Origin of the sequence: Serratia grimesii NBRC 13537, from assembly GCF_001590905.1 — a bacterium.
In the GTDB taxonomy this organism is placed as follows: Bacteria; Pseudomonadota; Gammaproteobacteria; order Enterobacterales; family Enterobacteriaceae; genus Serratia; species Serratia grimesii.
This window is the reverse complement of record NZ_BCTT01000005.1, coordinates 1-115,343: the sequence shown is the minus strand read 5'-3', so window position 1 is coordinate 115,343 and position 115,343 is coordinate 1. Positions and strand designations below refer to the sequence as shown.

The window sequence follows — 115,343 nt, the reverse complement described above, 5'->3', positions numbered from 1 at the left end:
TGGATTGGGCATTTGGTACACCGACGTGGACGTCAGATCGAACAGATGCATCAGACGTTACGTGCCAGAGAAACGGCCTTGGCTCAAGCGCAAAGACTCAGCACTCTGGGCGAGATGGCCTCAGGCTTTGCTCATGAGCTGAACCAACCTCTGGCCGCAATCCGTCATTATGCGGAGGGATGCCGTATTCGTCTTGAGCGCAGCGATAGCCAGCACGAACTGTTGCCGATACTCGAACAGATTGGCCAGCAGGCGCAACGTGGCGCGGAAAGCATTGTCAATTTGCGTCGCTGGGCAAGTAAAACCCCACAACATGAAAGCGCGCAGCCACTCCTGCTACGCCCACTGGTGGAACACCTTATAAAATTGATGCAGATCGAACAACAATACCCACAGTGTCGCTTAACTCTTGCAATCCCGCCCCAAAGCCAGTTGTACAGCCAGGCAACGTTATTGGAGCAAGTGCTCACCAATATATTGAGTAATAGCCTGCAAGCCGGTGCCCAACACATTACCTTGCGGCAGGAAACCGACGAACATCAACAACGGTTACTCATAGAGGATGATGGCGGTGGCCTGAGCGCTGAACAACTGGCATTACCCTTCGTGCCCTTTCGCAGTACCAAACAGGAGGGACTCGGGTTAGGGCTGGTGATCTGCCAGAAACTGCTAAAGAGCCAGGGTGGCGATCTGACACTGGAAAATTATGCTGCCCCTGCTCAACGGCAAGGGCTACGCGTTACCCTGCACTTCCCTGTTATTCAAAAGGAAACTCGCCATGGCGCTGATACACCTGGTCGATGACGATTTTGCCGTTACCGATGCCTGCCGCTTTTTACTCGAAGGGCTGAATTATCGGGTACAAATCTGGCATGACAGCCAACGCTTTGTCGACAAGGTCGATCTTTATCAATGTGGCGTAGTCATGCTGGATATCCGTATGCCTGGATTGGACGGACAGCAAGTTCATCAGCAACTGCGTCGGCAGGAAAGTACGCTGGCGGTAGTGATTGTCACCGGTCACGGGGATATTTCTATGGCGGTAGCGGAAATGAAATTGGGAGCACTGGATTTTTTGCAAAAACCGATTGCCGCCGCTCCGCTGATTGAAGCACTCGAACGCGGATTAGCGCATTCTCAACGCCAAGTTGAACGCCACCAACTGCAACAGCGTTTCAGCGCACTGACGCCGCGCGAGCGCGAGATCGCCCGTGCGGTAGCTGCAGGGATGACAAATAAACTGATCGCCGATCGGCACTTTATCGCGGTTCGTACTGTAGAAGTTCATCGGGCTAAAGTGATGGAAAAAATGCAGGCGACCAGTCTTGCAGAACTGGTGAACTCACTCAACCAACTGACGTCGATTGAACGCTCGTAGACCAAAAAGTCACGATCTATAAGCAAAAAAATGCCGGTCGGAATAAACCGACCGGCATTGTATTTTCAACTCACGGGCAAATCACGGCATAATCGAAGGCTGATCTGCGCCTTCTTTTTCCACTTTCTGCTGTAGCATGTGTTCGCGTTTCATACCCAGTTTCAACGCCAGCGCAGACGCAACGTAGATAGAGGATACGGTACCGATAGACACACCAATCAGCATCGCCAGAGAGAAGCCATGCAGCATCGCACCACCGAAGATGTACAACATCAGAACAACCATCAAGGTCGTACCGGATGTCATCAACGTACGGCTTAGCGTCTGGGTCAGCGACACGTTCATAATTTCGTAAGGCGTTCCGCGGCGGATCTTGCGGAAGTTCTCACGAATACGGTCAGAAACCACGATGCTATCGTTCAACGAGTAACCGATAACCGACATCAATGAAGCGACAATGGTTAGGTCAATCTCGATACGGAACAACGACAACACACCCATGGTAATGATCACGTCGTGCGCCAACGCGATAACCGCCCCCAGCGCCAAGCGCCATTCAAAGCGGAAACCCACGTAAATCAAAATACAGATCAATGCGACCAGCAGTGCCATACCGCCGTTTTGCGCCAATTCGGTGCCCACACTTGGGCCAACGAACTCAATTCGCTTCACGGTGGCATTTTTATCGACTGAGTCGTTAATCACGCCGATCACTTTGTTACCCAGTTCTTGGCCTGCAGTGCCGGTCGCTGGTGGCATACGCACCATCACGTCACGGCTGCTGCCAAAGTTCTGAATAACCGGGTCCTGGAACCCGGCTTTTTCCAGCGTATCGCGCATCAGATCGAGGTTGGCAGGTTTTTCCAGGCTGATTTCAATGACGGTACCGCCAGTGAAGTCCAGACCCCAGTTAAAACCACGCACCGACATAATGGCGATTGACGCGATCAGCAGCACCAGCGAGATGCCGAAGGCCACGTAATCCCAGCGCATAAAGTCATAGACTTTACGGCCGTAGTTGAGTTGTTCAACAGTATAATCCTGTGCCACAACGCACTCCTCAGATAGACAGCTTGTTAATGCGTTTGCCGCCGTAAAGCAGGTTGACGATGGCACGGGTACCGACAATTGCGGTGAACATGGACGTCGCCACACCGATTGCGGTGGTAATCGCAAAGCCCTTGATTGAACCGGTGCCCACTGCGTACAGAATGATCGCGGTAATCAGGGTAGTGATGTTGGCGTCAACGATACTGGAGAACGCGCCTTTATAGCCTTCATGGATCGCCTGTTGAACGGAACGTCCGTTCTTCAGCTCTTCCTTGATACGTTCGTTAATCAGTACGTTGGCATCGACCGCTACCGCTAGCGTTAGCACGATACCGGCAATACCCGGCATGGTCAGCGTCGCCCCTGGTAACAGGGACATCACACCGACAATCAGCACTAAGTTGGCGACCAGCGCCGTGGTTGCGATCATGCCGAACTTACGGTACCAAACCACCATAAATACGATGGATGCCACCAGGCCCCACAAGCAGGCTTCCAAACCTTGGGTGATGTTCTGCTGTCCCAGGGTTGGACCGATAGTACGCTCTTCCACGATCTGGATAGGCGCAATCAGCGCACCGGCGCGCAGCAGCAGCGAAAGCTGGCGTGCTTCGTTCGGGTTGCCAATGCCGGTAATACGGAAGCTGTTGCCCAGACGCGACTGAATGTTAGCCACGTTGATCACTTCTTCCTGTTTCACCAGAATTGCGCGGCCGTTGGCGTCTTTTTTGCCGCTGTCCTTGTACTCCACAAACAGGGTCGCCATCGGTTTACCGATATTGTCCTTGGTGAAGTTAGACATGGCCGTACCGCCGGCGCTATCCAGAGAGATATTAACCTGCGGCTGGTTGTATTCGTCAGTGCTGGAAGTCGAGTCAGTGATGTGGTCACCGGTCAGGATCACACGCTTGTACAGCACAACTGGCTGGCCTTCACGCGTGTCTTTTACTTCTGAGTCACCCGGCACACGGCCGTTGGCTGCCGCTGTGGCATCCGCATTGGTGTTAACCAGACGGAACTCCAGCGTCGCGGTAGCGCCCAGAATCTCTTTGGCGCGCGCAGTATCCTGAATACCCGGCAGCTCGACCACAATACGGTCAGAGCCCTGACGTTGTACCAGCGGTTCGGCAACGCCGAGCTGGTTAACGCGGTTACGCAAGATAGTGATGTTTTGTTGCACCGCATATTCGCGAGCTTCGCTCAGACGGGCATCCGTCAAGCTGGCTTTCAGGGTGTTGGTGCCGTTGGCAGAGAACACCATATCGCGCTGACGCGGGCTAAGGTAGCTGATAGCCTGATCGCGGGTAGCATCGTCACGGAAACGCACTTCCACGCCATTGTTGTCCAGCTTGCGGATAGACGCATAAGGAATGCCCTTTTCACGCAGCTCGCTGCGCAGGGTATCCATTGTCTGTTCCTGCAACTTGCTCAGCGCAGTGTCCATGTCCACTTCCATCAGGAAGTGCACACCACCGCGCAGGTCCAGACCGAGTTTCATCGGCTCTGCACCCAGCATGGCCAACCAGGCTGGCGTAGCCGGAGCCAGGTTCAGCGCAACAACAAACTTGTCACCCAACTCCGCCATCAAGGCTTCACGGGCGCGCAGCTGAATATCAGGATTGCTAAAGCGAGCCAGGATTGCGCCATTTTCCAGCGCAATCGACTTGCTCGCGATCTTGTCTTTTTCTAATACGGTACGGACTTGGTCCAGCGTAGTTTCACTGGCGGCGACACCGCGCGCGCCAGTGATTTGTACAGCCGGATCCTCACCATAGAGGTTGGGAAGCGCATAAAGCAGACCGACGATGATCACCACGATCAACATCAGATACTTCCACAAAGGATAACGGTTTAGCACGGCAATTCCCTTAGGGAAAACAAAATTACAGGGCCTTCATGGTACCTTTCGGCAGAACGGCCGCCACGAAGTCACGCTTGATCATCACTTCCGTGGTGTCGTTCAGCGCAATGGCGATGATGCCGGTGTCAGCCACTTTGGTTACGCGGCCAATCAGGCCACCCGTGGTCAGCACTTCATCACCTTTACCGATCGAATCCATCAGTTTTTTGTGCTCTTTAGCGCGTTTCTGCTGTGGACGCAGGATCATGAAATAGAAAATCAGACCAAAAACCACCAGCATAATGATCAGAGAGTACGGGCTTCCCTGAGACGGAGCTCCTGCGGATGCGACGGCGTCAGAAATGAAAAAGCTCATTGAAATTCCCTCATTAAGTTATCAATTATTAATTCAAGCGTTTAAAGGTGGAATCGGTTTACCGATCCGACCGTAGAAGTCCGCAACAAACAGCTCTAATTTACCCTGTTCAATGGCCTCGCGTAAACCCGCCATCAGGCGTTGGTAGTGACGCAGGTTATGAATGGTGTTCAATCGGGCACCCAGTATTTCGTTGCAACGATCGAGATGATGCAAGTAGGCACGGCTGTAATTGCGACATGTGTAGCAATCACAGTCTTTATCCAGCGGAGAAGTATCATCCTTGTGCTTGGCATTACGGATTTTTACCACACCGTCAGTCACGAACAGATGGCCGTTACGGGCATTACGCGTTGGCATCACGCAGTCGAACATATCGATACCGCGACGCACACCTTCAACCAGATCTTCCGGCTTGCCAACGCCCATCAGGTAACGTGGCTTATCTTCCGGAATTTGCGGGCAAACATGTTCAAGAATGCGGTGCATATCCTCTTTTGGCTCGCCTACTGCCAAGCCGCCCACAGCGTAACCATCAAAACCGATATCCACCAGCCCTTTTACTGATACATCACGTAAATCTTCGTAAACACCGCCCTGGATAATGCCGAATAAAGCGTTCTTGTTATTCAGTTCATCAAAACGTTGACGGCTGCGCTTTGCCCAGCGCAGAGACATTTCCATCGAGCTCTTGGCGTAGTCCCAGTCTGCCGGGTACGGCGTACATTCGTCGAAGATCATCACGATGTCGGAACCCAGGTCATACTGGATTTCCATCGATTTTTCAGGGCTGAGGAAGACTTTATCGCCGTTAATCGGGTTACGGAAATGTACGCCTTCCTCTTTGATTTTGCGCATCGCGCCCAGGCTGAACACCTGGAAGCCGCCAGAATCGGTGAGGATCGGGCCATGCCACTGCATGAAATCATGCAGATCGCCATGCAGCTTCATGATCTCCTGCCCAGGGCGCAGCCACAGGTGGAAGGTGTTGCCCAACAAGATCTGTGCACCGGTCTCTTTTACTTCTTCCGGCGTCATGCCTTTTACCGTGCCGTAAGTACCGACAGGCATAAAGGCTGGGGTTTCCACCACGCCACGGTCAAAGATCAGGCGGCCACGGCGAGCGCGGCCATCGGTTGTGTCTAATTCGTACTTCACAAAGCCTCCAGCGCCAGAGAAACAGTCTGGCGTGATACAAAAAGAGGCGCATTCTACCAACCATCAAACCCGCACCACAAGCCAACCAGTACCCATATACGTATACCGGCCAGTCTTTGTGGATTTATGTTAATTTTCTGGCCTAGTTCTAGTCCAACCTATCACCAACTAATTATGCTACTTCGTGATAATTTGAAGAAATTCTTCACACATTTACATTCTCTCTAGATGCAAAGAGAAATATCTACGTACACATTTACCTACTAATTAAACTGATACTATTGCCATCCAATCTTGAGCCAAACTGCCACGGTTTACATATATAATTCCTACTCCACTTGCAGCCCCCCCCACACGCTCAGTTATCGTACCGACAGGCCAAATATAGTGAGTTGGTGCCGACCAAGCTATCACCGTATCAGCTTGCACACCTCGAGTTATAAATGCTCGGTTACCTGAGTAGCCGAAAGTATTAACCTTAACATTATAAAATTCAAAAGCAGACTGAGATGCCAATGCAACAGTTGCAATACGACCACCATTGAAAATAGCCCTTGAGCCGAAATAACCAATCACTTTATTTAGGTTGCAATTATTAAATATAGTTGGAGAGTACAGTGCACCGATAGAGGTTCCAGAACCAGAGCCTGCCGGAGCTCGTAAATCCAAGATATCTTCTGAAATTGTCACATTATTAAATGTTATCATCCCTCTAATGTTTTGTGTGTAATCTAGCGTAACTATCGAACCACCACTTACAATAATATTATACGCATTATTTCTTGGTGTTAACTTGTTTATAACCCCATTCTCTACAATAACTTCCGAACCCAAATAAACAGTTCCAGTAATTCTCGGTGAACGTAACGTTATTTTTTCAGCCGGCTCTGCTATATAAATATCCTTGACAGTAAAACCATTATATTCTGATTGGCGTCCAAAGCCACAAGAAACAACAGACTCGGCCGCTGAAATATTATTCATTGTAGAGAAATCCATTGCCAAGACTATGGATGTACTTGCAGTCAAACAAGGGGTTCCATCTGGTGCCTTCAGTCCTGCATATGCATCAATGATCCCTTGGTTTATTATTGAATTACCAAGACCAAAATAGCATGTTATGTATGTAAGCCCTGACGTAGTTTTTGAACCATCATCTAGCGTTGTAATATATGTCCTTTCACAATGGACATTATTTATAACATCTCTAGCACCGGTCATTTTAATTGCTTTATTATATGACTGTTCTACTTGCAATGATTTTATATGTGTCGTGTTATGAGTATCGCCTCCACCCTCTTGAGAATATGCAAATGAAGTTGAGTTGCCACATAGTTCAATAGACATTCTATCAATTGTTGAATCCCATACAGCCTCCTGTTTTATACCAATACCATTAAAATTATTAACACGAATATGCCCTATATTAAACCACTGCCCCTTTAAATACACTCCATTTAATGGAACATCGCGACTTGTAGAATCGACGATTAAACTACCAATAATTACAACACGATTAGCACGGCCTTGATTATATTTTAATGTTGGATCTCCAATTGTTATTACCCACTCACCGTTAAACTCCTTAGGATTTACTTTGAATATGCAGGAATTATCAGCAATAACCCCAGAAACCTTCATCAAATCAAGCGTCCCTGATATCGTCCAATAACTTCCTCGGAAATCTACAGTTCGGTTTTCTGACGCAGATATATAGCGGCGCAAAGCCTCGGTTGCATCAACACTATTTCCTGGCACAGCACCGAAATGAACTGGTAATAGTTGCTCAGTACGTCTCTTCCAACGAGCACCTCCGGTAGCCACAATCACGCTACCACCATCATCTATACTATTGGTGTCTGTAATATCATAAACGAAATAACCACCCCCAACTTTCCCTCCAATAGTGTATTCAGCAACATCAATAAGCTGTAAGTTCTCCGTTGGATTTATTGTTCTAAGTGTTGCAATATCCTTGCATCGACTGATTAAATTTAAACCCTCGCTATTGCTCATAAATTAATACCCTTATTTATATCTAAAAAATAGATTAATGAAGTAAAAACCCGTTTATCTCAGCATTAAATAACGATGAAGCGCTATCTAACAGTAACTGTACAATGACACCTCTACAGCAGATGACATAGTCATTATTTTTTTGATAAACGGATTAGACACTGTGACATACGAACCGTTATCACTCTATTCCCATCAAAAAAGTCATCTTTAAACTAAATAAAAACATCACCCATGCTAATGCAATCCATTATCGATATTCAAAAACATCCCTTTAAGTGGTGTTGGTACAACAACACTTTATAACATCTGCATTTAACAATGTTTCATAATCATAGTGACCAATAAGATTATAATACCAGTGAATATATATAGTAATTGATTTATCTTGTGGCATTCACCACACAACAAAAATCATGTAATTGAAAATCACAAAATAACCACTGACATCAAAATTAATACAAATTATTTGCATTGATAATTTTAAAAAATATAAACAAACAATAAAAAATAGTGAAATTAATTTAAACCAAACGCCACGATGTTATTAAAACGCACACACACAACCCGTTGGAATATAAAAAACATCCAAGTATATAATATCAGAGAGCATTATAGTACCAGAGGAATATAGAGTAAAAATGCAGAAAGCAGTGATTTCCACCTACGGAAATCACTCAATATAATTATAATAGTCATACTTCAAGCTGCGGATATATTGACTTCGTGTTCTCACCCTAGACGTTTACTTAAGTAAGCGCCTAGGGCCTCGTTCGTTTACCTCCCCCTACGTCTTGAACTCTACTGGGGATCTGCGCCGACGGACTCTTGTTCCGCCTGCGGATTACGGCTGATGAACATCGCATCGCCATAGCTGAAGAAACGGTACTGCTCGGCCACTGCCTGCTGATAGGCATGCATGGTGTTTTTATAACCGGCAAAAGCGGAAACCAACATAATCAGCGTCGATTCCGGCAGATGGAAATTGGTCACCAGCGCGTCAACCACCTGATAGTGGTAACCCGGGAAGATAAAGATGCTGGTGTCGTCGAAGAACGGGGCAATTAACGCCTCTTTGCTGGCGTTAGCGGCGCTTTCCAGCGAACGCACCGAGGTAGTGCCGACTGCCACCACACGCTTACCGCGCGCTTTGCAGGCTAATACGGCGTCAACCACCTCCTGCGGCACTTCTGCATATTCGGCATGCATGACGTGTTCTTCAATGGTTTCCACCCGCACTGGCTGGAAGGTGCCCGCACCCACGTGCAGGGTGACAAACGCCATCTCAATGCCTTTCTCGCGCAGCGCAGCCAATAGCGGCTCGTCAAAGTGAAGTCCGGCTGTCGGGGCCGCTACTGCGCCCGGTTTTTCGCTGTAAACCGTCTGGTAAAGCTCACGGTCGGCATCTTCGTCCGGGCGATCGATATACGGCGGCAGTGGCATATGACCGGCAGCATTAAGGATAGTGAATACATCCCGCTCGTCATTGAAGCGCAGTTCGAACAAGGTATCGTGGCGCGCAACCATCGTGGCCGCGATACTTTCGTCGTCCCCCAGCAGCAGGTCGGTGCCCGGCTTAGGGGCTTTAGAAGCACGCACATGCGCCAACACCCGATGATCGTCCAATACCCGTTCCACCAGGACTTCAATCTTGCCGCCGCTGACCTTACGGCCAAACATACGCGCAGGGATCACTCGGGTATTGTTGAACACCAACAGATCGCCGGCTTCCAGGTTATCCAGCAGATCGGTGAAGACGCCATGCTTAAGCTCCCCACTCGGCCCGTCCAACTGCAGCAAACGGCAACCGCTGCGCTCTGGTTGGGGATAGTGGGCAATCAGGGACTCGGGAAGTTCAAACGAAAAATCGGCGACGCGCATGGCTATTCACTTCTTCAATATAGGACTGGTTGGTAAAAAACAGGCGGCCTAGTCTAAAGCTGCGGGCGGTCAGCGGCAAGAAATAAGGAGGATTTGCATGACTTCAGGTATAGTTGCCGGATGAATTATCTCGCTCATCTTCATTTAGCCTCACTGGCTGAAAGCTCATTACTGGGCAATTTGTTGGCCGACTTCGTGCGCGGCAACCCTGTAGGCGAGTACGAGCCCGACGTGGTGGCCGGTATTATGATGCACCGCCGTGTCGACGTACTAACCGATAGCCTGCCTCAGGTAAAAGCCTGTCGCGACTATTTCACTGATGAGCATCGGCGCGTAGCCCCCATCACACTCGACGTTGTGTGGGATCACTTCCTGGCGCGTCACTGGCAGCAACTGGAGCCTTCTCTCAGCCTACAGGGTTTTACTCAGCAAGCCCGCAACCAGATCGCCCCGCATTTGCCAATGACACCACCGCGCTTCCAGAATTTAAATGGTTATTTATGGCCGGAACGCTGGTTGGAGCGTTACGCGGAACTGCCGTTTATCGGCAACGTGCTGGCGGGTATGGCTAGCCGTCGTCCACGTTTGGCGGCACTGGCTGGATCCTTCGCCGACGTAGAGCGCAACTACCATCAGCTTGAAATACAATTTTGGCAGTTTTATCCGCAGATGATGCAACAAGCCAAAGATAAAAAGCTGTGAGGCCCAAGCAAAACCGTTGAAAATGCGACGCTTTACAATAAATTGCTTTTTAAGCCTTGCCCTTTTATGGGAAAAGGTTATTTTTAAAGCTCGCTAAATTTAATCACCGACTTTGATAGGTAAAAGCTATCTCATTGATTGGTCTTTTACCCTTTATTCACCAAGTCGTGGCCCCTATACTGGCCCTTGCTTTTACATCAACCCCTTAACACCTATTACAGGAGTAATTATGGTCCTGGTAACTCGTCAAGCCCCTGACTTCACCGCAGCTGCCGTACTTGGCAACGGCGAAATCGTTGAAAACTTCAACTTCAAGAAGCACCTGAACGGCAAACCAGCTGTCCTGTTCTTCTGGCCGATGGACTTCACCTTCGTATGTCCTTCTGAGCTGATCGCTTTCGATCACCGCTATGAAGAATTCCAGAAGCGTGGCGTTGAAGTGGTTGGCGTTTCATTCGACTCCGAATTTGTACACAACGCATGGCGTAAAACCCCAGTCGAGAATGGCGGCATCGGGGAAGTGAAATACGCAATGGTTGCTGACATCAAGCGTGAAATTCAGAAAGCTTACGGCATCGAGCACCCAGAAGCAGGCGTTGCCCTGCGTGGTTCTTTCCTGATCGACAAAGACGGTGTGGTTCGCGCTCAGGTTGTTAACGACCTGCCAATCGGCCGTAACATCGACGAAATGATCCGTACCGTTGACGCACTGCAATTCCACGAGCAACACGGCGAAGTGTGCCCGGCTCAGTGGGAAAAAGGCAAAGCAGGTATGGGCGCATCTCCAGACGGCGTAGCTAAATACCTGTCCGAGAACGCTTCCAAGCTGTAATTTCAGCCTGTGAGTGTATCAACCGGCCCTTGTGGCCGGTTTTTTTTGCGCCAAATTAGGGCGGCCTGCCCCCTTTCCGTGCTTCATTTCCTTGTTTCCGCTCACATTTCCCCGGCTGTTTTCCGCGCAATCCCTTAACTGTAGCTAGTATCAATACGCTGGCCCGCAGTTTGCACTGCAAAAATGGCAAGCCAAACACAATAAGAAAACTGACAGGGTAGGAATAACTATGTTTTTACAAAAATGGAGCAAACCGCTGACCATGGCAGCGCTGCTCGTCAGCAGTAGCCTGTATGCCGCATCCAATCCGGCTGTCGAAGCCAAAAATGGCATGGTGGTGACATCTCAACATCTGGCCTCACAGGTCGGTGTCGATATCCTTAAACTGGGTGGCAACGCGATTGATGCGGCCGTAGCCGTGGGCTATGCGCAAGCGGTAGTCAACCCGTGTTGCGGCAACATCGGCGGCGGCGGCTTTATGACAGTGCACCTGGCCGACGGCACCGATACCTTTATTAACTTCCGCGAAACCGCACCGGCAGCGGCCAGCGCCAACATGTACCTGGATGCTGACGGTAACGTGAAGAAAGGGGCCAGTCTGTACGGTTATTTGGCGGCGGGTGTCCCAGGCACCGTGCTTGGCATGGAAACCGCACGCAAGAAATACGGCAAACTGAGCCGTGAACAGGTGATGGAACCGGCAATCAAACTGGCGCGAGAGGGTTTTGTACTGACCCGTGCCGATACCGACATCCTCGATACCACTGTCGCACGCTTTAAGCAGGATCCAGAATCCGCCAAGATTTTCCTGCGCCCAGACGGCACGGCGCTGCAGCCGGGCGATCGTCTGGTGCAAAGCGACCTGGCCAATACCCTGGAAGCCATCGCCAAAGACGGCCCGGATGCCTTTTATAAAGGTAAAATCCCGCAAGCGGTAGAAGCGGCAGCCAAACAGGGCGGCGGTATTCTGACGGCGGTCGACTTCACCAACTACAACGTCACCGAAACCCCGCCGATTACCTGTAGTTATCGCGGCTATAAATTTGTTTCGGCACCGCCACCCAGCTCAGGCGGTGTGACACTGTGCGAAATCCTTAACGTGGTCGAAGGCTACGACCTGAAAAGCATGGGCTTTAACTCGGCGGCGGCCATCCACACCATGACCGAAGCCATGCGCCACGCCTATATGGACCGTAATACCTATCTCGGTGACCCGGAGTTCATCAAAAACCCGATCGACAGATTGGTCAGCAAGAGCTACGCCGAGGAGATCCGCAAGAAAATCGTCGCTGACAAAGCCACACCGTCAGAGAATGTCCAACCCGGTATGGAGCCCCACGAAAAGCCGGAAACAACCCACTACTCGATTGTCGATCATGATGGCAACGCCGTTTCTACTACCTATACCGTCAACGGTCGCTTTGGTGCGGTGGTGATTGCCCCTGGCACCGGCTTCTTCCTCAACGATGAAATGGACGACTTTACCGTCAAGGTCGGGGAGAAAAACCTCTATGGGCTGGTGCAAGGCACTGCCAACAGCATTGCCCCCGGTAAGCGCCCACTATCGTCAATGAGCCCGACATTGGTGACCAAAGACAATAAAATCTTTATGGTGCTAGGTTCGCCAGGCGGATCGCGCATCATCACGATTACCTTGCAGACCGCACTGAACGTGATCGACCACGGTATGGCGCCGCAAGAGGCCGTAGATGCGCCGCGGATCCACCATCAGTGGCTGCCGGATGAGGTTTACTACGAACAGCGTGGGGTTTCTGCCGATACGCTGAAACTGCTCAGTGGTATGGGCTACAAGATGGTAGAACAAACGCCATGGGGCGCCGCCGAACTGATCCTGGTTGGCTTACCTGGCGCGGTCGGCGTTACGCCTGCTAACTCCGGAAACGACTCCGCAGTTTCTGGCAAGGTACGCGAAGGTTACCTGTATGGCGCGAATGACGTCCGCCGCCCAGCCGGTTCCGCAGTAGGTTATTGATCTAACTGGGCGTGTGAACGCCCACTAACCCACTAAGGGGCCGGTATATCGGCCCCTTCACACCCTTAGCCCACTCGCCGCCACAGGGTTACCGACTCCTCGTTCAGTTGCAGGGACACAGCACTCTGCTCGTCATTCAACTCGCCATTCCCTTCCAACCGTTGCCATTTACCTGCGGCCAGCAGCGGACTGTGCGGCAACGTCACTGCGCCTCTGCCTCCGCGTTGTAACACCACCAGCACCTGTTCCTGTTGATAGATGCGCACAAACGCCAGCGTTTCACCGGTGGCATGCAACACCTGACAGCCGCCACGACGCAGCGCCAGACTCTGTTTACGCAACGCCGCCATGCGCTGGAATAAGACCAACAGGCTCTGATCCCACTGGCTTTCATCCCACGGGAACGGCTTACGGCAGAACGGGTCGTTAGCACCATCAAGGCCAATCTCGTCGCCATAATATAAACAAGGCACACCGATCCAACTCATCAGCCACACCGCTGCCATACGCATCCGCGCTTGGTTGCCTTGCAACAGCGTCAGAAAACGCGCGGTGTCGTGGCTATCAAGCTGGTTGAACTGAATCAGTTGGCGGCCATGTGGCAGCCCGGCCCGGTAGTCATCCATCCACTGGACGCAGTCCGCGGCATCCATCTGAACCGGATGATGCGCTACGTCCAGCCCAGCAAGGAACCCCCGTACCGGAAGAGCGAACCCCATATAGTTCATTGCCGCATCTTCCACACCGGCATGCAGCCAACGACGTGCATCACCAAAATGCTCACCCAGTATGTAAGCTTGCGGGTTTTCCTGTTTTACCGCCTGATAAATCCCCGCCAAATGCTGCAAATTGCCGGTTGCGCCACCGTTCTCCCCCAACATATGCACGACATCCAGTCGCCAACCATCAATGCTGTACGGCGGGCGTAACCAGTGGCGCACCACACTGCCGTCACCGCGATAAATCGCCTCTGCGACCTGCGGTTCGGCAAAGTTGAGTTTTGGCAGGCTGGCATTGCCTTTCCAATCAAGCGCGCGGCCATCAGGGTAGAAATTAAACCAGCCACGGTACGGCGACTCTGGGTGGTGGCAAGCGCCGTTCTCACCTTGCTGGTGGCGATCAAACCACGCATGCGAATCGCCGGTATGGTTAAACACCCCGTCCAGCACCAGTTTCATCCCTACCTTGTGAGTGCTCACTCGCAAACGTTGCAAAGCAGCATTACCACCAAAATAGGGATCGACCTGGTAATAGTCTTCGGTATCGTATTTGTGCACGCTGGGCGCGGTGAAAATCGGGTTCAGGTACAGCGCCGTTACGCCCAACTCTTGCAAATAAGGCAGCTTTTGGCTGATACCATCCAAATCACCACCATAGAAGGTGGATGCGGCATGACGGTCTTCCAACGGATGTTGCCAGTCATGGCGTACAACTTCACAACCCGCAGCATGATGGCGATAGCTGCCGCTTTGAATACCATGCCCGCCACCGCTACTGGCAAAACGGTCGGGAAAAATTTGATAAAAAATCTGGTCAGCCACCCAGACCGGGCTGCTATCAGGTACATCGACCGCAAACTGTGCCAATTGTCCCGGCGGCGTCACCGACCACCCTTGTGGCCCGAACCATTGCTGCCGATCGCACCAAACCAGTTTGAAGCAGTAACGGCGAGTCGGCTCTCCTTCATTCAGCGTCAGGCTGGCCTGATAGCGAGACATACCTTCAACGCACTGCGTTTTCATGATCAACAGCCATTCTTCATTATCCGGCTCGGCGCGTAAGAACACGCGCTCGGGCAGATCATCCCCTTGTAACCAGAGCGTGATATCCAGGCGTTGTCCCTTTTTCACCACGAAGGGCGGGACCGGTTGATGCCAGGCATTAAGCATACTGTTCTCCTGCTGTACAAAACGAAATCGACGACGTTATTCAATGCCACGAACAATGCCACGTTGAGTGCAAGTCCCCCTCCTCTCTGGCCTGCAAACTCGGGGAGGAGCCGGGGGGTGGAGAGCGTCAGTCAGCGGCAACCCTATGTAAAAAAGGGTAAACAGGCGCACATTATGGCCCGCAGCCATTAGGCTAACGTCTTTTGAGTGTATTGGATATTTTTTGCGCATTTTTTAAGGAGCAGTAATGCAACAACAGATAACCCTGTGGCTGGAGAAGTTTGGGCTGGAATTCAGTGGAGTGATGTCTCTGCTGATGGTGCTGGGATTGATTGTTCTCATCTCGGTAGTGATCCACCTGGTGTTGCATCGCGTCGTATTGGCGGCGATCCAACGTCGCGGTCAGCAATCGCAACGGGTATGGCAGCAAGCACTTACCCAATACAAGCTATTCCAGCGTGTGGCTCTGCTACTGCAAGGGGTGATCATTAATTTGCAGGCGGTACTGTGGCTCCACGCAGGCAGCCAGACACAGGCGATTATTGTCACCGCTGCTCAGGTGTGGATCATGGGCTTCGCCCTGCTGTCGCTGTTTTCTTTGCTCGATACGCTGTTGGCAATGCTGCGTCAAAGCCCGATTTCAAACCAGTTGCCATTGCGCGGTATTTTTCAGGGGCTGAAGCTGGTCGCCGCCATTCTGATTGGCATCATGATTGTGTCACTGCTGATGGGCAAATCGCCCTTGCTGCTGCTCAGCGGCTTGGGGGCGATGACCGCAGTACTGATGCTGGTGTTTAAAGACCCGATCCTCGGGCTGGTAGCCGGTATCCAGCTTTCCGCCAACGACATGCTGACCATCGGCGACTGGTTGGAGATGCCAAAATACGGTGCGGACGGCGCAGTCACCGACATCGGTCTGACCACGGTAAAAGTACGTAACTGGGACAATACCGTGACGACCATCCCGACCTACGCACTGATCTCCGACTCCTTTAAGAACTGGCGTTCAATGTCGGAATCCGGTGGACGCCGCATTAAGCGCAGCATCAATATCGATACTACCAGCGTGCATTTTTTGTCGGATGAAGAGCAACAGCGGCTGAACCGCAATCCGCTGCTGCATCGTTATCTGAACGATAAAACGCAGGAGTTAAGCCAGCATAACCAGCAGATTGCCGTAGATCTCAGTTCTCCACTCAACGGCCGCCGCCTGACCAATTTGGGTACATTGCGTGCTTATCTGGTGGCGTATCTGCGCGCCCACCCGCATATTCACCAAAATATGACGCTGATGGTGCGCCAGTTAGCTCCGCTGCCAGAGGGATTGCCGTTGGAAATTTATGCCTTCACCAATACCACGGTCTGGGCGGAATACGAAAGTATTCAATCTGATATCTTTGACCATATTCTGGCGGTCATTAACGAATTCGATCTGCGGGTGCATCAAACGCCAACTGGCAACGACATGCGTAGCATGCTCAGCCAAATGCGGCAGACCGCAGAGATTTCCTGACGCAGACTGACGTAACTGTTTCTGCCGGTAATGACTCTCAACCCAGGGGCAACAGATGTCTCAGTACACTTTTCTTTCGGCATGAAAACAGCGTTAATACATTGATTAACGCGCACTGAAGGAAAAGAGGATTGCTGAAATCATTACGCCATCGGCTGTTTACTCTGTTGGCCGCCCTGATGTTTGTTAGCTGCCTGCACAGCGCCTCACTGGACGAAAGTCGTATGAGCCGCACCTTACAACCGGCACTGAGTACCCTGAGCCGGAATATGCAGGATATCCGTGAGATACTGTCGCGCGCAGCAGGCGAAGAGCAAGAAGAACGATTGAACGACAGTAGTCTGCGTATTGAAGCCCGCGCCTCTGGTGACGACGAACCGGAAGATAAGCGATAAAAAAACACCGGCGCAAGGCCGGTGTTTTTATTTTCAATCCTGCTGTTGTGCCAGCTCCGTCAATTTTTTCTGACGATTAACCTTGAAGTAATACCCTGCCAACAGCACCACGACCCATACCAGACCCGCATACAGGGATACGCGTGTGGTTGGGAAGTAACCTATCAAACCGATGATAAACACCAGGAAGATGATCGCCACCACTGACGTGAACACGCCGCCTCGTAGTGGGAAGGCCAGGTTCTTCACCTGCTCTTTGCTCAGGCTCCGGCGGAAAGCAATCTGCGAGAACAAAATCATGATCCACACCCACACAGTCGCGAAAGTCGCCAGTGAGGCAATCACCAGGAACACATTTTCCGGCATGATGTAGTTCAGGTATACCGCCAGCAGCAACGCGAACATCATCACCACAACCGTGACCCACGGGATACCGCGTTTGGAGACCTTGCTGAACATCTTCGGCGCGTGGCCTTGTTCGGCCATACCGTGCAGCATGCGGCCAACACCAAACACATCGCTGTTAATTGCAGACAACGATGCGGTGATCACCACAAAGTTAAGAATACCCGCCGCCACAGTAATGCCCATATGCTGGAAGGTCAGCACGAACGGGCTGCCGTTAGTCCCCACCTGGTTCCACGGGTAGATCGACATGATGACGAACAGCGTACCGACATAAAACACCAGAATACGCCATGGCACCGAGTTGATGGCCTTGGGAATCGAGGTTTTCGGGTCTTTAGCTTCACCGGCGGTGATACCAATAATTTCGATGCCGCCGTAGGCAAACATCACCAGTTGCAGCGACAGGATCATGCCAATAAAGCCGTTGCTGAAGAAACCGCCGTTGGACCACAGGTTATGAATCCCGGTCGGTTGCCCGCCGTTGCCAATCCCCCAGATGATGATGCCGATACCCGCAGCAATCATGATAATGATGGTGGCCACTTTAAAGAACGAGAACCAGAACTCCAGCTCACCGAAGACCTTCACGCTCATCAAGTTGATGGCGCCTATCACCAGCACCACGCTCAGCACCCAAATCCAATGCGGTACTTCAGGGAACCAAATGCCCATATAGATACCGAAAGCGGTCACATCGGCAATGGCAACGATCAGGATTTCGAAACAGTAGGTCCAGCCGGTGATATACCCAGCCATCGGGCCAAGATAATCCTGCGCATAGCGTGAAAACGAACTGGCCTGCGGGTTGTTGACCGACATCTCGCCCAGCGCGCGCATGATGATAAAGGCGACAATACCGCCAATCAGGTAGGCCAGCAAAACGCTCGGGCCGGCCATTTTAATGGCGTCCGCCGAACCGTAGAACAAACCGGTGCCGATAGCCGAGCCCAGTGCCATAAAGCGAATGTGACGCGTACTGAGGCCGCGTTTCAGCTTATTGGCCGCAGGGGCGGCGGGTGACTGTTGTTGCATGAAGATAACCCGTGTTTTTTAAACGTAAAAAAGCCACGGACAAGTCCGTGGCCCAAAATTTAGCCGGGGAATTAGGAGTGCGCGGTCACTTCAGAGCGCGTACAAACCCGGTCATAAATTGCGACCAGCACCAGCATCAACAGCGACGGCGGCAACCATGCCAGTCCCTGATCAGCCAATGGCAGGTGATTGGTCCAATCCGGCAAGAAATGCTGGAAGGTGGACGCTTTCACCGCGTCAAGGATACCAAACAACAGGCTGACTAACATCACCGGCGCGATGATTCGCGGTGCGCTGTTCCACCAACGCAGGGTGAAACTCAGCACCACCAGCACGATACACGGCGGATAAATCGCGGTCAGCACCGGGATAGAGATCTGAATCAGATGGCTCAGGCCCAGGTTTGAAACCAGCATTGAGAACAGCCCCAGGATAAACACCAGCGTCTTATAGGAGAACGGCAGGTACTGGGCGAAGAACTCGGCGCAAGCACAGGTCAGGCCCACCGCTGTTACCATACAGGCGATGAAAATCAACGCTGCCAGGAAGAAGCTGCCCAATCCACCGAAGGTGTTTTGTACATAGGCATGCAGAATCACTGCGCCATTGGTGGCATCAGGAACCAGTACACCGCTACCAGAACCCAGCTTGAACAGGCTCAGGTAAACCAGCGTCAGGCCCACACCGGCGATCAAACCAGCAAGAATGGTATAACGCGTCAGCAGACCGGCATCTTTCACACCACGGGAACGCGCGGCATTAACGATAACGATACCAAACACCAGCGCGCCCAGCGTATCCATAGTCAGATAGCCGTTAACGAAGCCGGTAGAGAACGGAACGTTCTGATAAACCTCAGTCGCCGGAATTGGCGTACCCGCAGGCCAGGCCAGCGCGGCAATGCCGAGCGCACCCAGCGCAACAATTTTCAGTGGTGCCAACACGTGTCCCACGGTATCGAGCAGACGGCCCGGATACAGGGAAATGCCGATCACCAGTGCGAAATACACCAGGCTATAAATAAACAACGGCATGGCACCATCGCCGGTCAGTGGTGCAATACCCACTTCGAAGGAGACGGTCGCGGTGCGCGGCGTGGCAAACAGTGGGCCCACAGCCAGATAGCAGACAGTCGCCAACAGCAGACCCGCGCGACGGCCAATTGGCGTGCTCAGAGCATCAATGCCGCCACCGACACGCGCCAGCGCGATCACCGTCATCACAGGTAGGCCGACGGCAGTAATCAGGAAGCCAATAGCTGCAGTCCAGACGTGCTCACCGGACTGTAAACCGACCATCGGCGGGAAAATGATATTCCCGGCGCCGACGAATAAGGCAAAGGTCATAAAACCTAATGCGATAATATCTTTTGACGTTAAACGATGACTCATACGATGTCGTGTTGCCTGTTCAAATGAAAAAAAGTGCCCGATACGTGGTGGCGTTATGCCCCACCCGGTTGCCGGCTTGCCATTTCATCGCGAGACCAATAAGAGCAGAAAACGCATAACGTCCGGCGCTTTGTCCTTATTCGAAAGTGACCACTCATGATGATGGGCAGAGTTTTAAGAGTTATAAATGGAGGTTTAGTCCGACAACGAGGCCTAAGTTAAACGTTTATAGCGCTGAAAGGCAAGGCGCATGACAAAAAGCAGAGCTATCGACCAGATAATCTTTCAGCACCAGTCGATCATAGTGGCTATCAATAAATATACAATACATGATTTGTATCATTTTTGAGCAAGCATCTCACAAAACGTGAAGTATAAAGCTATTGGTCGCGCGAAAACGCCAATAAACACTCAGTTTCCGCGCGGTATGAACAGGTTTTTGCCCTTAGCAAACCCGCCAAATGGCGCGCATTACGTTTTGTAGCTTATTCCACTGCGTCTGTCGTCAAAAGACCCAGAACGCGGCAGGTTCATCGCCGCACGCGTAGCGCCAAATCATGATAGTTGTTCCTGGGCGCTTATTTTAAGCCCAATGCTAATCGTGTTTTACGCAAGGTATCGGGGGGCAGTGGCAGATAGCCGTCGTGATTAACCAGGTTTTGCCCGGTATCAGACAGCACACGATCGAGGAAGGCAGCGGTCAGCGGCTCCAACGGCTGGTTGGGCGCTTTGTTGATGTAGATATACAGGTAGCGCGACAATGGGTAACTGCCATTGCGTACATTGGTGTCATTGGGGGTGATGTAGTTTTCCCCAGACTCCGCCAACGGCAATAGCCGCACACCACTGGCCCGAAAACCGATGCTGGCGTATCCAATGCTATTTAGTGAACCGGCAACGGCCTGCACTACCGATGCAGAACCGGGCAATTCATTGACGCGCGGCATAAAATCACCGCCGCACAGCGCACGCAATTTGAAATAGCCGTAAGTTCCAGAGGCCGAATTACGCCCAAAACGTTGCAAGGTTCGCTGCTGCCAATCGCCGGTCAATCCCAATTCCCCCCAGCGCGTCAACGGCTGGTTTTCACCACAGCGCAGCGTGGCGGAAAAAATTCGGTCAAGCTGCTGCAGGTTAAGCCCACGCAATGGGTTGTCCTGATGGACCAGCACCACCAGCGCATCGACGGCGACCGGCACGGCCAGCGGCGCATAGCCATAGCGATGCTCGAACGCCGAAACCTCCGCCGCCTTCATCGGTCGGCTCATCGGCCCAAGCTGCGCCGCACCTGCCGCCAGTGCAGTTGGTGCAGTTGAGGACCCCGCGGCCTGGATCTGCAAATTAACGTTGGGATAATGCTGACTGAAATCCTGCGCCCACAGCGCCATGAGATTTGCCAACGTATCTGAACCGACACTCGACAAGTTGCCGGACAGCATGCCGTCCGGCTGCGCCAATGCGCCACGGCTTGCCAGCAGCGCCAGGCAAAGCAGTAGCCCTCGGGTAATTCGGATCATGCCAGCCTCTCGCGCGTTAATTTTTCACCGCATTCTCTGATAAAGCTGCGGGAACAATCAACCGGTTAGGCAAGGTAAAAATGAATCGGGTGCCAATGCCCTGCTCGCTGAGGATCTCCAGACGTGCATCGTGGTGGCTTAATGCATGCTTAACGATCGCCAACCCCAGTCCGCTGCCGCCAGTCTGGCGTGAACGGGCCTTATCAACGCGGTAAAAGCGTTCCGTCAGGCGAGGAATATGCTCAGCAGCGATACCGGGACCGTTATCACTGACCTGGAACTGCGCGCCGTTTGGCGTTTGTTGCCAGCTCACCTCAATATTGGTGCCCTTTGGCGTGTGATTTACCGCGTTATACACCAGGTTGGATACCGCACTGCGCAACTGGTCATCGTTGCCAAAGACCTTAAGCTGTTCGTTCACCCGGAAAGTAATCTCATGATTACCGCCGCTCAGTGACTGCGCTTCACGTTGCAACACACGTAGCATCAACGGAATATCGACCCGTTCGTTCATTTCGACATTTGGGGCGGCTTCAATACGCGACAATGTCAGCAACTGCTTGACCAGCCCATCCATGCGCCGTGTCTGTTCCTGCATGGTGCCCAATGCCTTGCCACGTAACGAACCGTCCAGCTCTTCGTCGCTCATCATTTCCAGGTAACCCTGCAATACCGTCAGCGGAGTACGCAACTCGTGACTGACGTTAGCGAAGAAATTACGGCGTGCCCCTTCCAGCTGGCGCATTTGCGTAACGTCACGCGCAACCATCAACAACTGCCCTTCTGAATAGGGCATCACGCGGAATTCAACATAATGCTCATTGTTCAACTGCAGCGTTAACGGTCGAGAGAACTCTTGCTGTTGCAGATAGTGGCTGAATTCCGGATAACGCAGCAGGTTTAGGATGTGTTGGCCGTTATCCTCTGGCCAACGGAAACCCAGCAGATGCTGCGCCAAACCGTTACACCAGAAGATGTTACCTTCAACGGTGGTCATCACTACCGCATCGGGCAGTGACTCCGCACCGCTGCGGAAGCGTTTGATCAACAACGCCAGTTCACGACGTCGACGACGGTTACGCTGTTGCATCTGGTATAAGCCGTAAAACAGCGGCTCCCAGCTCCAGCGCCCAGGTGGCGGTGTCATGCTGCGGTCGACCCACAGCCAGTGAGAAAGTTTAAGTTGGTTGTAGAAGTTCCATACCAGCGCAGCCAGCACGGAGGCCAGCAGCAACCAAGGCAGATAACCGAAAATCAGCCCCAGCAATAAGGCAGGCAAGCAGAAAAGGGCCAGCTCCAGGGCCAGCCTCTTCCAGGATAGACGTTCTAACACGGCATATTCTCCAGCGCGGCGCGATCAGTAGCGCGTTGAGAATCGGTAGCCTGTGCCCCGAACGGTTTGAACCATTTTGTCATGACCACTGGTCTCTAACGCCTTACGGAGTCGGCGGATATGCACATCAACGGTGCGGTCTTCCACATAAACGTTAGTGCCCCAAACGTGATTAAGCAACTGTTCGCGGCTATAAACTCGCTCTGGGTGGGTCATAAAGAAGTGCAACAGTTTGAACTCGGTCGGCCCCATATCCAGCGCCTGCTCGTTGGCCATCACCCGGTGTGAAGAAGGATCCAGACTCAGCCCTTGCATTTCAATCACTTCTTCCACCGCCATCGGTGAAATACGGCGCATTACCGCCTTGATACGCGCTACCAGCTCCTTCGGTGAGAAGGGTTTGGTAATATAATCGTCAGCCCCAACTTCCAGGCCGCGTACCCGATCTTCTTCTTCACCACGAGCGGTCAACATCATCACCGGAATATCGCGGGTCAGTGCTTCACGCTTCATATGTTTAATAAACTGAATGCCGGAACCTCCGGGTAACATCCAGTCGAGCAACACTAAATCAGGGAACGGCTCAGACAGGCGCGTCACTGCGCTGTCATAATCCTCAGCTTCCAACGGTTGGTAACCATTCTGTTCCAACACAAAGCACACCATCTCACGGATCGGCGCTTCGTCTTCCACCACCAGTATGCGTCTTGCCATCGTCAATCCTGCCAATGTGTTAGCGATCTATTAGGCTGTGTCCCGCCATTGCTCGTGAGCACCGCTGGCGGTCATTTAAGCGTGAAGCAAGGCGCAAACCGCGAGGTTTGGTGGCGCCAAATAAGCGGTGAGCAACACAGCAACACGCTTAAATGGCTCCAGCCCGAAGGGGCGCGCCTCAAAAACTCGCTGCCTGCGTTGTCGGGTTCGAACATAATCCCGCTATGTCCCCTCCTCTGCCTTGACAGCATGCTTTTGGGTCTGCGCCGGCGCCACGACCAATGGCGGGGCACAGCCTCATTGCGGCGCCATTATGCGTCAGTTTTGTGACACTTTTATGAAAAAAACGGGCTGTTATAGGCAGTAAGCATAGCGATTATTTCCAACGTCAAAGAAAAATCATTCAGTTGTCATAATGATTCCGTCACGACAGCGGCCACAGTGCCCTTTATAATCACCGCCATTACCTTATCGCCCCGGGAGTGTCATGCGCCTGATCCACACCTCTGACTGGCATCTTGGCCAGTACTTTTTTACCAAAAGCCGTGCCGCCGAGCACCAGGCTTTTCTGCGCTGGCTGATCGCCCAAATCGAGCAACATCAGGTGGATGCACTGATCGTCGCCGGGGACCTGTTCGATACCGGCTCCCCACCCAGCTATGCCCGCGAACTGTACAACCGCTTCGTGGTGGAGCTACAGCACACCGGCTGTCAATTGGTGGTACTGGGGGGTAACCATGACTCAGTGGCAACCTTAAATGAATCGCGTGAATTGCTGTCTTGCCTGAATACGACCGTGATCGCCAACGCGCAGACTGAAACCGAACAGCAAATCGTGGTCCTGAATCAACGCGACGGCCAACCGGGTGCCGTACTGTGCGCCATCCCGTTCCTACGCCCGCGAGATCTGCTCACCAGCCGTGCCGGTGAATCAGGCGTACAAAAACAGCAGGCGCTGCAAGAAGCCATCGCAGAACATTACCAGACGCTCTATCACGCAGCCTGTGCACGCCGCGATGCACTCGGTCTGGCACTGCCTATCGTTGCCACGGGCCACCTGACGACCGTTGGTGTCACCACCTCCGATTCCGTACGCGATATCTATATTGGTACGTTGGACGCCTTCCCGGCCCAAGCTTTTCCGCCAGCCGACTACATCGCATTGGGGCATATTCACCGTGCGCAGAACGTCGCGAAATCCGAGCATATTCGCTATAGCGGCTCGCCGATCCCGCTCAGCTTCGACGAATTGGGCAAAGCAAAAAGCGTCTTTATGGTGGACTTCGCCGCAGGCGCCCTGCAACAGGTCAACGCGTTGGACATTCCCAGCTTTCAGCCGATGCAGCTTATTAAGGGCGATTTGGCGCAGATAGAGCAACAATTGCAGCAGTTTGCCGATTATAAAGGCGAGTTGCCAGTGTGGTTAGATATCGAAGTCGCGACACAGGATTATCTCAGCGACATTCAGCGCCGTATCCAGTTACTGGCCGATCAACTGCCGGTGGAGGTGGTGTTACTGCGCCGCAGTAAAGAGCAGCGGCGTCAGGCCATTGAACAGCAGGACAAAGAAACGCTCAACGAACTGAGCGTCAATGAGGTCTTCGAGCGACGGCTGGCACAAGAGCCTGAAATGGACGAAGAACGTCGGCAACGCATGAACCAGATGTTCCAGCAGGTGGTCGAGTCGGTGCAGCAGAACGACCAGGAGCCGAGCCAATGAAAATCCTCAGCCTGAGATTAAAAAACCTCAACTCACTACAGGGTGAATGGAAGATAGACTTCACCGCCGAGCCCTTTGCCAGCAATGGGCTGTTCGCCATCACCGGACCCACCGGTGCAGGTAAAACTACCCTGTTGGACGCCATTTGTCTGGCGCTGTACCACCAAACACCGCGCCTCAACGTCACACCGAGCCAAAACGAACTGATGACGCGTCACACAGCCGAGTCGCTGGCAGAGGTCGAGTTTGAGGTTAAGGGCGTCGGCTACCGCGCCTTCTGGAGCCAGCGACGCGCCAAAAATGCGCCAGACGGTAATCTGCAGGCACCTAAAGTAGAGCTGGCACTGCGTGAGGATGGCAAGATCCTGGCGGACAAAGTACGCGACAAGCTGGATCTTACCGCCGCTATTACCGGGCTGGATTTCGGGCGCTTTACCAAATCGATGATGCTGTCTCAGGGCCAGTTCGCCGCTTTCCTCAATGCTGACGCCAATGACCGTGCCGAGCTACTGGAAGAGTTAACCGGCACCGAGATCTACGGTCAGCTTTCTGAGCGGGTTTTCGAACAACACAAACAGGCCAAGATCGAACTGGACGCGCTGCATCAACGTGCCAGTGGTATTGAACTGCTGAATGATGAACAACGACAACAACTGGAAAACCAGTTAGTTGAATTAGGGGCACAAGAAAGCACCCTCAGCGGGCAAGCCCGCCAGCAGCAGCAAGCGTTGAACTGGTTGCAGTTTTGGCTACAAACGCAGCAAAAACAGCAGGAATATCAACGCCAGCTGAATGCTGTGGAGCTGGAGCAAACCGCGGCAGAACCGCAACTACAGCAACTGGCACGCAGCGAACCGGCAGAAAAACTGCGGCCACGGCTTAACGAACGTAACCGCTGCCGCAGCGATCAACAGGCATTGCAACAACAAATCACCCTGTTAACACAGCAGCAGACGCAACAACTGGCTCAAATGGAACCGTTGCATCAGGCGATGGAAAAAGCGCGTACCCAGTTGCAAGCGCATGTCGAACAGCAACAAACACAGCAGCGGCTGATTGACGAGCAAATCGTTCCACTTGATAACCAGATCGCCCAGTTGCAAAAAACACAGGCGGAACGGCAACACGCGTTCGATACCGCGGTACAGCAATGTACGAAACAAAAAGCGGACCTGGAACAACTCGACATTCAGCGTACCCAGTTGACCGCACAGGCCGGGCAACACCAGGAAAAGCTTAACGTTCTCACTGCCGCACTGACGACGCAGCAACAACAGCAACATACGCTGGAAATGCAGGCACCTCTGGCAGCACTGCGCCAGCGTCAGACTGAGTTGGCCGATCTGCGCCCCGTGCGGCAACAGCTTTTCAGCCTGTCATCACTGTCACAACAAATCGTCAAACGGCTGACACAGCAACGGCAAGAACTACGTGCAGGCCAGAGCGAACTGACCCAGTTGGAACCACAGCTGGAACTCGCCCGTCAACAATATAAACAACAGAAAGCCCATCAAACCGACGTTGAAAAAACAGTAGAGCTGGAAAAACGGATCGTGGGGTTGGAAGCCGAGCGAGCGCGTCTGCAACCCGGTGAGCCTTGCCCATTGTGCGGCTCAAATGCACATCCGGCAGTTGAGCAATACCAAGCGGTAAAGCTGTCAGAAACCGAAAAACGTCTGGAAGAAATGAAAATCCAGACCGAAGCATTACAAAAGAAAGGCGTCGAATTGCGGGCGCGTTACGATAGCCTGCAACAACAGTTACAGCGCCAACAGCAGACCATTGCACACGATGAACAGCAATTAGCTGAACATCTGCAAAATTGGCAACGTTTGACGGCGCCGCTGGCATTTGATTTTGGCTTGCAGGATACCGAACGTCTGCATGACTGGTTGAACGACTGCGAACAACAAGAGCGCGAAGGCCAGCAGCGTCTGACGCAGCACGAACAGGCGGCACTGGCGGTGCAGCAAGCCAAGGATGCGCTGGCCGTACTACAGGTGCAGCAGCAGCAAGCGCAACAGGAAAAAGCGCGCCTGGATGAGCGTTTCACCTTACTGGAGAAAAGCTACGCCGACGCTCAATTGCAGCAACAACACTTGTACCAACAGTGGCAACAAGGCGAAAACACGCTTGGTGAACAACGTGCGCAACGACTGGCATTGTTTGGCGAACAACAGGTCGTACAAGTTCGCGAGCAGCTACGCGCTCAACAAACGGCCTTTGAGCAGGCCAGCCATCAGGCAGCAGAACAGTGGCAAAAGGCACAGGAACAACGCGATCGTCTGAGCGGCCAACTTGCCGGATTGCAGCAACAGCTATTGCAACAAACCGAGCGACTGCAACAGGCAGAACAAGACTGGTTGCAGGCACTCACCGCCAGTGAATTCAGTGACGAAGCCGCGTTCAGTGCCGCATTGCTGGATGATGCCCAACGCCAACAGTTGCAACACTGCAAAGAACAATTACAACGGCGACACGTTGAAGCCCGTGCACTATTGGCACAGGCCGTTGACAGCCTGCAACAACACCAACAACAGCGCCCAGAAGGGCTGGATGAAACTCAGGCCGATCCTCACATCCTGAGCCAGAGTCTGGAAACACTGGCACAACAGTTAAAAACCTTGCAGCTACAACAGGGTGAAGTGCGTAATCAGTTAGAAAGTGACGCCATGCGTCGCATCAATCAACAGTCGCTGTTTGCGCAAATCAGCCAAAGCCAGCAGCAGTACGACGACTGGAGCTATCTCAATCAGTTAATTGGCTCCAAAGAGGGTGATAAATTCCGTAAGTTTGCTCAGGGATTAACCCTTGATCACCTGGTATATCTGGCCAATAACCAACTTGGCCGGCTGCATGGACGCTATTTGCTGCAACGTAAAACCAGCGACGCGCTGGAACTGCTGGTGGTGGATACCTGGCAAGCAGATGCATTACGCGACACTCGTACACTATCCGGCGGCGAAAGTTTCCTGGTGAGTCTGGCACTGGCACTGGCGCTGTCTGATCTCGTCAGCCACAAGACCAGTATCGATTCGCTGTTCCTCGACGAGGGTTTCGGCACGCTGGATGCAGAAACCCTCGATACTGCGCTGGATGCCTTAGACAGCCTGAATGCCTCTGGGAAAACCATTGGCGTGATCAGTCACGTTGAAGCGATGAAAGAACGTATTCCGGTGCAGATTAAAGTGAAAAAGGTTAACGGGCTTGGCATCAGCCGGCTGGAATCGCAGTTCCGATTAGAATAATCCGAGGTTACTGGCAGGCAACAGAGGATAAATGTGACCACGGCGGCAGTCCGCGCTGAAAAGCATTGAGCCGCCGAGGACAAGCGTTATCATGCTATTAATAACAGGATTGTTACTGTATGCCCGCCGCTTTTTAAGCCACCGCTTAAAATACCGAGGGTAGAGATATCTCAATACAGGCAAAACCTGACGCACAGGATCGCTCCCGTGCGTCAGGTTTTTTCGTTTTCAGCGCGCTGAAACATCCGGGAATAGCCATGAAGATCGCAAAAATACTCAATAATAACGTGGTGATTACGCTGGACGACCGTCAGGAAGAGACTGTCGTGATGGGAAAAGGCATTGGTTTTAAAAAGAAAGCTGGAGATCTGCTGGACGAAAGTTTGATCGAGAAGATCTTCACGCTGAACGGCAGCGAAATGGCTGAGCGTTTTAAAACGCTATTGTCAGAGATCCCATTGGCTTGTGTAACCACCGCCGACAAAATCATCACCCTCGCCCGCCAACGTCTTCCAGGCAAGCTGCACAACATCGTCTACATCACACTGACCGATCACATCCACTTTGCGTTACAACGCCATGCACAGGGGCTGGACATTAAAAACGTGCTGCTGTGGGAAATCAAAAAACTCTACCCGGGCGAATTTGCCGTCGGGCTAGAGGCGTTGGCGCTAATCGCCCAACGGCTGGGCACCACCCTGCCGGAAGACGAAGCAGGATTTATCGCCCTGCATCTGGTCAACGCGCAGTTGAATGATGAGATGCACAACACCCTGCATATCACCCGCGTGATGCAGGAGATCCTCAACATCGTCAAATACCACTTTCGTTTTGACTATAACGAAGAAGCCCTGAGTTATCATCGCTTTGTCACCCATCTCAAGTTTTTCGCACAGCGCCTGCTAGGGAAAAACTACGTCGACAGCGATGATGATTCGCTCTATCTGGTGGTGAAAGAGAAATACCGTGAGTCCTTCGCCTGCGCGGGGAAAATCAACCAACACATAGAAAAAAACTACCAGCATCAGTTAACCAGTGAAGAGATGATGTTTCTGACTATACATATCGAACGGGTGCGTAGCGAAAGCGAAGTGAAATAGCGTTAGAAAAATTTCGGCGTCTATTTTTGTGCAGAGCATTGACGAAAGCGCGGGCAAGCCCGCGCTTTTTTGCAACAGTTACTGCTGCGGCCACAACCAGGCTGCACCGCGAACACCGCTGGAGTCCCCATGCACGGCTTTGCGGATCGGGGTTTCACATTCGCCACCGAATACCCAAGACTTCACCAACTGTGGCACATGCTGATACAAACGGTCCACGTTGCTCATACCACCGCCCAGCACCACCACGTCAGGATCAAAAATATTGATCACATGCGCCAGCGATTTCGACAGCCGCAGTTCATAACGGCTGATAGCTTGCTCCGCCAAAGCATCGCCTTGCGCCACCAGCGTCATAATCTCATGCCCTTTTAGCGGGTTGCCACTCAGGCGTGCGTAGTCAGTGGCAAAACCCGTACCAGAAATAAAGGTCTCGATACAGCCTTGTTTGCCACAGTAGCAGGGGACCTCTGCACGAAAACGCAGTTCGTCATCGTCCAGCCACGGCAGCGGGTTATGTCCCCATTCGCCAGAGATACCGTTACCGCCTGAGTGCGCCTGACCGTTGATTGCCACCCCTGCACCACAGCCGGTGCCAATAATCACCGCAAACACCGTTTGTTTGCCGGCGGCTGCGCCATCGGTAGCTTCAGAAACCGCCAGGCAGTTAGCGTCGTTTGCGATACGCACTTCGCGTGCCAGCATTCTTGATAAATCTTTATCCAGAGGCTGGCCATTAAGCCACACCGAATTGGCATTTTTTACCAGACCGGTATAGGGCGACAATGTGCCGGGAATACCGACACCAACGGACCCCTGTTGGCCGGTATTCTCTTCCGCCAGCATCACCAGACCGGTAATGGCATCCAGCGTTTGCTGATAGTCATGACGCGGCGTGGCAATACGATGACGGAACAGCTCCTGCCCATCGTTGGCCAACGCGATTACTTCAATTTTGGTGCCACCCAGGTCGATACCAATGCGCACGATTTTTCTCCTCAATGCACCACAACGTTGCCACAGCCTAATATATTCAGTTGCCAGGATCACTCAATGACCGTCGAGTGTGACGGTGATGGCAATTTCCACATCCGAACACGTCCGTCTGCCGCTTATTAATTAGCCATCGGGTACACTGCACTTAAGCAGTTAACCTATTGATAACATTTTCCGCATAATATAATCCGGAGAGCAGCGATGAAACCTGCCATATTGATCGTCGATGACGATCCCGCTATCTGTGACGTGCTTTGCGACGTACTCAATGAACACGTGTTTACCGTCCATGTCTGCCACCGTGGCAGTGAGGCGTTAACCTTAATCAACCAGCAGCCGGATATTGCATTGGTACTGCTCGATATGATCCTGCCGGACACCAATGGCTTGCTGGTACTACAACAGATCCATCGCCTGCGACCGGATCTACCGGTAGTGATGCTGACGGGGCTCGGTTCCGAGTCCGATGTGGTGGTCGGTCTGGAAATGGGCGCCGACGACTACATCGCCAAACCCTTCAACCCACGCGTGGTCGTTGCCCGCGCCAAAGCCGTATTACGTCGTACCGGCGCACTGGCGCTGGAACCGGCTCCCCTTTCCCCCAGTAAACCCGAAGGCTGGCAGTTTAATGGTTGGTGCCTGGACACGAGCCGTTGCACATTGCATAACCCACAGCGACAACCGGTTGATCTCACCCAGGGCGAATACGGCTTGTTGCTGGCGTTGGTGCAACATGCGCGTAAAGTGCTGACCCGCGATCGTCTGCTGGAACTCACCCACAGCGAAACGCTGGAGGTGTTCGATCGTACCATCGACGTATTGATCATGCGGCTACGGCGTAAGATCGAAAACAATCCACATCAGCCCGAACTGATCCGCACCATTCGCGGACTGGGTTATGTCTTTGCTGCTGACGTCAGCCAGCCAGTGGCTGTCGCCTGATGTAATCCAGCAATTCCGGCAACGGTTGTGCGCCATCAATCGCGTTGGCGCATAAGAGGTTGAAACGCGCGCAGGCATGCGCTAGCTGCAACGTCTCCACCAAAGACCAGTCTTCATGGCTGGCGTATAACACTCCGGCACAGAAGGCATCCCCAGCACCAACGCTTCCGACGATCTCGGCTTCACTCACAGACCACGACGGCTGCCAACGTGCTTCACCCGACGTTTCCAGCCCGTAGGCACCTTCAGGGCAGTGGATCACCACTCTTCGCCGCACGCCGGACTGCAATAATTGTTCTGCGGCCTGCGCCATCAACGGCTGTTGCAACCTATTATCGGCCCCACGCAGCGCCAGTCCGGTAAACTCACCGGCCTCCAGTTCGTTGATCACCAGATAATCCAGCCAGCGCAAAGCCGGTAATACCAAGGGCCGATAACGTGGATCACCCTGGCGCGACACTAAATCTAATGAAGTTTGGTATCCACGCTGCTGCATTTGTGCCAAAAGACGTGCGCTGCGCGTGCCGAACTCCTCATCTGGGCGATCAAGGCTGTCGAGCAGCAGCAGATAACCCAGATGGAAAATTTTATGCTCGGTGTCCAAAGCGTCAAAATGGGCCAGATCCAGCAGCCGATTGGCACCGAGCGCATGAAAAAACGTCCGCTGCCCACCCGGTTCAGTCATCACTTGTGACATTGACGTTATTGCCACCTCGCTGCGCTGTACGAAACGGCTGTCGACCCGATGCTGCGTCAGCATCTGCAAAATGTAGTCACCATCGGCGTCGCAACCGATCAGCCCAAGCGCCGCCAGCGGTAAACCGGTTTCCATACGCGCCAGCGTCAACAACACATTAAGTGGCGCGCCGCCGGTGGCACGCTGACTGTGTTCAATTTCCACCAGCCAGCCCGGCTGTGGCCAGTGGGCAATTTGATGTACATGATCCACCAGCATGTTGCCCGCCGAAACAATGCCGCGGCGAGTCATCACAGACGCCCGGCACTGCCGAAAATATGCATTTGCTGTTGCACCACTTCACTGATCGACTGTTCCACCGCTAATAACACTTCGGCAAACTCATCGTAAATCGCGTGACGTTGCGTTATCCGCTGCTCAACCGCCCCCAGCGCGGCTTGTGACATACCCGTGTAGAAATTAATTTTGTGAATACCCAGGCCAATCGCCCGTTTAAAATCAGCATCGCTGATGCCAGAACCGCCGTGCAGCACCAACGGAATCCCTGCCTGCTGTTGGATAGCTGCCAATCGCTCAAAATCGAGCTTCGGCTCGCCTTTGTATTTGCCGTGAGCATTGCCAATCGCCACCGCCAACGCATCAATACCGGTAAATTCGACAAATTCGCGCGCCCGCTGCGGATCGGTAAATTTATTGCTGTCGGCTTCGCCGTACAGCGCGCCGCCTTCGTCACCGCCGACCGCACCCAGCTCAGCCTCTACCGAAACGCCGACCGCATGGCACATGCGAACCACTTCCTGCGTCTGACGCACGTTCTCTTCGTAGCTCAAACCGGATCCGTCAAACATCACTGAGCTGAACCCCAGCCGCAACGCCTGCACCACCGCGTCGAAATGCAGGCCATGATCAAGATTCAACACCACAGGGATATCATGCTGTGCCACTTCACTTTTAATTGCCGCCACCAAAGACTCCAGTGAGACATATTTAAAGTGCACTTCTGCAATATTGATAATAAAAGGTGACCGAGCCGCCTGCGCTGCCGCAAACAGCGCCCGCAGGAAGTGACTGTCGAGAACATTGAACGCGCCTAACGCATAGCCCTGTTGACGCGCATGTGCCAGCCCCTGTGCCAATGAAATCAATGCCATGGTGGTTCTCCTTAATCGATAAAGCGCAAGTATTCGTTACACAACAACCACTGCGGTGGCTGATCTTCCTCGATCTGGCTAAAACGCCTGAGCGGTGTCAGGAAACGGTTGTCATTGTCGTCATCGTTTACCGTCGATACTTCCCCTACCAGCACGTCGCCGAAGCCCTCTTCCCCCCAAAAACTGTGGTAGATACCCGGCGTCAGGCAAATGCTTTCTCCCGGTGCCAGCCGCAGCCGTGAACCGGCTGCGTGGGTCTGTTTGCAGCCGTCCAACGTTACGGTCACAGCGCTCTCAGCCAACGCTTCCTGCGAGTCCGCATTGTGTAACTCAACGATTAGGTTGCCGCCGCCACGGTTGATGATGTCTTCCCGCTTACGCCAGTGAAAATGCATCGGCGTTACCTGTGCTTCACGGCAATGCATGATCTTCTCCGCATAGCATTTGGCGTAGGGTTGCCCACCGGGTGAGCCATTGCGCAAGGTAAACAACGTGAGTCCCTGGCGGGCAAAATCATCGCCGCCGAACGCTGTGACATCCCAACCCAACTTCAGGTCAAACACCTCTTGCCACGGTTGGTGATCAAGCTGCCGCCAAACGGCGGGGCTGAAATGGGCAAAAGGTGGCAACTGAACGTCAAAACGGGCAAAAAAGTGCTGGGTTTGCTGCAGAATTTGGTTCACGGCGGAACGGTTCATGGTACCTCCGGAAGCGATGAAAGGATGTGGGGCCTGACATTACAGGCCCCGCCGATAAGAGATTATTTAACCGTCCAGCCTTTGTAGCTGCCGATATTGTTTTTATCGATCATAGTCACCGGGATCAGCACTGGGCCGGTCGGTGCAGGTTTACCTTGCAGAATGTCGTAGCCGATTTCGACCGCCTTGGCCGCCATAACCTGGGGATCCTGCGCAGGCGTCGCCACAAACAAGGAGTTACCACGTTTAAGTGCTTCTTCCCCGTCCGGCGATCCATCTACGCCAACGATAAAGAATTCGCTACGTTGTGCTTGCTTCGCTGCCAGATCGGCACCGATCGCTGTCGGATCGTTAATCGCGAAGACACCGTCGATCTTCGGATTGGCCGCCAACAGCGCAGTCATGATCTCCAGCCCGCCTTCACGGCTGCCTTTAGCGTTCTGGTTATAAGACAGCAGCTTGATCTCCGGATGTTTCTTCAGCTCGGTCATGCAACCTTCAACCCGGTTCTGTACGGCAGATACCGGCGGCCCATTGATGATCACCACATTGCCTTTCTCTTTCAGGCGATCGCTGATGTATTTACAGGCCATGGCGCCGGCCTGAGTGTTATCCGAGGTGATCGTGGCATCCGCGCCTTCGGCCGCCACGTCAACCGCCACCACCACGATACCGGCATCTTTGGCCCGTTTTACCGCCGGGCCGATGCCCTTGGAATCCGCAGCATTGAGAATGATCATATCGACCTTGGCAGCGATAAAGTTATCGATCTGCGCCACCTGCTGGCCAAGATCATAACCACTCGACACCAGCGTGACGTTAACCTTATCGCCCGCCAATTCACGCGCTTTCAGCTCAGCGCCCTTGGTGATCTGTACAAAGAATGGGTTGGCCAAATCCCCTACCGTAACCCCAATCGATTTCAACTCTTTCGCCTGCACCAACGAGGCACTGCCGAGCGCAGCGGTAACCAGTAAAGCGGTAATCAATGGCTTGAAACGCATAGTGTTTTCCTCATTATTTTCTGATCTACGAAAAACTTGCCCCGGTGGGCGCCAACCAACTGATCTCTATCACTCAACCTTACCTATGCATTTCAAGTTGCAGCCAGGCTGCCCAGCTAGTTCATCCCCAGGCCCTTGCTAAAGTTAAGTAACTGGGGTGGGCTAGTGCAGGTAACAACGCTGCAGCTTGAAAGACGACGGGTAAGAAATTAGTGTTGGTAGTTGCGGGTGCGGTACTTATCTATCAGCACAGCTATGATGATCACCGCCCCTTTGATCACCAACTGCCAGAAATAAGAGACGCCCATCAGCGTCATGCCGTTGTTCAGGGTGGCGATAATCAGCGCCCCCACCAGCGTGCCCGTAATAGTGCCAATGCCGCCGACAAAGCTGGTACCACCGAGGATCACCGCAGCGATCGCATCCAGCTCATAGCCCATGCCGAGGTTGCCGTTGGCGCTGTACAACCGTGAGGCACTCATTATTCCCCCCAGCCCTGACAGCAAACCGCTCATGCCATAGACGAACAGCAGCACCGCGCCGACTTTGATTCCGGTCAGGCGTGCCGCCTGGATGTTGCCGCCCACGGCATAGATATGTACACCCAGCGTAGTACGGCGCAGGATGAACCAGCACAGCGCGATCACGGCAAAGGCGATAATCACCAGCCAAGGGATCGGCCCCAGATAGGAGTTACCGATCCATTCGAAACTGATATTGGAATTAATAATGGTGGTGCCGTCGGCCAGCAGATAAGCGGCACCACGCAGGGCGGTATATGTCCCAAGCGTCACGATAAACGGCGGCAGGCCAGCGTAGGCCACCAAAAAGCCGTTAAACAGCCCCATGCCCAAACCGGCCAATAGCGCCAGCGGAATCGACATCCCGGCGAAGCCCGGCATCAATGAGACAGCCATTGCCACCACGGCGGTGGTCCCCAACATCGAACCTACCGAAAGATCGATACCGCCAGTCAGAATGATGAAGGTCATGCCCGCTGCCAGCACGATATTAATCGATGCCTGCCGGGCAATATTCAGTAGGTTGGCATCGGTAAAAAAGTTTGGCGCAACAAAACCGAACACAGCGACGATCAAGATCAATATCGGCAAGATACCGACGGTTTGCATCATATCGCCCAACAATGCCCGTTTTAGCGTTGGATTCTTTGCACCTGGCGGCAGCGAGTTCGATGTCATGGCAGGCTCCTTGAGCGTAGGGGTAGAATTATTCATGGCTGGCGCTCTCCAAAACGGGTTCGACGCCAGTGGCCAGCGTCATAATGTTTTCCTGGCTGATGTCACTGCCGTTCAGCTCCCCGGCGATGCTACCTTCATGCATCACGTAAACCCGATCACTCATGCCTACGACCTCAGGCAGTTCACTAGAGATCATCAGGATCGCTACCCCCTGCTGCGCCATCTGGCTCATGATGCGGTAAATTTCGCTCTTGGCACCGACGTCAACACCGCGTGTCGGTTCATCGAGGATCAGAATGCGCGGGCCGATCGCCACCCAACGTGAAATCAGCAGTTTTTGTTGGTTACCGCCAGACAGGCCACCCGCCCGAACCTGGGCGTGTGGCACGCGGATATTCAGCAGGCCGATGGCGTCACTGGAAATTCGCTGTGCTTTTCGTCGGTTAAGCAGGCCATAGCGTCCGTCGCGCTCCAGCGTCGCCATAACGATATTTTCATGCGCAGCCAGATCGAGGAACAAGCCCTGCTCTTTGCGGTTTTCGGTGAGAAAACCGATGCCCAGCGCAATGGCGTCGCGCGGTGAATGGATATTGGCCGGTTTGCCATCAATTTCTACCGTACCGCCGCTGGACTTGCGCACACCGAAAATCAACTGCGCCAGTTCGGAACGGCCCGCGCCCACCAGCCCGGCAAGACCGACGATCTCTCCGGCACGCACCTGTAGACTGATCGGTTTCACTTTCTTGCCATCGGTCAGGCCGTGTAGCGTCAGGCGCGGCTCGCCCACAGCAATACCTTGTTCCTTGTTGAACAAATCGCTCAGTGGACGGCCCACCATCATGCGCACCAATTCGCTGGCAGACAGTTTGTCGCGCATCAGGCTGCCGACATACTGCCCGTCGCGCAGCACGCTAACACGATCCGACAACTCGTAGACTTCCGCCATACGGTGGCTGATGTAAATGATCGCCATCCCCTCATCGCGCAGACGCTTGATTAACTCAAACAACCGCTGCGTCTCTCGCGAAGAAAGCGCCGCCGTCGGCTCATCCATGACCAGGATGCGGCTGTTGCGGTGCAACGCACGGGCAATTTCCACCTGTTGCTGCTCGGCAATGGTTAATCTCATCACCCGATCGCCGGCACTGAACTGCGCGCCCAAACGATCGATCACCTTCTGGGCTTCCAGCAACATCTGCTGGCGCTTCACCAGGCCGCCGCGCTGGATCTCGCTGCCCAGAAAAATGTTCTCCGCTACCGTTAGATTCGGTGCCAGATTCATTTCCTGGTAAATCAGCGTGATACCCGCCGCCAGGGCATCTTTTGGCCCTTTAATGGCAAACGGCTGCCCATCGATAAAAATTTCCCCGCTGCTGGCGATATACGCGCCGGCCAATATTTTCATTAAGGTACTTTTACCCGCGCCGTTTTCACCCATCAGCGCGTGGATCTCCCCGCGATAAACCGTCAGGTTGACGCCCTTCAGCGCATAAAACTGACCAAAACTCTTGGCGATGTTGTGCATTTCCAGAATCGGGGTTGCGCTCATCGTCATACCTCAGGTTGCGGTTCGGATTAAGCGCAGTTAACCACGCATAAATAAATGCAAAATGTCAGCGGCTGTTCATCTTTGTCATATTGTTAATGGAACGAGGATCTATACTGCGAACAGTCAGTTACGGGAGATACGATGCGCAGATTGCCATTCCTTGCCGGCGCACGTGGGCGCTTGCTGATGTTCAACCTGCTGGTGGTGGCGGTGACGCTGATGGTCAGCGGGGTAGCGATCGTCGGCTTTAACCATGCGGGCAAACTGCAAGAACAGGTGCAGGCACAGACACTGAAAGAGATGAACGGCAGTATGGCGTTGAGCCGGGACACCTCAAACGTGGCGACCGCTGCCATTCGGCTTTCGCAAGTGGTGGGTGCATTGGAGTATCAAAGTGAATCCGCCCGGCTTAAACAGACTCAGTTGGCACTACAGGCTTCACTCAGCCGGTTGGCAGAAGCGCCGCTGGCACACAGTGAACCCGCACTGGTCAAACGCATCATCAGCCGCAGTAACGCATTAGAAACCAGTGTGACCCGTATGCTGGATCTCGGCCACGCACGACACCTGCAACGCAATATTCTGCTCAGCGGCTTGTATCAGTCACAAAGTACGCTGCGACATATCGCCAGCCTTAACCAACGCCTTAACCTGAATCAACCTTCGCAACCGCTACTGAGTCAGATTGACCGGCTGTTGGCCATCGCCATTCAAACCCCAACGCCTAAGGCCGCGGCCCAACAGCTTGATAGCGTCATGGCTTACTGGCCGCAAAACAGCCCAAATGGGTTAGTGGATGAGAAAATGCGGCAGTTTCGGGAAAACGAACAACGGCTACTGCCAGAAACACTGGAATTAGAACAAAGCGATCTCGCCCTAGCCTATTATACCTACCATATCAAAGCGTTAGTGGCGATGCTCAATGACGACATTAATCTCTACGTACAGAAGGTGGCGGACGAATCGGAGCTGCGAACCCATCAAACCCACCATGAGCTCAGTTCCATCAGCGTATTTATTGGCCTGTTCGCACTGCTGGCGTTGGTGATTACCGGCTTCGCTGGGTTGTATATCTACCGCAACCTTGGCTCGAACCTGACAGCAATCGCTAACGCCATGACGCGGCTGGCGCGTGGTGAGCGCGATGTCAGCGTACCCGCGCTGCAACGCCGCGATGAATTGGGCGACCTGGCGCGCGCATTCAACGTTTTTGCACGTAATACCGCCTCGCTGGAACAGACCTCCCGCCTGTTGAAGGAGAAAAGTACCCAGTTGGAAACCACGTTTCTGGCCATGCGTGACGGCTTCGCGCTCTTTGATAACGACGGCCAATTGGTCGTGTGGAACCCGCAATATCCTCTTTTGTTGGGATTAAACGAACACCAGTTACACCGGGGCCAACACTACCGCGAACTGCTGCAACACGTGACACCTCCGGCGGGTCAACGCTGGGATGCGGTGTTGGCTAATCTCTCCAGTGAACTGCCTCAGCCGCAGGAGCTCCGGCTAAGTGATGGCCGTACGGTCGAGCTGCGTTTTAGCCCGGTACCCAATCGAGGTGTGGTCAACGTGGTGCTGGAACGTACTGAGCGTAAAGCGTTAGAAGAAGCACTGCTGCACAGTCAGAAAATGAAGGCTGTCGGTCAGCTCACCGGCGGATTGGCGCATGATTTTAATAACCTGCTGGCAGTGATTATTGGCAGTCTGGAACTGACGACCCAACAGACCCAAGATGCACAAACCGAACAGCGCATTGCCCGCGCACTGAAAGCGGCTGAACGCGGGGCGCAACTCACCCAGCGACTGCTGGCGTTCTCTCGTAAACAGGCACTGCATCCACAGGCCATCACTCTTCACGTTCTGGTGGATAATCTGCAAGAGCTGTTACGTCATTCACTGCCCACAACGCTCTCACTGGTCATTGAGTCTCAGCATCCCGGCTGGCCAGCGTGGGTTGATGCTAATCAGTTAGAAAATGCGCTAATCAACCTGGTGGTCAACGCCCGGGACGCCATGGAGGGCCGCAGCGGAATAGTGAAAATCCGGACCTACAACCAAAGAGTGGTGCGCAGCGGCGGCAAGAAGCAGGACATGGTGACGCTGGAGGTGATCGACACCGGATGTGGCATGTCGGAAGAGGTCAAGGCGCAGGTGTTCGAACCCTTCTTCACCACCAAGGCCGTGGGTAGCGGCAGTGGACTTGGGTTGTCGATGGTTTACGGCTTTGTTCGCCAGTCAGGTGGCCGGGTACAGATTGAAACCACACCGGGCCAAGGTACGTTGGTGCGCTTGCAGTTGCCACGAGCGCCTACGCCAGCACAGATTGAAGCACCGCCCCTGACACCTGAGGAAAATGACGGCAGCAACAATCTGGTGCTGGTGTTGGAAGATGAAAACGACGTGCGCCATACGCTGTGTGAACATCTACACCAGCTCGGCTACCTGACGCTGGACTGCGCGGACAGCCATGAGGCGCTGGCATTGTTGCGACAAACCCCAGATATTGGGGTGCTGATAAGCGATTTGATGTTGCCGGGTGAACTGGACGGTGCACAGGTGATTGGGCTGGCGCGAGAGATTAATCCGCGCATCACAGCCCTGCTGATCAGTGGTCAAGATATACGTCGTAATCACGAAGATACGCTGCCTAATGTTGAATTGCTGCGCAAGCCTTTCAGCCAGCGTCAGCTGGCGTTAGCGCTGCAACGGGCACGTCGCTCAAACGCGGTCGACGACGCAATTCAGAGGGAATGAGGCGATTTTTCGCCTCTGATTCGTTATTATGCCGCCCTGCTTTTGATGAATAAGCGTGCCAGATGCACGCCCAGCCAGGGATAACATTATGCTGTGGTTTAAGAATTTGATGGTTTACCGTTTGAGCCGCGAAGTTGCGCTAAACGCGGATGAAATGGAAAAACAACTCAGCGCTTTTGCTTTCACCCCGTGCGGCAGCCAGGACATGGCGAAAACCGGCTGGGTCTCCCCGATGGGTTCCCACAGCGAATCACTGACACACGCGGTTAACGGCCAAATCGTTATCTGCGCGCGCAAGGAAGAAAAAATCCTGCCGTCGCCGGTCATCAAACAAGAGCTGCAGGCCAAGATTGAACGCCTGGAAGGTGAACAGCACCGCAAACTGAAGAAAACCGAGAAAGACGCGCTGAAAGACGAAGTGCTGCACAGCCTGCTGCCACGTGCCTTCAGCCGCTTTAACCAGACGTTCATGTGGATCGATACCGTCAACGATCTGATCATGGTTGATGCTGCCAGTGCTAAACGCGCGGAAGATACACTCGCGCTATTGCGCAAGAGTCTGGGTTCATTGCCAGTGGTCCCCTTGACCATGGAAAGCCCGATTGAATTGACGCTGACTGAATGGGTGCGTTCCGGCGAACTGCCAGCAGGTTTCATCATTCAGGATGAAGCGGAACTGAAGGCAATTCTGGAAGACGGCGGCGTTATTCGCTGCAAAAAACAGAACCTGATTAGCGATGAGATTGCAGTGCACATTGAAGCCGGCAAGTTGGTGACCAAATTGGCGGTGGACTGGCAAGAGCGTATTCAACTGGTACTGGCGGACGACGGCTCGCTGAAGCGTCTGAAGTTTGCTGATGCGCTGCGTGAGCAGAATGACGACATCGATCGTGACGACTTTGCTCAACGTTTTGACGCCGACTTTATCCTGATGACCAGCGAACTGGCAGCGTTAATCAAGAACACCATCGAAGCTCTGGGTGGCGAAGCTCAGCGTTAATCGCCAAAGGCGCAAATTGTTGCGCCTTTGCAAAACACACCGCATACCCAAATTAATTGGAGTTGCAGCCAGGCGGCAAGTGCGAGAATCCCCAGGAGCTTACTCAAGTAAGTGACTGGGGTGAGTGCACGCAGCCAACAACGCTGCAGCTTCAAGTAAGAAGGGTATGGATTACTTACTTAAATAACGGCACAGATAGGCGGTCGCGTCGGCCACTTGCAGGTTGAACTCACTGTGGGCCGGTACGAAGAATTTCTCTCCTGGCGTAAACACCTGCCAGTCCGGTGAGCCCGGCAGCAACACTTTCAATGCCCCGGTAATCACAGTCATTTCTTCCGGCTGGGCAGTGCTGAAGGTGTATTCACCCTCTTCCATAACACCGACGCTGGTAAGACCGATGCTGCTACTATCGAAACCGATAGACTTCACTTTTCCGGCAAAATACTCGTTCACTTTCAGCATAACTGTCACCCGCGTAATCAACTTTATGGGAAATCCATATTGGGGGATTGCGGTTGATCTGTCACTGGTTTTTCTCGCGAAATGCGATCGTGGCGCAGAGTAAAGTTCTGCTGGGTGATTGAGTACCAGCTAGCCATTCTGGATTCGTGCCCAAAACCGCGCCGTGCAGCGGCTTCAGACAACAGCCTGCGATTTTATTCTATTTTTAAATCAGTCAATTAGCTCAGCAGCTAGCTTGGCAACCAATACGTTGGACAACAACACCGGGATTTCAAGCCGCGCCTGCAAGAAGTCACGATGCCGACGGTGATAGCCAATGCAGTCGAGCACCACCACTTGCGCCCCCTGTTGCTGTAGCTCGCACGCGGCCAATGCCAACGCAGCGTCATCTGCCAGATAGGGGCTGGCCACGGCGAAACAGGGCGGCGTCGCCAGCAATTGCCATTTACTCGCTTGCTGGGTGATTTGCTCTGCAACCGGCACCACAATACCCACCCGATGTTGGCTGACAATGGCAGAAATCAGTGGAGGAATAATGCGGTCCGGTTCCAGCAATAGCGCCTGTTGTGCGTGCAGTTGGCCGAATTCACCGGTGCACAACAGCAAAATCACCTCACAGCCATCTGCTTCAAGCTCACTGATTTTTTGCTGCAACCCTTGCTCGACCCGTGAAGCCGCCAGCATGACCTGCGTACCGTCCAGCAGGCGAGACACCAAAACTTTCTCGCCCTCTAGTGGCCTGTAGCGTTCGTCAATCTGGGCAGCATTCAGCCCATCGAGCAATCCGACATGCCTCACCTGTTCAGCAGGCAGATAAGCAGACAACAATGGCATGATGTCGTTGCGTGGTGCCTGACCGATCGTCAGCGTAGCCAATGAGGCATTCATCAGGTTATTTCCTTTTTTGCAAGTGGCTCAGGCTGCCGTACAACGCCAGCAGCTGCGCATATTCATCGGTCTGGTAAAACTGACAGGTGCCGCGCCCAAACTCTTTCGCCACTTCCACCGCGAACTTGACGGTCAACGCAATATCCACTTCATGGCTGGCACCGGTACCGCAACCCGGTACCACCGACTCGGTGCAAATCGCCACGCCAACCACCGGTGCCGACGTTGCAGTCGAAGGTTGCAGAATACTGTTCAGATGATGCACTCCGTTACCGTACGGTGTTATGTCCTGCGTCGTGATCGGGAAGGTCACCGCCGGTCGTCCACTGGTCATCTCCATAATCCGCAGCAGATCTTCGGCCACCCGCAGGATGTAGCCTTCTTTCACCGTTGGCGACAACGCGTAGCCTTTGTGATTAATGATGCGATTCCCCTTGGTGGTGTCGATGGACAAAATCGCATCGGCCTCCGGTACCACTTCATTATCGTTCATCGTCACGTCGTCGATCGGCGAATCCATAAAATCGACGGGATCATGCGGACGAGTCGGGGCATCCGGACAAATATGGGTGGTGATGATCACATCGCCCGCCAGCACATCGCCCTTGCGCTGCATTTCCGCCAGCTTCAGCGCACTGGCTACCGCGGCTATCGCCCCGTCGCCGTCAGACACCAGGCCAATACGCGTTGGCCGTGCACCAATACCACCCAACCGGCCGATAATGCCCAACGTCGGCGCATTTCCCCCCTGGCTTTTACCGGCGCTGCCAGGGATCTCGATACGCACGAAGTCGGTCGCGCCCTTCGGCCCACTGGCACGCAACGTGCTGGCGCGGATGCCGGGGTAGGCCGTGAATAGATCGACCACCTGCTGACCGTTCACATAGGCACTATCAATTAATTCAAAAACCTGCAGCGTTTGTTGCAAACTCATAATTGGCTGACCTCACAATTTAACCGGATGGTTATTTCCCTTTGCTGGAAAATATGGAATTGAAGAAGCTGTACAGCGCGTCACCAGCGATAAAACCGGCGGCCATGATCTCCATTGGCGTGCGGCCCTTATCACCCCAACGCCGAATAATCAGGATCCGCAGAATAATGCCGACAATCACCGCCCAGCCCGCCAGCGCGTTGTTGATCAACAGGCCTGTGGCTAGCAACACGCCGAGTTGGCGTTTTGGCCCACCGATCAGTTGCACGATGGCGCCAGGGATCGCCCAGATCAGCAGACTGTAAGCAATACCCGGTTGAGCCCCCGCCTCGATCGTTTTGGCGTACACACGTGCGACCGGTGGGATCAAGTCCTGCAGGAAGTAACTGGTATACGTGAAGTACACCACAGGAATAGCAATGACAAAGGCGATCAGTGCAGCGAACAGCTGGATCCGGCGCCCCAACAGCTCATGCTGCAAATCTTTACCGTAGCCACGCAAGATAAAACCGGCTTTTAGATCAAAGCCCATATCGGCAAACGCCGGACCGGTAGCAGCAGTAAATCCGGTTAGCACGCACAGTGCCAACGGTGGGAAACCAATCAGAATGCCGATAATCAGCGTGATCAGTGCCACGGCAAAAGCGGGGAACCAACCGGAATGCATGGCGGCAATACCGACAATCAACTCATGCACAAAGGCAGCAAACGCGGCGTAAATCACAAACAGCACCAACATCGTTAGCGACATCTCGCTGTACAATCCCCCCGCCAACGCCAACAGTGCGGCAATAACGATATAACCCACAGCGCCCAACCCAAGAGCCTTACGCACCTCGGTATCGGCCTGGTTATAACCGGCTGTATCGGCTCGTTTGCTGCGGATCACCTGCACGACCTGGATCAACGCCACCAACCCGGCACCGACCATTACGCCATGGGGAATAAAATGAGCGTTGATGTCGAACCCTGCCATTGGCTCTGCGTAAGCACGTAACAGCAGACCCACACCAAACATACTCAATGCCCAAATATTGCCTATAAACGCGGTACCGAATGCGGCCATTGGGATCTTAAGCATCGAACCGGCGATACCCACCACCACGCCGACCACCAGTAACCATGCCTGCTTGCCACCCCGATCGCCGGCCTTAATCGCCTCCGCTGCTGCAACGCCCGGCGGCCAGGCATTGGCTGCGGGAAAGATTTTGGTGTCAAACATGCGATACAGCAGATAGGCATCGAGCAGCATCGCCACTGCAACCCCGCAAAACATCGGCAAGATCAACTGCGGTTGTTCCATCACATAGGGTACGGCAATCGGCATCAACAATGCGTTGGCAGCCCCAAACGTGGCGGAAGAAATCACCGTTTGCGCCAAGTTTTGTGTATGTACCGAACGGTAACGTTGAAACATCTGTAGCGGAATACGCGCCAACAACATGGCGAGCAATGCACCAATAATCGACGTATTGGGCGTCACACCCAACGTGGTAATCAGTTGTACGCCAATAATAGCCCCAACGATGGACAGCAACACCATCACCAGCAACGTACCGATATCTTTCAATGGATTAATGGGTATATTTTCTTTCATCTTTTTCATTCCCCTGAATATTGACTGGCGCACGGCAATAATATTTTTATGGCGAAAGACACCCATCACAGTTCCATTATTTGGAACTGTGAGCTGACTGCGTTATTTATTACCCACAACGCTAATTCATATAATTAACGAATACCCTGGTGTTGATTTCGTTAATTAGAGGGGCTAGCGGCTTGTTTTCGGTGCGTTATTTGATCTGTTGCCAATAATCATCACCAAATTTTTCTGCTAATTTCCGTGATACCGCCATCAATGCTTCGAGCACACTGGGAGAAAACGGTTTGTCCTCCTCCTGTGTAGCGAAGGATAAACATAGCCCTACGGTCTCATTGCGATGTTTATTGGTCACCGCAGTCGCCAGCGAACTGATGCCATGCAGCGTTTCGTTGCGTGCCAAGGACCAACCTTGCAGACGGATTTGCGCCAACTTGCTCAACAGCGCATCCAACGTTTGTGGAGCATTAGGTGAGACCGCGCGATAACCAGTGGCAAAACGTGTAATCACCTGCTCATCGCACTCACGCGCCAGTATTGCCCGCCCCACAGACGTTTCCGCCACCGGTGAACGACTGCCCGCTGGCGTCACCACCTGCAGGAATTGGCGACCAGGGAACATGCGCATCACCATGATCTCCTGTGCCTCCAGTACTGAAACATACCCCGTACAGTAGGTCTGTTGGCTAAGCTGCACCATGCTGGAGGCTACACTGTCTACCAAGGGTGTCGACAAATAATGGCTGGATACTGATAACAACAAACGCCCGATTTTATACAACTTGCTGTCAGGATCGCGCTCCAACATGCCCTGGGTTTCCATGGTCTGCAGCAGGCGCGATACGGTACTTTTTGGCAGCGCCAATTGATTTACCACATCGCTAAATGAAATACCGGGTTGACCGTGCATCATCTGTTGTTGTGAAAATAATTTTAATACCGCTGCAGCATTTTCCAGGGTTGTCATAATTTGCCTTGTTCCACTATATGGAACCAAGTTCCTGTTTGATAATTAGAAACTAAAACTCGTACAACTTATCGTCAAGCAGTTTATTTTTCATTCTGCCGATTAATACCAGCGCATGATCCTTTGTTAAATTAAATGCAGAAAATAACGCCGATAAAACCCGTTAATTACCACGCAATTATTCGATGATGGCGGTATAAACCAGCATGTCATGCTAATTCTGCATCACGTAATGAGAAAATGAGTGAGTGTGGACAATGGAGTGAATAAAGAAACCGGCCTGACGCCGGTTTCTGGGGATATCAATTAATCTTCCAGCGCAGGATCTTCGTAGCGATGCTTGGCATCAAGCGCTTCCTGCTCGGTGGGATGCTCACTGAGCAGCGTGTTCGGCTCAATGTCATCGGTTCGCACCTCAAAACGGTGCATATGCAAACTCGGATCGCCCCGGTCAACGGCGACCACTCGGGCGGTTCTCGGATAACCAGGTCGGTCATTTTCGCGCATGCTGATCTCCCGTGTGATTCCACAAGCTTAAGTATAGCAGCGGTATTTATACCGACACGCGTGACCCCAGGTCGCGATCGTCGTGACCACCTTCCAGCAATTGTGTCAATTCATCGCAGGCGCTGATTTTGCCGTCATGCACAGTGAAATGCGCCAGCACCTTGACCAGACTGTAGCTACCATCCCGCTTGAGTACTCGCACCTGATGGTGCGTCAACACAGCATTGCCCTGTTCAGCAACCGCGACAAACGTCAGAGTCATGCTGCGGGTGAGTTGCTTCAGCAATGCCATATGCTGAACAAACTGCGAATAATCGAGCGTTTTGCCATCCACCTTCTGCTGGTAATCCGCACAGAAGAATTCAGCGATCAGCGCTGGCTGGTGTTTTGGGGAAGCAACGATCTGTTGCAACGCGTCGAGCACTATGGCGGTTGGGGTATTCGAGGTCATCAGCCTTCTCCAACAATTGCATGATGCGGAGATCATAGCGTTGCCTGAGCATGGCATAATAACCGTACTCAGACTTTTTATACTGAAAATCGGCCAATCATTATGATTCTGCAAAGCGAGCGACTTTGGCATGAAAAAAAGCACCTGACACCGTGGCACCAACATACCGACGGGCAAATCTATTTGTTAACCCATGGCATGATCGCGTTGGAAACCCACGAGCGGCAATGGGCAATGACCGCAGGTAATATCGGTTGGTTGCCACCCCATTGCGCACATCAGGCGCTGGCGTGCGGCAATGTTGCAGGCTGGAGTTTGTATCTGCCGGAAACTTACTGTCGTGGACTACCGGAACAGCCGCGTCTAAGCACCGCCTCTGGATTAATTCAAGCGTTAGTGGAACGCATTACCCTCTTCGCTGGGCAAAGGTTGAACGCGCCGCAACGGCGGCTATTACAGGTATTGTTGGATGAGGTACGCACGCAGGAAAGCACTCCGCTGCAATTGCCGCTACCGCAGGACGCACGGTTGTTGAAAATTGCGCGTGCGTTGCTGAACGAGCCAGCTGACAACCGGAGTCAAATTGAATGGGCTAGCTGGGCCGGACTGAGCGTCCGCACTCTGAGCCGCCGCTTTATTGGCGAAACGGGCGTCACTTTCGCCCGCTGGCGTCAGCAAGCCCGTGTGATCCGCTCACTGGAGCCATTGTCGCGCGGTGAATCCGTCAATCGGATTGCCGGTGAGTACGGTTACGAAAATGTCAGCGCTTATATTGCCGCTTTCCGTCAACGCTTTGGCATCACTCCGGGGCTGTATTTTACGTCGCACCAAGCTGTTCAGGGACGTGATTAGTCTTTCCACCCCAAACCGCAGGCACCTGAAGCTAACGATGCAGTTAGGCACAATAAAGCGACAGTGAGGGGGAACAGAGGGGAAATGCAGGCGAATCGGGCACAACCTACTGTGCCCGCCAATGTCATCTACGGATTACTTTACCGTTTCACGCTGTAAAGCAGCCAGGATCTGTGCCACCACCTGTTGCGGGTTGCCGGTACCGTCCATCACGTAATGCGCAGCTTCCTGATACAAGGTTTCACGTGCTGCCAACACTTCCAACATCTCTTCGGCAATCGGACGGCCGGTCAATGTTGGGCGCTGCGCGTCTTGTGGGTATTCTTCCAGTCGCTGTGCCAGCACGTCAGCCGGTGAGCGTAGGTAGATCACCGTACCGTGCTGACGCATAAAGCGACGGTTCTCTTCTGCCAGGATTGCGCCACCACCGGTGGCAACTACAGTTGACGGTTGCGTCACGGTTTGCAACGCAATGCTTTCACGGCGGCGAAACCCCAGCCAGCCTTCTTTTTCTACCATTTCCGCCACGCTCATCTGCGTGGTCTGCTGCATAAACAGATCGGTATCGATAAATTGATAGCCCAGTGCCAACGCCAGTGCATTGCCCACCGTGGTTTTACCGGCTCCGCGAGCGCCGACCATGAAAATGGTTTGTGTCATTACGGGTTGTCCCTTATACGGTGACGTGATTGCGTTTGCACACCAGAATCCGGCGTGCAGATCGTGCGATGGCGTAGTTGCTGCATCATACCGCCATCCACCTGTATTTCAATATTTACGATAGTGTAAATTCCATGGCACAGCGGCTATCTGCAGCAAAGCCATGCGCGCTGTCTTCAGCCAACTGATGCCTCAATGTTGCACTGAGTTGCTCGACGGCGATCGGTTTGAATCCAAGGCGCTGGTAATAGGGTGCGTTCCAGGGCACATCAATAAACGTCGTCAACGTTAAACGCTGCGCACCTTGCAATGCCGCCTGCGCGGCAACTTCCGCGATCAAACGACGACCGATACCCTGACGTTGCCAGTTTGCGGCGACCGACAGCTCGGCGATATGCCAATCTTGCGGTTGCGGTATGACAGCAATAAATCCGACCACCTCCCCCGCTGCACTTTCCATCAACCACGTATGTTGCCGCTGAATAAAATCAGCATGCTGCTGAGGACTCATCCCGGGTTCTTCGGCAATAAAACACCAGGCGGGATGCTGCAGAAAGAGCTGCGCTGCCGAGCGCTCAACGGCGATCATCTGAGTAATATCCGGCTGTTGTGCCAAACGTATTTGCAGGCCCATCGTGATCTCCTTAACGAGAGGGGCGGCTATTTAACCAAAATATCCCGACGGCAGATACCCGCCGCCGGGAACGGGTTCCTTCTCACACCATTAGAAGTCGACGCTGGCACGCAGCACCACTTCACGTGGTTCTCCCACAGCAACGCGCAAATTGCCGCCGCTGGAAGGGTAATAGGTTTTGTCGAACAGATTCTTCACGTTTAACTGCCATTTCACCCGATAGCCATTCACCGGCAGAGTGTAAGCAGCAAAAGCGTCGGCAACAGTGTAGTTGTCGAGATTAAAACTGTTGGCGGCATCGCCTGGACGGCGCCCCACATAACGTGCCCCTGCGCCCACTCGTACGTTATCTCCGCTATATAACCCCGTAGAGCCCAGATCCTGCGTCATAAACAGCGAGGCAGTATGACGCGCCACGTTGGTCATTTCTTTGCCTTTGTTGTCAGGATCATCCACTACGCGTGCATCGGTATAGGCATAAGAACCAATCAGGCTCAATGAGTCGGTAATGTTGCCTGCAACATCCAGCTCCACACCTTGGGAACGTACGCGCCCTGCGGTACGGGTGACAGTTTCACCATTCACCAATTCGTTGACCATCACGTTGCGTTTAGTGATATCAAACAGCGCCAAAGTCCCGGTAATACCGTTGGGTAACTCAACCTTGCTACCCACTTCCCAGGCCTTACCCTGTTCCGGTGGCAGCGAATCAATCTGGCTGGCAATGGAAGAATTCGGTTTGAAAGATTCTGTGTAACTGCTGTACAGCGAGACATAAGGCGTCAGCTTGTAGACGACCCCGGCGCGCGGTATCAATTTGCTATCAGAACTGTCGGTATTGGTGACAAATGGCCGCCCTTTCCCGGCAAAAACGTCAAAGGCGTCATAACGTAACCCGCCCATCACCAGCCACTTTTCGGTCAGTTGGACAGAATCCTGCATAAACCAGCCATAACTGGTGAGGTTTTCACGCTGATCACTGTCTTTAGCACTGACAGCATTCGAAGTGGGCATCAGACCATACACCGGATTATAGATGTTGAAATCGCTGTTCTTTTTGCCGCGGATCATATCACCGCGATAGGTGCGGTTATCTTCAAAATCAAACCCGAACAGCATCTGGTGGTTGGTTTTTCCCCAGTCGACGTCGCCATTGACCGTCAGCTGTACCGCGTTGGCATGGCTGACAGCATGGGCCGTGGAATCGGCCTGGCGTGACAACACACCCGTATCAGGATTCAGTGCCAACGCGCGCGCCTGGTTGTCGCTGTAGCTATTGCGGCTGTAGGCGTAGGTCAGCGAGCTTTTCCAGCTCTCGTTCAGTACTTGATCAACTTGCAGCGTAACGCTGTCCTGATCGCCACGCGTGGCGTTATAGCTTTCGTCAAAACGTCGGTCGCGCGGCGTATTCACCGGCTTACCGGTGCGTGAATCAATGATGGTCCCGCGATCAAAGGGCACCAAATATTCCATATGTTCGTAAGCCACGCGTACCGTAGTGCTTTCGCCGTACCACATCAGCGATGGCGCGATCACCGTTTGGCGATTACGTCCAAAGTTGCGCCAGTAGTCAGTCTCGTCGTGATCGACAATCATCCGATAGGCAAAACCTGAAGTCCCCAGTGGCCCGGTAACGTCCAACTGGCCGCCACCGCCCTTAAAGCTACTACCCCAACCTTCCACATGAGTGTGCTGCTGCAACTGCGGCTTTTTAGTGATCATATTGATCATTCCGCCTGGTTCACCCATGCCGTATAGCATCGAGGCCGGACCTTTCAATACCTCAACCCGCTCGGTGGTCGGAGTAAAGTTGCGTGCCTGCACCGAACGCACCCCGTCGCGCAGAATTGAGCCGTCGCGGTTATCGCCAAAGCCACGTTTCATTACCGCGTCCTGAGTCCCTCCCAACGTGTTTGCCTGGGTGATGCCGCTAACGTTATACAGTGCCTCGTCCAGGCTACTAACAGCCTGATCGGTAATCACTTGTTGCGGAACGACATCGATAGCCTGTGGCACGTTCAGCAGACTGGTTTCGGTACGGGTGCCGGTCACGCTTGTCAGCGGCTGATAGCTTTTCACACCGTCCGATTCTGGTTGACCAACCACCACCAGAGTTTCGCTCTTTTCTGCTGTTTTGTCGGCGCTGAACGCCGGTGCCGATGCACAGGCCGCCAGAGGCAATGCGCACCACCAGCCACGCTGGGTGTTATTCATTATTTAACTGACTCCAATAGGTCCCTGAAAAAGGTAACGGCAAAAATTGTTGATATAACTGCTTAAAGGTCTGCTGCGGGTTGATGTCTGCAAACAGATCCGGGTAGAAAGCTTTAGCGAACATCTCAACCGCCACAACGTGGTAAGGGCTGAGATAGAAGTTGTGCCAGATGCTCCAGGCTTGGTGGTTTTTTACCGCTTTCAGGTTGGCGAGCATTGGTTGCTTTTGCATGATCTGCCGAAAGCTTTCGTCAGCGTCCTTCTGAGTGACCAATGGCCCAAGGCGCAGATCGGAAAAACGCTTGCCCTCTGGCCCAGCCATACCGGTGGCAATGTAGATGTCAGGATTGGCAGTCAGAATGGTTTCCGGGTTCAGCTCACCATAAACGCCTTTGATGCTGGCATTGGCGATATTGTCACCGCCGGCAAAAGCCAGCAGATCACCAAGGTTGCCATGTGCCGCCGTAGTACAACAGGTTTCGCGCCGCCCAAGGTGCAGATGCAGCATCACCTTGGGCTTTGGCCCCTGGTAGCCCGCCAATCGCTGTTGGATTACCGCCATATGCTGCTGGTAGAAGCTGATAAACTGCTCCGCCCGCTGCTGACGATTGAGAACCTCGCCCAGCAATCGAACACTCGGCACGGTGTTATTAAGCAAGTCGACCCGCAAATCGACGTAGATCACAGCAATTCCGGCTTTATTTAGCGTTTTTAGTAACAAATCACTGTCACCTTCCTCACGCGCATAACGCGCAAGAATCACCAAATCCGGCTTCAACTTGATCAGGTTTTCACTATTAACCTGGCGGAAATTCCCCTTGCTGATGGAAGGGATCGCTTTGATCTGTGGAAATTTTTGTGTGTAGAGCTGCCAGCTTTGCGCGTCGAAACGCGCCATGTCTTCCGGCCAGCCGACGATACGCTGAGCGGGGTTCCCCGGCTCCAATAATGCCAGCGTATACAACATACGGCTTTCGCCCAACACGATGCGCTGCGGGTTATCCGGCACTTCGACCTGACGGCCAGTGATATCAGTCACCATTTTCGCCTGAACGTTAAAAACGCCGAGCAACAGAGAAAGCAGCAGTAAAACGAGGGGATTGCGCATGAATGGGCCGGATAAACGTAAGAATATGCGCGCATGATAATCACTCTCATTAGCACTTTCAATCACAACGCACGCCGGACGAGCCAAATCCGCTCAATTACGCTGTTTCGACGCTGATACATGCAAAACCGCTGTAAATCCGGTTTTATAAAGTTAAAAAATCGGTCGATAATCCAATAAAAGGTGGGCTAGAGTGGCAGGTAATCCAGGAGATGAAGAAATGACCCAACGTATTATTCCATTGGTGGAATGTCCCCACTTTAGCGACGTCTGTGCCGCATGGGCATTTGGTCAATGGGGCTCACAGCGCGGTGGTTCACTGGAACGCACACGCCAACGTTTTGCCCAATGCACGCAACCCAGTGAAGACTACACCACGCTGTTGGTGCTAGAGGGAGAATGCCCGTTAGGTATGGCTAGCCTATGGCCAAGTGACGATCATCACCGGATGGATCTTTCCCCTTGGCTGGCAGGCGTATTTGTTCACCCAGACCACAGACGCCAAGGTATTGCTCAGCGTCTGGAGGCAGCCATCGTGCAACTGGCGCGCCAGCGCAACCACCCTGTCCTGCACCTGATTACCGATAAATCCGAGGCGTTGTATTCAGGTTGGGGCTGGCAAACCATAGAGCGTCGCCAGCAATATGGCGGCGACGTGGTGGTGATGGAAAAAAAGCTTTAGTTAACGCGGCGTGCAGATATAGACCAGCGCAGGGGGAAAGTTACGTACCACACGTAGCCGTTTCCAATGGAAATAGCGAGACAGCAGTTTTTCCGACAAATGGCTGTATTGAAACAACACCAGCGTGCCATTACGTGCACGCAAGCACTGCTGTGTCTGTTGCAAAATGCGAATACTGATTTTAAGCGGGATAGACAACAACGGTAGGCAAGAGAACACCACGTCGTAGTCACGGGCCATCTCTTCGGCAGAACGATCCATCACCTGCAGACGGCGGTCGTCAATTTTCCTCAGCTGATGCACAAAATGAGATTGAATTTCAAACGCCTCAAGCGATGCATCGGCGCGCATACGCCCCAATATACGTTTGGTCAACACACCGTCAGCCGCGCCTAACTCTGCAATCGACAGTGCGCCTGTCCATTCAATCTGATTGAGCATCGCTTGGCATAACCAAGGGGACGAAGGCGCCAGCGTACCAACAGTACGTGGTGAAGCCATAAACTGCTGGAGATAGGTAAAGTGGTTCTTCAGTTGCAGCCGTGTCGCATTTAACATTGGGGCCTCCTTACGTTGAGTAGCCACCAATCTGAACCCAATTCCTTAAGTATTCATTAACATGTTTCCTAAAACCACCGACACAGTTGTAATGAAATGCAACCAACAGACGAAAAATAAAAAAAGCTGCGGAAATAATCTTTAGGTAATCAATCAACAACATTACCGGTCAGATTATATTCCACAGCTGTTTATTTTATCGGCCACCATTTACAGCGACCGAAATTTATTTAATGCCAAGAGATTAACGATATATTTCTGCATTACCGCGCCAATCGCTGGAATCCCCCGGAGTGTCCAGCCCGATAATACGGATACTGCTGGCGCCATCCGCCTGAGCTTTTTCTTTCAGCGCGTGAACGGCATCACCCGGAGAGCCACTAATGCCGGAAACCGACACTACACCAAGGCTTTGCATGCTGCTAGCCTGTTCAGTATTGACCTGTTTTACTGATGACAACGGCGCTGCAAAGGAAGAAAATGAAGCGGCTGCCAAAAGAACTGCTGCGATGCCAGGTAATAGTTTCATAATAAGCTCCAGATGTTTTTGTTTATTTTCTCGTATCAGTGGAGTTAATTATCTATCAGGCAATGAAAGCAGACGTAATCCAATGTAAAGAACATCAATCATTGTGATGAAAATAAGGAGGAATTGCGTGCAGGTATGTCTTTGGCTGGGTAATTCGGGGTTATGCTGCCACTCTACCCCCGACAGATGACAATTAAAAGTCCGTTTGGCGATGGGAGATAAAAACCTTCACTTTTAAGATTCTTCTCTCAGCACCCTGCGACTGAACTACGCTATTTCTGAAGGTTATCATTATGGAAGGACTCCCTATGTCGCAAACCTTACTGCGTGTGCGTGATGGCCATGGTGCCTCAGTGTCATTTTCAGAACTGTTGTTCGATCTGATTTACGTTTTTGCCGTTACCCAACTTTCTCACTATCTGCTGCACCACCTGACGCTGACAGGCGCGCTCGAAACGCTGTTGTTATGGTTCGCCGTCTGGCTTGCGTGGCAATACACAGCGTGGGTCACCAACTGGTTTAACCCGGATACCCGGCCAATCCGCATCCTGCTGTTCGCCATCATGCTGCTGGGTCTATTTGCCTCTTCTGCGTTACCACAAGCATTTGGCGAGCGCGGACTGATGTTTGCACTGTTTTACGTGGCGATCCAGGTGGGTCGCTCATTGGTGGTCTTAAATCTCCTGCCAGCTGACCATCCGCTGAAACAGAACTTCCGCCGCATTCTCGGTTGGATGTGCATTTCGGCAGTGTTCTGGATCTTGGGTGGACTGACGGAAGGCAATCATCGGCTGTTGCTGTGGGCAATAGCCGTGCTGTGCGAATACGTTTCACCGATGTTCGGTTTTCGTCTACCCGTGCTCGGTCGCTCCGACAGCAGCAGCGAATGGACCATCGAAGGCCATCATCTGGCGGAACGCTGCCAGTTGTTCGTAATAGTGGCGCTGGGTGAAACCATTCTGATTACCGGCTCCACCCTCAGCGAAATGGAGTACTGGACTGCACCGGTACTGATTGCATCTCTGGTCGCGTTTATCGGTAGCCTGGCAATGTGGTGGGTCTATTTTGATACCAGCAGCAAAGCCGGCAGCCATGCCATCAGCCAAGCGGAAAACCCTGGCCAATTGGGTGCGAACTTCCACTATGTGCACGTGGTACTGGTAGGTGCAATTATCGTCTGTGCCGTTGCTAACGAACTGGTTATTGCCCATCCCGACGGACATATTAACAACGTAACGGCAGCGGTATTGCTCTTTGGACCGGCCATTTATCTGCTTGCCAATGCTTTGTACAAAAGACTGGTCTATCGCCGCTTCCCACTGTCACATCTGGTGGGGCTTATCGCGCTGGCAGTACTGGCACCGGTTGCTTATCTCACTGATTTACTGATGGTAAACGGTTTGACCACGTTGATTATGGTCGTGGTCGCAGTATGGGAAAGCATTTCACGCAGCAGAGCACAACAAGCTCACAACGGCGCTATCTTATAAGGAAGGAAAACAGGGGGCGAGGCCCCCTGTCGTGATGATTACTTAAGCGGTTGCGGCAGCGTCAGGACCCACAGTTCACTGAGCGATTCCGGTTTCTCCAGCGGGCGTAATTCGATCCTGGTTGGCACTGATTTACCGTCCAGGTTCAGGTTGCCCTGCTTATCCAACTGATAATCGCCAATTTTCTTCGCCTTTGGCTCCGCATCAATCAGGCTGGCCTGCAGGCCGAAATCGTTATCGTTAATTACCGCCAACGTGCGATTGTCGATCAGCGACAGACCTTCAACTTTCTCCTGCTGCCAACCTAGCTTACGCAGATCGACCACTTCCCGTTTCTGTGCCAGCGTCACACCACGTTTGGCGAGTTCCTTTGCATCATCAAACTCCAATGCTTTGCCTTTACCATCGAAAGCTGACAGATCTGTTGCCTGGCTGAGTTCAACCAAATAGATCTTGTTGATCATCTGTTTGTTTTTATCGCTGCCCTGCTCAACCAACAGAATATGTTGGTTGTCTACAGCCACAATGTCCCCCACTTTGGCGTCTTTGGCCTTTTTATAGCTGTCGATATCGATTGGATAGCCGTACATCGCCGTTTTGCCACTAACGGGATCAAAACTGATCAGACGTGTGAACTGTGCCTTGTTCTTGCTTTTGCCCTCAACATCGAGCGTGCTCTGCACCGCTGCCAAAATACGCCCGTCCGGCAGGCGGGTAATGCCTTCAAAACCACGATTAGGTTGACGCCACTTGATAATATTCGGCAATCCACCAGCCACCGCCAGTTCGCCCTGCTCCGCTGTTGGGCCGTATTTGGCGAGGATCTTACCTTGGCTGTCGATGTGGATCAGGAATGGGCCATATTCGTCACACAGCCAATAACCGCCTTTACCATCCTCTGTAATGCCTTCGGTATCCAACCCACGTCGATCACCCTGCAAGGTTTTCAGCGTGTCGCTTAACGCGACTTCATTGGTGGAGCCAATTAGACCCGCCGGTAATGGCAATCCGCTAATCGGCCCTTGCTGGTCATGCAGCGGGCGTGAGTTACTGGCAACGGCTTTGCCATTACCGACACGAATATCCATTAATAGCGGGACGAAAGCAGGGTTAGCGAAAATTTTGGCGTCCTGTTCGCCGATCGCAGGCGCATCGGCATTCGGCCCTCGATCGGTCACAGTGGTCAACAACAGGTCGTTACCTTCACGGCCATTGAATACCAGGCCCGAACCTATCCCTACCGGTAATCCCTGTGGGAAGTTTTTAGCGAAAGCGCCCTGATAACTCACACGCTCACCACCAGGAAAACTGACAATATAGCGTGCAACTTCGACGTCAGCGGCGGCATAAGACAACAGGGGAAATAACGAACTGATTAACAGTGAAACCGATTTTATTTTCATGGTTATGGCTCAAAATTAAGAATGCAGGGTTGGCAACTAGCCAATGTATTAACCTCACATGACAATGTCATGACAGGCAACCCTAATGCCATGAATTATCTTGAAAATTAAAGATGGCAAATAGGAATTAACAATTAACGCAGACAAAACCAATGGAAAAAACATATGATAGTTAAAATTTAACGCTGGCTATTTTTCATAAAAAAAACCTATCGCTTAAGCTTAGGGTAAATTCTTATAACAGAGATAAAAAAACCAGCAAACGCACCGTAATTAGAAAAATATAGCCGTATTCGCATAGACAAAGTTAATTCCCAGAGATTTAATATCCACCGTTATTCAAGGTGCATTAAGAAAATCCTGATAGAAACCTGCATTAATTGAAAAAGGTGTTCTATAGTTTTTAGTGCTAACGCCCGTTAGTATTTTCCGTAGGATGGAATCTATGTCAAAGCGACTTTTTGCCGAATTTTTTGGCACATTTTGGTTGGTGTTCGGTGGTTGTGGTAGCGCAGTATTAGCAGCAGCATTCCCACAACTGGGTATTGGTTTTCTCGGTGTTGCGCTCGCTTTTGGTCTTACCGTGGTAACAATGGCCTATGCCGTTGGCCATATTTCTGGCGGGCACTTTAACCCAGCCATTACCGTGGGGTTGTTTGCCGGTGGCCGTTTCGCCGCGAAAGATGTTATTCCTTACGTGATTGCTCAGGTTATTGGCGGGATTGCTGCAGCGGCGGTATTGTATTTAATCGCCAGCGGTAAAGCAGGTTTCGATGCAACAGCTGGCGGCTTTGCCTCCAACGGTTACGGTGAACACTCACCGGGTGGTTATTCTCTGCAATCCGCTATCGTCATTGAATTGGTGCTGACTGCATTCTTCCTGATTGTTATTCATGGCGTGACAGATAAACGTGCACCCGCAGGTTTTGCTCCCCTGGCGATTGGTTTGACATTAACACTGATTCACTTGATCAGTATTCCGGTAACCAATACTTCCGTTAACCCTGCACGCAGTACCGGCGTAGCCATCTTCCAAGGTACCTGGGCATTGCAACAGCTTTGGGTATTCTGGTTAGTTCCCTTAGTAGGTGGTGCTATCGGCGGCCTGATTTATCGCTGCCTGTTGGAAGACAAGAAGTAATTTATACCCGGCAATGCTCTGTCAGGGCAGCCGCTATATCCGATGACTTTCCGCGTGTCTCTTGCAGAAAGATGAAGGGTATATTGGCTGCCCTGGCGTTATTTATCCCTTGCTCACTTCAAACATCATGATATCGCTGGTAAATGACCCGTCTGACTGGATGGCGAAATGCTGCAGCACATCGTCAGAAACCCCTTGTTGAAAAGCGCGAATAGCCGTAACGAAATGTTCTGGCGTACGCATACGTTCCACCCAACTGCTGAATTCCAGATACAGTCGATCTGACGTGACTTCTCGTACCTGTAACCCAGATTCTGTTATCACGTTCAGCCATTCTCCCGGTGAATAATTGCGGACATGTGAGGTGTCGCGCAAGACTTCAACAGTTTGCAGATAGATATCCAACAACGGATGCCCTGGTGATACCACATCCATAAAGATGGCTTTTCCCCCCGGTTTCAGCACCCGTCGGACTTCGCGCAGCGCCTGACCAACATCATGCCAGTGGTGCGCCGAATAACGGCTGATCACCAGATCAAAGCTGGCATCATCAAACGGCAGTGATTCGGCTACGCCCTGCTGTACCTGGATATTATTGACACCTTTATCTACCGCCGCCTGGCTCACTACCGTCAACATCTGTACCGATAAGTCGTAGGCTACCACCTGCGCGACTTTAGCCGCGGCCGTAAAGCTGGCGTGTCCTGCACCACAGCCCAGATCAAGCAGCCTGGCGTCGGCATGGGGCTCCAGCAACAACCCCAGTCGTTGTAAATCTTTCCCCTGCGCATGGACTGCGCTGGTCAGATAAGCGCTGGCCTGCTCGCCAAACTGACGATCAACCGCATTTTTATGACTGTTATTATTGCTCATATGTGCCCCATTTATTGTATGGCTTACGCCTGTGTCGGATGACTTTTGTTACTATAATCAGCTTAATATACGGGTACAATATAAGCAGTTATCCTAGTATCAGGGGTACCAGTCTATGCAATCAGAAGCCTTATCCGGCCCCAAAGCACTCGGTGCCTTTTTGCGAGCTCACCGTGAGCGCATTACGCCGGAAATGCTGGGCTTACCCAGCGCGCCACGCCGTCGTACCAGTGGCCTGCGCCGTGAAGAACTGGCGCAAATCAGCGGCATTAGTGCCACTTGGTATACCTGGATTGAACAGGGGCGAGAGGTATCCATATCTCCGCATACACTGGCACGCATTGCCAAAGCACTCCGTTTGGGGCATGCCGAACGCCACTATCTATTTACCCTGGCACGGGTGACCGATCCCGAACAAGAGCAGCATCAGGAAACGGCTAATAGCGCTGTTTTACAAAGCGTTCATCAGGTGTCAGTGCCTTGCTATTTACTGGATATCACCTGGAATGTCGCAGCCTGGAATGCAACAGCAGAAAGCCTGTTCAGCGGTTGGCTAGGCCAAACCAACACCCCCAATCTGCTGCACTTTATGTTTTTCCACCCATTGGCGAAAACGCTGGTCAGCGACTGGGAAGATCGTGCGCGACGTGTCGTCGCCGAGTTTCGCGCCGAAACCAGCCACCACCAAAATACCGAAGAGATGCGTGCCTTCGTCCGCAATATGACCCACAACAGCGAAGCTTTTAACCACTGGTGGAAACAACACGATGTCATGGCACGCGAAGGTGGCGAAAGGGTGTTCGAACATCCCCAGCAGGGCCCCCTACGCTTTCGGCAACTGACGTTTCATCCGGCGGAAAACAGCGGGCTAAAACTGGTTATGTTGATCCCTTTGCCGTAACTGGTAACAAATTCATAATCAGGTTTACCTGCCATTTATTTATTGCTTCATACAAACGCGCTAGGGTGAGAGCTACCGATGATATCGATCATCCAGTACCGTTATTAATCTCCTTGAGGTAATCCTATGCAATCTGAAGAACAACGCCTTATCGATGGTCTGTTTGGCCGCTTGAAAGATGCCGAGACCAAGACAGGCCAGAGGGATCTCCAGGCAGAGCAGCAAATCAATCAGCACATCCGTGAACAGCCTTCCGCACCTTATTACATGGCGCAGGCAATGATCATTCAGGAAGCGGCGCTGAAGCAACTGGACCAACGGGTGAAAGATCTGGAAAGCCAGATTGCCCAACAGCAGCAAAATAACGCCAACCAGCAAAGCAGCGGCGGTTTCCTGGCCGGTCTGTTTGGTGGCGGGAACCGCAACACCCCAAGCCCACGTGAGCAGTATCAGGCACAACAACAGAACAACGCAGCCTGGAACAATCAGCCGCAAGCAGGCTACGCGCCACAACAGCAACAGCCCGCTTACAGCCAACCGCAACAGGCAGCACCTTCACGTGCCGGCGGGTTCCTCGGTGGCGCATTGCAGACCGCAGCCGGCGTAGCGGGCGGTGTAGTGCTAGCCGATATGCTAACCGGTATGTTCCGTCATTCTCAGCCGGAAGAGATTGTGAACATTATTGATGAGACACCGGCAACACCGGTGGATGACAGCGCAATGCGTAATTTTGATGCATCCAACAATCTCGATACCTTTAATAACGGTGGCGATAGCCGTTTCCTCAATCAGGATAATGGGTTCCAGAACGCGGATTATCAAAACGACGACAATACCGATTTCTCTGATGACGATTACAACGACGACGACTCGTTTATCTAAGACTGTGCCCCTCTCCGCACGGAGAGGGGTTATATATTCCTTCCCCCGCACCGTTGGTCTACAGTTAAACCTGCCCTATCACAGCAGGTGACGAGAAACCATGCCACACATTAACCCTAGCGACCCTTTTGTTAGCACCCGGCTGCTGATGCGTCCGCCCGTGGCCGACGATCTTGCCCGCTTTTATGCCATTTTTGGCGATCCCGACACTCAACGGTTTAACCCTGCGGGGCCCATTGTCAGCGAGGAACAGGCGCGGCAGGCTTTGGTGGAACGGATCGAAAATTGGCAACATCAGGGGTACGGCTCTTGGGCTATAGCGCAGCTTGACCGACCGGAGTGGATCATTGGTTTTGGTGGGATATCCTGGCGGCCACTGGTCGCGCAGCGCACGGTGAATCTGGGTTATCGTTTTGATACGCAGGTTTGGGGCGGTGGGTTAGCCACAGAACTGGCACAGGCCTCACTCGAATTTGGTTTTGAGCATCTACGGCTGGCAGAAATTTCCGCTATTGTGCGTGAAAAAAACCGAGCTTCATGCCGCGTGCTGGAAAAAGCGGGTTTACGGTTGGTCGATACCTTGGATGACGTACCTGGTGACGCACCAAGTCTGGTTTACAGCATCACAAGCAGTGAATATCAGGGCCGCTGAGCCGGTGGTTCATCGTTGATTTTCGCCAGTACCCTGCGGTAGGACTTCACCTTTTGACGCTTCTTCAACCAGGTGGTGGTGGAGACGACAAAAATCAGCCCGGACATCGTCAATACACCCATCGGATGACCGTAAAACACCATCATGGCGAAGTAAACAGCGGAGACAATCGCTACCCATTTCGCCGTATTCCCCACCGCATTCTTTTCCTGGCTTAAACGGCGGATATGCTCTTCTTCACTGATTCCCATACACTCTCCTTTTTGGCTGAACGCTCCATTATATGCGGCCAGAGTGCTGACATTTCAATCAATTAAAGGGTAAAGAAGCGTAAAGTTCAGCGAGTGTTATCAGAACGATGACGTAAATAACGTCCCGGTAGATGCTCTCCGGGCAAGGCGGAGCCTTGATTGCGGCCAAACAGCCGGTAGCGATTGCTGGCCACCATGTTATAAAACGCATCGGACAGCCGTGATGGTAGAAAGCGAGCCAGTGCCAGTAACCGAAAGGGCCAACCAAGCTGGCGCAAAGCCTGAAAAAACGCCGCCGAACGTAGCCAGTGCTGCCCTTGTTCAAGATACACAATGGAGTCAAAACGGTCGGTGGGTAACCCCAACCAGTCCAAGATCGCTTGCCCCTCCACCGATTGCACCGTGGCCAGCAGGATCTTGCCCTGCCGATCGGCGCGGATCAAAAACCGCACCAGTCCGTGACACAGGTTGCATTCGCCATCGAATAACAGCACCCGATCGCCGGGTTGGAGATAAGGGGGGAGCGTTGACAGATTCATCCTGCCTCCTGAGGAAAACTTCCTCAGACTACCCTGCATTCCCCCTCAGAACCAGCCGATCTGTTTATGGCGCGGGAAGAGCAGGCGGCGTATCCGGCAGTGCGACGACGGAAACACGGACTTCATAATGCTTGGCGCTACTTGTCGGGATCACCGCAGTGAGCTTATTGATGGTTTCGGTTGGGTTATCACTGGCAGACGTTGCGCAGAACAGCTCCCCACCGTGACAAAAACCAGGCTTAGGCAGATGTCCGCCCGGGAACGGTGGCAAGCGGAAGCCTTGTTCTGCCTGCGGTGGTGCACCTTTATCTGTCGATGGTGGAGCAGAAAATGCGCTAACGCTGAACAGCGTCACAGCAGCCAGAAAAGGCAGTGCCAGTACTTTGATTACATTTTTCATGTCATGACCTCATTTGCCGGGAATGGGCCTAACCTACCCCGCTCCCGGCCAATGAGAAAGCCGCTTTTCACGACCTTTTCACGCCGATGATCTTTGCTTACATCCTACCGCTAACGTGATGAAAGCTTAAGGATTGTGTAAAGAACGTTCGGCGTTTACTTCCTGTGTCACAGCATTATTTACTGCCGGTCAGCGTACTGTAACTGGTCATCAGATTGCGGTAGTCAGGAATATGGTTGGCGAACAGCGCACCCAGCCCTTCCACGTCGTTGCGCCAGTCACGGTGCAGTTCGCAGGCGACGCCGAACCAAGTCATCAATTGTGCGCCTTCGGCTTCCATGCGGCTCCATGCCGATTGACGTGTCAGTTCGTTAAACGTGCCGGAAGCATCGGTAACGACAAACACGTCAAAACCTTCGCTGAGGGCTGACAGAGCCGGGAAGGCAACACACACTTCGGTAACCACCCCGGCGATAATCAACTGCTTACGCCCAGTGGCTTTCACCGCATTGACGAAGTCGTCGTTGTCCCACGCATTAATCTGCCCGGGGCGTGGAATAAAGGGCGCGTCGGGGAATTGGGCCTTTAACTCGGGAACCAGAGGGCCGTTAGGGCCGTCTTCAAAACTGGTAGTCAAAATGGTTGGCAAGTTGAAATATTTCGCTAAATCACCCAGCGCCAGCACGTTGTTTTTAAAACGATCGGGATCGATATCACGTACCAGTGAAAGCAGCCCTGCCTGATGATCCACCAGCAATACGGCAGCCTGATCCTTGTCGAGGCGTTTGTAATTTGCAGTCATGGTTTACTCCTGTTGGGTTTTGATTATTGCGGCTAAAGCGTGCCCTTGGCCGTAAAGCCAGAACACAGAGGTTATCGTTAAGTGTAGAACCGGATCCGGCGCTGTTTTTCCGGATCGGTTCTGAGGTGTGGATTGGTACTTACCCGGCGTCGTGAACTGCCGCCATGCTGCCGAACTTGCCACCGTTGAAGTCACGAAAAGCCTGCTGGATTTCCGCGTCGCTGTTCATCACGAACGGGCCATAACCAACGATAGGCTCATCGATCGGCTCGCCACTCAACACCAGCAAAGCAACATCGTTATTGGCTTCGATAGTGATCGAATCCCCCGCACGGTCAAACCTGACCATTTGGGTTTCACGTACCACTTCCTCGCCGTTAACATGAACAGCACCGTGCAATATCACCAGCGCCAACGTATGGCCTTCTTTCACTGTCAGCGTGGTGGTATGACCTGCATTTAACTTCATATCCCAAACGTTGAGCGGGCTGAAGGTGCGTGCCGGGCCGTCGTGACCGTCAAAGTTACCGGCAATGACCCGAATTTGCCCTGCGCCATCCGCCAGCGGAACGACCGGAATGTCAGCATTCAACAGCGTCTGGTAACCCGGCTCGGCCATTTTGTCTTTGGCTGGCAGATTCACCCACAGCTGCACCATTTCCATGGTGCCGCCATTGCGCGAGAAATTCCGAGAATGGAATTCTTCGTGCAAGATGCCAGAAGCCGCGGTCATCCACTGTACGTCACCGGGGCCAATCACCCCGCCGCTGCCGGTAGAATCACGGTGCTCAACTTCCCCTTGATACACGATAGTGACCGTTTCAAACCCGCGATGCGGATGTTGACCGACGCCACGTGTACCAGAGGCAGAACGAAACTTGGTTGGTGCTGCATGATCCAACAGCAGGAACGGGCTCATTTCCGCCCCCAGATCGTTATAGGAGAACAGCGAGTTCACCAGGAAACCATTACCAACCCAGTGGGCTTCAGGGCTGTTGTAAATACCGAGAATTTTTTTCATCTTGAACTCCTGTTTCAGGTCTCACGACCTTAAGTTGATGCCAGAAGTTTAATCCAGCCCCCTTTGCTGCAGTAGTAGGCAAGATGTACACTCAGTGTTCTATATATAGGACAATAAGGAGAGGCGATGTTCACCGATTTAAACGATCTGTTTTATTTCGCCAGCGTGGTTGATCATCAGGGATTCGCCCCCGCCAGTCGCGCTCTGGGCATACCAAAGTCAAAACTGAGCCGCCGCGTAGCCTTATTAGAAGAGCGGCTGGGTGTGCGCCTTATTCAACGCTCAACCCGGCGCTTTTCCGTCACCGATGTGGGCCTGAACTATTACACGCACTGTAAGGCGATGCTGGTTGAAGCCGATGCAGCGCAGCAGGCGATTGAACAAACTCGCGCTGAGCCATGCGGCACCGTGCGTATGTCTTGCCCAGTGGCCATCCTGCATACCCGTGTCGGCAGCATGGTGGCGGCCTTTATGGCCGATTACCCAAAAGTCACGGTGCACCTGGATGCCACCAACCGCCGAGTTGACGTGGTAGGTGAAGGATTGGATCTGGCAATTCGCGTGCGGCCACCGCCGTTGGAAGATAGCGATCTGGTCCTGAAAATTTTGGCACAACGGACCTGGTGCATCGCCGCCAGTCCTGCGCTGGTGCGAACCCTCGGCCCGGTACAACGACCGGAGGAATTGCGTAAATACCCCACGCTGGATCTCGGACCGGCACGTGCACAGCACCTGTGGCAGTTGACCGGACCCGACGGTGAAAAAATGGAATGGGAGCATACGCCACGGCTGGTCACCGACGACATGCTGATGCTGCGAACCGCGGCGATTGCCGGGGCCGGAATTGTGCAACTGCCGTCGATGATGATGCGCGACGACATGTTGCGTGGCGAACTGGTACAGCTGTTACCTGGCTGGCAGCCTCAGGGCGGCGTGGTGCATGCGGTCTTCCCATCACGCCGTGGACAATTACCGGCAGTACGGCTGCTGCTCGATTATCTGGCGCAGCAGTTCGCCACTATTGAAGAAGAGTGATCAGGCCGTGATTTCTATGGCATTACCATCAGGATCACGGATGATTGCCTCGTAAAATCCATCGCCAGTCCGGCGTGGCGGCGCTTGCAAGATCCCCTCCTGCTGCGCGCGCTGCGCCAACTGATCAACAAGACCTTCGTCGCCGACCGACAGGGCTATATGCGCCCAACCAACGCGTTCATTGGCCTGCTCCGCTGGCAGTAAATCCGGCAAGCCCATAATCTCTAGCGTCGGACCTGTGGCCAGACTAACAAAGCGGGACACAAACCCAGGACGGTTACGGCTAACGTACAGTTCCCCGGCAATGCCGTTGAAGTAACGCTGCCAGAACGCTACCTGCGCATCAATATCGCGGGTCCACAGTGCAACATGGGCTATTTTCATTTCACTCTCCCGTAGATGAATCGCTGTACAACACTTTGCCGCCGCTGTGAGTCACCTGCTGCTCAAGCTGCGGATGCCGACCGGACGGCGTGACCAAATAATCAACGCGGCTGGCGGCCAAAAAAGGATAAGGGGCGTAGGTGTTGAGTTTGTCGTCGGTACACAACACCGCCACGTTGCCAGAACGCGTCAGAAGACGTTTCTTGAACTGAGCATCCTGATAACTCATCGCCGAAAAACCACTGATGGGGTCATAGGCACAAATGCCGGTAAACGCGAGATCGAAATGGAAACCGTCAATTTCCTGCACCGCTTTGGCATCCACACAGCCGCCAATATCAGCATCCAGTTCACCGCCAATCAAAATAGTGCGAATCCCTGGCTGTTCCAGCATTTTACTGGCGATACTCAGCGCGTTAGTCACCACGGTCAGTCGTTGGTCGCGCGGCAGCAGGTCAGCCAGATAAAGGTGGGTGCTGCCGGCATCAAGGAAAATAATCTGCCCTTCTTTGAGCAACTCCAGTGCAGCCAGCGCCAATGCCTGTTTTTCATTACTGCTCAAATGTAACCGCGAGCTTATAGGTCCGCTTGCTGGCGTGGGGGCCAGTGCGCCGCCATAGATACGTTTGCACAAGTTTTGCGCCGCTAATTGGCGCAGATCGCGTCGGATCGTCGCTTCAGTCGTCTTCAGGCGTTCCGCCATGTCAACGGCCAGCACCCGCCCCTCTTGCTGTAGCGTAGCGAGGATCACCTCATGACGTTGATTGGGTAACAGTTTGGACATTCTGTTTCTCGATGGCGAACAAGTGATCATAAATGTACACAAACGTATAAAAACGTACAAATGATTTATGCCACAAGTCGACGTGCTGTGACTAAGCTAGACTAAAGTCTTACGTCACAGATAAGGGAATATTGATGACTTCTGCCGTGCTTTATACGCTGTTCCCCGCCGCAGCTACCGTTGTCGGCGCCGCCGTAGCGCTTTATCGCCGCCCTGGCGATGCGACCATGCGCATCATTCATCACTTTACCGCCGGTATTGTGTTTGCCGCCGCTGCGACCGAAATCCTGCCTGATCTCAAGCAACAATCACCTTGGGCTGTTTTGCTCGGGGGTGCCGCTGGCGTGCTGTTGATGCTGTTAGTCAGACGATTGGGAGAACGTGCTCAGGGGCCAATCGGCTTTGTGGCAGCGGTCGGCGTGGATATATTTATCGATGGTTTGGTCTTGGGGATCGCCTTTGCCGCTGGTGCGAAAGCCGGTTTGTTATTGACCCTGGCGCTAACGCTGGAAGTGTTGTTTCTGGGATTATCAATCGTAGGCGATCTGCGTGATTTCCTCGGCAAACGGATAAGAGCCATGTTGGCAGTCGCCGGTCTGGCGCTGTTGCTGCCCCTCGGCGGGATGTTGGGCGCCCCCATTGCCACTCTGGGTGCCTTTTGGTTAACGGCTTTTCTGGCTTTCGGCCTGATTGCCCTACTCTATTTGGTCACGGAAGAACTGCTGGTCGAAGCACATGAAGGCGGTAAAGACACACCACTGGCTACCGCAATGTTTTTTGCGGGGTTTTTATTGTTGTTACTGCTGGAAGAAGGGATCGGATGACTGCGCAATAATTTCATCGGGCAGATCAACTCACCTCGAACGATTTGGCTATACTGAGGCAAGCAACGTTACCGCAGAACGTAACGGCTTGGGCGCGAAGGGAAAAAGATGCTGTCAAAAATTGCGAAGTGGCTATTTCAATTACCGGGCAGGCTGTTCGGGGGGGTTTTCAGGAATCGCCTGACAATATTTATCTTCTTTATGCTGATTGCCGCTGGGGTCTTCAGCGCTAAACGCTATCTACGCGCGCATCAAAATGACGATGAGTTTATCAGCATTACGGCCACTGATTACAATCGGGCTATCCAGCGTGAATTGCCACTGCGAGAGGCACGCGAGCAATGCGGTGGCCCGCTGCACGATAATGCAGGCCAGCCCTGGCCACCGTCAGCCGGTTACTTGCATCAACCGGAACGCAAAACCACTGGCCGCTTGCAGGAACTGACGTTGGACAACCAAAACAACGATTTTGCGGTGCTGGTCAAACTGGAAACACCGGGGGAGCCACAGCAACTGGCCGAGGTATTTATTCCCGCAGCCGGCAGTTTCAACATCAAGACCAATCCGGCCGGTGAATACGTGATGAAAATCAGAAATATCAAAAGCGGCTGTAACTTCCGCTCCAGGCCTTTCACCCTCAGCAGTCATCAAGACTGGCGGCTACCGTTAAATACGCAAACGGGCGGCAGCGTGAAACTGCAGCCCATCAGCGATCGCGAGTTTTAACGACAGTACTTATTTCTTCACTGGGTGATCGCGGCGGAACAACTCCCAGCTTTCAATTTCCTGACCATTAGGCAAGGTACAGGTGGAGTACTGGCCATTGGCATTTTGCTTAGCATTTAATTTCCCCCCGATCTCTGTGCAATAAACATCTGCTGGATTTGCCATACCGATAGGTTTCATCTGTGGCGGTGGTGGCGCGTCGTTGGATTTCATCGTGCAGCCCTGTAGCATCGCCATCCCTGCCAACAGGGAGACCATTAGAATTTTGTTCATTCTTCCTCTATAACCCCTCTGTATTTCACGTTGCCGAGAAGTAGCAAATCGCTCATCCTCAGGCACTGACTTCGCAAGTCACAAGGTGGCTGCGTGTAACCAACCACGCTGCGGCTTGAAATATGACGGGGTAAAAATAAAAACGGCGGTTGCCGAAGCACTCCGCCGTTTACGCTATCAGGAAATAAAGGACGCGCCCTGTTTCAGCACCAGATCGCAGGCCTTTTGCTTCACCTTTTCGGTGATTTGCGACGTCCCCAGGCTATTCAGATCCAGGCTCTTGCCTTCGCCTGTTTGCAGCAAACCACCCAGCCCTTGCTGGTAGTCCTGGCTTTTGGCATTTTCAGTGCTGCTGATACCCAGCTTGCTCAGCAGTTGGTCTTTTACTGCCTCGGTCCCATTGGCTGACAAGACGTTATTTTTCACACAGTACTGCAAAATACCGGCGGCGTTAGTCATGCTGCTGGAACTTAATGCTTTATCGCCACCGTTCAACAAACCGGTCAATGAAGACAGCGAAGTGCCGCCTGTGCTGCCACCTGACTTGCTCAGTTCGCCGGCTGCGCTGCTGAGGGAATCCATCAGTCCGGCAGCCTGAGCCGCCCCGCAAGACAGGGTCGTGGTCAATGTCAGCGCCAACAGTAAACGATGCTTGGTATTCATGGGATAAAACTCCTGTTTAACTTGCTATCCCTTCGTCTTTCCCGTGCTCTCTAGGGGGCGGGAAATCTGCTGGGCATATCATGTGCAATAAGCGCAATGCGCCGGGTCACCTCTTCGGACGCCACCTCCCGCGACAAGTTCCTTTTATCTGGCACCGCCGCACTTTTTTCAGAATTCAGGTAATTTTCTGGGGGGAGAATGTACAACAAGGTGGATAGAGAACGGCGGACCGAACGGCCCGCCGGTAATCAGAACTGCCAACGCAGCCAAGCGAAGAACACGTTACCGTTATTGTAGGTGCCAGGAATATAGGTGGCCTGGAAAGTCAGGCGTTTGTAACCGATAGACGCCAGTGGCAAGGGGGCCGGGATAGGAATGTAGTTCCAGTTGTCACGCGCGGTGATACTGGCAGTAAAGCCCAGACCCAGACGGAAATCCTTGTCATCCAGTGGACGCCAGATCTTCTCATAAGCGTAACCGCCGATCGGTTCCCACTTATTGAACGAATCCTTAAACACCATCATATAGAGGCCGTGCCAGTCACCGTCTTTATCGTAACGCGAGATACCATAACCACCGCCCCACGGCCGCTCATTGTACGAGTCGATTTTTTCTTGGCTGTAAGTCAAACGGTTGTGCCAGGTGATAGCCGGCAGATAGATATCTTTATTCGGTGAGTTGTTCCAGGTCTCAGCCACGTTATCCGTGAAACGCTGCCATAACCCCGGTTTTTCAGCCTGCGTGGCGTTGCTATTTTCTGCACCAACCTCAGCGTAAGAAGGTAGTGCAGAAAATATCAACGCCATTGAGCAAGCCAAAATTGTCCGTTTAAAAAGCATCATAAACTCCTGTAAAAAATAAGGCCGGCGATTCTTACCGATCGCCACATCAAGATCAAGCTGTATCTTATTTACCCAACCGGTTTCTTACCCCTCGTTGTCCTTTGGTTAAGTTTAATTGCTCCTCCGGTGACAAAAGCCCGGCGTTGAGATTCCGGGCGCACAGGCTACTGCGAGCCCAAGGCAGCGTCTGTCGGAATACTCCGCAATAGCGGCGATGCCCAGAAGAATGGACACCGTATCGGCATGCGATATAACTTCTTTTCTACGCTGAGCGTAGCAAAATGTTTACTGGCAACCGGCAACCGAATGTAACAGCGATCACGTTTTTGGTTGCTACCAAAACCCCGTTTTACAGGCGATCCAACCCCACTGTGGCTTTGCACACGCAATGACAGTGTAAATATGCAGTTACATACCACAGTATAGTACGGCTCAACCCCTAATTTTCAGGTTACAACGGGCAACGTAGCCCACAGGTAAAGTACCGGACGTTCATCAACCCCGGCATGATCTGGCTAGAGAAGCCGGATTTTACATCTCTATTACATTCGATGAAAAATACCACCGGTAATATCCACACTATTTATAGTGAATTATCACAGCGTAAACCCGCGAATACAACCTACTGGCCCCCCATACCTCTTACTCAACTTGAACAAGCCGACAGTTTAAATAATTGTTAAAGCTAATGAGCGCCACCCTGAATGAACCGGGCAACGCGTTATTTAATTGTTCGCTACACAACATCGCCAGCAATGTAATTTGCTGCTCTCTGCCTGATAAAAGAAAGATAAAAAATCCGGAGAAACACATGAAAATCACTATTGGAGCTTTCATCCTGCAACAGCTCCGCACCCTGAACATCGATCGTATTTATGGCGTGCCCGGCGACTATAATCTGGCGCTGCTGGAATTGATCGAGCAGGATAGTCATCTTGAATTTATCGGTAACTGTAATGAATTGAATGCGTCCTATGCGGCCGACGGTTATGCGCGGCTAAAAGGCGCCGGGGCACTGATCACCACCTATGGCGTCGGCGATCTAGCCGCGTTATCCGGCATTGCCGGCGCTTACGCCGAATCCGCTCCGGTGGTTTGCTTGTCCGGTACCCCACCACTGCACGCGATGAAAAACCACCTGTTGTTGCACCATACGCTGGCGGACGGCAATTTTGATAATGTCATGAACTGCTTTAAACAATTTACCGTTGCCCAAGCACTTATCACACCTGAAAATGCCGCAGTGGAAATTCCTCGTGTTATTTCCCGAGCCTGGACGGAAAAGAAGCCGGTTTATTTGCAACTGCCTTCTGATATTTGTGACGTAGAAATTGAAATCACTCAGGCAGTCGCAGCACCGCAATTACCACCTAGCGACAAATATAATGTGCAACTGGCGGCAATGGCGCTGCTGGCACAGATAAAACTCGCAAAAAAACCGATTATTCTGGTCGACCAAATGGTAGATCGTTTTCAGTTACAGCAATTAGTGATCGACGTCGCACATAAATTCGCGATTCCACTGACCAACATGCCGACAGCAAAATGCATTATTCCTGAAACCACACCAGGTTGGATGGGCGGGTACAGCGGTAATCTGTCGCGCCCCGAACTGTATGAACACATGGCACATGCCGACTGCGTATTGAGCTTCGGTGTGCGTCTGGTGGATTCCACTACCGGCTATTTCTCGCACAGGATCCCGTCCGACGCGCAAATTGATATCCAACCGTTTTCGCTAAATCTGGGTAACACTTCCTACCCGGCGGTCGCTGCAGCAGACCTGTTGCAGGCATTGTTGGCACTTGGTGAAGAGGTGGCAGATCACCATCCGAACCCGTTGCCTGAGGCACGTCATCGGTTGGCGACACCAAGCGAAACACCCATTGATCAGACTTATTTATGGCAACGTATACAACGCTTTATTCGGGCCGATGACGTGGTTGTGGTAGAAAATGGCACCTCGGGCGCCGCGATTGGCGGCATGCGCATGCCGGACGGCGTGCAGGTGGTCAATCAGCCGATCTGGGGATCAATCGGGTACACGCTGCCGGCACTGTTGGGTACCATGATGGCAGCGCCGGATCGGCGGCATCTGTTGTTTATCGGTGATGGCTCTTTCCAGCTCACCGCCCAGGAAGTTTCCACCCTGCTGCGCTACGATCAGAAGCCGATTATCTTCCTGATTAATAACGACGGTTACACCATCGAACGCTATATTCTTGGAGAAAACTCGTCGTATAACGATATCGGGCCGTGGGACTACGCCAAACTACCAGCGGTACTCAATACCCAGGCGACACCGTTCAGCGTGGCCGTAGAAACTACCCAACAGTTGGAATTGGCGTTGGAACACGCCTCACGTCAAGATCGGTTGGCTTTTATCGAAGTGAAGGTGCCCATGATGGACACTCCGCCGGTAATGAAAGAATTCTGCAACCGCTGCAATAACTTTAACTTCGGCCTGACCAATCCACGTCGCGCATAACCCGGCAGTACCCGCCGTCGTTCAAAGCACGGCGGGCTGCCCCAAAGCTTGCACAACCTGCTGCTGCAACCTTTGCAGTAGCGGGTGTTGCCGCCTGGCCCCTAAGCGCAACGCATGCGCTACGGTCGGCAAAGGCAACTTACGCTCAAATGCCGTTTCAATTTGCACCCGTCGATCGACAGATTGCTGATTGAGCAGACCAATACCCATGCCAGCGGATATCGCGGCCAACATACCGGATACCGAAGGGCATTCTACCGTGACCTTATGGGCAATACCCGCGGCGCTCAGGCGCTCTTCAGCCAACCGGCGGTAAAAGCAGTCCGGCCCATAGCTGACCAATTTCACGCCGTCACCTGGCTGAAAACGCCACCCCGGCGGCACACACCAATGAATTTGCTCCGTTGCCAACACCACATCTTCCGCGCTTAACTGATCGCAGAACTGCTGATGCAGAACCAGATCCAACTCCCCTTGGGCCAAAGCGTTACGCAAAACCTGGCTTTGATCGATGACCAACTGCACGTCAACCTGCGGATGCTGATGGGTAAAGGTCGCAAGCAACGCGGCTAACTGGGGCAGTGACATCTGCTCTGTGGCACCAAAACGCACCCTCCCTTGCAATAAAGAGGGAGAGAAATGCGCCAGTGCCCGATCGTGAGCCTGCAAAATCTGTCGCCCATGTAACAACAGCGCCTCACCGTCCACAGTGGCGGTCAAAGAGACCCCTTGGCGATCGACCAGAGTGCGACCCAATTGTTCCTCCAACCGTTTGATTTTCCAGCTCACTGCCGACTGGCTGAGGCTTAGCTGATGCGCCGCACGCGTCATGCTGCCGGTGTCGATAACACTCTGCAGCGCGCGCAATGCATCAATGGACAAACGCTGATTCATAGCCACCTCATGACAAAAATTGGATTTAATCACCATAACTTGTCATTGGCGTCATGAAAAGGTGATGGGTATGGTGGGTATTCGACGTGACAACGGGGATAAACTATCATGAACAGCCTAACTTCTTTGGTTAATCAGCAAGTTATCATCAATGGATATCGCATTGCCACCGGCATACACGGGGAAGGTAAACCGCTAGTATTGGTGCACGGTACCCCTGCCCATTCGATCATCTGGCGAAATTTGCTGCCCCGCCTGACGGCGGCCGGCTTCCAGGTTTATTACTATGATCTGCTGGGTTACGGCGCATCAGAACGCCCATTGTCGGCAGACACTTCAATTGCTGCACAGGCAGATTTACTGCTCGGCCTGCTGGACCACTGGCAACTGGATTCTGCCCACGTGTTTGGCCACGATATTGGCGGCGCGTTATCACTGCGTGCGGCCTTCAAACATGCCACACGTTTTCAGTCGCTGACCATCGCGGATATTTGCAGCTACGACTCCTGGCCTTCGCCCACCTGGCGCAGCATTCGCGATCACTATCGTCAGTACGCCATCTTAGACGCTTCACAGCACGTACAGACCCTAACGCGTCAGTTGGAAATGGCCGTGTTCAACAAATCGCTGATGACCGGAGAACTGTTACAGCACTATCTGGCACCGATCGTCGGCGTGGTCGGCCAACCGGCATTTTATCAACATCAAATCGCCCATTACGACGGGCGCTATACTGAAGACTTTGCTCAGCGCCTGCCAGAGCTACGTCTGCCAGTGCAAATCCTGTGGGGTGAGAACGATGAGTGGCAACCAGTCAGTTACGCTTACCGTTTGCAGAGCGATATTCCCGGCGCCAGGCTACAGGTGATCCCGCAGGCGGGGCATTTTCTCATGGAGGATGCACCGGAAACCGTCGCTCAACAGCTGGTAACGTTTATTCATTCACTTTAAACCGGGCGAACGCGCTCAGGAGTACAAGATGCAACTGATTGGCATGCTGGATTCACCCTATGTGCGCCGGGTCGCTATTTGTTTGAAATTATTGGGGATCGAGTTTGAGCACCACGCAATTTCAGTCTTTAGCGGTTTCGACCGATTTAAAGCCCTTAATCCGGTGGTGAAAGCCCCAACACTGGTGCTGGACGACGATCAAATACTGATGGATTCTTCACTTATTCTGGAATACGCCGCAGGCATCTCCCCCACAGGGAGGCTCTTACTACCGACCCAAGGCACCGAACGACTACGCGCCCTGCAACTAAATGGTTTGGCACTGGCGGCCTGCGAAAAAACGGTGCAGATCGTTTATGAACAGCAACTTCGCCCACAAGAAAAGCAGCACCAGCCCTGGCTGGATCGCATTCAGGGCCAACTACTGGCAGCCTACGCCGAACTGGAAAAGCAGTTACCGCAGGCTGCAATACCGCACTTGATGGGCAGCGCAGAGGTCAGCGTGGCGGTTGCCTGGAGCTTCACCCAACACATGCTGCCCGGGCAGATTAGCGCCGATCAACATCCAGCAGTGGCGGCATTTTCCGCCAATGCCGAAAAACACCCGGTGTTTCTCAGCACTCCGCTGGTTTAACCGGCCGAAGCGCGCGTCATACAGCGTTGGCGCCGCTCATCCACCCGCTTGGCAAACCAGGCAGTGGTTAGCTTACGGGTGATTTTCGGGCTTTCCAGTTGAATGCCCGGCAGCATTTCCCGCGGCAGCTTTTTGCCCGTACTTTTCTCCGCCAGGGCATACACCCGTTCATACAGATCGGTCTCAGAAAATTCGAGTCGATCTCCCTTCTCCAGCGCCCGACGAATCGCCGAATCACTCATACCCAGCCGTTTGCCAAGTGTACGTACTGCCAACTCGGTGGTACCCGGCTTGTCAGTGCCGTAGTTGATCAAATCGCCGTCCAGCGCCAACGGAATGCCCGTCGTTCGGCTGACCGCACTCTGGAACGCCGCATTGCGACTGGCGTACCAACCGGCATTGAAGTCGGCAAAGCGGTAAATGGGCTGGCTGTAGTTCGCTGGGTAGCCTAACAAATGGGCGATACCAAAATACATGCCACCGCGGCGACTGAACACTTCACGGCGAATGGTACCGTCAATCGGGTACGGGTAGCCTTTGGCATGTGATTCGGCGAAGGCGACACTCACCTGCATTGGCCCAGCGGTATGCACCGGATTCAGGTTGCCAAACAGTTTTTGGCCCATCGGTACCGAATTGATCATGTCATCAAAAATATCACTAAGATCTTTTTCGGTACGTACCTTATCCAGACGCTCGCTGTAGCTCTTACCGTTCGATGATTTGATCAGCAAGGCGGTATGCACCAGAAAATTAGGAATATGCAGCTGGTCAGCGCGGCGGTCGATCTCTTTCCAGGCAATTTTGGGTAGCCCCGGTACCGGTGGATTTGCCTGGAAGGTCGACTCCTGCTCGGTGACTGCCAGTACCGAACACAGGTTTTGAGAGCTAGGTTCAATGCCCTGTGCGGCGAAAGCGGCAGTGATGTCGGTGGCCCACCCTTGACGATCGGCGGTATTGGCCGGCATCAGCCTTACCAGTTGGGCTTTAACATCTTCCGGACGTTGTACCGGCGTCGTCGTCGTCGTTTTAGTGGTACAACCGGCCAACACCATCAGCGCAGCCAGGCTCAACGGACGCAAAGTTATCGGGTTGATAAAACGGCGAATTAGCATCTTTTCCCTGATCGTTTTAGCATAAACTGCACTGACGTTAGCCCAGCTGAGGGCCGTGATCCAGTTTAAATGTGTTCACCTGCCACCGGAACCCAGCTATGACAGCGCATCAACCGTAAAGGAATAACGTAATGATTGAACTCATAGACATGAACCAGCAGGACTTTGAGCGTTACCGCGTTCACGGGATAGAAGAATATGCCTGTGATCTGGCGCGTTCGTTGCTGTTAAGCCAGGAGCAGGCACGGGTGGAAGCAACCGCGTCCTACAACGACGCCCTGCCCAATGGGTTGGCAACGCCAAATCATCGGCTGGTTTGTGCACGCGTGAGTGGATCAGCCGAGAATATTGCCATCGTCTGGTACAGCATTAAACAACGCACCTTCGGTAAACAGCTGTTTGTTTACGATTTTGAAGTGGATACTGCCCGGCGTGGCAAAGGCTACGGTGAGAAAATCCTCAGCGCAGTGTTGGATGCCGGGCGAGCTGCCGGTGCAGAATATGCCGAGTTGGCAGTCTTCGACGACAACCCGAGCGCAGCCAGACTGTATACCCGACTCGGCTTCAAGGCCGTCAACACGCGAATGTACCGAAAACTCTAAATCGCGCCTTTCATGATCGTGGGCATTTTCAATGCAACAATAAACATGTATTTTATATGCAACATATAAAATCATTCTGCTGGTCCGCTCTGTGCGGCAATGCAGAATCCAAGGAGAGATGCATGACTGAGCTGCTGTGTTATAAAACCCTGCCAGAATGGAACAGCACCACGCTACCGGAAAGTTTCCAGCAAAAGCACAACACCCAAAGTGGCACCTGGGCCAAACTCACCCTGCTGAGTGGCACGCTGACCTTCGCGCTCATGACCGAAGAGGGCGAAACCACCGAAACCTGGCAGTTTAGCCCCGAGAGCCAACCGCCGTTTATCGAACCACAACAATGGCATCGCATCGTTTCATTTTCTGATGATATGACCTGCCAACTGGCTTTCTATTGTTCGCCTGAAGATTACTACCACAAAAAGCACCAACTGACGCGCACCCATTCCGAAGTGATTGAGGCCGTGCAGCGTATCGCGCCCGGTAAAGCGCTGGATCTAGGCTGTGGCGGCGGACGCAATTCGCTCTACCTCAATCTGAAAGGCTTCGATGTCACCGCCTGGGACAAACACGCTCCCTCGATTGATAATCTCAACAGCATTATCGACAGCGAAGGCCTGTCGCACATTCGCGCCAGCGTGCAGGATCTCAATACGCGTAGCTTCAGCGGTGAGTACGACTTTATTCTTTCCACTGTGGTATTTATGTTCCTCAATCCGGCGCAGATCCCCTCGCTGGTGAAAAACATGCAGGACAGCACTGTCAGTGGCGGTTACAACCTGATCGTCGCGGCGATGGATACCCCAGACTATCCTTGCGCTCTGCCCTTCCCGTTCACCTTTAAGGCGGGTGAATTGAATAACTATTACGCCAACTGGGACGTGCTTAAATACAACGAAGACGTTGGCCAATTACACAAAACCGATGCTGCCGGCAATCGCATTTCTTTGCGTTTTGCCACGCTTCTGGCACGCAAGCCATAAAATTCCCGCGCTCCCCGTATAACGGGCTCATGACTGCCAGCGCCGAAATGCGGCAAACAACATGAAGTTTATTACGTTGCCAACCCGTGGTTACGGCGTTAGGATCGCGCCCGGCTACGGGTGTAGCCAGTGTTATTGGTTGTCAGTTCCGCGCATGGAGAGGTTATTGTGTTAGAAAGTTTTGGCGTCCTGAATCTTTGGACCTATCTGGTCGGGGTGATTTTCATCATCATTTTGCCAGGCCCGAATACGCTATACGTTTTAAAAACCGGTGTTACACGTGGCGTACGCGCTGGCTATACCGCCGCACTGGGCGTGTTTATTGGCGATGCTATCCTGATTTTTTGCGCCTATATTGGCGTAGCCTCACTGATCCGTACGACGCCATTCCTGTTTACGCTGGTGCGATTTCTCGGTGCGATTTACCTGCTGTTCCTGGGGGCAAAAATTCTCTATGCCACCTTTATCCAGAAAAATGCGGAGCAACATCCTCAGGTTGAAGGCAGCCATAGCATCCTGCGTAAATCACTGACACTCAGTCTGACCAACCCGAAGGCGATCCTGTTTTATGTTTCGTTCTTCGTGCAGTTCATCGACTTTGACTATGCCCACACCGGCCTTTCGTTCACTATTCTGGCGTTGATCCTCGAATCAGTCAGTTTTATCTACATGACTACGCTGATCTTTAGCGGCGCGATGCTGGCGCATTTCTTTAATCACAAGAAAGGTCTGGCAAAACTGGGTAACGGTCTGATTGGCCTGTTGTTCCTCGGTTTCGCTACCCGCCTGGCCACTCTCAGCTCCTAACCTCGCTCACAACGGCTGACTTGTTCAGCCGTTAGCCTTCCCCCGTTATGTCACGCAGGGCAAACCGATTGTCAGGCAGACAAAAGTCGATCTTCTCTGCCTGCTGTAGACTTTAAAGGTTAACGATTTACCCAAAATAATTGGCGTTGCATCAAGGCGGCTAACGACCGAATCCCGATGAGCTGACACAAGTGAGTGATTCGGATGAGAAGAGCCAACACAAATGTCGCGTCAAGGATTAAGGGTACGACCTATTTTGTCTGACCGGAGGGCGTATGCCTGACAATACCCTAGCAGTGATGGACAACGTTTCACGTTTTCTCGATCGTCATCATGGTCTGTATATCGACGGCCAATGGTGTGAATCCAGCGCCGAAGGTCGGTTGGCAGTGTATAACCCCGCCGATGGGCAGCAAATTTCCTCTACCGCAGACGCCAACGTGCAGGACGTCGCACGCGCCGTCCAATCTGCCCACCACGCATTTATCTCTGGGGTCTGGGCACAACGCTTACCCGCAGAGCGCGAACGTATATTATTACGCTATGCCGATCTGGTTGAACAACACACCGAAGAGTTGGCACAACTGGAAACGCTGGAACAAGGCAAGTCGATCAATATTGCGCGTATGTTCGAAGTTGGCTGCACGCTAAACTGGATGCGTTACACCGCCGGGCTGACCACCAAGATCACCGGGCAGACACTAGACGTGTCGATCCCGATGCCGCCAGGCGCCAAATACCAGGTGTATACCCGCAAAGAACCGATTGGCGTGGTCGCCGGTATTGTGCCGTGGAACTTCCCATTGATGATCGCCATGTGGAAAGTGATGCCAGCGCTGGCCGCAGGTTGTTCTATCGTCATCAAACCCTCAGAAACCACCCCACTTACCGTATTGCGCATGGCCGAACTGGCAACCGAAGCCGGTATTCCGCCAGGGGTATTCAACGTGGTAACCGGTAAAGGTAGCGGTTGTGGCAAAGCGCTGACCGAACATCCATTGATCGCCAAAGTAAGCTTCACCGGCTCCACACCCGTTGGCAAAGGGATCGCGCGCGCCGCAGCGGACCGCCTGACACGTGTAACACTGGAGCTCGGTGGTAAAAACCCGGCTATCGTCCTGAAAGATGCCGATCCACAACAGGTCATCGAAGGTCTGATGGCCGGCAGCTTCCTTAATCAGGGCCAAGTGTGCGCCGCCAGTTCGCGAATTTATATTGAAGCGCCGATCTATGACACTCTGGTGGCTGGGTTCGAGCAGGCAGTGAAATCACTGTCCGTTGGGCCGGGAATGGATGCCAGTGCGCAGATCAACCCACTGGTCTCCAGCGATCACCGCAATAAGGTGGCCGCGTATCTGGATGACGCCAGGTCCAAACAGGCAGAGCTGATCAGCGGCGCATCCGGGCCAGACTCACAGGGGTTCTATATCCCACCAACGCTGGTGATTAACCCGGACGACAAGCTGAACCTGACGCGTGAAGAGGTCTTTGGCCCGGTGGTCAATTTGATTCGTGTCGCAGACGCCGAAGAAGCACTGCAAAAGGCCAACGATACCGACTACGGTTTGACCGCCAGTCTGTGGACCACCAGTTTGCAATCCACGATGGCTTACACGCCACGCATTCAGGCCGGTACGGTTTGGGTCAACACCCATACGTTGATCGACGCCAATATGCCTTTCGGTGGATTCAAACAGTCGGGCAGCGGGCGTGATTTCGGCCCGGATTGGCTGGATGCCTATACCGAATCCAAATCCGTGTGCATTCGTTACTAAGAATGGTCCAAAGCATCAGTAGCCCCTTTTATGGTGCTACTGATGCTGTTTGCGGTATTCGCTCGGCGAAACGCCAAAACGGCTTTTGAAGGCAGTAGAGAAGTGGCTGTGATCGGTAAAACCCCATTCATAACCGATAGTTGCCAACTTTTGTCGTTCCGGCGCACGGCTCAGAGCCTGCGCACAAAGATCCAGACGGCGGTGCTTGATATATTGCGCCACCACCAGTCCCTGGCGGGAAAACATCCGATACAGACTACGTACCGACACGCCCAATTCACTGGCAATCCATTCTGGCCGCAACTGCGGTGATTGAATATGTGTGTCGATAAACGCCAGCGTTCGGGTGAAGCTGCGCGGGTGACTATCAACCTCAATCTCGCGATCGACCAGCGCTGGATGTAACAACGTCGCGACGGCGCTCAATATCGCTTCGCTCTCCGGGGCGCTCATCTGCGGGTCTTGCATGCAGCCCAACACCAGTTGCCGACTAAGTCGCACTACGCTGTTTTGTGCGTCGAGACGCCGTGCACACTGCAAATCGGGCGCGTGCGCAGACTGTTCGAAATAGCTGCGTGGCATCAGTAACGAAATTTGGCGGGAATCTTGTTGAAAGGTAAAACTGCTGGTACGTGAAGCGTCGATCAATGTGACGTCGCCGGCAGACAGTACCGCCTGCCGATCTCCCTGTTCCATCAATGAACTGCCACGCAATTGAAAGACAGTGAAAAAGTGCGAACCGTCGCTGCGGGCAATCTCTTGATGGGTACGATACAGGCGGGTATGGGCAGCATCAACCACACTCAGGCGTAGCGCATGGGCGCGGAACTCTTGCATCGCACCGCTAAACCCAGGCCCCAGCGTCTTGGCGCAAAACCGGCCACAGGCGGAATTGATTTTCGCCAGCCACTCCTCAAAGCCGACTTCCCTGCTCTGTGCGGAAATTGTCATGGCTTCCCCTTCAAACATCAGCGATGAACGCTGTCGAACCGCAAGCGGCATTGAACAGAAAACCAACATAACAATCCGATAACATACAATCAATGCCGTGACCGGGATCTGGCGCAGGGATCACAGATTGCCCCCACAACACAGGCGCAGTCATCAAATTGACACGTCCCCTTCATGTAACCATCACATTGCTCGCCAAATATAGAGCTCAGTTTGATGACAGCCACCTTCACACCATGGGTATTCCTAATGAAATTATTACAAAAATCTGCGCTGGCACTGTGTTTATTCACCGCTGTCGCCCTGCCTGCGTTCAGCGTTTATGCCGCCGAAGACGCACAACCCTTCACAACTGCACAGCAGGTTGACCTGACCCAGATCCTGCCGCCGCCGCCAGCCAATGACTCCGTGCAAACCAAACGGGAACTGCAAGAAGTCGTGGATATGCAGCAGAAAAGGACGCCGGAAATGGCCACACAGGCCAAGGCGGATGCGGAAGAAAATGTTTGGGTATATAGCAACGTTATGGGGCCGAAATTCAATGCCAAAGCGCTGCCGGTACTGAGTGCCTTCTTTGAACGTGTTGTCGCGACAGAAGCCGCCGTGGTTGATCCCGCCAAAGACTTCTGGAAACGTCCGCGTCCACATATGCTGGACAGCCGCATTGAACCGATTGTAAAACGCTCTACCTCCGGCTCCTGGCCTTCCGGTCACACCACGCTGGGCACGTTGATGGGCATTACGCTGGCCAATATGGTGCCGGAAAAACGCGCCGAGATCATGGCTCGCGCCTGGCAATACGGCGACAACCGCGTGGTTGCCGGTATTCACTACCCGTCGGACATTGAAATGGGTCGGATCGCCGGTAGCGTGATCAGCCAGCAGATCTCACACCAACAAGATTTCCAGCAGCAATACCAGCAGGCCCGCGAAGAACTGCGTCACGCGTTGGACCTGCCTGCCGGAAAATAATGCTTAAGGCTGGGTGTCGAGCAAATAGCGAACGACGGCCGCATACTCTTGTGCGTAGCCGTCGATGCTTTGGCTCGACATACCGGCATTATCGATCTTGTACTTACCGGAAACATAAAATGATGGCGTTGCGCGTACATCCAGCGCTTTCACCGCTTCATTCTGTTTGGCAATCATGCCTTTCACCAGCAGGCTGTGACGTGCGTTCTCATAAGCAGCAGCGTCAACACCGGCGGCGGCAAACACCCGCTGAATATCCTCTTCACTGTTGATAGCACGTTTCTTTTGCAGCTCGTCAAACAGCATACCTTCAATTTTATCTTCAATGCCCATCACCATCGCCACCGACCAGGCTTCGGTCAGCTCATTGCCTAGTTTCCCCATCAGGCCAACGTGATATTTGGTCAGTTTAGTGCCCTCAGGCAGCTTCTGGCTGACGGTGCTCCCCACGTGGTAGGTATCAGCAAACTGGTAGCACGGGCCGCAATAGAAGGAGAAAAACTCCACGACCGCAGGCGCAGAGGCCACAGGCTTATCCAGACGACTATATTGTTCGCCAGCGCGAAAATCCGCCGCGGCAGCCATGGTCGGAAGTAACAAAACCAGTAATGTACCGGCGATCAGTCGATTAATTTTAGCCAACATACCTACTCCAATTCAGATGAGATCATTGTCCCTAACGCCGGTGTTTATAATCAAATTATCGGCTTAAGGCCAGGCTTTATTACCTTGTGTTTATGTGGGATTGACGCACATCAAAGGTATAGCGCGGCCTGTCAGTGGTATTCCTCAGCCCAGGAACTATGCTTGAAAGAGGATGCTGATTGTCGCAGGAGTGCCTGAACCGAGGTAAAAATGACAGCGATTAATAAAAGTGTTGGTGAATATGACTTCACCGCAGAAAAGAGAGCCGGTGTGATTACCGGAACCATCAGCGGTGAATTCCCTGACAGTGATGCCAGCCTCCCACTGTTACCTTTTTCCGGTACCTTTTCGGCCACGTCGGTCGCAGAGGCCATTGACGATATTACCCGACAATTCCCTGACATAGAGCCAGCGATTGTCGATTTATTACGAGATGAAATGCTCAGCGCCGGATATTAACTCGTGCTGTCTCAATAGCCGTAACCCTCTCGATTAGAATAATCCTACTTACAGAACCTTTTCGGTTTCCCTACCCTTTCCATATTGCTAACACCCTCAGCAGAAGATGATACTAGCCACCTCAATGTAAAGTTAAAAGGGTATATTATGCGTCGTATTCTGATGTTCATCAGCGCGCTGACTATTAGCGCAATGCTTTCCGGTTGTATATTCCCACCACCGGGTGGCGGCGGTGGCGGTGGGCGTGGTGGTCCAGGCGGGCACGGACATTATTTTAACGGGCCACGTTAAATAGCGCTCATATCGTTGACACTTACCAAGAATATAAAATTTAGCGTGCAGGTCATCATAATGAAAAAACTACTATTTGTTATTTCAGCCGTATTGTTATTAAATTGCACATCGGTTTTTGCTGCACCTCCTGTCAGTGAATATAATGGCAAACCAGTTATTCATCAGAATAATAAGAAACCGCATAGCAATAAAGTGCAGCCCAAACCACACCACAATAAAAAACCACTCAGAAAGCCGCATAAGAAAGCGCCAGAGAAACAGGCTCCGGAGTTCCGCCACGCGCACAACGATTAATGTCAGTGATTGGACACGCAATAGCTAAAATATCCCCCTACACAGGCGCTAGGGGGAATCACTTACAATGCTTTGGCTCGCAGGGTATCGCCGCTGCGAATAAAATTACCGGCGCCCAAATGATGGATAGTATGCAATTGCGGATCTGCGTCGGCAAAGCTCCAACGGCCACCGTGAAACACACGTTCGTCTGCGGCGGCGGCAATCACCTCACCAAAACAGGTATCATATTTCTGCTGCGCACCACTTTCAGGTAACAGGCGGCACTCCAACCACGCCACGCACCCTTGCTCTATCAAGGGCACGTTCAGACTGGCACTGGGGAACGTAGCAATATTGAACCGGGAAAATTTATCTTCCACTTCTTGCCCCGAAATGTTGCCCACTGCATAAGTCGTGTCGATAAACATCGCCGCAGGAATGCAGATGCCAAACACCCCACTCTCTTCGATCATCTGTCGGGAATGCGCATTTTTATCGACCACGATAGCAATCCGCGGCGGCGTAAATTCAACCGGCATCGACCAGGCGGCAGCCATCACATTGCGCCGTGCACCATCCTGACTTCTGCTGGTAATCAACACCGTCGGGCCATGGTTAAGCAAGCGGCTGGCATGTTCCAGTGCAACGGGACGAAAATGATTCATGGGAGGCCCTTATTGATATCTCTGGGTGATCAAACTTAAGGTAAAGCGGCGTTTGCCTGTGCTTTGCAGTGTAGATCTGCGTTGCTGTGGTGATCAATCACGTTGGCGGCACAGAAGCACGGAATGTGTACCTATGATAAGCCTGAGGTTGCCGATGCATTGAGGTTTGGCGAGGAGATACTGCGCCAGCATTCACTGGCGCAATAGGGTAAAACTAGTTTTTTGGTAGTTGGATGCGCACGACGCTTTCTGGTTTACCGGTCTTAGTACTGGCACCGTCGTTTTTCACCGTCACAAACAACACGTTGTTGCTGGTATCCAGCGCCAGGCTGTTCGGGTGCGGTGGCAACTCTACCGTCTGCAGTCGCTTGAGGGTCTTCGAGTCAAACACCGTCAGCGTCCCCACTCCGTGCTCAACACGAACCCCTTTGCGGTTGGTGACGTATACCCGTTGATTGTTCTCGTCCAACAGCAGGCCAATCGGCACCTCATCGGTCAGCTCGCTGGCCAATACCTTGCCGCTGTCCGCGTCTAATGCAAAGACCCGGTGCCCGCTACTGCGCTTCACGTAATCGTGCCCCAGATGCGTGTTGCGGTAATTGTCGCGATCGATCCCCTGATCCACACCTAACAGACGGTTGTTCTTACCGTCATACACCAGGTTCAGCAATTGATCCGCCTGGATCTCTTTGGTGGATGTGATCGCCAGCGTATCGGCATTCAGCGTGATCAGCTGCCCCTGCATATTGGAGACAAAGACGCGCCGTCCTTTCTCATCAAGCGTGATACCTACCGCGTTATAGCCAAAACCGGGGATCATTTTCTCCAGTTTTTTGTTGCGGGTATCCACTACAAACAGCACGCTATCCACCCCGAACCCCAGTCCAGGTAAGAAAAGACGGCCAGTCTGCGCGTCGTACTTCATTTCACGGATCCGGTACTGGTAGTCTTCAGTGATCTTGAAACGCTTAAGTTCCCCGAGCAGGAACTCCAGCCGTTTGCCGGTGATACCCGCGTCTTTATACGTCTTCTCAAGCATCGACTTTTCAGTCACGGTAATATTGCCAACCGCACGATTGGTGGTGGTATCCACCACACCGACCGAGCCGTTAAACCCTTGTGTCAGATACAACCGGTGGCCGGCATCATCCAGCGCTACGCCGAAGCCTTTCACCTGCAGAGGGATTTCCGCCTGCACTGCCAGCGTGGTTGGATCTAAACGCAACACACGAGAGCGAGCCTCTTCCTTCCAGTCCGGGGCGCTGACAAACAGCGACTGTTGGCTTGGGCTATAAGCCATCTCCACCAATGCCGACGATAATGGCTGACGCTTGATATCTTCAGGTTTGATCCCTGTGTCGCGAGCCTGAGCCGCACCGGCCACCACCAACGACGTGGCGATCAACAATGACAGTAAAGCGCGAGGTGATCCTATTGTTCCAGACATCCATTTATCTCCATGAAAGTAATAAAGTCAGTTAGGGTGAACAACGTCATTGCTGCGGTGCCGGCGGCAGGTCCGCAAGCGGCATATTCCCACCGTCCTGCTGGGAAAAATGCAAGAACACGTGTTGAATGGTATCGGCGATCAGCCCCGCCTGTTGCGCGGTGTAGTGATCGGTTCGATAGGTCATCATCACGCGCAGGGATTTCACGCCGTCGAGGTTTTCTTCCATCACTTCAAACTGCAAACCGAGCAGTGATTCAGTTTTCTCCGGTTCAACCTGGCGATACGCTACCGTGCTGCCGTCTTGTAGGGTGAATGCCCCGTTGAGCTTGATGCGACTGTGGATCTGGATGAACACTTCGAACATGTGATTCTTGCGATCGGCATGCGCACCAAATAACCCCTCTTCCACCAGATCAATTGGGATATCGGTGTAGGGCATCGAGCCATTGATGGTGTTCTTGACTTGCTCGATCAGGCCAGCCACCGTGAGTTGCTCGGCGAAGCGCACCCGGTGCACCACCACGGTAGTAAAGTAGCCAATGGTGTCGAAGAACTCAGCGTCGTTGCGCCCGGAGGTAGACGTACCCACCAGCAGATCTGCCGGGCCGCCGAGGAGGCGCAGAGCAGAGGTGATACCGGCATAAACCACGTTGAACAATGAGGCATTGTTCTTCCTGGCCTGGGCGTATAGCCCATCCGCCACCGCAGGATCGACGTCAAACTCCAGCCATCCCCCGTTGACATCGGCCTCTGCCGGTACGGCAGGATGATGTGATGGTTCCTGCTGGAACAGCGGCTGCCCTACCGGTGCATCACGCAAGTTATCCAGCCAGTAATCCAAATGCTGTTGTGCGACACCGCCAGCCTGTTGCTGCCGGGCAAAGGCATAAAACTGCGGCACATCGTTTGTCCATTGTGGCTTCTGCCCCGCGACACGGTAGCGATAGGCGATGCCCAATTCGTCCATCATCAGGTTTAGCGACCATTCATCCAGCACGACATGATGGAACAGCAACGACAACAATTGCTGGCCGGTTGCCGCGTCACGCAGGAAGGTGGCACGCAGCGGCAGCTCCGTGGTGAGGTTAAAGCGGTGTTCGCCCGCTTTGGCCAGCAATTCACTGCCGTTACCGGCCGGTGTTTCATGAGAGAAGCGGAACCAGGCATAGTCCAACAGTTCAGCGGCGGGCACCACTTGCTGGCATACCTCACCGTGGCGCTCGATAAACAGCGAACGCAATACGCTGTGGCGTGTCATCACATCAATAAATGCCTGGCGCAACGCCGTTTCATCTACCGGATCAAGGAAGCTAATAGCGAATGGCAGATTGAAGATTTCGTCGTGACCGAACGCCTCATAAACTTTCCACAGGGAATGTTGTGCCAGCGACAACGGAGCCTGGACGGCTTCGCCCTGCTGTTGCGTGACGAGCTCCTGCGTTGCCGGCGCTGTCGCAACATGACGTTTGGCATAAACCGACAAACCGCGGGCAGTGGCATGGCTGAACAGATCGTTAATGTTGAGCTCTATACGATGCAAGCTAAGCAAACGGCCGATCACTCGGGTGGCCACCAGCGAATGCCCGCCGCGATCGAAGAAATCTTCATCAACGGTCATCTCTGGTGCAACCAGCGCCTCGCGGAACTCCGCTAGGATCAGTTGGGCGATCGCGTCATTTTCTTGCCCATCATTCACGGGCAAGGCGTGCTCAACTACAGCTAACGGCTGCTCAACGGCAGGAAGCAGCGCCGTCGTGATAGTCCGCCCCGCCAGGAAAGCGACAAACTGCTCTAACAGGAACGGGGCTGCGTGCGGTGTTAAACGAGGATCCGCGATCAGTTCCAGTACCACCGAATCCGGATCGGGCAGGCTCAGCGCCAGCACCAATTCAAAAGGCGTGTGCAGCGGCGGCAGCAACAGTCGTTCAGCACTGACACCGTCAAGTTGCAGAGCCACAGATGGGTCCGCCAACCAGGTCACCAACAATTGGGCCACCTGTGGATTGGGGGCTTCCGCCGTTTGTTGCGCCAGCAGCCGGTTTTCCACTTCGGGATCAGCAGGGTGTAGCGTCAGGCGTTTCAGCCGGGCAGCGCTCATCCAGGTTTCCACGCCGAGTGCCTGCTGTGCATCATCCTGCGGGATGCAGAGTTGTACCGGCAATCCACCGGACTGGGCTGAGATAAAGCGGCCAAAACGAGCAGCGATCGCTGCCAATAACGTCGCCGGGTTATCAGCAACAGGCAGGATTTTACGCGCAACACGGGTCGCTATACGCACCCCGGTCTGTACCAGAACGTCATCCTGGACAACAGATGTGCGGTAATCCCGTAATGCCATCGCCTGTCGCGGCCACGGCAGCACGAGGGCTGTCGCTTCTGGCAGTGGCGCAACCGGCGGTATCACCTCAAAACCTTGCGCAGGGTCATTCCCGTTATACAGTGCCGATAACGTCTTCAATAACTGTCGGCATGACAACGTTTCCACCAAAATATCGTGCGCCACGACGCCCAATACCACATCATTACCGGTGAAAACCCAAAAGCGCACCGGCGCTTCACGTGCCAATTCGAGAGGGGTGGCCTGCGCCTGCAACAAGTGACTAACTGCCTGTTGCTCATTCGCCACTGCCTGAATACTTATCGGGTTCAGGGTCGTATTCGCGCGCAGTTTGCGTAAACCTTGCTCGTCATCAAAGTCATAGCGAACATCCAGTTCCGGCATTAATCGGCCCAGGGCTTCCAGCGCACTGACCAATCTGCCGATGTCCGGCTCACCGCCTAACCGCCAGGCCATTGCCTGCTGACTCCCCCCATCACCCCGCTGTTGGTGCATGAACCACGCCAGCTCTTCCGTTTCGCTCAATGACTGACTGGCGTCATCCGCCCGAACACCCAGGGTCTCGAACGCCAGATCCAGACGCTGGGCCTCGTCATCGCTGAGAATATTGTCAAAATAACCGCTCACTGCTTTATCTCCTTGTGCCCGGCCACGCCGGAACATCGGGGAATGCTGACGATAAGAAGAGACGTCAATACGCCCCTCTGACTGCTGACAAACTCACGCAAGTGCTAAACCGTAGGGGGCGAACAAGTTCGCCCCGATTTACCCCTTCGATGATGCTATTGGGCGCAACTTGCCGCGCCCCTACCCTTAAACCGTCGAGTATTGTCAACAACCTCAGGCGTTGATACGCCCCTTGTGTAGACAGGCTGCTACGGCATCAGAATGTCAGTTCAAGTGCAGCACCAACCATGCGCGGACGCTGCTGGGACGCTGTATACACGTCATTGCCACTGACCATCACACGACGTTCTGAATCAAACAGGTTCTGTGCATACAGGGTGGCGCGACCATAGGCGAAGGTGTACGCCAGTTGGGTATTTGCCGACCAGTAAGAACCGATATGTCCACGAGAGTCATTGTCGTACTGTGAGTAGTAAGAATCTGAGAATGCGACGTTGCCGCTCAGTTCCAGCCCAGCCATCAACTGGTACTTCGCACCCATGTTGGCGGTATAAGCTGGCGCACGCGCTAACTCATGACCTTCTACACCACTGCCCGAGAACTTCTTAATCTTGGTCTTCAGCAGGCCAACGTTGGTGAACAGCTCGAAGTCCCAACGCGGCTGCCAGGTTGCCCCCATCTCCGCACCGTAGGTTTCCACCTTGTCAGCATTGCGAATCACCGACGAGTCTGGCCCCAACGAGTACGGAAGTTGCATGTCCTTGTAGTCGTTGTAGAAGATATTGCTGGTGAGAATGACATTGGCATCTTTCAGGTGATGACGGGTATACAACTCATAGTTCCAGACATACTCGGAACCATAGGTATAACTAACCACCGGTTTGCCGATAGTGATGCCACCGCCGCCAGCGTTATAACCACGTGCCACTTTGGCGCCGTAAGTCTGGGTATCCGTCGGCTTCCAGGCCAGGTCCAGCTTCGGCAGGAACACTGTGTAGGTTTCGTCGAAGTCGATACGCACGGCTTGGCTGCCACCGGTACGCTGACGGTGCTCACGCTCCAGACGGCTGGCGGCGGTAAGATCGACCTCAGGCGTGATGGCGTAGGTCAGTTCGGCAAAGGCAGAATTGGTGTCCGTTTTATCCTTAAAGCTGGAGCCGCCGAAAATATTGACGAACTCATCCTGCTTGGCGTGGAAATAACGCAACCCCGCCAACCCATGCAAGCGGCTGTCCGGCCCGCCAAAGCGCGCAACGGGCTCGACATGCACTTCTTTACCACCGATTTCAGCATATTGGATGTTGTAGGCTGTAGGGCGGTTGATATTAAAGTCGGTGTAGATCACCCGGTTTTCGAGCGTCAGGCTGTCGGATTGCTCCCAAGCCAGATCCCAGACGCCACTGTTCGAGTTGCTTTTAAACACCGCTCGGCGTGGGTCATGACGTGGATTGGTCGGGTGAACCAATGGGTTGAGGCTCTCATTTTGTGGTGAGGTGCTGCCAAAATGGTTAAAGGTCAGCTTGGTGGTCAGATCACGCATACCTGCCGGGTTAAACAACAATTTGGCGCGGGCGGTAGTGGCTTCAACCTCGCGTGGATCCCCCACCGGGGCATAAGCCGGCAGATCGGCATAACTGCGGCGACGCTGGCGATCAACGCTAACGCGGAATGCCAGTTGATCTTCCACCAGCGGGCCGGATGCCATGGCGGATAACTGTGATGAATGCTGGTTACCCACCCCACCCTTGACAGCACTTTCCCAGTCAAAAGTAGGATCCTTACTGGTCATCACGATGGCGCCGGCAATGGCGTTACGCCCCTGAATATAACTCTGTGGGCCAAGGAACACTTCGACACGATCCAGATCCCACAGCGACTGCGGGCCGAACGCCTGCTCGTTATAGGTCAATGAGCGGCCATCGAGTGACAGATTGAGGCGCGGGCGGGTGCCGCTGAGGAAAGCATTGGCGCCGACATTCGGCCCGGAACCGTCAATACCGCGCACCGTTGGGAGGTTGTTACCAATCCCCAAATCCACCACGTTGGGGGTCATGCGAAGCAAATCGGGAACCTGCAACGCATTGGGCATAGAAGAAATCCGCTCACTGTCGAACACTTGTACGCTGGAGCCGGTATCAAAAATGCTGCGTTTAATTTTTTCGCCGGTCACTAACAGGCTCTCAGAGTCCTGCCAGTTGTCGTTACGTTTGCTGTCTGCGGTTTCCTGAACCTTATCGTCTAATGCTGCTGCGTTAACATTCCCTACAGACAGAGAGCAAAGACCCAGAAATAGTGAGGAAAATGCCCCAATGGCCTGTAAGCCTGCTTTTTCCTTGTTTCCTACGATTTTATGCCTTTGAGCCGCTAAATGCTTGCTCATAGATGTATTCTCCTTTCATCCCAGATGCACAAAAATTTAATTGTTTTCACATAGGTAACGACGCTGATTCTCACACTAACAATGGCATTACGGCCTTCCTGACCTTGCTATTGCATATCCCTGCCGCAGACAACCGCCCCACCCCAGACGCACAGCGGGCGGAAGCAGATTTTTTGTCTGGAAACGTAAATAAATGTTAATAATGATAATATTTTACATATTTTAATGCAAATCATTATCACTTAAGAAAATAAATGTGTAGATGAAAAGTCATAACCCAAAGGAATAAAACAGAAGTTACCCGTAACGACAAAAACCAATAATTTAATTTAAAATGAATATAAAACATAACTATATTGATATTAACAATTTCAAAAAAAGAGCAGAGAGCTGTATTAACCGCATTCTTTTCATGTGTTATTGAGGCAAATAAAAATAGTAATGGTTTTCATTACCATTAACATTGACATATATTCTTACAGTCTCTCAATACTGATGGAAACCCGATGAAAGCGTTGACTACGATGCAGGCTGCCTACTGGGTTGGCAGGCAATCTGAAGCGCCGCTGGGGGGCGTGTCTGCCCACCTGTATGCGGAATTTAACTGCAATGACCTGGATGTCGAACGACTGAGACAGGCCGTTACCGCTCTTTACCTACATCACCCCATGTTGCGCCTGCGCGTGACAGCAGATGGCCAGCAGACGATTGACGCCTGTGGCCCTCAACATTGCCTGCATCTGGACGATTTTAGCCACGCAGATACCCTCCACGTTGCCAACCGGCTTGCCGATAAACGCCAGACAAAAAGCAGCCAAAAATTGCCGCTGGAACAAGGTGTTCCCTGTGATATCAGCCTCAGTCTGTTGCCCGGTGGCCACAGCAGATTGCATGTGGATCTGGACATGATTGCCGGGGATGCGATGGGTTTTCGTGTATTGATGGAGGATTTAGCGCGTTTTTATCATCAATGCCCAACAGCGCCCGATGACAACAGCGTCCCCTATTTTGACTACCTGGACCGCCAACATGCCGACACGGCGTTACAGGTTCGCCGCACCCGTGCGCAGACCTGGTGGCGTGAACGTCTGACTCAGTTACCCCCCGCTCCGCATCTGTTACGCACGCCTGATCACTGCCGCAGCGATCGGCTGGCGCTGCAACTGAGCGCCAAAGAAACCAAAGCGCTGGAAGATACCGCCAAAGCACATCACATCACGCTTTCATCACTGTTTCTGGCGCTGTTTGCCGTAACCGTCGGCTATGGCTGGAACCTGTCACGCTTCCGGTTGAACGTGCCGTTGTTCCACCGGGAAGCAGATAATGTCGACAACATCATTGGCGATTTTTCCAATCTGGTTCTTCTTGGCATTACGCTGAATCCGGCGGAAAACCTGCCCGCCTTCTGCCAGCGCCTGATGACGCAGCTAGCGGAGTTGATTGCCCATGCCGACTATCCCGGCGTCAGTGTGATGCGTGATCTTTCACGGCTACAAGGCAGTATGCAGCCTTCGCCGGTGGTCTTTACCGCCGGTTTCGGTATCCACGGGAAAGCGCTGTTTTCTGACGACGTCACCCGTACCTTTGGTCCGCTGGAATGGGTTATTTCCCAAGGCCCGCAGGTCGCACTAGATGCCCAGGTAGCACACGCCAACGGCGGCATTCTGATCAACTGGGACGTGCGCCTGGACGCTTTTCCGGATCGGCTGCTGCCACAGTTGTTCGCCACCTACGGCGCGCTGCTGAAACGGGCGGCCAACCGGCCAGACAGTTTCAATCAACCACTGACGCAGTGGTTGTCACAATGCTCCGCACACGCATTGGACCGCCAAGTGCCGGTACGCCAATTGCTACATCGACTGTTAGCACGTGTTGCCCCAGACGACAAACTGGGTGATGACGATGACATCAATGCCTTACAACTGCCGCAGGACGGCCTGCTGGCCTTATTGGCCGTGCTTAACAAATATCTGTCGGTGGCGCTGACCCCAGAAGATGTGGTGGCCCACCCTACCCCTACGGCACTTGCCGCCTTGATCTGCGAACGGGCGCCCAATGCTGCTGAAGGTGTGCAAATGCTGCTGAAGGTGCTGGCACCCAAAGCCTGATATCGGTTCCGGGTGCGTAGCCTCACGCGCCCTGCTTTCTTTTTCGTTGGTTAGCGACAATAGGGATATACCATGGAGACACCATTAAGCACGCTACAGCAGGCTTATCTGCTCGGGCGCAGCGAACAATGGCCGCTCGGCGGCGTGGCAATGCACGACTTTCGCGAATATCGCGGCCTGCAGTTGGACGTGGTGCGGTTGGAACGTCGACTGAGTGAACTGGTACAACATTACGCGGCGCTTCGCACTTGCATCGATCCGCAGCGATTTACTCAACATGTTCGGCCGGAAGCCACGCTGAATTTGGATCGACATGATCTGCGGGCACTCGATCATCAGGCCGCACAACAACAGCTGGCAACCCTGCGCAATCAATATTCGCACCAGCGTCACGATCCTACACAGCCTCTGTGGCGTATCGCCGTCATTCAGTTGCCGGAGAGACAGGACGCCACAGGCGCCCAATACGACACCGTGATTTTCACCAGCTTCGATGCGATGATCCTCGATGGTCAGGGTATTTCTACTGTAATTGCCCGGTTATTTGACGATGCTCCGCTGCAGCCCGTTGCACCACCGACACCCCCTGCCGTCGCCAGCGCAGAACAGCGCCAGGCGGATGCTGCCTATTGGCAAGCCAAGTTGCAGAACGTCACCACGCCGTCGGCACTACCGTGGCGTACTCCATTGGCTAATATCAAGTCTTCACGCTACCGCCGTGCCAACCTAACCCTGCCACGCGAGACGTTAAAGCAGTTCTCACGACTGGGTTCTGCTCATGCATTGCTGCGTAACAGCAGCCTGTCTGCACTGATCCTTGATACGCTGGCGCAGTGGACCACCGATGGCGAACTGTGCGTCGGTATCCCTGTCGCCTTTCCAGCTGCGGACGGCTCACTCAGCAACGCTTCCACCTTCGTGGCGGTGCGCTATGCGCGTCAGGGCGGCACCTTTGTCAGCCGTGCGCAGGCATTACAAGACAACGTATTAGGTGCGCTCGACCATCTCACATTTTCCGGTGTTGATTTGGCGCGACAGTTGTTTAACCGCAGTCAGGGATCACCTGCGCTGCCTGTGATCCTCACCAATTGCTTAGGCTGGGAGACGCTGCCAACCAATGCCCCCGTGCGCTACCATGACGGCGTGACGCAGACACCGCAGGTGGCGATCGATATTCGGTTGACGCAAGATGCCGACAAGAATTTGCTGCTGTGTGTCGACTATGCCGAACAGGCATTGGACGGTGAGCAGGTGCAGACGATGCTGGATGCCCTGCAACGCCGGATAACGTTAATCTGCCAGGGTGGCGATCTGGAGATCACCCCGGCGCAATTTATCGATTATCAGCACTACCGCCATAACCAAAACGAGGCGACATTTACCGCCTATCCGTACCTGGCACAGTTGGCTGAACGGTTGTTTAACGACCCACAGCCACGACCTGCATTGATTTGCGATCAACAAAGCCTGACTTACCCAGAACTTGGCCGACAGATCGGCACCGTGATGGCCAATCTGCAACAACGTGGTCTGGGGCGCGGCAATGTATTGGCACTGTATCTGGCACGCAGCCCGGAACATGTGACGATCTCTTTGGCCTGTGCGCTGCTAGGTATTATCTGGGTGCCGATCGACATCAATTCACCACCAGAGCGTGCCGCTTATCTGCTGACTAACTGTCGACCGGATCTGGTGGTCCATCACGGTGAACTCGATACGCTGCATGGGGTGACGCCAGCAGAATTGCGTGATCCGGCAGCAGGCAACCCGGCATTGCCCGACAGCCAGACGCTGGCCGAACGCAGCGTCAGCACCGAGGCCAGCTATTACCTGTATACCTCCGGCACCACTGGCAAACCGAAGTGCGTAGTGCTCAACAACCGCGCGACTGCCAACGTCATCGGCCAAACCCTGCAACGCTGGGCGGTTACCACTGATGACGTGATGATCTCGGTCACGCCGCCGCACCATGATATGTCGATGTTTGATCTGTTCGGTTCGCTCAGCGCCGGAGCGACACTGGTGTTACCGGCACCGCATCAGGAAAAAGACGCCATCAGTTGGAACCAGTTGGTAGAGCGCCATCGTGTCAGCCTGTGGTGTTCGGTGCCTGCGATTCTGGAAATGCTGCTCACCTGCAAAACCGACGACAGTCTGCACTCACTGCGCCTGGTGGCCCAAGGTGGCGATTACATCAAGCCGGCAACAGTACAACTATTACGGAGTTTGCGCCCGGATATCAGCCTGTTCTCACTCGGTGGCCCGACAGAAACCACCATTTGGAGCATCTGGCACCCAATTGCAAAACAGGACACCGGCACCGTGCCCTATGGGCAACCGTTGCCGGCCAACCAATACTTTATCTGCCATGACGACGGCACCCATTGCCCGACAGGGGTGGTTGGCCGTATTCATACAGCGGGAGTTAATCTGGCGTTGGGTTATCTGGAAGACGGTGATTTAAAACAGCATGACTTCGTCACTCTGGACGGCCCCGACGGGCAACCACTGCGTGCCTTCCGCACCGGCGATCAGGGTTACTATCGTGCAGATGGTAATATTCTGTTCGCCAGCCGGGTGAACGGTTACGTGAAAATCCGTGGCGTGCGCGTTTCATTACCGGAGATTGAAGATGTACTGCGTGGGCACGAGGCGATCCTCGACATTGTGGTGGTGGACTATCCTGGCGGAGATAATGCAGAAGCCACGTTGGGAGCGATGTACCTTACCCATGACGACAAACCGCTGTCGTTGGCGGCCATCCGCGCCTTTTCCACCGGCTACCTGCCCTGCACTCATATCCCAACGCGCTTTATCCACACTGAAACGCTACCGCTTTCCGGCAACGGTAAAACAGACCGCCACCGCATCCGTGCCGCGTTCAGTGTTGATCGTGCAGCAGCGGGATTGAACGCCTGCGCAGCGCCGTTGCCAAGTTCACCACCGGTAAACAGCGATAAGATTTTGGCTATCTATTTGCAGGCTATCGGTGCAACGCCACGCCCTGAGTGGGGAGAAGAAACAGCCTTTATCAGCATGGGGCTGAAACTGCCGCACATTAGGCAAGTGGCTACCCAGCTCAATGATGCCTTCGGCACCCGTCTGCCACCCACACTGCTTATTCCTTGCAAAAATGCACGGGAGGTCGCGGCACTGCTGGCGCGCTAATACGGTTTAAACGTAGGGGCGCGGTATGTGCTGCGCCCGCTCGTATCATCCAGGAGTAAATCGGGTCGAACGTGTTCAACCCCTATTGGTTTAGCTATTACGCCGGGTTATTCGCAATCAGGCGGGCACCGCTACCAGTTCACCAACCCTGGTCTCCAACGCCTCTTCTCTCAATGCTCGCAGTAAAAAACCCTGTAGGGCGTTGCCGAAGTCAGCAACCCCAATATCAGGGAACTGCTGCACGTAGATATCAATATCCAGATGTAAATCGTCAGCATCAGTGCGACCACGGAAAGTCAGATTAGCGCCGTCACCCGAGCCACCCGCCAGTACCTTGCGTGTGCTGTTGCACCCGCTAAAACCAGCAGGATCAAACGGCTGGACATTGATAAATGGGGAAATAAATAAACGCGAAGCAGGTGTCACGCCGCGATCGGCGGCTATCTGCCGCAGACGGTAACCAGCGTGGCTACGCAGCTCTCGCAACGTCTGCGCCATGCTGGAAAGAAAATGCCCGAGTGTCTCTTCCACACCCAGCGAGACCAAAAACGGCAGTGTATTAACCGCCAGCGCGGGCGTGTTGGTCGCCTTGCTGCTACGACGGTTCATCACTGGCATCCACATGGTGCGCGTATCGCCCCTATCATGCGGTAACGGTGGCAAGGTAAAGAATAACCAGGCGGCTGACAGTGTCAGTAGCAGATCAGGCCAGCCGATGCCGCTGCGCTCCGATAGCCAACGCAGTCGCTGCGAGATCTCGTCCGGCAGTGCCGTGCTGGTGCTCAGATATTTCACACCATATTCCCTGCCGCCTTTGCGTACCGTCGGTAACGTCTGTGACGACGGTAAATAACGCTGCCAAAAAAGACGATCCTTAGTACAACGTTCAGAAGCGACATAGGCCAGCTCATGATGCTGGAAAGCGTCGAACGCACCCAATGCTTGCCCTATGGCATGGTGACTAAGAAAGTGCGCATACAGCGCCGCACAACGGTGTTCGACTAACGCCATACCGAATCCATCGATCACGATATGATGCGCACGAACGAACCAGATAAAGCGAGACGGCTCCAGTTTGATTAACCACATTGCCGCCAACGGCTGGTTGCGCAGATCCCTGGGTTGCGCAATATCCGCCTGTATCAAGCGCATCGCGGACTGATAGGGATCCGGCTGCTCTTGCAGGTCAATACGGTTCAACGCCGGTGCCCACGAAGGATCATAACGCTGCTGTGGCGGACGTTCGCCATTGCCTGCATTGAACCGCAATGCAAATGCCTGTGTTTCTGCAAGAGTGAGGGTAATCGCCCGACACAGCGCCATCTCGTCTACCGCTCCGCATAATTCAGTGACGTGGGCGACGGTGGAAAAAGGCTGCCCGGGATGCAAAGTAAATTCTTCCCAGAAGTCTAACTGCGCCGGTGTCAGCGGCAGCCATTCTGTAGCCAAAACAGTTTCCGACATGTTACCTACCTTTGATAAGCCATAAACAAATGTTGAAACAACGGAAGCCAAAACCCCGCCGCCGCAGATTACGTCTAATAACGGCTAATACGGGGTAAATACCGGACACGGCCTGACGACCTATTTACAGGCTGCCCGGCGTGATCCTTTTTATTGTGGTTTGCGTGCTTGCCCCCCTGGCGCACGTAACAGCAAGACGATGTCGTCGTGTTAAAACGTCCATCTCACCGCACTGAAAATGTTTCGATTCAGTTACAAATGAAAATGATAATAACACTTATTATCATTTTCATGAATATAGAATAATCTGTTCATGCGACAAAAAAGAAAGGCGAGAGGCTGAATAGGTACCGCTAATGGTGGGGCAACAAGAAAAGAACTCGGCTACATATTTGGGCTACCGGGGCCGTGGTGACGACACCGCCCCGGTTAAACGGCATTTACCTGCCATTATTGATAAATCACCGCCACACCGTGGAGTTTATCGCCCCCACTGGCGGCAATAATGCGGTATGAACTGGCTCCGGCCTGATCGGCTTTTTTCGCCAGTTTATTTTCCAGACTGGAGAGCGTCAGTGCTCCGCCAGCGGAGACCACACCGATTTTAGTCAGCCCTTCGCCGGAGTTGACGCTGTTAGCGGCAAAGCTGCTGGTTGAAACCGCAGCCAGAATAAACGCCGCCATAACATATTTAATCGTTTTCATAATAACCACCTCATTTGATTGACCGGGCCAGATTCAGCCTGGTGAGGTGATTCTAAGCAGGGGTTGCTGACCCCAAAGTGACATGCCGATAACATTTCTGTCAGACAGCTGAAAAATCGGAGTTATTTACCTAAGCATACAATTTCCCCCACTATGCTGACATCACAGACAACCTGACGACCAGAAATCAATCATCAACCACCAGTTCCCATATCCTCTATCAATCACTTATATTTAAATTGAGGGCTGCCTGAATGCCACAGCGGCGGCAGTGTCCTCAATTAACCTGAGGGAGCCATCCATTTTATGCATTTTAAACAAAGCACTGTGGGTCTGTTATTGGCGGGAACCGGTTTGTTGACGGCAGGCAGCGCACTGGCCGCAACGGATACTCTGGTCTATTGCACCGTGGCCTCACCGGAATCATTCAACCCGCAGCTTTCCAGCTCCGGGACCACCTTTATCGCGACTTCGCAGGTGTTGTACAACCGCCTGCTGACACTGCGTGAAAGCGATAAAACCCCGGCGCCCTCACTGGCGACCGAGTGGACCATCAGCCCGGACGGCAAAACCTATACCTTTACGTTGCGCAAGGGCGTGAAATTCAACAGCAATAAGTTCTTCACCCCAACGCGTGACTTCAACGCCGAGGACGTCGTATTCACCGTGATGCGTCAAAAAGACCCCAATAATCCGTATCACAAGGTGTCTGGCGGCAACTACGAATACTTTACCGATACCGGGCTGGACAAGCTGATCACCAAAGTGGAAGCGGTGGATAACGACCACGTGCGCTTTACCCTGAGCCAGCCTAATGCCGCATTCCTGGCTGACTGGACGATGGACTTCGCTTCGATCCTTTCCGCCGAATATGCCGATGCCATGCTGAAAAAAGGCACACCGGAAAATGTCGATAACTGGCCTATCGGCACCGGTCCGTTCGCGCTGCAACAGTACAAACAGGATTCCCTGATCCGCTACATCGCCAACCCACATTACTGGCAGGGTGAGGTGGCTAGCAAACACCTGATTTTCTCCATTACGCCAAATCCGGAAACCCGGCTGGCCAAGCTGAAAACCAATGAGTGCCAGATCATCCCTGCCCCGCTGGCGGAACAGTTTGACGCCATCAAGAGCGACAAAAACCTGCAGTTGAACAGTATCGACGGCTTGAACGTCGGCTATCTGGCGTTCAATACCCAGAAGAAGCCATTTGATAACGTGCTGGTACGCCAGGCACTGAGCTACGCGGTAGACAAAAAAGCGATTGTGGCTGCGGTATTTAAAGACAGCGGTACACCAGCCTATTCGATACTGCCGCCAGGCATGCTGGGCTATAACGACAAACTGTCTGAATATGCTTACAACCCGGAAAAAGCGCGTGAACTGCTCAAACAGGCAGGACTGGAGAAAGGGTTTGAGACCGACATCTGGTCGATGCCGGTGGCACGGCCTTACAACCCTAATTCACGGCGGATTGCCCAGATGATTCAAAACGACTGGGCAAAAGTGGGGGTGAAAGCCAAAATTGTCACCTGGGAATGGGGCCAGTACTTGGCCGGGCTGCGCAAAGGGGAACAGCAAAGTGCGCTGTATGGCTGGATGTCGGATAACGGTGACCCGGATAACTTCGCTACCCTGCTCAACTGCGCAGGCGTGCAAACCGGTGCCAACGCCGCCCGCTGGTGCGACAGCAGTTATGACAAACTGATCCAGCAGGCGATTCAGGTCAGCGTCCCTGCTGAACGCGCCAAGCTTTATCAGCAAGCGCAGGTGATTTTTGCCCAACAGGCTCCGCTGCTGCCACTGGCTAACGGCAAGGTGTTCTACGCCACCCGCAGCAACGTCAGCGGCTATGTGGTTGACGTTAACGGCAGTGACTTTGCCAAGGCCAAAGTTAACTAATCCCCGCCTTCGCCCCTGCCGGTGGTGGGGGCAAATAACCGCCCAATCAGCCCTCCGATCCCCTCCAGCAGCCCTGGCTGCTTGCTGCCGTGGGCGCCAATCAGCGCCACATTCAGCACAGGTAAGGGCGGCAACTGTGGGTTGTCCGCGATGCGCATATCCGCCGAGATATGACATTCGGCGATCGCCGCCAGACAACGACCGGTGGCGATCGCCGCCTTCTGCGCCGCAATATTCGGGCTGGTGTAAAGAACCCGATAACCCCCTTCCAGCGTGTCGAGCGCAGCGGCCATCTGTTCCAGCGCCCGGCTGCCGAATTCATACAGCGACAGTGGCAACGGTCGCAGACGACCGATGTCGGCGGTAGCGTCGCAGACCCAGAACATCCGCTCACTGAATAGCCACTGGCCGCGCAGCGGCTCCTCTTGCGTAACCAGCGCAAGATCGAGCGCTTTGCTATCGATCATCGGGATCAGCGCCGAGGAAGGCAGGCAGACTAAAGACAGCTCAACATCCGGATAATGCTGATGAAGGCATTGCAGGATGGGCGGTAAATATTTTTCGGCATAGACGTCGGCAATACCGAAACGAACGGTGGCCTTGATGGCGCTCTGCTGCAGAGAAAGCATCGACTGGTTATAAACATGAAGGATCTTGAGCGCGTGAAAGTGCAATTCGGTGCCGGTGGCCGTGAGCACCAACCGTTTACCGGTGCGATTAAACACCTTCTTACCGAGCGCATCTTCGATGTTCTTAACGTGTGTGCTAATCGCCGCTTGTGTACGGGCCAACTGATCGCCCGCTTCGGTCATCGACCCAGTATCCGCCACCAGCAAAAATGTTTTTAACCAGCGCAGATCCAACTGCAGCATCTTTTCTTGCATTTCTGTAGCCATAAATATTTTTTATAAAACTAACAAATAACATCAATTTTTTCTATCCACCTTTCCGACGTAATCTGAAGACTGGCTTCTTACCCGAAGGTGATGAAATGGATCATAAATCAGCGGCGGTGGACTTCCGCACCTACCTGGATTATCTGCAAAAAAATGAGGAGTTGGTGGTTATCGATGAAAATGTCGATCCCGTTCTGGAGGTGGGCGCCATCGTGCGCAAAGTGTATGAAACCCGGGCGCCAGCACCGCTGTTCACCGCGCTGGCCGGAGACAACCGTAACTTTCGCATTCTCGGCGCGCCTGCCGGCATGAGTGGCAAACCGGGGCAGGCCTATTCCCGCCTCGCCGCCCATTTCAACCTGCCGAAGCAGGCTACGCCGAAACAAATCCTCGAAAAAATCATCGCCGCCGCTGACCAGCCGCCGATTGCACCGACGATCGCACAACAAGCGCCCTGCAAAGAAAACATCCTCAGCGGCGCGGACGTCGACCTGAACATTTTCCCCATCCCGCTGCTGCACCAGGAAGATGGCGGACGCTATTTCGCCACCTACGGCTTCCATATCGTGCAGTCGCCCGACGGCAAATGGGACAGCTGGTCGGTCGCCCGCGCTATGCTGCACGATAAAAACACGCTGGTGGGCCCGGCGATGCCCCAGCAGCATATCGGCATGGTCCACAGCATGTGGCGCGAACAGGGTAAAAATACCCCCTGGGCGATGGTGCTGGGCGCCCCGCCTGCGGCCATGGCGGTAGCCGGTATGCCGCTGCCCGCCTGGACCAGTGAGCCGGGCTACATCGGCGCGCTGACCGGCGAAGCCGTTGAGGTGGTGAAATGCGAAACCAATGACCTGTATGTACCGGCCACGGCGGAAATTGTGGTGGAGGGAGAAATCAGCCTCGATGAAACTGCGCCGGAAGGGCCGATGGGCGAATACCACGGCTATTCGTTCGCTGAAGGTAAGAAGCAGCCGGTATTTCACGTGAAAGCCATCACCTTCCGCGATCGCGCTATTCTGCCGATTTGCGTCGCCGGTACGCCACCAGAGGAGAACCACACTATCTGGGGTACCATGATTTCCGCCGAGGCGCTGAAACACTGCCGCCAAGAGAACCTGCCGATCGACATGGCCTGGTGTTCCTACGAGGCTGCTACCTGCTGGCTGGTATTGGCGGTAGATACCGACCGGTTGGCGACGATGCATACCGACGCAGACGGCTTCGTGCAGTTGATCGTCGAGAAGTTCTTCAACTCGCACGTCGCCTGGCTGGTACCCAAAATCTTGCTGGTCAGCAACGATATAGACATCACCGACATCAACCAGGTGGTGTGGGCGCTGGCGACCCGCAGCCACCCGAAACGCGATTTTTACGATTTTACCGGCCAGCCCGGCATCCCGATGGTGCCTTATCTGGATGATGAGGACAAACAGGCCGGGCACGGCGGTAAAATGATCATCAATTGCCTGCTGCCGGAGCAATTTAGCGGCAAGATGCGCGCCACCACGGCCTGCTTCGAACATTCCTACCCGGATGAAATTAAACAACGGGTGGAGCGTAAATGGCGGGATTACGGGTTCTGAAAGAGGTGCTGGCGACCAGGGAAACGCGCAGGCACTTTCCTCACCGTTAACATTTGGTTACCATCAGCAAACATATTATTTGAGCGTAAAAGGTAACCCGGTGCAGAACTCTTATATGCCAATGCAGATCCGTCTGCACTGGCTGGTGGCGATCCTTCTGGTCATCACCTGCACAACCATTGAGCTGAGAGGTTTTACCGTACCAGGCACCCCACTGTGGTACGTACTGGTAGTGACCCACTTTAGTTGTGGGGTGACGGTATTTGTATTGATGATCGCCCGTTTGTTCCTGCGTTGGCGCCACACCAGCCCTGCCATCGAGCCGAAACCGGCAAAATGGCAAACCGGCGCGGCCCATTTGGTGCATACCCTGATTTACCTGTTACTGCTGACGCTGCCGGTGCTGGGCGTCTATTCCCGCTATCTGGGCGGTAAAGAGTGGTTTTTGTTTGGCCTTCCAATGCCCTTTGCCGACGTCGCCGACCGGCCGCAGGCAAGGATGATTATCGGCTGGCACAAGACGCTGGCGGCCTTCGGCTATTGGCTGATTGGGCTGCATGCGGCGGCGGCGTTGTTTCATCACTACCTCGTTAAGGACAATGTGCTGGTACGTATGCTTCCACGGTTAAAAAAACGCTAACATCACGCAAAATTGGCCTGCTAATAAACCGCCCTACCGCTGATAGGCCATTGGTTAAAGAGCGGTTTATTACATAGCGTCTATTCCAGACAGGAAAATAACTTAAAAATAAAAATTAATGACCACATGCATACATATCAATTGAAATAATAAATTACCTTATTAGTTAGAGAAAGACCTGATTGCATGCAATCATTAGTGACAAACCCACCGCAGAAAAACATAACTCTCTGTAAGAAAATGAGTTATATCGTTTCCTTACATTCCCCTTAAATTCAAGATAAAAAATTCTTATATATCGAGTTGTATCTATTCCGGATTTTGACTAAGGTTATTCATACAACGAATATGCCATCCCGCTGGCGAACAAAGTCACAGTAATGTTTATTCATTTTATTCAGCTTAAAACGCCAGTTAATTTTTAGGTTAACTCTGTCCTGTCTCGCATTTACATGAGACGACATAGTGCCGCCTATGATTTCATTAATTAAGTTCTATCGGCTACACACATGGGAAAGTTAATAGCGCTTTCCACTCATAAAAAGTCAGGAGCAAAGTAATGAAAATAATGACTGGCATTATTCTACCGACAGTTGCCGCCATCACAATGGCCGGCATGGCACACGCAGCAGACAGCAAACAACCCGTGACCGGCAAAGAGACGGTTACCCTGGAGCACGTGCATGCCGTACAAGAAAATGGTAGCCCGGCGCCCAAGCACGACGCGGCCTGTATGAAAGAACTTTCAATGCCTGAATCCAAGTATGTCGGGATGAAAGTCACCAGCGAATATACCGTTAACCCCAGCTCGATGATGATGTCAGCGAAATCTATGCTCCCGTCCCCGATGGCCACACAGCCGATGGAACTGACGATTGATTTATCCGCTCTCGGCATAGAAGGGATGTACGCGTTTGGTGCCTTTAAACCAAGTTCTTTGCCGCAGGACTATGTTTATTTCACTATCGGCAAAGATTTTAAAAACCCCGTCAGTACCTTTATGGTCATTAATAAAGGCAAAGAATATAACTGCGTTATTTCCAGCTCAAACAAGGCGATGAGTAAAGAGGAACGCAAACACCTTATGGTTAAGAAATAGCGGAAATATTGATGGGATAATACTGGGGGCTTCGGGTGGTTTTTACTGCCCTGGCCCCTTGTTTTGTTTGCTTTCATTATCGTTTGTTCGTGAAAACAGTTGGTACTTGATGTATCGCACCACTCACTCATAAATGGCTAGATTATCTGTAAAGTCGAGCATTTCTGACCCAGCTCTATCCCCTGAATAGAACAACGTCAGCTATGAGTGAGGAGCAGACGTTGACTATCATTCATTTTCACAGACAGAAAAAAGTTTCGACCCAAGCGATTGAAATACATTAAGATTACTTCATTTACATATAAATAAATTCGTATTTCACGATGTAGGTTCCAATTTTATTAACACGAGCTGATACCCATACCCCTGTCATTCCTTGCTTACGGTGGCTGCGCAGAAATTCTTTATTTGTACAAAGCTGTATCCATCTGGTGGTGTTCTGATCTTTTAACCAGATACCTGCTTCACAATGCCCATGCTTACCCCTCGATGGCCCAGGGAAGACAACCTCATATTCAGATTCATAGCCAATTATTTTTTCTGGGAAGAGATAAACATAGACATCGTAACAGTTTAAGCTCAATACAAATCCCAGGCAGAAACCGCCAAAGAATGCTTTAGAAAGATACTTTATTGTTTTGTTAAAAGTGCGAAGATAAAAAGCGTGAATAGAAGAGAAGCTTCCAATCAATGCACCAAAAGAAATATACGTTGTCCATTCAGGCACCGATTTTTGTAAAATGGTATTATGGGAAATACTTGTTGCCCATAACATATACCAGAACCATCCGCCCATAATGATGCATACCACGGCTGTAATGGACCATTTTTTATATTTACTTTCGAAATAATAACTTTTATTCATGATTATATTTTTGTATCTATCAAAAGATGATAACAGCCTTACCGTGCACGGCTATTTTAACTTATAAATCTGAGCATGCTAACTGTATCTACATAATTTTTTAACGTCTGCTCCTGGCACAAAGCCGACTGCCAGATAAGGTTCCGCTTAGGCCAGCAACGCTAAACTCCCCCAAAATAAAAAGAGCGCAGTCCAAATGAACTGCGCCCCTACATTTTTAAACACCAAACTAAAACTTAGCTACGAACCAAATCATCACCGTAACCAATCCACTTGTAGGTGGTCAGTGCGTCCAGGCCCATTGGGCCACGGGCGTGCAGTTTCTGGGTGCTGACGGCCACTTCTGCGCCCAGGCCGAACTGGCCGCCGTCGGTGAAGCGGGTGCTGGCATTGACGTACACCGCGCTTGAATCCACCGCACGCACAAAGTGCTCGGCGCTGCTCAGTGAACGGGTGAGGATCGCGTCGGAGTGGCTGGTGCCATGGGTGCGAATATGGTCGATAGCCTGATCGATGTCATCCACCAGCGCCACGTTCAAATCCAACGACAGCCATTCGTCGTCGTAATCTTCCGCCGCTACCGCCACCACCGTTGCCGGGCCGTCTTGCAACAGCGGCATGGCGTTCTCCGCAGCATGCAGGGTGACGCCCACCGCCGCCATTCGCGTACTCAAGGCAGGCAAGAACTCTGCGGCGATGTTGCGGTTCACCAGCAGCGTCTCCAGCGAGTTACAGGCGCTTGGACGTTGAATTTTGGCGTTCTCGATAACCGTCAGTGCTTTGTCGAAATCAACGCTGTCGTCAACGTAGGTATGGCAAACGCCGATACCGCCGGTGATCACCGGAATAGTCGACTGTTCGCGACACAGCTTGTGCAAGCCCGCACCACCACGTGGGATCAACATGTCGACGTAGCGATCCAGGCGCAGCAACTCATTCACCAACGCACGGTCCGGGCTTTCAATCGCCTGTACCGCCGCAGCCGGCAGGCCGCACTGTTCCAGCGCCTGCTGGATCACTTTCACCGTCGCCTGGTTGGTGTGGTGGGTTTCTTTGCCACCGCGCAGAATCACCGCGTTGCCGGTTTTCAGGCACAGGCTGGCAACGTCGATGGTGACGTTAGGCCGTGCTTCATAAATCACGCCAATCACACCGAGCGGTACCCGGCGGCGTTCCAGCTTCAACCCGCTGTCCAACAGGCTGCCGTCCAATACATGGCCGACCGGGTCGTTCAAACGGCATACCTGACGCACGTCATTGGCGATCGCCGCCAGGCGTGCCGGGGTCAGTAACAGGCGATCAAGCAGCGCTTCGGTCATCCCGCTGGCGCGTGCCTGTTCCATGTCCTGTTCGTTAGCCTGTAAAATCACTTCGCTTTCGGCTTCCAGTCTGTCGGCAATCACCGACAGTACCTGGTTTTTCTTCGCCGTGCTCAGCACCGCCAGTTGCCAGGAAGCCTGTTTGGCGGCCTTCCCCATTTGCTCTAGCATGCTCACTCCTTAACTGACTATCATATCGTCACGGTGCACTGCCACCGGGCCGTATTCATAACCGAGAATTTCGCTGATTTCCTGCGAGTGGTGACCGGCTATCATGCGCATCGCGTCGCTGTTATAACGGCTGACACCGTGCGCCAGATCGCGCCCCGTCAGGTTGCGAATGCGGATCACTTCACCACGGGAGAAGTCGCCTTTGACTTCGCGGATGCCCTTCGGCAGCAGCGAACTGCCGCGCGCCATAATGGCGTCGACCGCACCGTCGTCGACGGTGATCTCACCCGCCGGCGGTGCGCCGAAGATCCAGCGTTTGCGGTTTTCCAATGGGGTTTCCAGCGCGTGGAAACGGGTGCCCACCGGTTTGCCTTCAATCACGTCAGCCACCACGCCTGGCTTGCTGCCGGCGGCAATGATCACATCGATACCGGCGCGGCAGGCCACGTCAGCGGCTTGCAGCTTGGTGCCCATGCCGCCGGTGCCCAGGCCGGAAACGCTGTCGCCAGCGATGGCGCGCAGTGCGTCGTCGATGCCGTGCACTTCTCGGATCAGCTCTGCCTGCGGGTTATTACGTGGGTCAGCGGTGTACAGGCCCTGCTGATCGGTCAGCAACAACAGTTTATCAGCCCCGGCCAGGATCGCCGCCAATGCCGACAGATTGTCGTTGTCGCCCACTTTGATTTCTGCGGTCGCAACCGCGTCGTTCTCATTGATCACCGGCACGATACGGTTGTCCAGCAACGCCGTCATGGTGTCACGCGCGTTGAGGAAGCGTTCACGGTCTTCCAGATCGGCACGCGTCAGCAACATCTGCCCGACGTGGATGCCATAAATGGAAAACAGTTGCTCCCACAGTTGAATCAACCGGCTCTGCCCGACCGCCGCCAGCAACTGCTTGGAGGCGATGGTGGCGGGGAGTTCGGGGTAGCCCAAATGTTCGCGCCCGGCTGCAATCGCGCCGGAGGTGACGATAACGATGCGGTGACCCGCTGCATGCTGTTGTGCGCACTGGCGTACCAGTTCGACAATATGGGCACGGTTAAGACGCAGCGATCCGCCGGTCAACACGCTGGTGCCCAATTTCACAACCAGTGTCTGGCTGCCGTTCATAGTGTTTCTGCCGTATAAGATGAGAAGAATAATGCTTAGGGACTTTGTAACAGGAGAGACGCGTTATGCCAACAGGCACAACGCGAAATCAGCAGAATACTTGTGGTCAAACGGGGTCAGGCGGAAAGTTTAATCAGTTTTTCTTTGAAATCAGCGGCAGGCTCTAACGTCAGTTCCATTGTGGTCAGCAGCTCGCCCAAGCGACGGTGGAAATCACGCAGGGTGGTTTCCAGCTTGGTTTTGACTTCAGTATCCTTAATCTTTTCCGGCGTCCAATGCCCTTCTTTATCAAACAGGCCGAACTGATAGGCGTAAGTAAAGCGCGTATCTTCAGCATGCAGTTCGATCCACCAGCCCCAGAATTCGCGCTTCTCTGGCGCGGGCTTAACATTGACGCAAACGGCTAAACAATCAAAGAAAAAACGGTCGTTCTCACACTGCCCTTCACGCAGATACGGCCCCAAGCTGGCGAAACGTTTCATTAGTCGGCTTTTAGGGTGACCACTCGGTAACGTCATTCTTTAACCTCCTCAATGTAGACCACTCTTTTTAACAAATTGTTAAAATTTAGCAACTATTTAACGCATTTTATCTTTCATCCAATGTGTCATTTGCAGCAATGCCTTGTGGAAACTGCTGTAGACAGGTGCGCGCGGTATGGCGATCAGTTTGCCGTCCATAGAAGACGACGCGATCAGTTGCGACTCCTCTTTCGGGCTGAGCGGATCTTGATCCCAGTAACCGGCCAACATCGGCGTCGGACAGCGGCGGCCCAACAACCCTTGGGTTTTCAGCGAATAGCTATTCAGCTCAATCTTCAGCACGTTATCCGAAGCGTTGGCCATGCCCATACGGCTAGCCAGCACGTCCATATACATGTCCGGTACATGTCGCTGCGTGTTGATGTCACACAGCAGGCGGTGCACCACCGGCCCCAGACAAGCCACACCCCGTAGCCGCTGCGGCTCCAAATAGGCCAGACGGACTGCTACGTTGGCGCCGAAACGGAAACCAAACGCAGTGACGCGCTGATGATCAACCCACGGCACCGAGGCCAGTTGAGTGAGCACCTGCTGGTGCAGGAAGCTGGAATCTTGCGTCAGTTTCCACTTGTAAGAAGAACCGATGGAAGGCATATCAATGGTCAGCATGGCAATGCCATGTGGCGCCAAATAGTCACGGAATAAGCGGTGATAATCAGTCTGTAGCGTGTCCAGGCTGCCGCACATCAGCACCGTTGGGAACGGCGCTTCGCCTTTTTCCGGCATGTGCAGGAAGCCGGTAATGCTGCTGCCGCCTTCGATGCGGAACTCCAGTTCTTTCAACTGGTACGGTAGTAATAACGCAGCTTCTTCGTAGGCCCGGTTAGAGAGCGCCTCGGCCTGTTCGGCCAGTTCGTCCCCTTTCAAGTGCGGGTAACCGGCAATGCTGTAAAAGTTGGCCGCATTGAGCCAGTACTGCCCGCCGATCAAGGGGTCCTGTTGTTCCAGTGCACGCTGCTGCCAGAGCATGCCCTGATGCACCCATTCGTAGATCCAGTTACCGTTACGGTAACCGACTACGGTATCCAGCCACTTGTCGTTGGTGTGTTCCACATCAGCAACCGCAATGCGCGCCAGCACTTCGTTGATCTCAATCGGATCGACACCGCGCCAGGCCCACATCAGTGGGTTAAGCATGCGATACCAGTTGCTGACGGTATTGCCTTCTAGTGTGGAATGCAGTTCTGCACTGACTTTGTTGCGCGCACGCATGACCAGCGTCGAGGTCTCTGGGTGCTTAAATGAGGGTTTGAACAGGATTTCAGAAAGGTTGGCCTGTGCCATGGTAACAACAGCCTCCGTAAATCTGGCCGTAGGCCGCAAACAGCCTACTAATTAACTCGAAGTAGTGTACCGAACTCTGGCGCGATATACCCGTCATACTTGAAGCGGTATCTGCACCAGCAGCACTCGCTGGCTGCCTTGATGCACATCCTATGGTCCAGGGGCGAATATCAGAAACAAAAACGCCCGGCAGAGCCGGGCGTTTTCACGAATCAGTGTGGCGAACTTAACGGCCGCCGATCGGTGGCACGAAGGTCACCGCCATGTCCCATGGCTGTTCGATCCAGGTGTCTTGCGGGATATCAACCACATAGTCATCCACCAGCGGGCGGCCTGCCGGCTTGGCGAAGATAGTGACGAAATGCGCTTTCGGGTACATTTCACGGATCGCTTTCGCAGTACCGCCGGTATCCACCAGATCGTCGATCACGATAAAGCCTTCACCGTCGCCTTCTGCGCGCTTGAGCACTTTCATTTCGCGTTGGTTGTCATGATCATAGCTGGAAATGCAGACGGTATCCACGTGGCGAATGCCCAGTTCACGTGCCAGTAAGGCAGCCGGTACCAGACCGCCGCGGCTTACGGCAATAATGCCAGTCCATTGCTCAACCGGCAGCAGGCGGTGAGCCAGTTTGCGCGCTTGCATTTGCAGCATGTCCCAGGTAACAACGTATTTTTCGCTCATAGAATGGTGTCCCAGCCAGCAGTGGTGCGGCTTACTCAGTAATCAGGGGAAAAAAGGTTGCGCGAGATTATAAAGACTGACCGCATCAAATACCAGTTGTACCTGGAATTTCATAAGTATTTCATATGGTGATTGATGCTGAATAAATGAACAATGGCGAGTCAAACGAGTGTGATCAAGCGCTTGAACAGCGCAATACGGTACGGGCACCGCCCCGAATAAAGTGATATTCTCTGGAGATCGTGCCAAAGCTGCACAGATGCCCCTAACCCTAACCGAGCGGCATTCCCGCACTGCCGAGAATGCTGTTACAGGAGACTTATAGTGTCTGAATTGTCTCAACTTTCACCACAGCCGCTGTGGGATATTTTTGCCAAAATCTGCTCTATTCCGCATCCTTCTTATCATGAAGAAGCGCTGGCACAGCACATCCTCGAGTGGGCGAAAGAGAAACACCTGCACGCCGAACGTGACCATGTAGGCAACATCCTGCTGCGTAAACCTGCCACCAAGGGTATGGAAAACCGCAAACCGGTCGCCCTGCAGGCGCACCTGGACATGGTGCCACAGAAAAATAACGACACGGTGCACGACTTCACCAAGGATCCGATTCAGCCATACATTGACGGCGAGTGGATTAAAGCACGCGGGACCACGCTGGGCGCCGACAACGGCATCGGTATGGCTTCTGCACTGGCAGTGCTGGCCGACGACAGCGTTGAGCACGGCCCGCTGGAAGTGCTGCTGACCATGACCGAAGAAGCAGGTATGGACGGTGCATTCGGGCTGCAAGCTAACTGGCTGCAAGCGGATATCCTGATCAATACCGATTCTGAAGAAGAAGGCGAGATCTACATGGGTTGCGCCGGTGGTATTGATTTCATCACCACCCTGCCACTGCAGCGCGAAGCGGTACCTGCCGGTTACCAAACCCTGAAGCTGACGATCAAGGGCCTGAAGGGCGGTCACTCCGGTGCCGATATCCACGTGGGTCTGGGCAACGCCAACAAACTGCTGGCACGCTTCCTGTTTGATCATACCGCTGAGCTGAACCTGCGCCTGCTGGATCTGAATGGCGGTACGCTGCGCAATGCTATCCCGCGTGAGGCCTCTGCGGTGGTTGCCGTACCGGCCGAAAAAGCCGATGCGTTGAAAGGACTGACCCAGGTGTTCCTGGCAACCTTGCAAAATGAACTGGCCGCAAAAGAGAAGAACATTACCGTACTGCTGGAGCCAACCACCAGTGCGTCTCAGGCAATGACCGCCGACTGCCAGCAGCGTTTCGTCGCGCTGCTCAATGGCACGCCAAACGGCGTGATCCGCATGAGCGACGCAGTAAAAGGCGTGGTAGAAACCTCACTGAACGTGGGCGTGGTCACCACCAGCGACAGCGAAGCAGAAATCATCTGCCTGATCCGCTCACTGATCGACAGTGGTAAAGATTATGTGGTAGGTATGCTGACCGCTCTGGGCCAGTTGGCTAACGCCAAAGTGGCGCCTAAAGGTGGTTACCCGGGCTGGCAGCCTGATGCTGACTCACCGGTCATGCATCTGGTGCGTGAGATCTATCAGGATCTGTTTAACAAAACACCAAACATCATGGTGATCCACGCCGGTCTGGAATGCGGTCTGTTCAAAAAGCCGTACCCAAATATGGATATGGTGTCGATTGGGCCAACCATCACCGGGCCACACTCGCCGGATGAGCAGGTGCATATCGAAAGCGTGGGCCTGTACTGGAAGCTGCTGACCGCACTGCTGAAAGCGATCCCGGAACGCGCGTAATATTACAGATGACTTAGTGATCAAACCAAGGGCGCAAATATTTGCGCCCTTATTATTCCCATGGCAGCAGCAGTTGCCGCTCAAGTTGGGGATCCAGTAGCGTTACGTGCAACCCGACCAGACGCACACCACGCCCTTCACGCCGCTCACGCCATACCTGCCGTGCCACGTTGATCAAGTCGTCTTTATTCAGCACCGGCCAGACATGTTCCTGCGTGGTTTGCTGAAAATCCTGAAACTTCAGTTTTACCCCTTGCCGGGCGATATGCAGATCCGGCTTCACTTTACGCAACCGCATCTCCAGCTCGGGATAGAGCTTATCGACGATCAATGTTTCGCACTCTTCCCAGTCATGGATATCTTCCGCCAGCGTACGCTCTACTCCCACCGATTTGCGCAACCGTTCCGGCGAAACCTCGCGCAGATCGATCCCCTGACAGCGTTCCCACAGCACTCGGCCAAACTTGCCGAAGCGCTTTAACAAGGCAACCAGATCGTACTGCTGCACATCTGCGCAGGTGATCAGCCCCACTTCTTCCAACCGTTTCGCGGTCACTTTGCCCACGCCGGGGATTTTGCTCAGCGGCAGCTGCTGTAAAAATTCCGGCACCTGTGCTGGCGTGATGACGTATTGGCCATTCGGCTTATTCAGCTCTGAAGCAATTTTGGCGAGGAACTTGATGGGCGCGATACCGGCTGACGCAGTGAGGTTCAGTTCATCGGAAATAGCCTGACGGATTTGCTGGGCGATCAGCGTCGCCGAGCCGTTGCACTGGATGCAGTCGGTCACATCCAGATAGGCTTCATCCAGGGATAGCGGTTCAATCAGTGGGGTATAGCGCGCAAAGATTTCGCGGATATGTTGTGAGGCTTCTTTATAGGCAGCCATACGGCCTGGCAGCAGTTTAAGATGCGGGCAAAGCTTGAGTGCCATTGCCGTCGACATCGCGCTGTGCACACCATAACGACGTGCCGGATAATTGGCGGTGCTGATCACCCCACGTCGGTCGGCACTGCCGCCGATCGCCAACGGAATATCGCGCAAACTGGGATCATCGCGCATTTCTACCGCCGCGAAGAAGCAGTCCATATCGACATGAATGATTTTACGCATCGCGCCTCCAATAACACTGTATAAGTATACAGGCAAAAATGGAAAGCTCAAGCCTCGGTTCAGTTCGGAGAAAACAAGGTTTCAACCAATTATCTTCGACTTGTTAAAAAAGCGTAATTTTTCAATAGTACGCTGTGGAAATTAATTACCTCAGTGACTGACAACAATAACGCTTCGCACAGGATGGCACCCTACATGAAAACATTATCGGTCTATTTGTTCGCTTCTGCCTTATCCCTGATATCTATTGCCGCTCAGGCTGCCCCCGCCATTATTGCACATCGGGGTGGTACCGCCGACGCACCTGAAAACACCCGCGTCGCCATTGAAACTGCATTGAAAAACGGCGCCGACGCTATTTGGATCACCTTGCAGGAGTCCAAAGACGGTGCAATCGTGCTGTACCGCCCTTCTGATCTGAAAGCGCTGACCAACGAACAAGGATTGGTGTCCGCCTTTACCGGCGCGCAGTTGGCAAAAGTCGATGCAGGTTGGTCATTCGCCAAAGATGATGCACACCCGTTCCGGGGAAAAGGTATTGGCATTCCAAGATTGGATGAAATTCTGGATGCTTTCCCCAAGGTCAACTTCTATCTGGATATCAAGTCACCGGATGCTGATCCTGTTCAATTCGGCAAAGCCCTGTTGGCGACATTGGAGAAGACCAACAGCTTGGACCGCACACGCGTGTATTCCACCGATGCCAAATATCTGCAGGCGCTACCTAACGCTATTAAACGCTTTGAGACCCGCGATGAAACCCGTGACCTGCTGGCAAATATCAGTCTGTCGCATCAGTGCGAGCTGAAGCCAGACAATCAGCAACCGCGTTGGTACGGGTTGGAGCTGAAGCGTGAAGTAGAAGTGGTGGAAAAATTTACGCTGGGTGAAGGTCGTTCCAAGGCGTTTTTAACCTGGGATAAAGAATCGATCGACTGCTTCCGTTCGCAAGGGCCGGCACACATTATTCTGTTCGGTATTAACTCACCGGTGGAATATCAGCAAGCGCTGGCGCTGGGTGTAGATGGCGTGATGGTCAACTCCCCGGCCGAGGCGAAGAGTTTCCGTCAGGCCAAATAATTACGCTGCATACGCCTAATGCCGTTCAGTTAAGCCTGACAGATTATTTGTTGGTATCTGTTAGTTGCGTGTAAAGGGAATTGCCACAAACGTAGGGCAATTA

General features: G+C 53.1%; 104 protein-coding genes (1 of these 104 running past the window's edge). 42 read left to right on the top strand and 62 right to left on the bottom strand.

The annotated features are described in order from the left end of the window. Together ttrS and ttrR are read left to right on the top strand one after the other, a co-directional pair. Window positions 1-804 carry the final stretch of a tetrathionate respiration histidine kinase TtrS gene (ttrS, locus tag SGR01S_RS05365; protein WP_061806784.1) on the top strand. 954 nt of this gene lie to the left of the window's left edge, so 804 of the gene's 1,758 nt are visible here — the last part of the coding sequence; its start codon lies beyond the left edge, outside the window; its stop codon occupies window positions 802-804. Beyond that, a complete protein-coding gene (gene ttrR, locus SGR01S_RS05360) occupies window positions 779-1,378 on the top strand; it encodes a tetrathionate respiration response regulator TtrR (protein ID WP_061806783.1) in 600 nt (199 codons plus the stop codon). The genes ttrS and ttrR overlap by 26 nt, the downstream gene beginning before the upstream one ends. Window positions 1,379-1,459: 81 nt before the next feature. Here the strand turns inward: ttrR and secF are convergent, their stop codons facing one another. From secF to queA, 6 genes are all read right to left on the bottom strand, one after another. Then, window positions 1,460-2,428 carry a protein translocase subunit SecF gene (secF, locus tag SGR01S_RS05355; RefSeq protein WP_061806782.1) on the bottom strand — a complete coding sequence of 323 codons (969 nt, stop codon included), beginning with the start codon at window positions 2,426-2,428 and terminating at the stop codon, window positions 1,460-1,462. Window positions 2,429-2,438: 10 nt separating this feature from the next. Continuing rightward, window positions 2,439-4,286, bottom strand: coding sequence for a protein translocase subunit SecD (gene secD / locus SGR01S_RS05350; RefSeq protein ID WP_073963408.1), 1,848 nt, complete (start codon window positions 4,284-4,286; stop codon window positions 2,439-2,441). A 25-nt stretch (window positions 4,287-4,311) separates the two neighbouring features. Continuing rightward, the gene (yajC, locus tag SGR01S_RS05345; RefSeq protein WP_012005503.1) at window positions 4,312-4,644 is read right to left on the bottom strand and encodes a preprotein translocase subunit YajC; all 333 of its coding nucleotides are present in this window, start codon (window positions 4,642-4,644) and stop codon (window positions 4,312-4,314) included. Between the two features lie 33 nt (window positions 4,645-4,677). After that, on the bottom strand, window positions 4,678-5,802 hold the full coding sequence (gene tgt / locus SGR01S_RS05340) for a tRNA guanosine(34) transglycosylase Tgt (protein WP_037424353.1): 1,125 nt from the start codon (window positions 5,800-5,802) through the stop codon (window positions 4,678-4,680). Window positions 5,803-6,069: 267 nt separating this feature from the next. Beyond that, window positions 6,070-7,818 carry a putative phage tail protein gene (locus SGR01S_RS05335; RefSeq protein ID WP_061806781.1) on the bottom strand — a complete coding sequence of 583 codons (1,749 nt, stop codon included), beginning with the start codon at window positions 7,816-7,818 and terminating at the stop codon, window positions 6,070-6,072. Window positions 7,819-8,619: 801 nt separating this feature from the next. Then, window positions 8,620-9,699: a tRNA preQ1(34) S-adenosylmethionine ribosyltransferase-isomerase QueA gene (queA, locus tag SGR01S_RS05330; protein ID WP_061806780.1), complete on the bottom strand. Its 1,080-nt coding sequence runs from the start codon at window positions 9,697-9,699 to the stop codon at window positions 8,620-8,622. 120 nt (window positions 9,700-9,819) lie between these two features. Here queA and SGR01S_RS05325 point away from each other — a divergent pair, with 120 nt between their 5' ends. The 3 genes from SGR01S_RS05325 (at window position 9,820) to ggt (ending at window position 13,226) form a co-directional block, all read left to right on the top strand. Then, the gene (locus SGR01S_RS05325; RefSeq protein WP_061806779.1) at window positions 9,820-10,401 is read left to right on the top strand and encodes an ACP phosphodiesterase; all 582 of its coding nucleotides are present in this window, start codon (window positions 9,820-9,822) and stop codon (window positions 10,399-10,401) included. Window positions 10,402-10,630: 229 nt separating this feature from the next. Next, complete coding sequence (locus SGR01S_RS05320; protein WP_020825459.1) at window positions 10,631-11,233, top strand: peroxiredoxin C; 603 nt, start codon at window positions 10,631-10,633, stop codon at window positions 11,231-11,233. Window positions 11,234-11,462: 229 nt separating this feature from the next. Next, window positions 11,463-13,226 (top strand): gamma-glutamyltransferase, encoded by a 1,764-nt coding sequence (gene ggt, locus SGR01S_RS05315; RefSeq protein ID WP_061806778.1) that lies wholly within the window; start codon window positions 11,463-11,465, stop codon window positions 13,224-13,226. A 65-nt stretch (window positions 13,227-13,291) separates the two neighbouring features. Here the strand turns inward: ggt and malZ are convergent, their stop codons facing one another. Next, window positions 13,292-15,115 (bottom strand): maltodextrin glucosidase, encoded by a 1,824-nt coding sequence (gene malZ / locus SGR01S_RS05310; RefSeq protein ID WP_061806777.1) that lies wholly within the window; start codon window positions 15,113-15,115, stop codon window positions 13,292-13,294. A gap of 247 nt (window positions 15,116-15,362) precedes the next feature. Here malZ and SGR01S_RS05305 point away from each other — a divergent pair, with 247 nt between their 5' ends. Together SGR01S_RS05305 and SGR01S_RS05300 are read left to right on the top strand one after the other, a co-directional pair. Continuing rightward, window positions 15,363-16,628: a mechanosensitive ion channel family protein gene (locus tag SGR01S_RS05305; RefSeq protein ID WP_061806776.1), complete on the top strand. Its 1,266-nt coding sequence runs from the start codon at window positions 15,363-15,365 to the stop codon at window positions 16,626-16,628. A 131-nt stretch (window positions 16,629-16,759) separates the two neighbouring features. Then, a complete protein-coding gene (locus SGR01S_RS05300; protein WP_061806775.1) occupies window positions 16,760-17,023 on the top strand; it encodes a hypothetical protein in 264 nt (87 codons plus the stop codon). A gap of 33 nt (window positions 17,024-17,056) precedes the next feature. Here SGR01S_RS05300 and proY read toward each other — a convergent pair whose 3' ends face one another. The 5 genes from proY to phoB all read right to left on the bottom strand — a co-directional run bounded on the left by proY (window position 17,057) and on the right by phoB (window position 23,418). Then, the gene (proY, locus tag SGR01S_RS05295; RefSeq protein WP_061806774.1) at window positions 17,057-18,463 is read right to left on the bottom strand and encodes a proline-specific permease ProY; all 1,407 of its coding nucleotides are present in this window, start codon (window positions 18,461-18,463) and stop codon (window positions 17,057-17,059) included. 71 nt (window positions 18,464-18,534) lie between these two features. Then, window positions 18,535-19,854, bottom strand: coding sequence for a branched-chain amino acid transport system II carrier protein (brnQ, locus tag SGR01S_RS05290; RefSeq protein WP_037425978.1), 1,320 nt, complete (start codon window positions 19,852-19,854; stop codon window positions 18,535-18,537). A 578-nt stretch (window positions 19,855-20,432) separates the two neighbouring features. Beyond that, the gene (locus SGR01S_RS05285) at window positions 20,433-21,371 is read right to left on the bottom strand and encodes a PstS family phosphate ABC transporter substrate-binding protein (protein ID WP_037425990.1); all 939 of its coding nucleotides are present in this window, start codon (window positions 21,369-21,371) and stop codon (window positions 20,433-20,435) included. 16 nt (window positions 21,372-21,387) lie between these two features. Next, window positions 21,388-22,704 (bottom strand): phosphate regulon sensor histidine kinase PhoR, encoded by a 1,317-nt coding sequence (gene phoR / locus SGR01S_RS05280; RefSeq protein ID WP_046374371.1) that lies wholly within the window; start codon window positions 22,702-22,704, stop codon window positions 21,388-21,390. Window positions 22,705-22,728: 24 nt separating this feature from the next. Then, the gene (gene phoB / locus SGR01S_RS05275) at window positions 22,729-23,418 is read right to left on the bottom strand and encodes a phosphate response regulator transcription factor PhoB (protein WP_020825449.1); all 690 of its coding nucleotides are present in this window, start codon (window positions 23,416-23,418) and stop codon (window positions 22,729-22,731) included. Window positions 23,419-23,905: 487 nt separating this feature from the next. Between phoB and sbcD the strand changes: the two genes are divergently transcribed. The 3 genes from sbcD (at window position 23,906) to licT (ending at window position 29,486) form a co-directional block, all read left to right on the top strand. Continuing rightward, window positions 23,906-25,138, top strand: coding sequence for an exonuclease subunit SbcD (gene sbcD, locus SGR01S_RS05270; protein WP_061806773.1), 1,233 nt, complete (start codon window positions 23,906-23,908; stop codon window positions 25,136-25,138). Further along, window positions 25,135-28,386: an exonuclease subunit SbcC gene (gene sbcC, locus SGR01S_RS05265; protein ID WP_061806772.1), complete on the top strand. Its 3,252-nt coding sequence runs from the start codon at window positions 25,135-25,137 to the stop codon at window positions 28,384-28,386. Before sbcD ends, sbcC begins: the two co-directional genes overlap by 4 nt. Window positions 28,387-28,643: 257 nt before the next feature. Then, on the top strand, window positions 28,644-29,486 hold the full coding sequence (gene licT, locus SGR01S_RS05260; RefSeq protein WP_061806771.1) for a BglG family transcription antiterminator LicT: 843 nt from the start codon (window positions 28,644-28,646) through the stop codon (window positions 29,484-29,486). 78 nt (window positions 29,487-29,564) lie between these two features. Here licT and mak read toward each other — a convergent pair whose 3' ends face one another. Then, window positions 29,565-30,473, bottom strand: coding sequence for a fructokinase (gene mak, locus SGR01S_RS05255; protein ID WP_061806770.1), 909 nt, complete (start codon window positions 30,471-30,473; stop codon window positions 29,565-29,567). A gap of 210 nt (window positions 30,474-30,683) precedes the next feature. Between mak and SGR01S_RS05250 the strand changes: the two genes are divergently transcribed. After that, window positions 30,684-31,424 (top strand): response regulator, encoded by a 741-nt coding sequence (locus SGR01S_RS05250; protein ID WP_061806769.1) that lies wholly within the window; start codon window positions 30,684-30,686, stop codon window positions 31,422-31,424. On the opposite strand, the gene SGR01S_RS05245 is transcribed toward SGR01S_RS05250, so the two are convergent. The 6 genes from SGR01S_RS05245 to SGR01S_RS05220 all read right to left on the bottom strand — a co-directional run bounded on the left by SGR01S_RS05245 (window position 31,399) and on the right by SGR01S_RS05220 (window position 37,722). Further along, on the bottom strand, window positions 31,399-32,412 hold the full coding sequence (locus SGR01S_RS05245; RefSeq protein WP_061806768.1) for a carbohydrate kinase family protein: 1,014 nt from the start codon (window positions 32,410-32,412) through the stop codon (window positions 31,399-31,401). The two genes, SGR01S_RS05250 and SGR01S_RS05245, sit on opposite strands and share 26 nt — an antisense overlap. Further along, window positions 32,412-33,272 (bottom strand): ketose 1,6-bisphosphate aldolase, encoded by an 861-nt coding sequence (locus SGR01S_RS05240; protein ID WP_061806767.1) that lies wholly within the window; start codon window positions 33,270-33,272, stop codon window positions 32,412-32,414. Before SGR01S_RS05240 ends, SGR01S_RS05245 begins: the two co-directional genes overlap by 1 nt. Window positions 33,273-33,283: 11 nt before the next feature. Continuing rightward, window positions 33,284-33,970, bottom strand: a complete 687-nt coding sequence (locus SGR01S_RS05235) for a D-lyxose/D-mannose isomerase (RefSeq protein WP_061806766.1) — start codon at window positions 33,968-33,970, stop codon at window positions 33,284-33,286. Window positions 33,971-34,032: 62 nt separating this feature from the next. Beyond that, window positions 34,033-34,974, bottom strand: a complete 942-nt coding sequence (locus tag SGR01S_RS05230; RefSeq protein WP_061806765.1) for an ABC transporter substrate-binding protein — start codon at window positions 34,972-34,974, stop codon at window positions 34,033-34,035. Between the two features lie 209 nt (window positions 34,975-35,183). Further along, a complete protein-coding gene (locus SGR01S_RS05225) occupies window positions 35,184-36,173 on the bottom strand; it encodes an ABC transporter permease subunit (RefSeq protein ID WP_037425954.1) in 990 nt (329 codons plus the stop codon). 28 nt (window positions 36,174-36,201) lie between these two features. Further along, window positions 36,202-37,722, bottom strand: a complete 1,521-nt coding sequence (locus SGR01S_RS05220) for a sugar ABC transporter ATP-binding protein (protein WP_061806764.1) — start codon at window positions 37,720-37,722, stop codon at window positions 36,202-36,204. 141 nt (window positions 37,723-37,863) lie between these two features. Between SGR01S_RS05220 and SGR01S_RS05215 the strand changes: the two genes are divergently transcribed. Together SGR01S_RS05215 and rdgC are read left to right on the top strand one after the other, a co-directional pair. Beyond that, window positions 37,864-40,476, top strand: a complete 2,613-nt coding sequence (locus tag SGR01S_RS05215) for an ATP-binding protein (protein WP_061806763.1) — start codon at window positions 37,864-37,866, stop codon at window positions 40,474-40,476. Between the two features lie 88 nt (window positions 40,477-40,564). After that, the gene (gene rdgC / locus SGR01S_RS05210; RefSeq protein WP_061806762.1) at window positions 40,565-41,476 is read left to right on the top strand and encodes a recombination-associated protein RdgC; all 912 of its coding nucleotides are present in this window, start codon (window positions 40,565-40,567) and stop codon (window positions 41,474-41,476) included. Between the two features lie 171 nt (window positions 41,477-41,647). On the opposite strand, the gene ppnP is transcribed toward rdgC, so the two are convergent. The 7 genes from ppnP to SGR01S_RS05175 all read right to left on the bottom strand — a co-directional run bounded on the left by ppnP (window position 41,648) and on the right by SGR01S_RS05175 (window position 47,285). Continuing rightward, entirely contained in the window at window positions 41,648-41,938 is a 291-nt protein-coding gene (gene ppnP, locus SGR01S_RS05205) for a pyrimidine/purine nucleoside phosphorylase (protein WP_037426875.1), read from the bottom strand. 210 nt (window positions 41,939-42,148) lie between these two features. Beyond that, on the bottom strand, window positions 42,149-42,826 hold the full coding sequence (locus tag SGR01S_RS05200; RefSeq protein WP_037426881.1) for an AroM family protein: 678 nt from the start codon (window positions 42,824-42,826) through the stop codon (window positions 42,149-42,151). Between the two features lie 4 nt (window positions 42,827-42,830). Next, entirely contained in the window at window positions 42,831-43,760 is a 930-nt protein-coding gene (locus SGR01S_RS05195; RefSeq protein WP_061806761.1) for a DUF1177 domain-containing protein, read from the bottom strand. Window positions 43,761-43,791: 31 nt separating this feature from the next. Then, window positions 43,792-45,357 (bottom strand): OPT/YSL family transporter, encoded by a 1,566-nt coding sequence (locus SGR01S_RS05190; RefSeq protein ID WP_037423427.1) that lies wholly within the window; start codon window positions 45,355-45,357, stop codon window positions 43,792-43,794. Between the two features lie 196 nt (window positions 45,358-45,553). Further along, window positions 45,554-46,327 carry an IclR family transcriptional regulator gene (locus SGR01S_RS05185; protein ID WP_037423270.1) on the bottom strand — a complete coding sequence of 258 codons (774 nt, stop codon included), beginning with the start codon at window positions 46,325-46,327 and terminating at the stop codon, window positions 45,554-45,556. 306 nt (window positions 46,328-46,633) lie between these two features. Continuing rightward, complete coding sequence (locus tag SGR01S_RS05180) at window positions 46,634-46,834, bottom strand: YaiA family protein (RefSeq protein ID WP_037423273.1); 201 nt, start codon at window positions 46,832-46,834, stop codon at window positions 46,634-46,636. Between the two features lie 46 nt (window positions 46,835-46,880). Beyond that, window positions 46,881-47,285: a nuclear transport factor 2 family protein gene (locus SGR01S_RS05175; RefSeq protein WP_061806760.1), complete on the bottom strand. Its 405-nt coding sequence runs from the start codon at window positions 47,283-47,285 to the stop codon at window positions 46,881-46,883. A gap of 99 nt (window positions 47,286-47,384) precedes the next feature. On the opposite strand from SGR01S_RS05175, the gene SGR01S_RS05170 reads away from it, so the two are divergent. Continuing rightward, window positions 47,385-48,137 carry an AraC family transcriptional regulator gene (locus tag SGR01S_RS05170; RefSeq protein WP_037423279.1) on the top strand — a complete coding sequence of 251 codons (753 nt, stop codon included), beginning with the start codon at window positions 47,385-47,387 and terminating at the stop codon, window positions 48,135-48,137. A gap of 135 nt (window positions 48,138-48,272) precedes the next feature. Here the strand turns inward: SGR01S_RS05170 and aroL are convergent, their stop codons facing one another. From aroL to SGR01S_RS05150, 4 genes are all read right to left on the bottom strand, one after another. Further along, on the bottom strand, window positions 48,273-48,797 hold the full coding sequence (gene aroL / locus SGR01S_RS05165; protein ID WP_061806759.1) for a shikimate kinase AroL: 525 nt from the start codon (window positions 48,795-48,797) through the stop codon (window positions 48,273-48,275). A gap of 115 nt (window positions 48,798-48,912) precedes the next feature. Next, entirely contained in the window at window positions 48,913-49,431 is a 519-nt protein-coding gene (locus SGR01S_RS05160) for a GNAT family N-acetyltransferase (protein WP_037423284.1), read from the bottom strand. Window positions 49,432-49,521: 90 nt separating this feature from the next. Next, window positions 49,522-51,645, bottom strand: a complete 2,124-nt coding sequence (locus SGR01S_RS05155) for a TonB-dependent siderophore receptor (protein WP_037423286.1) — start codon at window positions 51,643-51,645, stop codon at window positions 49,522-49,524. Further along, window positions 51,638-52,753, bottom strand: coding sequence for an ABC transporter substrate-binding protein (locus SGR01S_RS05150; RefSeq protein WP_037423429.1), 1,116 nt, complete (start codon window positions 52,751-52,753; stop codon window positions 51,638-51,640). Before SGR01S_RS05150 ends, SGR01S_RS05155 begins: the two co-directional genes overlap by 8 nt. A gap of 220 nt (window positions 52,754-52,973) precedes the next feature. Between SGR01S_RS05150 and SGR01S_RS05145 the strand changes: the two genes are divergently transcribed. After that, entirely contained in the window at window positions 52,974-53,435 is a 462-nt protein-coding gene (locus SGR01S_RS05145; RefSeq protein ID WP_037423288.1) for a GNAT family N-acetyltransferase, read from the top strand. Here the strand turns inward: SGR01S_RS05145 and SGR01S_RS05140 are convergent, their stop codons facing one another. After that, on the bottom strand, window positions 53,436-53,993 hold the full coding sequence (locus SGR01S_RS05140; protein ID WP_037423290.1) for a class I SAM-dependent methyltransferase: 558 nt from the start codon (window positions 53,991-53,993) through the stop codon (window positions 53,436-53,438). Between the two features lie 244 nt (window positions 53,994-54,237). Then, window positions 54,238-54,522 carry a YdgH/BhsA/McbA family protein gene (locus SGR01S_RS05135; protein ID WP_037423294.1) on the bottom strand — a complete coding sequence of 95 codons (285 nt, stop codon included), beginning with the start codon at window positions 54,520-54,522 and terminating at the stop codon, window positions 54,238-54,240. 308 nt (window positions 54,523-54,830) lie between these two features. Here SGR01S_RS05135 and SGR01S_RS05130 point away from each other — a divergent pair, with 308 nt between their 5' ends. Continuing rightward, entirely contained in the window at window positions 54,831-56,012 is a 1,182-nt protein-coding gene (locus SGR01S_RS05130) for a low temperature requirement protein A (RefSeq protein WP_061806758.1), read from the top strand. Window positions 56,013-56,050: 38 nt separating this feature from the next. Here SGR01S_RS05130 and SGR01S_RS05125 read toward each other — a convergent pair whose 3' ends face one another. After that, window positions 56,051-57,415, bottom strand: a complete 1,365-nt coding sequence (locus tag SGR01S_RS05125; RefSeq protein ID WP_061806757.1) for an esterase-like activity of phytase family protein — start codon at window positions 57,413-57,415, stop codon at window positions 56,051-56,053. A 445-nt stretch (window positions 57,416-57,860) separates the two neighbouring features. Between SGR01S_RS05125 and aqpZ the strand changes: the two genes are divergently transcribed. After that, window positions 57,861-58,556, top strand: a complete 696-nt coding sequence (gene aqpZ, locus SGR01S_RS05120; RefSeq protein WP_037423302.1) for an aquaporin Z — start codon at window positions 57,861-57,863, stop codon at window positions 58,554-58,556. Window positions 58,557-58,658: 102 nt separating this feature from the next. Here aqpZ and SGR01S_RS05115 read toward each other — a convergent pair whose 3' ends face one another. Then, window positions 58,659-59,429, bottom strand: a complete 771-nt coding sequence (locus tag SGR01S_RS05115; protein WP_061806756.1) for a class I SAM-dependent methyltransferase — start codon at window positions 59,427-59,429, stop codon at window positions 58,659-58,661. Between the two features lie 115 nt (window positions 59,430-59,544). Between SGR01S_RS05115 and SGR01S_RS05110 the strand changes: the two genes are divergently transcribed. The 3 genes from SGR01S_RS05110 to SGR01S_RS05100 all read left to right on the top strand — a co-directional run bounded on the left by SGR01S_RS05110 (window position 59,545) and on the right by SGR01S_RS05100 (window position 61,864). Next, window positions 59,545-60,330: a helix-turn-helix transcriptional regulator gene (locus tag SGR01S_RS05110; RefSeq protein ID WP_061806755.1), complete on the top strand. Its 786-nt coding sequence runs from the start codon at window positions 59,545-59,547 to the stop codon at window positions 60,328-60,330. Between the two features lie 126 nt (window positions 60,331-60,456). After that, on the top strand, window positions 60,457-61,212 hold the full coding sequence (locus SGR01S_RS05105) for a DUF2076 domain-containing protein (protein WP_061806754.1): 756 nt from the start codon (window positions 60,457-60,459) through the stop codon (window positions 61,210-61,212). 100 nt (window positions 61,213-61,312) lie between these two features. Next, window positions 61,313-61,864 (top strand): GNAT family N-acetyltransferase, encoded by a 552-nt coding sequence (locus SGR01S_RS05100; protein ID WP_061806753.1) that lies wholly within the window; start codon window positions 61,313-61,315, stop codon window positions 61,862-61,864. On the opposite strand, the gene SGR01S_RS05095 is transcribed toward SGR01S_RS05100, so the two are convergent. From SGR01S_RS05095 to SGR01S_RS05075, 5 genes are all read right to left on the bottom strand, one after another. Next, window positions 61,852-62,115, bottom strand: coding sequence for a hypothetical protein (locus tag SGR01S_RS05095; protein WP_037423315.1), 264 nt, complete (start codon window positions 62,113-62,115; stop codon window positions 61,852-61,854). The two genes, SGR01S_RS05100 and SGR01S_RS05095, sit on opposite strands and share 13 nt — an antisense overlap. A gap of 86 nt (window positions 62,116-62,201) precedes the next feature. Continuing rightward, window positions 62,202-62,654 (bottom strand): thiol-disulfide oxidoreductase DCC family protein, encoded by a 453-nt coding sequence (locus SGR01S_RS05090; RefSeq protein ID WP_061806752.1) that lies wholly within the window; start codon window positions 62,652-62,654, stop codon window positions 62,202-62,204. Window positions 62,655-62,718: 64 nt separating this feature from the next. Continuing rightward, a complete protein-coding gene (locus SGR01S_RS05085) occupies window positions 62,719-63,054 on the bottom strand; it encodes a hypothetical protein (RefSeq protein WP_061806751.1) in 336 nt (111 codons plus the stop codon). 175 nt (window positions 63,055-63,229) lie between these two features. Beyond that, on the bottom strand, window positions 63,230-63,856 hold the full coding sequence (ycaC, locus tag SGR01S_RS05080; protein ID WP_037423323.1) for an isochorismate family cysteine hydrolase YcaC: 627 nt from the start codon (window positions 63,854-63,856) through the stop codon (window positions 63,230-63,232). Between the two features lie 139 nt (window positions 63,857-63,995). Further along, the gene (locus tag SGR01S_RS05075) at window positions 63,996-64,877 is read right to left on the bottom strand and encodes a pirin family protein (protein WP_037423325.1); all 882 of its coding nucleotides are present in this window, start codon (window positions 64,875-64,877) and stop codon (window positions 63,996-63,998) included. Window positions 64,878-65,003: 126 nt separating this feature from the next. On the opposite strand from SGR01S_RS05075, the gene SGR01S_RS05070 reads away from it, so the two are divergent. Then, window positions 65,004-65,912 (top strand): LysR family transcriptional regulator, encoded by a 909-nt coding sequence (locus SGR01S_RS05070; RefSeq protein ID WP_061806750.1) that lies wholly within the window; start codon window positions 65,004-65,006, stop codon window positions 65,910-65,912. Here SGR01S_RS05070 and SGR01S_RS05065 read toward each other — a convergent pair whose 3' ends face one another. Then, window positions 65,913-66,296, bottom strand: a complete 384-nt coding sequence (locus tag SGR01S_RS05065) for a VOC family protein (protein WP_037423330.1) — start codon at window positions 66,294-66,296, stop codon at window positions 65,913-65,915. Window position 66,297: 1 nt separating this feature from the next. Continuing rightward, window positions 66,298-67,080: a DeoR/GlpR family DNA-binding transcription regulator gene (locus tag SGR01S_RS05060; RefSeq protein WP_061806749.1), complete on the bottom strand. Its 783-nt coding sequence runs from the start codon at window positions 67,078-67,080 to the stop codon at window positions 66,298-66,300. 134 nt (window positions 67,081-67,214) lie between these two features. Between SGR01S_RS05060 and SGR01S_RS05055 the strand changes: the two genes are divergently transcribed. Beyond that, on the top strand, window positions 67,215-67,904 hold the full coding sequence (locus SGR01S_RS05055) for a ZIP family metal transporter (protein ID WP_037423336.1): 690 nt from the start codon (window positions 67,215-67,217) through the stop codon (window positions 67,902-67,904). Between the two features lie 108 nt (window positions 67,905-68,012). Beyond that, window positions 68,013-68,630, top strand: coding sequence for a hypothetical protein (locus SGR01S_RS05050; protein ID WP_061806748.1), 618 nt, complete (start codon window positions 68,013-68,015; stop codon window positions 68,628-68,630). A 9-nt stretch (window positions 68,631-68,639) separates the two neighbouring features. On the opposite strand, the gene SGR01S_RS05045 is transcribed toward SGR01S_RS05050, so the two are convergent. The 3 genes from SGR01S_RS05045 to pagP form a co-directional block, all read right to left on the bottom strand. Further along, complete coding sequence (locus SGR01S_RS05045) at window positions 68,640-68,903, bottom strand: putative hemolysin (RefSeq protein ID WP_037423342.1); 264 nt, start codon at window positions 68,901-68,903, stop codon at window positions 68,640-68,642. Between the two features lie 177 nt (window positions 68,904-69,080). Beyond that, complete coding sequence (locus SGR01S_RS05040) at window positions 69,081-69,566, bottom strand: YjjA family protein (protein ID WP_037423345.1); 486 nt, start codon at window positions 69,564-69,566, stop codon at window positions 69,081-69,083. Between the two features lie 248 nt (window positions 69,567-69,814). Continuing rightward, entirely contained in the window at window positions 69,815-70,408 is a 594-nt protein-coding gene (gene pagP / locus SGR01S_RS05035; RefSeq protein WP_037423347.1) for a lipid IV(A) palmitoyltransferase PagP, read from the bottom strand. An 811-nt stretch (window positions 70,409-71,219) separates the two neighbouring features. On the opposite strand from pagP, the gene SGR01S_RS05030 reads away from it, so the two are divergent. After that, a complete protein-coding gene (locus SGR01S_RS05030; protein WP_061806747.1) occupies window positions 71,220-72,896 on the top strand; it encodes an alpha-keto acid decarboxylase family protein in 1,677 nt (558 codons plus the stop codon). Window positions 72,897-72,917: 21 nt separating this feature from the next. On the opposite strand, the gene SGR01S_RS05025 is transcribed toward SGR01S_RS05030, so the two are convergent. After that, window positions 72,918-73,826, bottom strand: coding sequence for a LysR family transcriptional regulator (locus SGR01S_RS05025; RefSeq protein WP_037423349.1), 909 nt, complete (start codon window positions 73,824-73,826; stop codon window positions 72,918-72,920). A 72-nt stretch (window positions 73,827-73,898) separates the two neighbouring features. Between SGR01S_RS05025 and SGR01S_RS05020 the strand changes: the two genes are divergently transcribed. Further along, window positions 73,899-74,741 carry an alpha/beta fold hydrolase gene (locus tag SGR01S_RS05020; protein WP_172479772.1) on the top strand — a complete coding sequence of 281 codons (843 nt, stop codon included), beginning with the start codon at window positions 73,899-73,901 and terminating at the stop codon, window positions 74,739-74,741. 28 nt (window positions 74,742-74,769) lie between these two features. Next, on the top strand, window positions 74,770-75,375 hold the full coding sequence (locus SGR01S_RS05015; RefSeq protein ID WP_061806745.1) for a glutathione S-transferase: 606 nt from the start codon (window positions 74,770-74,772) through the stop codon (window positions 75,373-75,375). Here SGR01S_RS05015 and SGR01S_RS05010 read toward each other — a convergent pair. Next, entirely contained in the window at window positions 75,372-76,490 is a 1,119-nt protein-coding gene (locus SGR01S_RS05010) for a DUF1615 domain-containing protein (protein ID WP_061806744.1), read from the bottom strand. The genes SGR01S_RS05015 and SGR01S_RS05010 overlap by 4 nt on opposite strands. Window positions 76,491-76,621: 131 nt before the next feature. Here SGR01S_RS05010 and SGR01S_RS05005 point away from each other — a divergent pair, with 131 nt between their 5' ends. The 4 genes from SGR01S_RS05005 to SGR01S_RS04990 all read left to right on the top strand — a co-directional run bounded on the left by SGR01S_RS05005 (window position 76,622) and on the right by SGR01S_RS04990 (window position 80,657). Next, complete coding sequence (locus SGR01S_RS05005) at window positions 76,622-77,092, top strand: GNAT family N-acetyltransferase (protein ID WP_061806743.1); 471 nt, start codon at window positions 76,622-76,624, stop codon at window positions 77,090-77,092. A 122-nt stretch (window positions 77,093-77,214) separates the two neighbouring features. Next, the gene (tehB, locus tag SGR01S_RS05000; protein ID WP_061806742.1) at window positions 77,215-78,075 is read left to right on the top strand and encodes an SAM-dependent methyltransferase TehB; all 861 of its coding nucleotides are present in this window, start codon (window positions 77,215-77,217) and stop codon (window positions 78,073-78,075) included. Window positions 78,076-78,243: 168 nt separating this feature from the next. After that, window positions 78,244-78,882: a leucine efflux protein LeuE gene (leuE, locus tag SGR01S_RS04995; RefSeq protein WP_037423363.1), complete on the top strand. Its 639-nt coding sequence runs from the start codon at window positions 78,244-78,246 to the stop codon at window positions 78,880-78,882. A 275-nt stretch (window positions 78,883-79,157) separates the two neighbouring features. After that, window positions 79,158-80,657 carry an aldehyde dehydrogenase family protein gene (locus SGR01S_RS04990; RefSeq protein WP_061806741.1) on the top strand — a complete coding sequence of 500 codons (1,500 nt, stop codon included), beginning with the start codon at window positions 79,158-79,160 and terminating at the stop codon, window positions 80,655-80,657. Window positions 80,658-80,693: 36 nt separating this feature from the next. Here SGR01S_RS04990 and feaR read toward each other — a convergent pair whose 3' ends face one another. After that, complete coding sequence (gene feaR, locus SGR01S_RS04985) at window positions 80,694-81,608, bottom strand: transcriptional regulator FeaR (protein WP_061806896.1); 915 nt, start codon at window positions 81,606-81,608, stop codon at window positions 80,694-80,696. A gap of 249 nt (window positions 81,609-81,857) precedes the next feature. Here feaR and SGR01S_RS04980 point away from each other — a divergent pair, with 249 nt between their 5' ends. Further along, a complete protein-coding gene (locus tag SGR01S_RS04980) occupies window positions 81,858-82,580 on the top strand; it encodes an acid phosphatase (protein WP_037423368.1) in 723 nt (240 codons plus the stop codon). A gap of 3 nt (window positions 82,581-82,583) precedes the next feature. Here SGR01S_RS04980 and SGR01S_RS04975 read toward each other — a convergent pair whose 3' ends face one another. Further along, window positions 82,584-83,225 (bottom strand): DsbA family protein, encoded by a 642-nt coding sequence (locus SGR01S_RS04975; protein ID WP_037423370.1) that lies wholly within the window; start codon window positions 83,223-83,225, stop codon window positions 82,584-82,586. 210 nt (window positions 83,226-83,435) lie between these two features. Here SGR01S_RS04975 and SGR01S_RS04970 point away from each other — a divergent pair, with 210 nt between their 5' ends. The 3 genes from SGR01S_RS04970 (at window position 83,436) to SGR01S_RS23615 (ending at window position 84,272) form a co-directional block, all read left to right on the top strand. After that, complete coding sequence (locus SGR01S_RS04970; RefSeq protein ID WP_037423372.1) at window positions 83,436-83,684, top strand: hypothetical protein; 249 nt, start codon at window positions 83,436-83,438, stop codon at window positions 83,682-83,684. A 147-nt stretch (window positions 83,685-83,831) separates the two neighbouring features. Beyond that, a complete protein-coding gene (locus SGR01S_RS24325; protein WP_165392846.1) occupies window positions 83,832-83,975 on the top strand; it encodes a hypothetical protein in 144 nt (47 codons plus the stop codon). A 60-nt stretch (window positions 83,976-84,035) separates the two neighbouring features. Further along, window positions 84,036-84,272 (top strand): hypothetical protein, encoded by a 237-nt coding sequence (locus tag SGR01S_RS23615; RefSeq protein ID WP_073963407.1) that lies wholly within the window; start codon window positions 84,036-84,038, stop codon window positions 84,270-84,272. Window positions 84,273-84,334: 62 nt separating this feature from the next. On the opposite strand, the gene SGR01S_RS04965 is transcribed toward SGR01S_RS23615, so the two are convergent. From SGR01S_RS04965 to SGR01S_RS04950, 4 genes are all read right to left on the bottom strand, one after another. Then, a complete protein-coding gene (locus SGR01S_RS04965; protein WP_037423375.1) occupies window positions 84,335-84,919 on the bottom strand; it encodes a flavin reductase family protein in 585 nt (194 codons plus the stop codon). A 214-nt stretch (window positions 84,920-85,133) separates the two neighbouring features. After that, entirely contained in the window at window positions 85,134-86,366 is a 1,233-nt protein-coding gene (locus tag SGR01S_RS04960) for a YncE family protein (protein ID WP_061806740.1), read from the bottom strand. Window positions 86,367-86,412: 46 nt separating this feature from the next. After that, on the bottom strand, window positions 86,413-89,334 hold the full coding sequence (locus tag SGR01S_RS04955) for a condensation domain-containing protein (RefSeq protein ID WP_061806739.1): 2,922 nt from the start codon (window positions 89,332-89,334) through the stop codon (window positions 86,413-86,415). 256 nt (window positions 89,335-89,590) lie between these two features. Then, window positions 89,591-91,714, bottom strand: coding sequence for a TonB-dependent receptor (locus SGR01S_RS04950; protein WP_061806738.1), 2,124 nt, complete (start codon window positions 91,712-91,714; stop codon window positions 89,591-89,593). A gap of 506 nt (window positions 91,715-92,220) precedes the next feature. Here SGR01S_RS04950 and SGR01S_RS04945 point away from each other — a divergent pair. After that, window positions 92,221-93,822 (top strand): condensation domain-containing protein, encoded by a 1,602-nt coding sequence (locus SGR01S_RS04945; RefSeq protein WP_061806737.1) that lies wholly within the window; start codon window positions 92,221-92,223, stop codon window positions 93,820-93,822. A 72-nt stretch (window positions 93,823-93,894) separates the two neighbouring features. Then, on the top strand, window positions 93,895-96,990 hold the full coding sequence (locus tag SGR01S_RS04940) for an amino acid adenylation domain-containing protein (protein WP_061806736.1): 3,096 nt from the start codon (window positions 93,895-93,897) through the stop codon (window positions 96,988-96,990). Window positions 96,991-97,107: 117 nt separating this feature from the next. Here the strand turns inward: SGR01S_RS04940 and SGR01S_RS04935 are convergent, their stop codons facing one another. Together SGR01S_RS04935 and bhsA are read right to left on the bottom strand one after the other, a co-directional pair. Next, window positions 97,108-98,454, bottom strand: a complete 1,347-nt coding sequence (locus tag SGR01S_RS04935; RefSeq protein WP_061806735.1) for a condensation domain-containing protein — start codon at window positions 98,452-98,454, stop codon at window positions 97,108-97,110. A gap of 450 nt (window positions 98,455-98,904) precedes the next feature. Then, window positions 98,905-99,159: a multiple stress resistance protein BhsA gene (gene bhsA / locus SGR01S_RS04930; RefSeq protein WP_037423396.1), complete on the bottom strand. Its 255-nt coding sequence runs from the start codon at window positions 99,157-99,159 to the stop codon at window positions 98,905-98,907. Between the two features lie 306 nt (window positions 99,160-99,465). Here bhsA and SGR01S_RS04925 point away from each other — a divergent pair, with 306 nt between their 5' ends. Then, a complete protein-coding gene (locus SGR01S_RS04925) occupies window positions 99,466-101,064 on the top strand; it encodes an ABC transporter substrate-binding protein (RefSeq protein ID WP_061806734.1) in 1,599 nt (532 codons plus the stop codon). Here SGR01S_RS04925 and SGR01S_RS04920 read toward each other — a convergent pair. Beyond that, a complete protein-coding gene (locus SGR01S_RS04920; protein ID WP_082797603.1) occupies window positions 101,061-101,960 on the bottom strand; it encodes a LysR family transcriptional regulator in 900 nt (299 codons plus the stop codon). The two genes, SGR01S_RS04925 and SGR01S_RS04920, sit on opposite strands and share 4 nt — an antisense overlap. Window positions 101,961-102,055: 95 nt before the next feature. Between SGR01S_RS04920 and SGR01S_RS04915 the strand changes: the two genes are divergently transcribed. From SGR01S_RS04915 to SGR01S_RS04905, 3 genes are all read left to right on the top strand, one after another. Continuing rightward, the gene (locus SGR01S_RS04915; RefSeq protein ID WP_061806732.1) at window positions 102,056-103,543 is read left to right on the top strand and encodes a UbiD family decarboxylase; all 1,488 of its coding nucleotides are present in this window, start codon (window positions 102,056-102,058) and stop codon (window positions 103,541-103,543) included. 115 nt (window positions 103,544-103,658) lie between these two features. After that, window positions 103,659-104,183 carry a cytochrome b561 gene (gene cybB / locus SGR01S_RS04910; RefSeq protein ID WP_073963416.1) on the top strand — a complete coding sequence of 175 codons (525 nt, stop codon included), beginning with the start codon at window positions 103,659-103,661 and terminating at the stop codon, window positions 104,181-104,183. Window positions 104,184-104,742: 559 nt separating this feature from the next. Further along, window positions 104,743-105,282, top strand: a complete 540-nt coding sequence (locus tag SGR01S_RS04905) for a hypothetical protein (RefSeq protein ID WP_061806730.1) — start codon at window positions 104,743-104,745, stop codon at window positions 105,280-105,282. 295 nt (window positions 105,283-105,577) lie between these two features. On the opposite strand, the gene SGR01S_RS04900 is transcribed toward SGR01S_RS04905, so the two are convergent. The 6 genes from SGR01S_RS04900 to gpt all read right to left on the bottom strand — a co-directional run bounded on the left by SGR01S_RS04900 (window position 105,578) and on the right by gpt (window position 111,261). After that, entirely contained in the window at window positions 105,578-106,147 is a 570-nt protein-coding gene (locus SGR01S_RS04900) for a hypothetical protein (protein ID WP_061806729.1), read from the bottom strand. A gap of 236 nt (window positions 106,148-106,383) precedes the next feature. Further along, window positions 106,384-107,637 carry a glutamate-5-semialdehyde dehydrogenase gene (proA, locus tag SGR01S_RS04895; protein ID WP_061806728.1) on the bottom strand — a complete coding sequence of 418 codons (1,254 nt, stop codon included), beginning with the start codon at window positions 107,635-107,637 and terminating at the stop codon, window positions 106,384-106,386. A gap of 9 nt (window positions 107,638-107,646) precedes the next feature. Beyond that, entirely contained in the window at window positions 107,647-108,750 is a 1,104-nt protein-coding gene (gene proB / locus SGR01S_RS04890; protein WP_012005410.1) for a glutamate 5-kinase, read from the bottom strand. Window positions 108,751-108,866: 116 nt separating this feature from the next. Then, window positions 108,867-109,268, bottom strand: a complete 402-nt coding sequence (crl, locus tag SGR01S_RS04885) for a sigma factor-binding protein Crl (RefSeq protein WP_037423417.1) — start codon at window positions 109,266-109,268, stop codon at window positions 108,867-108,869. A gap of 60 nt (window positions 109,269-109,328) precedes the next feature. Further along, window positions 109,329-110,576, bottom strand: coding sequence for an esterase FrsA (frsA, locus tag SGR01S_RS04880; protein WP_061806727.1), 1,248 nt, complete (start codon window positions 110,574-110,576; stop codon window positions 109,329-109,331). Window positions 110,577-110,802: 226 nt separating this feature from the next. Next, window positions 110,803-111,261, bottom strand: coding sequence for a xanthine phosphoribosyltransferase (gpt, locus tag SGR01S_RS04875; RefSeq protein WP_037423424.1), 459 nt, complete (start codon window positions 111,259-111,261; stop codon window positions 110,803-110,805). 324 nt (window positions 111,262-111,585) lie between these two features. Here gpt and pepD point away from each other — a divergent pair, with 324 nt between their 5' ends. After that, the gene (gene pepD, locus SGR01S_RS04870) at window positions 111,586-113,046 is read left to right on the top strand and encodes a beta-Ala-His dipeptidase (RefSeq protein WP_061806726.1); all 1,461 of its coding nucleotides are present in this window, start codon (window positions 111,586-111,588) and stop codon (window positions 113,044-113,046) included. Window positions 113,047-113,098: 52 nt separating this feature from the next. On the opposite strand, the gene dinB is transcribed toward pepD, so the two are convergent. Further along, window positions 113,099-114,160, bottom strand: a complete 1,062-nt coding sequence (gene dinB / locus SGR01S_RS04865; protein ID WP_061806725.1) for a DNA polymerase IV — start codon at window positions 114,158-114,160, stop codon at window positions 113,099-113,101. Between the two features lie 195 nt (window positions 114,161-114,355). Here dinB and SGR01S_RS04860 point away from each other — a divergent pair, with 195 nt between their 5' ends. Continuing rightward, the gene (locus tag SGR01S_RS04860; RefSeq protein ID WP_061806724.1) at window positions 114,356-115,240 is read left to right on the top strand and encodes a glycerophosphodiester phosphodiesterase family protein; all 885 of its coding nucleotides are present in this window, start codon (window positions 114,356-114,358) and stop codon (window positions 115,238-115,240) included. Window positions 115,241-115,343 lie beyond the last annotated feature (103 nt).

What these genes read in the sequence shown, in the direction of transcription:
- SGR01S_RS05015 (WP_061806745.1), top strand. Translation starts at nt 74,770, where the DNA reads ATGCAACTGATTGGCATGCTGGATTCACCCTATGTGCGCCGGGTCGCT.
- rdgC (WP_061806762.1), top strand. Translation starts at nt 40,565, where the DNA reads ATGCTGTGGTTTAAGAATTTGATGGTTTACCGTTTGAGCCGCGAAGTT.
- SGR01S_RS05245 (WP_061806768.1), bottom strand. Translation starts at nt 32,412, where the DNA reads ATGACTCGCCGCGGCATTGTTTCGGCGGGCAACATGCTGGTGGATCAT.
- SGR01S_RS04900 (WP_061806729.1), bottom strand. Translation starts at nt 106,147, where the DNA reads ATGAATAAAAGTTATTATTTCGAAAGTAAATATAAAAAATGGTCCATT.
- SGR01S_RS05160 (WP_037423284.1), bottom strand. Translation starts at nt 49,431, where the DNA reads ATGGGCCTGCAAATACGTTTGGCACAACAGCCGGATATTACTCAGATG.
- SGR01S_RS04975 (WP_037423370.1), bottom strand. Translation starts at nt 83,225, where the DNA reads ATGTTGGCTAAAATTAATCGACTGATCGCCGGTACATTACTGGTTTTG.
- SGR01S_RS05180 (WP_037423273.1), bottom strand. Translation starts at nt 46,834, where the DNA reads ATGCGCGAAAATGACCGACCTGGTTATCCGAGAACCGCCCGAGTGGTC.
- SGR01S_RS05140 (WP_037423290.1), bottom strand. Translation starts at nt 53,993, where the DNA reads ATGTTAAATGCGACACGGCTGCAACTGAAGAACCACTTTACCTATCTC.
- feaR (WP_061806896.1), bottom strand. Translation starts at nt 81,608, where the DNA reads ATGACAATTTCCGCACAGAGCAGGGAAGTCGGCTTTGAGGAGTGGCTG.
- SGR01S_RS05010 (WP_061806744.1), bottom strand. Translation starts at nt 76,490, where the DNA reads ATGCTAATTCGCCGTTTTATCAACCCGATAACTTTGCGTCCGTTGAGC.
- SGR01S_RS05325 (WP_061806779.1), top strand. Translation starts at nt 9,820, where the DNA reads ATGAATTATCTCGCTCATCTTCATTTAGCCTCACTGGCTGAAAGCTCA.
- SGR01S_RS04950 (WP_061806738.1), bottom strand. Translation starts at nt 91,714, where the DNA reads ATGAGCAAGCATTTAGCGGCTCAAAGGCATAAAATCGTAGGAAACAAG.
- SGR01S_RS05225 (WP_037425954.1), bottom strand. Translation starts at nt 36,173, where the DNA reads ATGACATCGAACTCGCTGCCGCCAGGTGCAAAGAATCCAACGCTAAAA.
- SGR01S_RS05235 (WP_061806766.1), bottom strand. Translation starts at nt 33,970, where the DNA reads ATGAACCGTTCCGCCGTGAACCAAATTCTGCAGCAAACCCAGCACTTT.
- sbcD (WP_061806773.1), top strand. Translation starts at nt 23,906, where the DNA reads ATGCGCCTGATCCACACCTCTGACTGGCATCTTGGCCAGTACTTTTTT.
- proB (WP_012005410.1), bottom strand. Translation starts at nt 108,750, where the DNA reads ATGAACGGCAGCCAGACACTGGTTGTGAAATTGGGCACCAGCGTGTTG.
- SGR01S_RS05175 (WP_061806760.1), bottom strand. Translation starts at nt 47,285, where the DNA reads ATGACCTCGAATACCCCAACCGCCATAGTGCTCGACGCGTTGCAACAG.
- sbcC (WP_061806772.1), top strand. Translation starts at nt 25,135, where the DNA reads ATGAAAATCCTCAGCCTGAGATTAAAAAACCTCAACTCACTACAGGGT.
- SGR01S_RS05215 (WP_061806763.1), top strand. Translation starts at nt 37,864, where the DNA reads ATGCGCAGATTGCCATTCCTTGCCGGCGCACGTGGGCGCTTGCTGATG.
- SGR01S_RS05040 (WP_037423345.1), bottom strand. Translation starts at nt 69,566, where the DNA reads ATGAATACCAAGCATCGTTTACTGTTGGCGCTGACATTGACCACGACC.
- SGR01S_RS04935 (WP_061806735.1), bottom strand. Translation starts at nt 98,454, where the DNA reads ATGTCGGAAACTGTTTTGGCTACAGAATGGCTGCCGCTGACACCGGCG.
- SGR01S_RS04905 (WP_061806730.1), top strand. Translation starts at nt 104,743, where the DNA reads ATGAAAATAATGACTGGCATTATTCTACCGACAGTTGCCGCCATCACA.
- brnQ (WP_037425978.1), bottom strand. Translation starts at nt 19,854, where the DNA reads ATGAGTCATCGTTTAACGTCAAAAGATATTATCGCATTAGGTTTTATG.
- malZ (WP_061806777.1), bottom strand. Translation starts at nt 15,115, where the DNA reads ATGCTTAATGCCTGGCATCAACCGGTCCCGCCCTTCGTGGTGAAAAAG.
- gpt (WP_037423424.1), bottom strand. Translation starts at nt 111,261, where the DNA reads ATGAGCGAAAAATACGTTGTTACCTGGGACATGCTGCAAATGCAAGCG.
- SGR01S_RS05150 (WP_037423429.1), bottom strand. Translation starts at nt 52,753, where the DNA reads ATGCGCAATCCCCTCGTTTTACTGCTGCTTTCTCTGTTGCTCGGCGTT.
- SGR01S_RS05095 (WP_037423315.1), bottom strand. Translation starts at nt 62,115, where the DNA reads ATGGGAATCAGTGAAGAAGAGCATATCCGCCGTTTAAGCCAGGAAAAG.
- SGR01S_RS04970 (WP_037423372.1), top strand. Translation starts at nt 83,436, where the DNA reads ATGACAGCGATTAATAAAAGTGTTGGTGAATATGACTTCACCGCAGAA.
- SGR01S_RS05185 (WP_037423270.1), bottom strand. Translation starts at nt 46,327, where the DNA reads ATGACAACCCTGGAAAATGCTGCAGCGGTATTAAAATTATTTTCACAA.
- ttrR (WP_061806783.1), top strand. Translation starts at nt 779, where the DNA reads ATGGCGCTGATACACCTGGTCGATGACGATTTTGCCGTTACCGATGCC.
- SGR01S_RS05045 (WP_037423342.1), bottom strand. Translation starts at nt 68,903, where the DNA reads ATGAACAAAATTCTAATGGTCTCCCTGTTGGCAGGGATGGCGATGCTA.
- SGR01S_RS05020 (WP_172479772.1), top strand. Translation starts at nt 73,899, where the DNA reads ATGAACAGCCTAACTTCTTTGGTTAATCAGCAAGTTATCATCAATGGA.
- ppnP (WP_037426875.1), bottom strand. Translation starts at nt 41,938, where the DNA reads ATGCTGAAAGTGAACGAGTATTTTGCCGGAAAAGTGAAGTCTATCGGT.
- SGR01S_RS05305 (WP_061806776.1), top strand. Translation starts at nt 15,363, where the DNA reads ATGCAACAACAGATAACCCTGTGGCTGGAGAAGTTTGGGCTGGAATTC.
- SGR01S_RS05055 (WP_037423336.1), top strand. Translation starts at nt 67,215, where the DNA reads ATGACTTCTGCCGTGCTTTATACGCTGTTCCCCGCCGCAGCTACCGTT.
- cybB (WP_073963416.1), top strand. Translation starts at nt 103,659, where the DNA reads ATGCCAATGCAGATCCGTCTGCACTGGCTGGTGGCGATCCTTCTGGTC.
- SGR01S_RS05125 (WP_061806757.1), bottom strand. Translation starts at nt 57,415, where the DNA reads ATGAAAATAAAATCGGTTTCACTGTTAATCAGTTCGTTATTTCCCCTG.
- ycaC (WP_037423323.1), bottom strand. Translation starts at nt 63,856, where the DNA reads ATGACTGCAAATTACAAACGCCTCGACAAGGATCAGGCTGCCGTATTG.
- SGR01S_RS05320 (WP_020825459.1), top strand. Translation starts at nt 10,631, where the DNA reads ATGGTCCTGGTAACTCGTCAAGCCCCTGACTTCACCGCAGCTGCCGTA.
- SGR01S_RS05135 (WP_037423294.1), bottom strand. Translation starts at nt 54,522, where the DNA reads ATGAAACTATTACCTGGCATCGCAGCAGTTCTTTTGGCAGCCGCTTCA.
- SGR01S_RS05335 (WP_061806781.1), bottom strand. Translation starts at nt 7,818, where the DNA reads ATGAGCAATAGCGAGGGTTTAAATTTAATCAGTCGATGCAAGGATATT.
- SGR01S_RS04860 (WP_061806724.1), top strand. Translation starts at nt 114,356, where the DNA reads ATGAAAACATTATCGGTCTATTTGTTCGCTTCTGCCTTATCCCTGATA.
- SGR01S_RS05115 (WP_061806756.1), bottom strand. Translation starts at nt 59,429, where the DNA reads ATGAGCAATAATAACAGTCATAAAAATGCGGTTGATCGTCAGTTTGGC.
- SGR01S_RS05065 (WP_037423330.1), bottom strand. Translation starts at nt 66,296, where the DNA reads ATGAAAATAGCCCATGTTGCACTGTGGACCCGCGATATTGATGCGCAG.
- SGR01S_RS04925 (WP_061806734.1), top strand. Translation starts at nt 99,466, where the DNA reads ATGCATTTTAAACAAAGCACTGTGGGTCTGTTATTGGCGGGAACCGGT.
- SGR01S_RS05195 (WP_061806761.1), bottom strand. Translation starts at nt 43,760, where the DNA reads ATGAGTTTGCAACAAACGCTGCAGGTTTTTGAATTAATTGATAGTGCC.
- SGR01S_RS04945 (WP_061806737.1), top strand. Translation starts at nt 92,221, where the DNA reads ATGAAAGCGTTGACTACGATGCAGGCTGCCTACTGGGTTGGCAGGCAA.
- proY (WP_061806774.1), bottom strand. Translation starts at nt 18,463, where the DNA reads ATGCAACAACAGTCACCCGCCGCCCCTGCGGCCAATAAGCTGAAACGC.
- crl (WP_037423417.1), bottom strand. Translation starts at nt 109,268, where the DNA reads ATGACGTTACCGAGTGGTCACCCTAAAAGCCGACTAATGAAACGTTTC.
- SGR01S_RS05030 (WP_061806747.1), top strand. Translation starts at nt 71,220, where the DNA reads ATGAAAATCACTATTGGAGCTTTCATCCTGCAACAGCTCCGCACCCTG.
- SGR01S_RS04980 (WP_037423368.1), top strand. Translation starts at nt 81,858, where the DNA reads ATGAAATTATTACAAAAATCTGCGCTGGCACTGTGTTTATTCACCGCT.
- SGR01S_RS05075 (WP_037423325.1), bottom strand. Translation starts at nt 64,877, where the DNA reads ATGAAAAAAATTCTCGGTATTTACAACAGCCCTGAAGCCCACTGGGTT.
- SGR01S_RS05285 (WP_037425990.1), bottom strand. Translation starts at nt 21,371, where the DNA reads ATGATCCGAATTACCCGAGGGCTACTGCTTTGCCTGGCGCTGCTGGCA.
- SGR01S_RS04940 (WP_061806736.1), top strand. Translation starts at nt 93,895, where the DNA reads ATGGAGACACCATTAAGCACGCTACAGCAGGCTTATCTGCTCGGGCGC.
- SGR01S_RS05230 (WP_061806765.1), bottom strand. Translation starts at nt 34,974, where the DNA reads ATGCGTTTCAAGCCATTGATTACCGCTTTACTGGTTACCGCTGCGCTC.
- SGR01S_RS05070 (WP_061806750.1), top strand. Translation starts at nt 65,004, where the DNA reads ATGTTCACCGATTTAAACGATCTGTTTTATTTCGCCAGCGTGGTTGAT.
- SGR01S_RS04990 (WP_061806741.1), top strand. Translation starts at nt 79,158, where the DNA reads ATGCCTGACAATACCCTAGCAGTGATGGACAACGTTTCACGTTTTCTC.
- SGR01S_RS04920 (WP_082797603.1), bottom strand. Translation starts at nt 101,960, where the DNA reads ATGGCTACAGAAATGCAAGAAAAGATGCTGCAGTTGGATCTGCGCTGG.
- SGR01S_RS23615 (WP_073963407.1), top strand. Translation starts at nt 84,036, where the DNA reads ATGAAAAAACTACTATTTGTTATTTCAGCCGTATTGTTATTAAATTGC.
- SGR01S_RS04960 (WP_061806740.1), bottom strand. Translation starts at nt 86,366, where the DNA reads ATGTCTGGAACAATAGGATCACCTCGCGCTTTACTGTCATTGTTGATC.
- SGR01S_RS05190 (WP_037423427.1), bottom strand. Translation starts at nt 45,357, where the DNA reads ATGAAAGAAAATATACCCATTAATCCATTGAAAGATATCGGTACGTTG.
- bhsA (WP_037423396.1), bottom strand. Translation starts at nt 99,159, where the DNA reads ATGAAAACGATTAAATATGTTATGGCGGCGTTTATTCTGGCTGCGGTT.
- frsA (WP_061806727.1), bottom strand. Translation starts at nt 110,576, where the DNA reads ATGGCACAGGCCAACCTTTCTGAAATCCTGTTCAAACCCTCATTTAAG.
- SGR01S_RS05090 (WP_061806752.1), bottom strand. Translation starts at nt 62,654, where the DNA reads ATGAATCTGTCAACGCTCCCCCCTTATCTCCAACCCGGCGATCGGGTG.
- SGR01S_RS05100 (WP_061806753.1), top strand. Translation starts at nt 61,313, where the DNA reads ATGCCACACATTAACCCTAGCGACCCTTTTGTTAGCACCCGGCTGCTG.
- SGR01S_RS05220 (WP_061806764.1), bottom strand. Translation starts at nt 37,722, where the DNA reads ATGAGCGCAACCCCGATTCTGGAAATGCACAACATCGCCAAGAGTTTT.
- aqpZ (WP_037423302.1), top strand. Translation starts at nt 57,861, where the DNA reads ATGTCAAAGCGACTTTTTGCCGAATTTTTTGGCACATTTTGGTTGGTG.
- SGR01S_RS05250 (WP_061806769.1), top strand. Translation starts at nt 30,684, where the DNA reads ATGAAACCTGCCATATTGATCGTCGATGACGATCCCGCTATCTGTGAC.
- proA (WP_061806728.1), bottom strand. Translation starts at nt 107,637, where the DNA reads ATGCTAGAGCAAATGGGGAAGGCCGCCAAACAGGCTTCCTGGCAACTG.
- SGR01S_RS05025 (WP_037423349.1), bottom strand. Translation starts at nt 73,826, where the DNA reads ATGGTGATTAAATCCAATTTTTGTCATGAGGTGGCTATGAATCAGCGT.
- SGR01S_RS24325 (WP_165392846.1), top strand. Translation starts at nt 83,832, where the DNA reads ATGCGTCGTATTCTGATGTTCATCAGCGCGCTGACTATTAGCGCAATG.
- SGR01S_RS05200 (WP_037426881.1), bottom strand. Translation starts at nt 42,826, where the DNA reads ATGAATGCCTCATTGGCTACGCTGACGATCGGTCAGGCACCACGCAAC.
- phoB (WP_020825449.1), bottom strand. Translation starts at nt 23,418, where the DNA reads ATGGCAAGACGCATACTGGTGGTGGAAGACGAAGCGCCGATCCGTGAG.
- SGR01S_RS05145 (WP_037423288.1), top strand. Translation starts at nt 52,974, where the DNA reads ATGACCCAACGTATTATTCCATTGGTGGAATGTCCCCACTTTAGCGAC.
- aroL (WP_061806759.1), bottom strand. Translation starts at nt 48,797, where the DNA reads ATGACACAAACCATTTTCATGGTCGGCGCTCGCGGAGCCGGTAAAACC.
- SGR01S_RS05050 (WP_061806748.1), top strand. Translation starts at nt 68,013, where the DNA reads ATGCTGTCAAAAATTGCGAAGTGGCTATTTCAATTACCGGGCAGGCTG.
- SGR01S_RS05105 (WP_061806754.1), top strand. Translation starts at nt 60,457, where the DNA reads ATGCAATCTGAAGAACAACGCCTTATCGATGGTCTGTTTGGCCGCTTG.
- SGR01S_RS05240 (WP_061806767.1), bottom strand. Translation starts at nt 33,272, where the DNA reads ATGGCATTGATTTCATTGGCACAGGGGCTGGCACATGCGCGTCAACAG.
- ggt (WP_061806778.1), top strand. Translation starts at nt 11,463, where the DNA reads ATGTTTTTACAAAAATGGAGCAAACCGCTGACCATGGCAGCGCTGCTC.
- yajC (WP_012005503.1), bottom strand. Translation starts at nt 4,644, where the DNA reads ATGAGCTTTTTCATTTCTGACGCCGTCGCATCCGCAGGAGCTCCGTCT.
- dinB (WP_061806725.1), bottom strand. Translation starts at nt 114,160, where the DNA reads ATGCGTAAAATCATTCATGTCGATATGGACTGCTTCTTCGCGGCGGTA.
- SGR01S_RS05085 (WP_061806751.1), bottom strand. Translation starts at nt 63,054, where the DNA reads ATGAAAAATGTAATCAAAGTACTGGCACTGCCTTTTCTGGCTGCTGTG.
- SGR01S_RS04965 (WP_037423375.1), bottom strand. Translation starts at nt 84,919, where the DNA reads ATGAATCATTTTCGTCCCGTTGCACTGGAACATGCCAGCCGCTTGCTT.
- licT (WP_061806771.1), top strand. Translation starts at nt 28,644, where the DNA reads ATGAAGATCGCAAAAATACTCAATAATAACGTGGTGATTACGCTGGAC.
- SGR01S_RS04915 (WP_061806732.1), top strand. Translation starts at nt 102,056, where the DNA reads ATGGATCATAAATCAGCGGCGGTGGACTTCCGCACCTACCTGGATTAT.
- tehB (WP_061806742.1), top strand. Translation starts at nt 77,215, where the DNA reads ATGACTGAGCTGCTGTGTTATAAAACCCTGCCAGAATGGAACAGCACC.
- pagP (WP_037423347.1), bottom strand. Translation starts at nt 70,408, where the DNA reads ATGATGCTTTTTAAACGGACAATTTTGGCTTGCTCAATGGCGTTGATA.
- SGR01S_RS05110 (WP_061806755.1), top strand. Translation starts at nt 59,545, where the DNA reads ATGCAATCAGAAGCCTTATCCGGCCCCAAAGCACTCGGTGCCTTTTTG.
- SGR01S_RS05130 (WP_061806758.1), top strand. Translation starts at nt 54,831, where the DNA reads ATGTCGCAAACCTTACTGCGTGTGCGTGATGGCCATGGTGCCTCAGTG.
- SGR01S_RS05155 (WP_037423286.1), bottom strand. Translation starts at nt 51,645, where the DNA reads ATGAATAACACCCAGCGTGGCTGGTGGTGCGCATTGCCTCTGGCGGCC.
- SGR01S_RS05005 (WP_061806743.1), top strand. Translation starts at nt 76,622, where the DNA reads ATGATTGAACTCATAGACATGAACCAGCAGGACTTTGAGCGTTACCGC.
- SGR01S_RS05060 (WP_061806749.1), bottom strand. Translation starts at nt 67,080, where the DNA reads ATGTCCAAACTGTTACCCAATCAACGTCATGAGGTGATCCTCGCTACG.
- queA (WP_061806780.1), bottom strand. Translation starts at nt 9,699, where the DNA reads ATGCGCGTCGCCGATTTTTCGTTTGAACTTCCCGAGTCCCTGATTGCC.